This window comes from Bradyrhizobium sp. Kon10, assembly GCF_055807395.1.
Map to the genome: position 1 here is coordinate 112,962 of NZ_JBVVOZ010000005.1, position 111,959 is coordinate 224,920.

The 111,959-nt window shown below is 64.3% G+C and carries 106 protein-coding genes (2 of these 106 cut by a window edge); 66 read left to right on the forward strand and 40 right to left on the reverse strand.

Annotated features, from left to right (window positions below; all coding sequences use genetic code 11):
• Positions 1–1,326, reverse strand: the 5' portion of a protein-coding gene (gene gltX / locus AC0L2O_RS09920) for a glutamate--tRNA ligase (protein WP_473369596.1). The gene continues 102 nt to the left of window position 1, outside the view; the window shows 1,326 of its 1,428 coding nt (coding positions 1–1,326); the start codon lies at positions 1,324–1,326; its stop codon lies beyond the left edge, outside the window.
• 154 nt (positions 1,327–1,480) lie between these two features.
• On the opposite strand from gltX, the gene AC0L2O_RS09925 reads away from it, so the two are divergent.
• The 4 genes from AC0L2O_RS09925 to AC0L2O_RS09940 all read left to right on the forward strand — a co-directional run bounded on the left by AC0L2O_RS09925 (position 1,481) and on the right by AC0L2O_RS09940 (position 6,289).
• Complete coding sequence (locus tag AC0L2O_RS09925; protein WP_473369597.1) at positions 1,481–3,160, forward strand: glutamine--tRNA ligase/YqeY domain fusion protein; 1,680 nt, start codon at positions 1,481–1,483, stop codon at positions 3,158–3,160.
• A 7-nt stretch (positions 3,161–3,167) separates the two neighbouring features.
• Entirely contained in the window at positions 3,168–3,554 is a 387-nt protein-coding gene (locus AC0L2O_RS09930) for a YybH family protein (protein WP_473369598.1), read from the forward strand.
• A 109-nt stretch (positions 3,555–3,663) separates the two neighbouring features.
• Positions 3,664–3,897, forward strand: coding sequence for a DUF2171 domain-containing protein (locus tag AC0L2O_RS09935; protein WP_369723434.1), 234 nt, complete (start codon positions 3,664–3,666; stop codon positions 3,895–3,897).
• Between the two features lie 94 nt (positions 3,898–3,991).
• The gene (locus tag AC0L2O_RS09940) at positions 3,992–6,289 is read left to right on the forward strand and encodes a ComEC/Rec2 family competence protein (RefSeq protein WP_473369599.1); all 2,298 of its coding nucleotides are present in this window, start codon (positions 3,992–3,994) and stop codon (positions 6,287–6,289) included.
• A gap of 182 nt (positions 6,290–6,471) precedes the next feature.
• Here the strand turns inward: AC0L2O_RS09940 and AC0L2O_RS09945 are convergent, their stop codons facing one another.
• The 5 genes from AC0L2O_RS09945 to AC0L2O_RS09965 all read right to left on the reverse strand — a co-directional run bounded on the left by AC0L2O_RS09945 (position 6,472) and on the right by AC0L2O_RS09965 (position 10,806).
• Positions 6,472–6,903: a hypothetical protein gene (locus AC0L2O_RS09945; RefSeq protein WP_369723436.1), complete on the reverse strand. Its 432-nt coding sequence runs from the start codon at positions 6,901–6,903 to the stop codon at positions 6,472–6,474.
• A gap of 191 nt (positions 6,904–7,094) precedes the next feature.
• Positions 7,095–7,298, reverse strand: a complete 204-nt coding sequence (locus AC0L2O_RS09950) for a hypothetical protein (RefSeq protein WP_409188607.1) — start codon at positions 7,296–7,298, stop codon at positions 7,095–7,097.
• A gap of 186 nt (positions 7,299–7,484) precedes the next feature.
• Positions 7,485–8,186, reverse strand: coding sequence for a transcriptional repressor LexA (lexA, locus tag AC0L2O_RS09955; protein ID WP_369723438.1), 702 nt, complete (start codon positions 8,184–8,186; stop codon positions 7,485–7,487).
• A 176-nt stretch (positions 8,187–8,362) separates the two neighbouring features.
• Entirely contained in the window at positions 8,363–9,574 is a 1,212-nt protein-coding gene (locus tag AC0L2O_RS09960; RefSeq protein WP_473369600.1) for a molybdopterin molybdotransferase MoeA, read from the reverse strand.
• 104 nt (positions 9,575–9,678) lie between these two features.
• A complete protein-coding gene (locus AC0L2O_RS09965) occupies positions 9,679–10,806 on the reverse strand; it encodes a helix-turn-helix transcriptional regulator (protein WP_473369601.1) in 1,128 nt (375 codons plus the stop codon).
• A 397-nt stretch (positions 10,807–11,203) separates the two neighbouring features.
• Between AC0L2O_RS09965 and AC0L2O_RS09970 the strand changes: the two genes are divergently transcribed.
• From AC0L2O_RS09970 to AC0L2O_RS09980, 3 genes are read left to right on the forward strand one after another with little or no spacing between them, the layout of a single operon-like run.
• Complete coding sequence (locus AC0L2O_RS09970) at positions 11,204–12,718, forward strand: YadA-like family protein (protein WP_473369602.1); 1,515 nt, start codon at positions 11,204–11,206, stop codon at positions 12,716–12,718.
• A gap of 43 nt (positions 12,719–12,761) precedes the next feature.
• A complete protein-coding gene (locus AC0L2O_RS09975) occupies positions 12,762–13,328 on the forward strand; it encodes a hypothetical protein (protein ID WP_473369603.1) in 567 nt (188 codons plus the stop codon).
• 29 nt (positions 13,329–13,357) lie between these two features.
• Positions 13,358–14,140, forward strand: a complete 783-nt coding sequence (locus tag AC0L2O_RS09980; RefSeq protein ID WP_473369604.1) for a hypothetical protein — start codon at positions 13,358–13,360, stop codon at positions 14,138–14,140.
• Between the two features lie 88 nt (positions 14,141–14,228).
• Here the strand turns inward: AC0L2O_RS09980 and AC0L2O_RS09985 are convergent, their stop codons facing one another.
• The 3 genes from AC0L2O_RS09985 to AC0L2O_RS09995 form a co-directional block, all read right to left on the reverse strand.
• Complete coding sequence (locus tag AC0L2O_RS09985; protein WP_409188612.1) at positions 14,229–14,426, reverse strand: hypothetical protein; 198 nt, start codon at positions 14,424–14,426, stop codon at positions 14,229–14,231.
• Positions 14,427–14,591: 165 nt separating this feature from the next.
• Positions 14,592–15,218 carry an HAD family hydrolase gene (locus AC0L2O_RS09990; protein ID WP_473369605.1) on the reverse strand — a complete coding sequence of 209 codons (627 nt, stop codon included), beginning with the start codon at positions 15,216–15,218 and terminating at the stop codon, positions 14,592–14,594.
• Positions 15,219–15,254: 36 nt separating this feature from the next.
• Entirely contained in the window at positions 15,255–16,385 is a 1,131-nt protein-coding gene (locus AC0L2O_RS09995; protein ID WP_369723445.1) for an alpha-hydroxy acid oxidase, read from the reverse strand.
• Between the two features lie 305 nt (positions 16,386–16,690).
• Here AC0L2O_RS09995 and AC0L2O_RS10000 point away from each other — a divergent pair, with 305 nt between their 5' ends.
• Positions 16,691–18,028, forward strand: a complete 1,338-nt coding sequence (locus AC0L2O_RS10000; RefSeq protein WP_369723446.1) for a S41 family peptidase — start codon at positions 16,691–16,693, stop codon at positions 18,026–18,028.
• An 84-nt stretch (positions 18,029–18,112) separates the two neighbouring features.
• On the opposite strand, the gene AC0L2O_RS10005 is transcribed toward AC0L2O_RS10000, so the two are convergent.
• The 3 genes from AC0L2O_RS10005 to AC0L2O_RS10015 all read right to left on the reverse strand — a co-directional run bounded on the left by AC0L2O_RS10005 (position 18,113) and on the right by AC0L2O_RS10015 (position 23,706).
• On the reverse strand, positions 18,113–20,833 hold the full coding sequence (locus AC0L2O_RS10005) for a bifunctional diguanylate cyclase/phosphodiesterase (protein ID WP_473369606.1): 2,721 nt from the start codon (positions 20,831–20,833) through the stop codon (positions 18,113–18,115).
• 204 nt (positions 20,834–21,037) lie between these two features.
• Positions 21,038–22,294 carry an MFS transporter gene (locus tag AC0L2O_RS10010; RefSeq protein ID WP_473369607.1) on the reverse strand — a complete coding sequence of 419 codons (1,257 nt, stop codon included), beginning with the start codon at positions 22,292–22,294 and terminating at the stop codon, positions 21,038–21,040.
• Entirely contained in the window at positions 22,291–23,706 is a 1,416-nt protein-coding gene (locus AC0L2O_RS10015; protein ID WP_473369608.1) for an amidase, read from the reverse strand. Before AC0L2O_RS10015 ends, AC0L2O_RS10010 begins: the two co-directional genes overlap by 4 nt.
• 120 nt (positions 23,707–23,826) lie before the next feature.
• Between AC0L2O_RS10015 and AC0L2O_RS10020 the strand changes: the two genes are divergently transcribed.
• A complete protein-coding gene (locus AC0L2O_RS10020; RefSeq protein ID WP_473369609.1) occupies positions 23,827–24,420 on the forward strand; it encodes a CGNR zinc finger domain-containing protein in 594 nt (197 codons plus the stop codon).
• 6 nt (positions 24,421–24,426) lie between these two features.
• Here the strand turns inward: AC0L2O_RS10020 and moaC are convergent, their stop codons facing one another.
• The 4 genes from moaC to AC0L2O_RS10040 are packed head-to-tail and all read right to left on the reverse strand — an operon-like array spanning position 24,427 to position 28,717.
• Positions 24,427–24,960, reverse strand: coding sequence for a cyclic pyranopterin monophosphate synthase MoaC (gene moaC / locus AC0L2O_RS10025; protein WP_473369610.1), 534 nt, complete (start codon positions 24,958–24,960; stop codon positions 24,427–24,429).
• A 1-nt stretch (position 24,961) separates the two neighbouring features.
• Positions 24,962–25,783, reverse strand: a complete 822-nt coding sequence (gene trpC / locus AC0L2O_RS10030; RefSeq protein WP_473369611.1) for an indole-3-glycerol phosphate synthase TrpC — start codon at positions 25,781–25,783, stop codon at positions 24,962–24,964.
• 7 nt (positions 25,784–25,790) lie between these two features.
• A complete protein-coding gene (gene trpD / locus AC0L2O_RS10035; protein ID WP_473369612.1) occupies positions 25,791–26,804 on the reverse strand; it encodes an anthranilate phosphoribosyltransferase in 1,014 nt (337 codons plus the stop codon).
• 14 nt (positions 26,805–26,818) lie between these two features.
• A complete protein-coding gene (locus AC0L2O_RS10040; protein WP_473369613.1) occupies positions 26,819–28,717 on the reverse strand; it encodes a SurA N-terminal domain-containing protein in 1,899 nt (632 codons plus the stop codon).
• A 222-nt stretch (positions 28,718–28,939) separates the two neighbouring features.
• Between AC0L2O_RS10040 and tpiA the strand changes: the two genes are divergently transcribed.
• The 3 genes from tpiA (at position 28,940) to AC0L2O_RS10055 (ending at position 32,020) form a co-directional block, all read left to right on the forward strand.
• On the forward strand, positions 28,940–29,695 hold the full coding sequence (tpiA, locus tag AC0L2O_RS10045; RefSeq protein WP_473369614.1) for a triose-phosphate isomerase: 756 nt from the start codon (positions 28,940–28,942) through the stop codon (positions 29,693–29,695).
• Positions 29,696–29,835: 140 nt separating this feature from the next.
• Positions 29,836–30,222: a preprotein translocase subunit SecG gene (gene secG, locus AC0L2O_RS10050; RefSeq protein WP_369723457.1), complete on the forward strand. Its 387-nt coding sequence runs from the start codon at positions 29,836–29,838 to the stop codon at positions 30,220–30,222.
• A gap of 166 nt (positions 30,223–30,388) precedes the next feature.
• A complete protein-coding gene (locus tag AC0L2O_RS10055; protein ID WP_409188622.1) occupies positions 30,389–32,020 on the forward strand; it encodes a CTP synthase in 1,632 nt (543 codons plus the stop codon).
• A 3-nt stretch (positions 32,021–32,023) separates the two neighbouring features.
• On the opposite strand, the gene AC0L2O_RS10060 is transcribed toward AC0L2O_RS10055, so the two are convergent.
• From AC0L2O_RS10060 to AC0L2O_RS10070, 3 genes are all read right to left on the reverse strand, one after another.
• Entirely contained in the window at positions 32,024–32,686 is a 663-nt protein-coding gene (locus AC0L2O_RS10060) for a class I SAM-dependent methyltransferase (RefSeq protein WP_473369615.1), read from the reverse strand.
• A 110-nt stretch (positions 32,687–32,796) separates the two neighbouring features.
• Positions 32,797–34,173 carry a sensor histidine kinase gene (locus AC0L2O_RS10065; RefSeq protein ID WP_473369616.1) on the reverse strand — a complete coding sequence of 459 codons (1,377 nt, stop codon included), beginning with the start codon at positions 34,171–34,173 and terminating at the stop codon, positions 32,797–32,799.
• A 10-nt stretch (positions 34,174–34,183) separates the two neighbouring features.
• Positions 34,184–34,861 (reverse strand): response regulator, encoded by a 678-nt coding sequence (locus tag AC0L2O_RS10070; protein ID WP_409188625.1) that lies wholly within the window; start codon positions 34,859–34,861, stop codon positions 34,184–34,186.
• Positions 34,862–35,055: 194 nt separating this feature from the next.
• On the opposite strand from AC0L2O_RS10070, the gene AC0L2O_RS10075 reads away from it, so the two are divergent.
• The 3 genes from AC0L2O_RS10075 to AC0L2O_RS10085 all read left to right on the forward strand — a co-directional run bounded on the left by AC0L2O_RS10075 (position 35,056) and on the right by AC0L2O_RS10085 (position 37,576).
• Entirely contained in the window at positions 35,056–35,382 is a 327-nt protein-coding gene (locus AC0L2O_RS10075) for an NIPSNAP family protein (RefSeq protein WP_369723459.1), read from the forward strand.
• 131 nt (positions 35,383–35,513) lie between these two features.
• Positions 35,514–36,365: a 3-deoxy-8-phosphooctulonate synthase gene (gene kdsA, locus AC0L2O_RS10080; protein WP_473369617.1), complete on the forward strand. Its 852-nt coding sequence runs from the start codon at positions 35,514–35,516 to the stop codon at positions 36,363–36,365.
• Positions 36,365–37,576, forward strand: coding sequence for an MFS transporter (locus AC0L2O_RS10085; RefSeq protein WP_473369618.1), 1,212 nt, complete (start codon positions 36,365–36,367; stop codon positions 37,574–37,576). Before kdsA ends, AC0L2O_RS10085 begins: the two co-directional genes overlap by 1 nt.
• Positions 37,577–37,697: 121 nt before the next feature.
• Here the strand turns inward: AC0L2O_RS10085 and queF are convergent, their stop codons facing one another.
• Both queF and AC0L2O_RS10095 read right to left on the reverse strand, forming a co-directional pair.
• On the reverse strand, positions 37,698–38,150 hold the full coding sequence (gene queF, locus AC0L2O_RS10090; RefSeq protein ID WP_369723462.1) for a preQ(1) synthase: 453 nt from the start codon (positions 38,148–38,150) through the stop codon (positions 37,698–37,700).
• A 29-nt stretch (positions 38,151–38,179) separates the two neighbouring features.
• On the reverse strand, positions 38,180–39,151 hold the full coding sequence (locus AC0L2O_RS10095) for a Vgb family protein (RefSeq protein ID WP_473369619.1): 972 nt from the start codon (positions 39,149–39,151) through the stop codon (positions 38,180–38,182).
• A gap of 177 nt (positions 39,152–39,328) precedes the next feature.
• Here AC0L2O_RS10095 and eno point away from each other — a divergent pair, with 177 nt between their 5' ends.
• The 14 genes from eno to AC0L2O_RS10165 all read left to right on the forward strand — a co-directional run bounded on the left by eno (position 39,329) and on the right by AC0L2O_RS10165 (position 54,718).
• The gene (gene eno, locus AC0L2O_RS10100; RefSeq protein WP_473369620.1) at positions 39,329–40,612 is read left to right on the forward strand and encodes a phosphopyruvate hydratase; all 1,284 of its coding nucleotides are present in this window, start codon (positions 39,329–39,331) and stop codon (positions 40,610–40,612) included.
• Positions 40,613–40,646: 34 nt separating this feature from the next.
• Entirely contained in the window at positions 40,647–41,780 is a 1,134-nt protein-coding gene (locus AC0L2O_RS10105) for a zinc-binding dehydrogenase (RefSeq protein WP_473369621.1), read from the forward strand.
• 223 nt (positions 41,781–42,003) lie between these two features.
• Positions 42,004–42,555: an NADPH-dependent FMN reductase gene (locus tag AC0L2O_RS10110; RefSeq protein ID WP_369723465.1), complete on the forward strand. Its 552-nt coding sequence runs from the start codon at positions 42,004–42,006 to the stop codon at positions 42,553–42,555.
• A gap of 174 nt (positions 42,556–42,729) precedes the next feature.
• Positions 42,730–43,047 (forward strand): FtsB family cell division protein, encoded by a 318-nt coding sequence (locus AC0L2O_RS10115; RefSeq protein WP_369723466.1) that lies wholly within the window; start codon positions 42,730–42,732, stop codon positions 43,045–43,047.
• Between the two features lie 130 nt (positions 43,048–43,177).
• Positions 43,178–44,137: a GAF domain-containing protein gene (locus AC0L2O_RS10120; RefSeq protein ID WP_473369622.1), complete on the forward strand. Its 960-nt coding sequence runs from the start codon at positions 43,178–43,180 to the stop codon at positions 44,135–44,137.
• A 157-nt stretch (positions 44,138–44,294) separates the two neighbouring features.
• Positions 44,295–45,812 (forward strand): aldehyde dehydrogenase, encoded by a 1,518-nt coding sequence (adh, locus tag AC0L2O_RS10125; protein ID WP_473369623.1) that lies wholly within the window; start codon positions 44,295–44,297, stop codon positions 45,810–45,812.
• Between the two features lie 236 nt (positions 45,813–46,048).
• Positions 46,049–47,071 carry a pyruvate dehydrogenase (acetyl-transferring) E1 component subunit alpha gene (gene pdhA, locus AC0L2O_RS10130; protein WP_369723468.1) on the forward strand — a complete coding sequence of 341 codons (1,023 nt, stop codon included), beginning with the start codon at positions 46,049–46,051 and terminating at the stop codon, positions 47,069–47,071.
• Between the two features lie 29 nt (positions 47,072–47,100).
• On the forward strand, positions 47,101–48,492 hold the full coding sequence (locus AC0L2O_RS10135; protein WP_473369624.1) for a pyruvate dehydrogenase complex E1 component subunit beta: 1,392 nt from the start codon (positions 47,101–47,103) through the stop codon (positions 48,490–48,492).
• Positions 48,493–48,495: 3 nt separating this feature from the next.
• Positions 48,496–48,798 carry a DUF5076 domain-containing protein gene (locus AC0L2O_RS10140; RefSeq protein WP_369723469.1) on the forward strand — a complete coding sequence of 101 codons (303 nt, stop codon included), beginning with the start codon at positions 48,496–48,498 and terminating at the stop codon, positions 48,796–48,798.
• A gap of 2 nt (positions 48,799–48,800) precedes the next feature.
• The gene (locus AC0L2O_RS10145) at positions 48,801–49,253 is read left to right on the forward strand and encodes a nucleoside deaminase (protein WP_409188632.1); all 453 of its coding nucleotides are present in this window, start codon (positions 48,801–48,803) and stop codon (positions 49,251–49,253) included.
• 61 nt (positions 49,254–49,314) lie between these two features.
• Positions 49,315–50,661 (forward strand): pyruvate dehydrogenase complex dihydrolipoamide acetyltransferase, encoded by a 1,347-nt coding sequence (locus AC0L2O_RS10150; RefSeq protein ID WP_369723471.1) that lies wholly within the window; start codon positions 49,315–49,317, stop codon positions 50,659–50,661.
• Positions 50,662–50,792: 131 nt separating this feature from the next.
• The gene (gene lpdA / locus AC0L2O_RS10155) at positions 50,793–52,211 is read left to right on the forward strand and encodes a dihydrolipoyl dehydrogenase (RefSeq protein WP_473369625.1); all 1,419 of its coding nucleotides are present in this window, start codon (positions 50,793–50,795) and stop codon (positions 52,209–52,211) included.
• Positions 52,212–52,427: 216 nt separating this feature from the next.
• A complete protein-coding gene (locus tag AC0L2O_RS10160) occupies positions 52,428–53,669 on the forward strand; it encodes a threonine synthase (protein WP_369723472.1) in 1,242 nt (413 codons plus the stop codon).
• Positions 53,670–53,746: 77 nt separating this feature from the next.
• Positions 53,747–54,718: a tripartite tricarboxylate transporter substrate binding protein BugD gene (locus tag AC0L2O_RS10165; protein ID WP_473369626.1), complete on the forward strand. Its 972-nt coding sequence runs from the start codon at positions 53,747–53,749 to the stop codon at positions 54,716–54,718.
• A 200-nt stretch (positions 54,719–54,918) separates the two neighbouring features.
• Here the strand turns inward: AC0L2O_RS10165 and AC0L2O_RS10170 are convergent, their stop codons facing one another.
• Positions 54,919–57,078 (reverse strand): lytic transglycosylase domain-containing protein, encoded by a 2,160-nt coding sequence (locus AC0L2O_RS10170; RefSeq protein WP_473369627.1) that lies wholly within the window; start codon positions 57,076–57,078, stop codon positions 54,919–54,921.
• A gap of 318 nt (positions 57,079–57,396) precedes the next feature.
• Between AC0L2O_RS10170 and AC0L2O_RS10175 the strand changes: the two genes are divergently transcribed.
• The 8 genes from AC0L2O_RS10175 (at position 57,397) to AC0L2O_RS10210 (ending at position 64,192) form a co-directional block, all read left to right on the forward strand.
• Positions 57,397–59,133, forward strand: coding sequence for an adenylate/guanylate cyclase domain-containing protein (locus AC0L2O_RS10175; RefSeq protein ID WP_473369628.1), 1,737 nt, complete (start codon positions 57,397–57,399; stop codon positions 59,131–59,133).
• 106 nt (positions 59,134–59,239) lie between these two features.
• Positions 59,240–59,416 carry a hypothetical protein gene (locus tag AC0L2O_RS10180; RefSeq protein ID WP_369723475.1) on the forward strand — a complete coding sequence of 59 codons (177 nt, stop codon included), beginning with the start codon at positions 59,240–59,242 and terminating at the stop codon, positions 59,414–59,416.
• A 220-nt stretch (positions 59,417–59,636) separates the two neighbouring features.
• Positions 59,637–59,849, forward strand: a complete 213-nt coding sequence (locus AC0L2O_RS10185; RefSeq protein WP_473369629.1) for a hypothetical protein — start codon at positions 59,637–59,639, stop codon at positions 59,847–59,849.
• A 152-nt stretch (positions 59,850–60,001) separates the two neighbouring features.
• Positions 60,002–60,298, forward strand: a complete 297-nt coding sequence (locus AC0L2O_RS10190; RefSeq protein WP_369723477.1) for a DUF1488 family protein — start codon at positions 60,002–60,004, stop codon at positions 60,296–60,298.
• Positions 60,295–60,522, forward strand: a complete 228-nt coding sequence (locus tag AC0L2O_RS10195; protein ID WP_473369630.1) for a CbtB domain-containing protein — start codon at positions 60,295–60,297, stop codon at positions 60,520–60,522. The genes AC0L2O_RS10190 and AC0L2O_RS10195 overlap by 4 nt, the downstream gene beginning before the upstream one ends.
• Before the next feature lie 10 nt (positions 60,523–60,532).
• Positions 60,533–61,297, forward strand: a complete 765-nt coding sequence (locus tag AC0L2O_RS10200) for a CbtA family protein (protein ID WP_473369631.1) — start codon at positions 60,533–60,535, stop codon at positions 61,295–61,297.
• A 359-nt stretch (positions 61,298–61,656) separates the two neighbouring features.
• Positions 61,657–63,381: a dihydroxy-acid dehydratase gene (gene ilvD / locus AC0L2O_RS10205; RefSeq protein ID WP_369723480.1), complete on the forward strand. Its 1,725-nt coding sequence runs from the start codon at positions 61,657–61,659 to the stop codon at positions 63,379–63,381.
• Positions 63,368–64,192 (forward strand): tetratricopeptide repeat protein, encoded by an 825-nt coding sequence (locus tag AC0L2O_RS10210; protein WP_473369632.1) that lies wholly within the window; start codon positions 63,368–63,370, stop codon positions 64,190–64,192. The genes ilvD and AC0L2O_RS10210 overlap by 14 nt, the downstream gene beginning before the upstream one ends.
• 62 nt (positions 64,193–64,254) lie before the next feature.
• On the opposite strand, the gene xth is transcribed toward AC0L2O_RS10210, so the two are convergent.
• Positions 64,255–65,052 (reverse strand): exodeoxyribonuclease III, encoded by a 798-nt coding sequence (gene xth / locus AC0L2O_RS10215; RefSeq protein WP_473369633.1) that lies wholly within the window; start codon positions 65,050–65,052, stop codon positions 64,255–64,257.
• A 134-nt stretch (positions 65,053–65,186) separates the two neighbouring features.
• Between xth and AC0L2O_RS10220 the strand changes: the two genes are divergently transcribed.
• Together AC0L2O_RS10220 and AC0L2O_RS10225 are read left to right on the forward strand one after the other, a co-directional pair.
• Positions 65,187–67,517, forward strand: a complete 2,331-nt coding sequence (locus AC0L2O_RS10220) for an ATP-binding protein (RefSeq protein WP_473369634.1) — start codon at positions 65,187–65,189, stop codon at positions 67,515–67,517.
• Between the two features lie 67 nt (positions 67,518–67,584).
• Entirely contained in the window at positions 67,585–68,712 is a 1,128-nt protein-coding gene (locus AC0L2O_RS10225) for a dienelactone hydrolase family protein (protein ID WP_473369635.1), read from the forward strand.
• 158 nt (positions 68,713–68,870) lie between these two features.
• Here the strand turns inward: AC0L2O_RS10225 and AC0L2O_RS10230 are convergent, their stop codons facing one another.
• Entirely contained in the window at positions 68,871–69,773 is a 903-nt protein-coding gene (locus AC0L2O_RS10230; RefSeq protein ID WP_473369636.1) for a hypothetical protein, read from the reverse strand.
• Positions 69,774–69,967: 194 nt separating this feature from the next.
• Here AC0L2O_RS10230 and AC0L2O_RS10235 point away from each other — a divergent pair, with 194 nt between their 5' ends.
• A complete protein-coding gene (locus AC0L2O_RS10235) occupies positions 69,968–70,633 on the forward strand; it encodes a DUF4272 domain-containing protein (RefSeq protein ID WP_473369637.1) in 666 nt (221 codons plus the stop codon).
• Between the two features lie 280 nt (positions 70,634–70,913).
• Here the strand turns inward: AC0L2O_RS10235 and erpA are convergent, their stop codons facing one another.
• Positions 70,914–71,243: an iron-sulfur cluster insertion protein ErpA gene (gene erpA / locus AC0L2O_RS10240; RefSeq protein WP_007610737.1), complete on the reverse strand. Its 330-nt coding sequence runs from the start codon at positions 71,241–71,243 to the stop codon at positions 70,914–70,916.
• Positions 71,244–71,366: 123 nt separating this feature from the next.
• Between erpA and AC0L2O_RS10245 the strand changes: the two genes are divergently transcribed.
• The 12 genes from AC0L2O_RS10245 to surE all read left to right on the forward strand — a co-directional run bounded on the left by AC0L2O_RS10245 (position 71,367) and on the right by surE (position 83,418).
• Positions 71,367–72,575, forward strand: a complete 1,209-nt coding sequence (locus tag AC0L2O_RS10245; protein ID WP_473369638.1) for a deoxyguanosinetriphosphate triphosphohydrolase — start codon at positions 71,367–71,369, stop codon at positions 72,573–72,575.
• A 9-nt stretch (positions 72,576–72,584) separates the two neighbouring features.
• Positions 72,585–74,375, forward strand: coding sequence for an arginine--tRNA ligase (gene argS, locus AC0L2O_RS10250; RefSeq protein ID WP_473369639.1), 1,791 nt, complete (start codon positions 72,585–72,587; stop codon positions 74,373–74,375).
• Positions 74,376–74,514: 139 nt separating this feature from the next.
• Positions 74,515–76,056 (forward strand): SPOR domain-containing protein, encoded by a 1,542-nt coding sequence (locus tag AC0L2O_RS10255; protein ID WP_473369718.1) that lies wholly within the window; start codon positions 74,515–74,517, stop codon positions 76,054–76,056.
• Between the two features lie 46 nt (positions 76,057–76,102).
• A complete protein-coding gene (gene nagZ / locus AC0L2O_RS10260) occupies positions 76,103–77,131 on the forward strand; it encodes a beta-N-acetylhexosaminidase (protein WP_473369640.1) in 1,029 nt (342 codons plus the stop codon).
• Positions 77,128–77,967 (forward strand): segregation and condensation protein A, encoded by an 840-nt coding sequence (locus AC0L2O_RS10265; protein WP_369723487.1) that lies wholly within the window; start codon positions 77,128–77,130, stop codon positions 77,965–77,967. Before nagZ ends, AC0L2O_RS10265 begins: the two co-directional genes overlap by 4 nt.
• A 21-nt stretch (positions 77,968–77,988) precedes the next feature.
• A complete protein-coding gene (gene scpB, locus AC0L2O_RS10270) occupies positions 77,989–78,726 on the forward strand; it encodes an SMC-Scp complex subunit ScpB (RefSeq protein ID WP_369723488.1) in 738 nt (245 codons plus the stop codon).
• Between the two features lie 167 nt (positions 78,727–78,893).
• Positions 78,894–79,127, forward strand: a complete 234-nt coding sequence (locus AC0L2O_RS10275; protein ID WP_148739762.1) for a twin-arginine translocase TatA/TatE family subunit — start codon at positions 78,894–78,896, stop codon at positions 79,125–79,127.
• Between the two features lie 88 nt (positions 79,128–79,215).
• Positions 79,216–79,782, forward strand: coding sequence for a Sec-independent protein translocase protein TatB (tatB, locus tag AC0L2O_RS10280; protein WP_369723489.1), 567 nt, complete (start codon positions 79,216–79,218; stop codon positions 79,780–79,782).
• Positions 79,779–80,591 carry a twin-arginine translocase subunit TatC gene (tatC, locus tag AC0L2O_RS10285; RefSeq protein ID WP_369723490.1) on the forward strand — a complete coding sequence of 271 codons (813 nt, stop codon included), beginning with the start codon at positions 79,779–79,781 and terminating at the stop codon, positions 80,589–80,591. The genes tatB and tatC overlap by 4 nt, the downstream gene beginning before the upstream one ends.
• A gap of 191 nt (positions 80,592–80,782) precedes the next feature.
• Positions 80,783–82,114 (forward strand): serine--tRNA ligase, encoded by a 1,332-nt coding sequence (serS, locus tag AC0L2O_RS10290; RefSeq protein ID WP_473369641.1) that lies wholly within the window; start codon positions 80,783–80,785, stop codon positions 82,112–82,114.
• 95 nt (positions 82,115–82,209) lie between these two features.
• Positions 82,210–82,560: a hypothetical protein gene (locus AC0L2O_RS10295; protein WP_473369642.1), complete on the forward strand. Its 351-nt coding sequence runs from the start codon at positions 82,210–82,212 to the stop codon at positions 82,558–82,560.
• A 90-nt stretch (positions 82,561–82,650) separates the two neighbouring features.
• Positions 82,651–83,418, forward strand: a complete 768-nt coding sequence (gene surE, locus AC0L2O_RS10300; protein ID WP_369723492.1) for a 5'/3'-nucleotidase SurE — start codon at positions 82,651–82,653, stop codon at positions 83,416–83,418.
• Positions 83,419–83,440: 22 nt separating this feature from the next.
• Here the strand turns inward: surE and AC0L2O_RS10305 are convergent, their stop codons facing one another.
• Positions 83,441–83,812, reverse strand: coding sequence for a response regulator (locus AC0L2O_RS10305; RefSeq protein ID WP_473369643.1), 372 nt, complete (start codon positions 83,810–83,812; stop codon positions 83,441–83,443).
• 228 nt (positions 83,813–84,040) lie between these two features.
• On the opposite strand from AC0L2O_RS10305, the gene AC0L2O_RS10310 reads away from it, so the two are divergent.
• Together AC0L2O_RS10310 and AC0L2O_RS10315 are read left to right on the forward strand one after the other, a co-directional pair.
• Positions 84,041–84,691 carry a protein-L-isoaspartate(D-aspartate) O-methyltransferase gene (locus tag AC0L2O_RS10310; protein WP_473369644.1) on the forward strand — a complete coding sequence of 217 codons (651 nt, stop codon included), beginning with the start codon at positions 84,041–84,043 and terminating at the stop codon, positions 84,689–84,691.
• 109 nt (positions 84,692–84,800) lie between these two features.
• A complete protein-coding gene (locus AC0L2O_RS10315) occupies positions 84,801–86,198 on the forward strand; it encodes a peptidoglycan DD-metalloendopeptidase family protein (protein ID WP_473369645.1) in 1,398 nt (465 codons plus the stop codon).
• Between the two features lie 81 nt (positions 86,199–86,279).
• Here the strand turns inward: AC0L2O_RS10315 and AC0L2O_RS10320 are convergent, their stop codons facing one another.
• Positions 86,280–87,299 (reverse strand): ATP-binding protein, encoded by a 1,020-nt coding sequence (locus AC0L2O_RS10320; protein WP_473369646.1) that lies wholly within the window; start codon positions 87,297–87,299, stop codon positions 86,280–86,282.
• Between the two features lie 179 nt (positions 87,300–87,478).
• On the opposite strand from AC0L2O_RS10320, the gene yajC reads away from it, so the two are divergent.
• From yajC to AC0L2O_RS10350, 6 genes are all read left to right on the forward strand, one after another.
• Complete coding sequence (gene yajC, locus AC0L2O_RS10325) at positions 87,479–87,847, forward strand: preprotein translocase subunit YajC (protein WP_148753779.1); 369 nt, start codon at positions 87,479–87,481, stop codon at positions 87,845–87,847.
• Positions 87,848–87,895: 48 nt separating this feature from the next.
• Positions 87,896–89,494 carry a protein translocase subunit SecD gene (gene secD, locus AC0L2O_RS10330; protein WP_409188646.1) on the forward strand — a complete coding sequence of 533 codons (1,599 nt, stop codon included), beginning with the start codon at positions 87,896–87,898 and terminating at the stop codon, positions 89,492–89,494.
• A gap of 16 nt (positions 89,495–89,510) precedes the next feature.
• Positions 89,511–90,536, forward strand: coding sequence for a protein translocase subunit SecF (gene secF / locus AC0L2O_RS10335; RefSeq protein ID WP_409188647.1), 1,026 nt, complete (start codon positions 89,511–89,513; stop codon positions 90,534–90,536).
• Positions 90,537–90,597: 61 nt separating this feature from the next.
• Positions 90,598–90,981, forward strand: a complete 384-nt coding sequence (locus tag AC0L2O_RS10340) for an Mth938-like domain-containing protein (protein WP_369723497.1) — start codon at positions 90,598–90,600, stop codon at positions 90,979–90,981.
• Positions 90,978–91,838 carry a phytoene/squalene synthase family protein gene (locus AC0L2O_RS10345; RefSeq protein WP_473369647.1) on the forward strand — a complete coding sequence of 287 codons (861 nt, stop codon included), beginning with the start codon at positions 90,978–90,980 and terminating at the stop codon, positions 91,836–91,838. Before AC0L2O_RS10340 ends, AC0L2O_RS10345 begins: the two co-directional genes overlap by 4 nt.
• 48 nt (positions 91,839–91,886) lie before the next feature.
• Positions 91,887–93,131, forward strand: a complete 1,245-nt coding sequence (locus AC0L2O_RS10350; protein WP_473369648.1) for a threonine ammonia-lyase — start codon at positions 91,887–91,889, stop codon at positions 93,129–93,131.
• 6 nt (positions 93,132–93,137) lie between these two features.
• Here the strand turns inward: AC0L2O_RS10350 and AC0L2O_RS10355 are convergent, their stop codons facing one another.
• The 7 genes from AC0L2O_RS10355 to AC0L2O_RS10385 form a co-directional block, all read right to left on the reverse strand.
• Positions 93,138–94,316 carry an aminotransferase class V-fold PLP-dependent enzyme gene (locus AC0L2O_RS10355; protein ID WP_409188650.1) on the reverse strand — a complete coding sequence of 393 codons (1,179 nt, stop codon included), beginning with the start codon at positions 94,314–94,316 and terminating at the stop codon, positions 93,138–93,140.
• A 97-nt stretch (positions 94,317–94,413) separates the two neighbouring features.
• Positions 94,414–94,974 (reverse strand): CAP domain-containing protein, encoded by a 561-nt coding sequence (locus AC0L2O_RS10360; protein WP_369723501.1) that lies wholly within the window; start codon positions 94,972–94,974, stop codon positions 94,414–94,416.
• A gap of 91 nt (positions 94,975–95,065) precedes the next feature.
• The gene (locus AC0L2O_RS10365) at positions 95,066–96,160 is read right to left on the reverse strand and encodes a serine/threonine protein kinase (protein WP_473369649.1); all 1,095 of its coding nucleotides are present in this window, start codon (positions 96,158–96,160) and stop codon (positions 95,066–95,068) included.
• 7 nt (positions 96,161–96,167) lie between these two features.
• On the reverse strand, positions 96,168–97,595 hold the full coding sequence (trmFO, locus tag AC0L2O_RS10370) for a methylenetetrahydrofolate--tRNA-(uracil(54)-C(5))-methyltransferase (FADH(2)-oxidizing) TrmFO (protein WP_473369650.1): 1,428 nt from the start codon (positions 97,593–97,595) through the stop codon (positions 96,168–96,170).
• Positions 97,596–97,721: 126 nt separating this feature from the next.
• Positions 97,722–97,874, reverse strand: a complete 153-nt coding sequence (locus AC0L2O_RS10375; RefSeq protein WP_018458011.1) for a DUF1127 domain-containing protein — start codon at positions 97,872–97,874, stop codon at positions 97,722–97,724.
• A gap of 509 nt (positions 97,875–98,383) precedes the next feature.
• Entirely contained in the window at positions 98,384–99,208 is an 825-nt protein-coding gene (locus tag AC0L2O_RS10380; RefSeq protein WP_369723503.1) for a lytic murein transglycosylase, read from the reverse strand.
• Between the two features lie 142 nt (positions 99,209–99,350).
• Positions 99,351–100,259: a DUF2189 domain-containing protein gene (locus AC0L2O_RS10385; protein ID WP_409188654.1), complete on the reverse strand. Its 909-nt coding sequence runs from the start codon at positions 100,257–100,259 to the stop codon at positions 99,351–99,353.
• A gap of 334 nt (positions 100,260–100,593) precedes the next feature.
• Here AC0L2O_RS10385 and AC0L2O_RS10390 point away from each other — a divergent pair, with 334 nt between their 5' ends.
• Positions 100,594–101,007, forward strand: a complete 414-nt coding sequence (locus AC0L2O_RS10390) for a DUF3597 domain-containing protein (protein ID WP_473369651.1) — start codon at positions 100,594–100,596, stop codon at positions 101,005–101,007.
• Positions 101,008–101,059: 52 nt separating this feature from the next.
• On the opposite strand, the gene AC0L2O_RS10395 is transcribed toward AC0L2O_RS10390, so the two are convergent.
• The gene (locus tag AC0L2O_RS10395) at positions 101,060–101,335 is read right to left on the reverse strand and encodes a GNAT family N-acetyltransferase (RefSeq protein ID WP_473369652.1); all 276 of its coding nucleotides are present in this window, start codon (positions 101,333–101,335) and stop codon (positions 101,060–101,062) included.
• A 104-nt stretch (positions 101,336–101,439) separates the two neighbouring features.
• Here AC0L2O_RS10395 and AC0L2O_RS10400 point away from each other — a divergent pair, with 104 nt between their 5' ends.
• Positions 101,440–102,375, forward strand: a complete 936-nt coding sequence (locus AC0L2O_RS10400; protein WP_473369653.1) for a tetratricopeptide repeat protein — start codon at positions 101,440–101,442, stop codon at positions 102,373–102,375.
• 12 nt (positions 102,376–102,387) lie between these two features.
• Here AC0L2O_RS10400 and AC0L2O_RS10405 read toward each other — a convergent pair whose 3' ends face one another.
• Together AC0L2O_RS10405 and AC0L2O_RS10410 are read right to left on the reverse strand one after the other, a co-directional pair.
• The gene (locus tag AC0L2O_RS10405) at positions 102,388–102,663 is read right to left on the reverse strand and encodes a GNAT family N-acetyltransferase (protein ID WP_473369719.1); all 276 of its coding nucleotides are present in this window, start codon (positions 102,661–102,663) and stop codon (positions 102,388–102,390) included.
• 107 nt (positions 102,664–102,770) lie between these two features.
• Positions 102,771–103,097 carry a hypothetical protein gene (locus tag AC0L2O_RS10410; RefSeq protein WP_473369654.1) on the reverse strand — a complete coding sequence of 109 codons (327 nt, stop codon included), beginning with the start codon at positions 103,095–103,097 and terminating at the stop codon, positions 102,771–102,773.
• Positions 103,098–103,273: 176 nt separating this feature from the next.
• Here AC0L2O_RS10410 and AC0L2O_RS10415 point away from each other — a divergent pair, with 176 nt between their 5' ends.
• The 3 genes from AC0L2O_RS10415 to AC0L2O_RS10425 all read left to right on the forward strand — a co-directional run bounded on the left by AC0L2O_RS10415 (position 103,274) and on the right by AC0L2O_RS10425 (position 106,645).
• Positions 103,274–104,881, forward strand: a complete 1,608-nt coding sequence (locus AC0L2O_RS10415) for an acyl-CoA synthetase (RefSeq protein ID WP_473369655.1) — start codon at positions 103,274–103,276, stop codon at positions 104,879–104,881.
• A 9-nt stretch (positions 104,882–104,890) separates the two neighbouring features.
• Positions 104,891–105,751 (forward strand): PCC domain-containing protein, encoded by an 861-nt coding sequence (locus AC0L2O_RS10420; RefSeq protein ID WP_473369656.1) that lies wholly within the window; start codon positions 104,891–104,893, stop codon positions 105,749–105,751.
• Positions 105,752–105,847: 96 nt separating this feature from the next.
• Positions 105,848–106,645 (forward strand): AAA family ATPase, encoded by a 798-nt coding sequence (locus tag AC0L2O_RS10425; RefSeq protein WP_473369657.1) that lies wholly within the window; start codon positions 105,848–105,850, stop codon positions 106,643–106,645.
• Positions 106,646–107,482: 837 nt separating this feature from the next.
• On the opposite strand, the gene AC0L2O_RS10430 is transcribed toward AC0L2O_RS10425, so the two are convergent.
• On the reverse strand, positions 107,483–108,142 hold the full coding sequence (locus AC0L2O_RS10430; RefSeq protein ID WP_473369658.1) for an HAD-IA family hydrolase: 660 nt from the start codon (positions 108,140–108,142) through the stop codon (positions 107,483–107,485).
• 71 nt (positions 108,143–108,213) lie between these two features.
• Between AC0L2O_RS10430 and AC0L2O_RS10435 the strand changes: the two genes are divergently transcribed.
• Positions 108,214–108,420, forward strand: coding sequence for a DUF433 domain-containing protein (locus tag AC0L2O_RS10435; protein WP_473369659.1), 207 nt, complete (start codon positions 108,214–108,216; stop codon positions 108,418–108,420).
• Positions 108,421–108,509: 89 nt separating this feature from the next.
• Here AC0L2O_RS10435 and AC0L2O_RS10440 read toward each other — a convergent pair whose 3' ends face one another.
• Together AC0L2O_RS10440 and uvrA are read right to left on the reverse strand one after the other, a co-directional pair.
• Complete coding sequence (locus AC0L2O_RS10440) at positions 108,510–109,694, reverse strand: AlbA family DNA-binding domain-containing protein (RefSeq protein WP_473369660.1); 1,185 nt, start codon at positions 109,692–109,694, stop codon at positions 108,510–108,512.
• A 26-nt stretch (positions 109,695–109,720) separates the two neighbouring features.
• Positions 109,721–111,959 carry the 3' portion of an excinuclease ABC subunit UvrA gene (uvrA, locus tag AC0L2O_RS10445; RefSeq protein WP_473369661.1) on the reverse strand. The gene runs 740 nt beyond the window's last position, so 2,239 of the gene's 2,979 nt are visible here — the last part of the coding sequence; the start codon falls outside the window, past its right edge; it ends in the stop codon at positions 109,721–109,723.

Here is a 111,959-nt window from a genome sequence, read left to right on the forward strand (position 1 = left end):
CGCCCGCAAAGGCTGCGCGACTGCGCCGAGCTTGAGATTATTTTCCTCGGCAAAAGCGCGCAGCGCAGCCTCCGCAGAAGCCGCACTCCAGGCCTCCACATTCTCCAGCGCGGAATGCAGCTGGCCGATCAGCTTGCGGTTCTCGGGCGTCAGCAGCGCCGCCGCCTTGGGATCGAGCTCGAGCGGCCGGTCGGCGAAGATGAAATAGGCGCTGTCGATCAGCTCGATCAGCGTCTTGGCGCGTTCTTTCAAGGCCGGCATGGCCTTCAGGAGCTGCGCGCGCGTGGTGTCGTTTAGCTTGGCCTTGATCTCGTCGCGGCTGGGCACGACGTGGTCGAGCACGTCCTCGAACATCTTCACGAGTGATTGATCGTCGGCATGGCGGATGTAATGGCCGTTGAGGTTTTCCAGCTTGGCGAAATCGAAGCGGGCGGCGGCGCGGCCGACGTTCGCAAGGTCGAAGGCCGCGATCATCTCCTCGGTCGAGAAGATCTCCTGGTCGCCATGGCTCCAGCCGAGGCGGACGAGGTAGTTGCGCAGCGCCGCCGGCAAATAGCCCATGGCGCGATAGGCATCGACGCCGAGCGCGCCGTGGCGCTTGGACAGCTTTGAGCCATCCGGGCCGTGGATCAGGGGGATGTGGGACATGTTCGGCAGGGCCCAGCCCATCGCATCGTAGATCTGCTTCTGGCGCGCGGCGTTGATCAGATGATCGTCGCCGCGGATGACGTGGGTGACACCCATGTCGTGGTCGTCGACCACCACCGCGAGCATGTAGGTCGGGTTGCCATCGCCACGCAGCAGCACAAGATCGTCGAGGTTCTCGTTCTGCCAGACCACGCGGCCCTGGACCTGGTCCTCGATCACAGTCTCGCCGGTCTGCGGCGCGCGCAGCCGGATCGTCGGTTTGACGTCGGCGGGCGCTGTCGCCGGGTTGCGGTCGCGCCAGAGGCCGTCATAGAGGCGGGTGCGGCCCTCCGCCCGCGCCTTCTCGCGCATCGCGGTGAGTTCTTCGGCGGTGGCGTAGCAGCGGTAGGCCTTGCCTTCGGCGAGCAGCTGCTCGGCGACCTCGCGGTGGCGCGCGGCGCGGCTGAACTGGTAGATGACATCGCCATCCCAGCCGAGCTCCAGCCATTTGAGGCCGTCGAGGATGGCGCCAATCGCAGCCTCGGTGGACCGCTCGCGGTCGGTATCCTCGATCCGGAGCAGCATCTTGCCGCCGTGCTTCTTCGCATAGAGCCAGTTGAACAGCGCCGTGCGGGCGCCCCCGATATGGAGGAAGCCGGTCGGGGAGGGAGCGAAGCGTGTGACGACGGAGGAGGTCATTCTTGGCAGGGCCTATGCATTGGAGGCGGTGGTATATAACAGGACCGGAGCATAACTAAAGCCCGGCAGCGGACCTGCCAGGCCTTGCTTAAGCCCTTGGCTCAGCCAAGCGAATTTGGCAGAAGGGCCGAAGATTTCCCGACAGGATTGCAGGATGAGCACAGAACCGGTGGCGAACGAGGTTGGGCGCGATTTCATTCGTGACATCATCCAGGCCGACCTCGACCAGGCCAAATACAGGGAGATCGTGACCCGGTTCCCGCCGGAGCCGAACGGCTACCTGCATATCGGTCACGCCAAGTCGATCGCACTCAATTTCGGCATCGCCCAGGAGTTTCCGGGCCGCTGCCATTTGCGCTTCGACGACACCAATCCGGTCAAGGAAGAGCAGGAATATATCGATTCGATCCAGGCCGACGTGCGCTGGCTCGGCTTCGACTGGGGCAAGAACCTGTTCTTCGCCTCCGACTATTTCGACCGCCTCTACGAATGGGCGGAGAAGCTGATCCGTGACGGGCTCGCCTATGTCGACGACCAGACCCAGGACGAGATCCGCGCCTCGCGCGGTACGTTGACCGAGCCCGGCAAGAACTCGCCGTTCCGCGACCGCTCGGTCGATGAAAATCTGGACCTGTTCCGCCGCATGAAGGCCGGCGAATTCCCGAACGGCGCGCGGGTGCTGCGGGCGAAGATCGACATGGCTGCGGGCAACATCAATTTGCGCGACCCCGTGCTGTACCGGATCCTGCACGCGCATCATCCGCGCACGGGCGACAAGTGGTCGATCTATCCGAGCTATGACTATGCGCACGGCCAGTCGGACGCGATCGAGGGCATCACGCACTCGATCTGCACGCTGGAGTTCGAGGATCACCGGCCGCTCTACGACTGGTTCATCGAGAAGCTGCCGGTGCCGTCGAGGCCGCACCAGTACGAATTCGCACGGCTCAACCTCACCTACACGCTGCTGTCGAAACGCGTGCTGACCCAGCTCGTGCGCGAAGGCCATGTCGCGGGCTGGGACGATCCGCGCATGCCGACCATGGCGGGGATGCGCCGCCGCGGCGTACCGCCGGCGGCGCTGCGCGAATTCGTCAAGCGCATCGGCGTTGCCAAAGCCAACAGTGTCGTCGATGTCGGCATGCTGGAGTTCTGTATTCGCGAGGAGCTGAACCGCACTTCGCAGCGGCGCATGGCGGTGCTGCGGCCGCTGAAGGTCGTGATCGAGAATTATCCGGAAGGGCAGGTCGAGGAACTCGACGCCATCAATCATCCCGACGATCCCTCGGCCGGCACGCGCAAGATCACGTTCGGTCGCGAACTCTATATCGAGCACGACGACTTCATGGAGAACCCGCCGAAAAAGTTCTTCCGCCTGTCGCCGGGCAACGAGGTGCGGCTGCGCTACGCCTATTTCGTCAAGTGCACCGGCGTGATCAAGAACGCTGACGGCGAGGTGGTCGAGCTGCGCTGCAGCTACGATCCCGCGACCAAGGGCGGCAATGCGCCCGACGGCCGCAAGGTCAAGGCCACCATGCACTGGCTCTCGGCGGCGACCTCCAAGCCTGCGGAAATCCGCATCTACAACCAGCTCTTCGCCAACCCGAGCCCGGACGCCTCGAACTTCGCCGCCGATCTCAACCCGCAGTCGCTGGAGATATTGTCCGACGCCCGGGTCGAGGCCTCGGTCGCCGAAAGCAATGCGACCGAGCCGATGCAGTTCGAGCGGCAGGGCTATTTCGTGCGCGACAAGGACTCCACGCCCGGCAAGCCCGTGTTCTCGCAAACCATCGGTCTGCGCGACACGTTTGCCAAGGAAGTCGCCAAGGGCTGAGGCGCATATGAGCAACGAAGCCGACGAAATCGTTTCCGCGATCATCGCGAAATGGTGCGCCGGCTTCGCCAGGCTCGACGCCGCCGCGCTGTCGTCGCTCTATTCGACCAACGCGTTCTTCTTCGGATCAAACCCAAGACTCTACCGGGGCAGGGACGGCGTTGCCGAGTACTTCAACGGCCTGCCGCGATGGCGCAAGCCGCGCGCGGCGTTTTCCAAGGTGCAGGTGGTGCGGGCGGGGCCGGACTTGATCAACATGGCTGCGACCATCTCGTTCGACCTCGCCGGCGAGCGACCCGATCTCATCGTCAAGATGAGCTGGGTCATCATCCGCGAGGCCGGCGACTGGAAGATCGTCAATCACCACGCCTCGTCGCAGGCACCGCTGATCTAGCCTCGTAATTGGGTGTCGTCATTCCGGGCTCGCGCCGATAGGAGCCCCGGAATCCCGGCAGAACCGAACCGCCTCTCACGCGTTGATCGGGTCCAGAAGAGGATCCCCCATGCAGAACATCGCTGAACATATGGAAGTCATCGGCGCCGATGGCGTCCACATCGGCACGGTCGACAAGATCGAGGGCAATCGCATCAAGCTGACCAAGAAGGACAGCGGCGAGGGTAGCCACAAGGGCCATCATCACTTCATCGACAAGGGCCTCGTCGCCGACGTCGAGGGCAACAAGGTCCGGCTCTCCGCCAAGGCGGATGTGGCCGTGACGATGGAAGAGGAAAAGTAGGCTTTTAAGCCGTTCGTTCCTGATCTGTACCGCTATTCGCCTGCCTACACGTTCCGGTAGCTTCGAGCTCCGTTGCGTATTGTCAGGTGTAACGATGGCGGAGCCCGGGCGGCCAGTACGCTCCCAAGGGATCGCACAAGGGATCGCGGGAACTTGGCCCGTGGGCCGCCCCGCGTCCGCCGGCGGCTTTGCGCCAGCGGGCTTCGGCGTCTGGCCCTCACTGGTCGAGACGCTGCGCGAATGGGGGCGGGCTGAGGCCGGCGCCGGGCGGCTGTTTCCCTGGGTCCCCATCGCCTTCGGCTGCGGGATCGCGCTCTATTTTGCCGCCGATCGTGAGCCGGTGCTTTGGGTCGTAGCCGCGACCGCGGCCGTGCTCTCGCTCGGCGCTATGCTGTTGCGGCGAGGCCGATTCTTCGCGCCAGCCATCATGATCGCGGCGGTCGCGGCCGGCTTTGCGATGGCGACCTGGAAGACCGCGCGCATCGCTCATGCCGTGCTGGCAAAGCCGCTCTATTCCGTGTCGCTGTCGGGCTTCGTCGAGACGCGTGACATCCGTGAGCGCACCGACCGGTTCGTGCTCCGCGTCACCGCGATGGAGACCCAACGCGGCGACATCCAGCTGGAGCGTGTACGGCTGTCGGTGCGCAAGGGGACGGCCCCCGAAGTCGGCAGCTTCGTGCAGTTGAAGGCGCGGCTGATGCCGCCGCTCTCGCCATTGCGGCCCGGCAGCTACGACTTCTCGCGCGACATGTTCTTCCAGGGCATCGGTGCCTCCGGTTTCGCGATGGGGGCAATCACGGTGGCGCCCCCGCCCGAAGCCGGGGGCATCAGGCTGCGCTACGCCGCAATGATGCAGGGGCTGCGCGACGCCATCGACGCACGCATCCGTGCCACCCTCGACGGCGACAACCGCGCCATCGCGACCGCGCTGCTGACCGGACGCCGCGACGCGATCACCACGCCCGTCAATGATGCGATGTTCATCTCGGGGCTCGGCCATGTGCTGTCGATCTCGGGTTACCATATGGCCGTGGTCGCCGGCGTCGTGTTCTTCGCGGTGCGGGCGCTGCTCGCGCTCATTCCTGGGTTGGCCGCCGGCTTCGCAATCAAGAAATGGTCGGCGGCGGCCGCACTGTTCGCCGCCGCGTTCTATCTCCTGCTGTCGGGCGCGGAAGTGGCCACGCAGCGATCGTTCTTCATGACGGCGGTGGTGTTGATCGCCGTGATCGTCGATCGCCGCGCCATTACTTTCCGCACCCTCGCGGTGGCAGCCCTGATCGTGCTTGCGGTCGCGCCGGAGGCGCTGGTGCATCCGAGCTTCCAGATGTCGTTCGCGGCGACGCTGGGGCTCGTGGCGCTGGTGCAGGTCGGCATGCCGAACCTGTTTGCCTCGCCGGATCATTCGACCACTGCGCGGATCGCGATGTGGGGTGGGCGCGAGATCGCGATGCTGTTCATGGCCTCCATGATCGCGGGGCTTGCGACCACGCCCTACGCAGCCTTCCACTTTCACCGCGTCACGCCGTACGGCGTGCTCGCCAATCTCGGCGCCATGCCGGTGGTTTCGGCGCTGGTGATGCCTGCCGGGCTGTTGGGCTTGCTTGCGGCGCCGTTCGGACTGGACGGCGTGTTCTGGTGGCTGATGGGGATCGGCATCGATTGGATGATCGCGGTCACGCGATGGGTCGCGGCATTGCCGGGCGCGGTCGGCCATATCGGCGCCTTCGGCACCGCGCCCCTGGTCGCGGCGAGCCTCGGGCTCGTCCTGATGGGATTGTTGCGCACGCCGCTGCGTTGGTCGGGCGCGCTGGTGCTGCTGGTTGCGATCCTTTGGGGCTTGTCCGTCCGGCAACCCGACATCCTGATCGCCGGTGACGGGCAGAGCGTCGCGGTGCGGGGCAGGGACGGGCAGCTGCATCTGATCAGGATGAACAAGGACAGCTTTCTGCTCAAGGAATGGCTGGCGGCCGACGCCGATCCGCGTGATGCCGGCAGTGCGTCGCTGGCCGATGGCGTCTCGTGCGACGATTTGGGCTGCGTCACGCCGCTCGCCGACGGGCGCCTGGTCGCAGTTGCGTTGCGCATCGGCGCGCTGGCCGATGATTGCAATCGTGCCGCGCTGGTGGTGACCGCCCGGCCGGCGCCGCCGGATTGCACGGCGATGGTGGTCGATCGTCAGCGTCTCGCAAGCCAGGGCGCGCTCGCGCTGATGCGGCGTGGTGATGGTTTTGCCGTTCAGGCGGTGAAGGCAAGGGGCGCAGACCGTCCCTGGTCGCCGGCTGCCGCAGGCGCGGCGGATTATGATGGCAGCCTCGCGCCGAAGACGAAGACAGCGTCTCCCCGGAGCAATGACGCAACGCCGTCCGAGGCCGATCTCCAAGCCGAGGACTGAAAGCCGAGGGCTGGATTTGACCTCTCAGCCGATCGTCGGGCCGGAATGGCTGGCCGTCCGACGTGCGGCGGGCGGATCCCATTCGATCGGCTTTGCGAGATGCAAACCGCTCCAGTTCGCCGGCCTCGGCCGGCGATGGGCATTTCAATCCGGGCCTCGACCCCTCGTTGGGGTCGGCGGCGTCAGCCGATCGGCAGGCGGGTGATCGTTGGCTGCCTGTCGGCTATCTCTGGCTTTTGCTCCCGCTCGCCGAGCGGCTGGGTCACCGGCAATTGCAGCACGGTGGCGCGCTGGCCTTCGACGAGCTGCGTCACCAGCACGTATTTGCCGTCCGGAAATTCGATGGCGTCGTGATGGCGATCGGGAATGTGCGGATCGACCTTGCCGAACTTGCCGACGCGGGAGTTGATGGTGCGCGTCCAGATCCAGCGATTGTCGTAGCGGACGCTGTCGGCGAAGGCGAGCTCCGTTCCCGGCAGCAGACAGACCGCGACCGACATATCGGCTTCGGAGGCGAAGCCGCGCGTCGAGGTGCCGCGGAAAGTTGTCGTGACGATTGTCTCGCCGACTTCTGCGGGACGCGTCGCGACGGCGTGCAGGCTGTAGTCACACATCGGGGTGCTCCTCAATCAGGATAGCGACCCGCGCCTCTTCTGAGGCGCAGGCCTCTATCAGAGTAGAAGCCTGCAAGCGTCTGCTTGGTTGTGGGCAAATCTGCGGCTTGGTTCGCGCGCTGCAATCACAATATCTTTTTCAATTGCGCGAGGAACAAAGCCTGCTCCCGTGCATTCGGGCAGTTTCGCCATTAGCGGCCAGCGGGCGCCGACCAGCCGGAATATTGCCAGGCCCGTTGCGACGGCTGCTCGACCGCGTTGCGGGCATTGCGGAATTGCTCGCTCGTCGCCCGCGCTGCTTTGCCGAGATGGTGCTGTGACTGCGCCGCGAGGGCTTGCGACGCTGATGCTGCGATCAGCGCCATCGCGACAGTGCTCAGAATAATGCTGCGCATGGTTCTCTCCTCGGTCTCTCAAAGCCCTGCGAAGCGGTGTGTGCTTCGTCGCGGCGTGCCGAGGATGTAGCGCTGGAGGGGTGGCCGGATAATCTGTGCAAAACCAGAAAGACTATCCAGCCGGAGCGGACAATCGTCCGCTCCAATCGCTCGTGCGCGGCGGCCTGCCGACCGTCCGCAGCCGGCTCAATACTTCCGGTAAAGCCCGATCAGCTTGCCCTGAATCTTCACCCGGTTGGGCGGCAGGATGCGAACCTCATACGAGGCGTTCGCCGGCTCGAGCGCGATCGAGGCGCCGCGGCGCCGGAAACGTTTCAGCGTTGCCTCCTCGTCGTCGATCAGCGCCACAACGATGTCGCCGGTATCGGCGCTCTCGTTACGCTGGATCAGCGCCATGTCGCCGTCGAGGATACCGGCATCGACCATGGAATCGCCGCGCACTTCGAGCGCGTAGTGCTCACCGGAGCCGAGCATGTCAGGCGGCACGCTGATGGTGTGGCTGCGGGTCTGCAACGCTTCGATCGGCGTACCGGCCGCGATCCGGCCCATCACGGGCACCGCGACGGGGCGCTCGCCGTCATCCGCCGACCCGCTGGAGCTCGCGCGGACCTTGCCGAGATTGCCCTCGATGACGCTGGGCGTGAACCCGCGGCGGCTGCCGGCCGCGGCCTGAAGCTCCGGCAGCTTGATCACCTCGATGGCGCGGGCGCGGTTGGGCAGGCGCCGGATGAAGCCGCGCTCCTCGAGCGCGGTGATCAGGCGATGGATGCCCGATTTCGAGCGCAGATCGAGCGCGTCCTTCATCTCGTCGAAGGAGGGCGGCACGCCGCTTTCCTTCAGCCGCTCGCTGATGAACCGCAGAAGCTCGTATTGTTTGCGCGTTAACATCTCGACCAAATTCCCCCGGTTGATGTCGTTCGATTCCGAGACGCTGAGTTCAGCGATGAGCCGCTACATGCTCGAAACAAATCATGAACGGACACTATATGTTCGATATGTGTTCCGCAACTGCTTAATTTAGCGTGAACGCGACAAACTTCGCGGAACGCGAGCGAGCGACGCGTTCAGACCGGCAATCGCAGCACCTCGCAGGGCGTGCCTGCCTCGGCCTTCGGCGCAAACGGCGCACGTACGAGAAGTGCCTGTGCGGCAGCCAGATTCGCGAGCAGCGAGGAATCCTGATGACTCACGGGATGAGCGATGAGGGTGCCGTCGTCGCGCAATTCAAGGCGCGCGCGAAGATAGTCCTCGCGCTGGTCGTTGGCACCGACATCGCGGCCGAGCACGGCGCGTTCGCGACGGTGGTGAATCACTTCGCGGCCCGAGAGCGCGCGAATCAGCGGCACCATGAACAGGAACGCACAGACGTAGGACGACACGGGATTGCCGGGCAGGCCGATCACGCGCATCGCGCCGAGCTGACCGTGCATCATCGGCTTGCCCGGGCGAATCGCGATCTTCCAGAACGCCATCGAGATGCCTTCGGCCTCGAGCGCCGGCTTGACCAGGTCGTGGTCGCCAACCGAGGCGCCGCCGGTGGTGATCAGGACATCCGCCCCGCTGTCGCGGGCGCGGCGGATGCCGGCCGTGGTCGCCTCAACCGTGTCGGCGGCGATGCCGAGGTCGATGGTCTCGGCGCCTTCGCTGCGCGCGAGCGCGTGCAGGGCATAGCCGTTGGAATAAACGATCTGACCCGCGCCGGGGGTGACGCCGGGCATCACCAGCTCATCGCCGGTTGCGAGGATCGCAACTCTCGGCCGGCGGCGGACGGGCAGGCGCGGATGGTTCATCGCGGCCGCGAGCGCCAGGTCACGCTCGGTGAGTCGGGTTCCTCGCTTCAGCAGCAAATCGCCTTCGCGAAAATCGACGCCGGCAAGGCGGATGTGCCGTCCGATGAGGGCGGCTTCCTTGATCGTGACGCGCTTGCCCTCGACCGCAGTATCCTCCTGGATCACGACCGCATCCGCGCCATCGGGAACGACGCCGCCTGTGAAAATCCGTACGGCTTCGCCAGCGCCCACCGTTCCCGCGAACGGCCGGCCGGCTGCGACCTCGCCAATCAGATTGAGCTGTGCATCGATCCTGGCCGCGTCGGCGGCGCGCACTGCGTAGCCGTCCATGGCCGACATCGCCTGCGGTGGCTGCGTACGGCGCGCCGCGAGATCGCGCGCCAGCACCCGGTGCCAGGCCTCGTCGAGCGCAACCATCTCTTCCGCCAGCGGCTCTGCGCCGGCAAGCACCGCGGCAAGCGCGTCGGAAACCGGCATGAGGGCCACGGTGAAAACTCCTGCTCGGGCAATACGACAATCGGGTCGCGGCAAGCGTTCTAGCCGACAGTGGCCGTCGAGGCAAAACGGACGTGCATGCGCGTGGACGCAGCTTATCTATGGAGCAATAGCCGCACCAGTTCGGCCTGCCGGTTCACGCCCGTCTTGTCGAAGATTTTCGACAGATGGCTGCGCGCGGTTCCGTCGGTGATCCCTAGCCGTTCCGCCGTCGCTTTGCGGCCGCCGCCCTTGACGATCTCGAGCGCAAAGGCGGCTTCTGCACGAGTGAGGCCGTAACGCGTGCGCAAAGCGTCGAGTCTTGATCTCGCGTCCGGCTCGGGGTCGGTGATGAGCACCATCGCGCTCGATCGCCAGCCGGAGGCAAGCGGCACCGAACTCTCCGCCCAATCTGTGCCGACTGGCGTCACCTGCACGTGCAGCGGCATGCGGCCTGGATGCCGCCGCAAGCTCATCTCGCCGCCGATGCGATCGGGATGATCGATGCTGCACGAGCCGATCAGTGATTGCAGAGAGCGGCCGTCTTCGCTGTTGATGGCGCTCAGCGCGCCCGCCTCAAGCACGATGCTGTCGGCGGCATCGAGCCATTCGCGCGCCCGGCGATTGACGAAGATCGGGCGAGCCTGAGCGTCTGCGAGAACGAAGCCGTGGTCTAGCCCATCCAGTCCCGCCAGCGCGGCGCGGCCGGTGACGTCGAGCTGGTGGGTACGCCGCTGGATGGCAACGGCGCGTACGAGATGCTGCGCCAGCGTCGCAAACAGCCGCCGTGCGTTATCGTCATATGAAGGCAAATTGGACGGCCGATGGCTGGTCAGGATGCCCGTGGCGTTATGATCGACCAGCAAATTCGTCGTCAAGGGCTCGGTATCGAAGCCGGCTGGCTGCCACCATTCGTTGTAGTAGTCGGTCGCGGTGAACTCATCGCGTGTGATGAAGTCGCCGATGGTGAAGACCTCGCCCGGCGTCCTGCCGATGCCAAGCGGCAACAGGGGATTGCGCGGCGCCCAGCCGAGTAGCTCTTGCACGCGGTCGGGGTCGATGCGCGGCGACACCAGGCTGGAGAGGCCGTTTGCGGGGTCATAGACACCGAACAGGATGCGACCGCCCATCGCCTCGTCGATGCGCGTCAGCACACTTTCCCAGCGGCTTCCGTCGAGCGCGGCCTCGTAGATGGCGCCGATGAGGTCCAATACGGAGTCGTTGGAAATATCGTCCGTCCCCAAGACAAATGCCTTAAAATGCAATGAGGCATCTCAGCGCAGCGCCGCGCCAGGGGCAAGGACAGAAAAGCGGCAGTCGAGCCGATGTTGCCGCAAAGCAGCGCGGCATCGGGAATCTGAGGTTCGCGAGTGGCGAAGGCGAGGTGCAATGCTGAATTGCAAGCATATTGCGGGATGTTGCTGCGATGTCTCACTCCTCAAACATTCAGGTCGAAAGGCCCGCTTTCCCTCCGATCTCTGACGAACGTCAGATGCGATCGTCCTGCGGCTTGGAGAAGCTGCCCGGAGCGGTAGGTCAATCGACAGAATCGGGCCGTCCGTTCGAGGGGCTCTCATGTACGCGCATCGGCGTCACCACACTATTTTTGGGGCACTTAGGCGCCTGTCTCGTAAGGCCGGCTTGCTCGCCAGCAGCATGCTGACCGGCGTGGGTGTGCTGGGTGCCGGTGCGGTGCTCTACCCTTCGGCAGCTCTTTCTGCCGACTACGCCGCCGGCGGCGGCGTGATCAACGCGCCCAGCGGCAACGCGACAGCGGTTGGCAGCGAGGCCACCACGACCGGCTCCGACGCGACGGCTTACGGTGCGGGCAGCATCGCGAGCGGAGAGGGCGCGACGGCGACAGGACATGTCAGTCAGGCCAAAGGCATCTCCGCGACCGCAACGGGAGAAAGCAGCATCGCAAACGGCGCCTACGCGACGTCGACGGGACAAAACAGCTTTGCGAACGGCACGTTCGCGACCGCAACTGGACAGGTCAGCACCGCAGACGGGACCAACGCGACGGCAACGGGACAAACCAGTGATGCCAACGGCACCAACGCGACCGCGACAGGCCAAGCTAGCTTTGCTAACGGCACCAACGCGACGGCGACGGGACAGGCCAGCACCGCCAACGGCGCGGACGCGACCGCGACCGGTAGTCTAAGCAAGGCAAATGGCTTTGATGCAACGGCAACAGGTATTCAAAGTTCTGCAAATGGCACCTTCACGACTGCGACGGGCGCCCAGAGCGTCGCCCACGGCGACAGCGCGACCGCGACTGGCCAAGGCAGTTTCGCAAATGGCGATTTCGCGACCGCGACTGGTCAAGGCAGCAACGCAAACGGGACCAACGCGACGGCGACGGGACAAGGCAGCGTCGCGAACGGTGTGAACGCGACCGCGACCGGTAGTCTCAGCAACGCGAATGGTACCAACGCGACCGCGACGGGTGCCCAGAGCGTCGCCCACGGCGACAGTGCGACCGCGATCGGCCAAGGCAGTTTGGCAAATGGGGATTTCGCAACCGCGACTGGTCAAGGCAGCATCGCCAATGGCCTGACAGCGAGCGCGTTCGGCCGAAACAGCAACGCCACCGGCGACGCCACGACCGCGATCGGCCAGGGCAGCACGGCGAGCGCCACCGGCGCGACCGCGGTCGGTGCGGGCGCCACGGCGACCTTCGCCAATTCGACCGCGATCGGCGCGGGTGCGACAACATCAGCGCCCAACCAGGTCTCGATCGGCACCAGCACGAACACCTACCGCATGTCCGGCCTCACCTCGGCCGCGAGCCTTGCCGCACAATCCGGCCCGACACAGGTGGTGACAACGGATGCCGCCGGGCATCTGGCCGCCGCAAGCTTCAGCGGTGCGGATATTTCCACGCTGCAGTCCAACATCTCCACGTTGCAGACGCAGATGCGGCAGGCCTTCGAGGGCACCGCCATCGCCATCGCCATGGGCGGCTCGGCGCTGCCATCGGACAAGCGGTTTGCGGTCTCCACCAACTGGGGCACGTTCCGCGGCCAGAACGCCATGAGCCTGGGCGCCCAGATGCGCCTCAACCAGTATGTCGTGCTCAATGGCGGTGTTGCGGCCGGGTTCGCGCAAGGCGGCGTCGGTGGACGCGCCGGAGTGACGGTTGCGTGGTGATGGCGGCGTGCTGAGCGGAAAGCAACGGGCGTGGCGGGCGTTAATGCTTGCGGCTGCGCTGATCGCGGCGGCCGCCGCCGGTCATGCGGAAACACCTCCGCCGGCGCCAAAACCAGCGCAGATCGACCGCAACGGCGTGCTGATGCTGGTCCGTTCCTCGCTGCTCGCACTCGACCACGCCAACAAGACCGGCAATTACACGGTGCTGCGCGATATCGGCGCGCCCGGCTTTCAGGTCAACTCGGCGGCGCGGCTGGGCGAGATCTTCGCCAAGCTGCGCAACGACAATCTCGACCTCTCGGGTGTCGCCGTGATCGATCCGCAGCTCAATCTACTGCCGCAGATCGAGGCCAACGGACTGATGCATATGGCGGGCTTCTTTCCCTCGGTCCCGAACCAGGTCAATTTCGACCTGGCCTTCGCACCGGTGAACGGACAGTGGCGGCTGTTCGGGATCTCGGTCTCGATCGGACAGAGCGGGCCGGCGGCGCCGACCGCGCCCGAGCCGCGTGTTGAACAAAAACAGACTCCGACAAATCCCAGCAAGCAGCCAGTGGCGGCCGTCAAGCCCGCACCGGCGAGCAAACCGCCGGAGAATGCGCCGAAATAGACGCAGCAACGCGGCCTGACGAGCGAGAAATGCTACCCGACGAAGCGCTGAAATCGATGAAGGTGATGTTCGCGACGCCGTGCTACATCTCGGCGGTCAGCATGCATTACGTCACCAGTATCTTCGAGCTGACCCATCACTGTAACCGGTTCGGGCTGCAGTGTATCCTGCACATGCATTCGGAGAGCCTGATCACCCGCTCGCGCAACAAGATGGTGCTCAAGTTCCTGTCCGACGAAACACTGACTCATCTGTTCTGGATCGATTCCGACATCGCCTTCACGCCGCAAGCGGTGTGCCGCCTGCTCCTGATCGATCGTGACGTGACCGCCGGCGTCTATCCGATGAAGAACTTCAACTGGCCGGAGGGTGGCCTGCCGGCGGCAACGACCCGACAGCAATTCGAAGATCGCTACACCGAATATCCCTTCAACCCGATCGGACATGGCGCCGAGCGCGTCAGCACCTATGCCGATGCCGATGATTTCGTGGAGGTGGCGGAGGCGCCGACCGGTTTCATGTGCATCAAGCGCGACGTGTTCAGGCGGATGATGGAGCACTATCCCAAGCTGAGCTACGTCCCGGACGGCCCGCCGAACAATCCGCTGGCGCATCTGCACTGGCTTTTCTTCGACTGCATGATCGATCCGGAGTCCGGCCGCTATCTGTCGGAGGATTATGCGTTCTGTCGCCGCTGGCGCGATATCGGCGGCAAGATCTGGGTCGACCTGCAGTGCAAGTTGCTCCATCTCGGTCAGCATAATTTTTGCGGCGACCTCGAAGCGAGCCTGAAGCTTCAGGGCCGCTGGTGAGCCGGGGCTGCCTGAATGGCCGAAGCGGCTCAGGTGCTGAGCTCGTGAGAAAAAAACGGCTGAGAGCAGGATGGCCGGGGGACGGCCCTCAGGCTGTCCCGGTTCCATTTTCACGATCAACGTCCGGCGCCTTGAGATCCCGATCCTTGTCGGGCAGCGGGTCAGCCTGAGACTTCAGATCGGCAGCCTTGCTGATCAGCTTGGCCGAGAGCTCCGAATCCGAGGTGGTTCTGGCGAATTGGAGAAGGAGAGAGGCTTGCTTGGTAAGGTAGGTCTTGCCCAACACGATGATGCGTCCGTCCGTAGAAGTACCGACGGATTGAAGAGTCCGGAGGCCTGCATTCCGTTCCCGGAACTCTGTATAAAAATGCACAAAGTGATTTGGTTCCTCATTCCGAGCCAAATTAGTTCCGGGAACCGCCGCACCTAACGCCCTTCACGACGTCCGCGGTCAGACTCCCAGCGCCTTCAGCGCATCGCCGACATCGCGGGGCGAGGTCACATGCACTGCGGTCAGCCCGCGGGCGCGCGCGCCTTCGACATTCTCGGCAAGGTCATCGAAGAACACGATGCGTTGCGCCGGCACGCCGATTGCGGCCACGACGTGGTCGAAGGCTTCCGCATCCGGCTTGCGCAGGCCGATGCTGGAGGACAAATACAGCTCGCGGAAATGGCCGAGCACGTCCGCATATTGCTTCGAAAAATAGTCGATATGCGGCCGGTTTGTATTGGAGAAGACATAGAGCGGCAGATGCCTGGCCGCGCGCGGCAGCAGTTCCGCGATGTTAGGCATCTCGCCGGCGAAGATTGCGTTCCACCCTTCGAGGAACTGCGCATCGGAAATGCGGATCCCGAGCGAGGCGCGCAGCGTCTCGAAATAATCCTCGTCGCTGATCTTGCCGACCTCGTGCAGCCGGTAGGCTTCGCTGTCGCGCACATAGCGCATGACGATGGCCTCCGGCTTGCAACCGGCATGTCCCGCCCAGCAGGCGATCGCCTTGGAGAAATCGATATCGAGCACCACGCGCCCGAGATCGAACAGAAGCGCATCCGCGCTGCCGGGAGAGAGCGATGTCATTGCTTTCCTTTGCACCTCAGTGTCTGTAGTTGGCGGTCAGTACCGGTAAGGCTCGTGGTCAAACAGCGGGAACGCGCTGAATACGCTCGGTGCGTTGGTGGCGGTTGCCGGATGCAGGCAGGACTTGTTCACCTCGGCGAACGAGGTGGCCCCGAGCAGGCCGAGACAGCGCAGCACCTCGTCCTCCAGCAGTTCCAGCATGCGCGTCACGCCGGCTTCACCCGCCGCCGCCAACGCCCAGCATTGCAGCCGGCCGACGCCGACGAGGTCGGCGCCCGCCGCGATCGCCTTGACAATATCGGTGCCGCGGCAGATGCCGCCATCGACCATGACCTTGGCGCGGCCTTTCACGGCGTCGACGATCTCGGGGAGCACGTGCATGGCGCCGCGGCCGTGATCGAGCTGCCGCCCGCCATGGTTGGAGACGTAGATCCATTCGACGCCGTGATCGACCGCGATCTGCGCGTCCTCGGCGGTCGCAATCCCCTTGAGGATCAGCGGCATCTTGAACTTGTCTTTGATCATCTTCACGGTCCGCCACTCCAGACCCTTCTGGTAGTCGCCGCCGGTGGCGCGCAGGCGGCTCTCGCGCACGTAGCGCTTGGCGATGTCACGCTCACGACGGCTGTAATGGGCGGTGTCCACCGTCAGGCAGAAGGCGGCATAATTGTGCTTCCCGGCCCGGCTGACGACATCGGCGACGAAGGCATCGTCCCCGCGGACATAGAGCTGATAGAGCCGCAATGCATCGGGCGCGGCTTCGGCGGTCTGCTCCAGGCCGGGCTCGGACACCGAGCTCAACATATGGGCGGCCCCGAAGGTGCCGCAGGCGCGCGCCACGCTGGCGGCTCCGTGCGGGTCGAAGATTTCCAGCGCGCCGACAGGGGCGAGCACGACCGGCAGCCGCATCTTGCGGCCGAACTGCTCGACAGAGCCGTCGACCTTGCGCACGTCGCGCAGCACGCGCGGGCGGAAGGCGATCTCGTCCAGGGCCATGCGGTTGCGGCGCATCGTGGTCTCGGTCTCGGCGGCGCCGACGATATAGTCCCAGGCGTTCTGGTTGAGGTTGGAGCGCGCCTTCCGGATGAGTTCGTGCAGGTTCTGGAACGGCTCGTCGCTGGAGCCAAGTTCGACATTCCTTTGCGGGATGCGGGGCGCTTCGTTCATTGTTGTCCTCCCGAGAATTTGAAGCCTTATGTCATCGCCTATCCCGTCCGGAGCTGCAAAACCATCCTAATATCGCATAGCTGGAGGGCGCGAACGGGCAGGCCGATCGCTCCCGCGGCGAGACGGTTTCGGAACGTTGCCAAAAGTTTAGGCCGGGGCGAGGGGGATTTTGACAATCTACCCGCCAGCGTGGCATGCCGGCCTTGAAGAAACCAGAATGATATTGTGAGAACCGGGATGGATCGCCATTTGCATGGCGCCTCCCAAGCCCAAGAGAACCGCCAAGCAAAAAGGCCAACCATTCCATGCGGAAAACCCTGCTGTTCCCCCTGGGCGCGCTCACCGGAGCATGCCTGACCCTTCTGGTAGCCAGTCCGCACGGCGGAGTCTGGGCGGCTCGGGCGGCAGCGAGTGCGGATGACGCCTATTCCCAGCTCAATTTGTTCGGCGAGGTCTTCGAGCGGGTGAAGGCGAGCTATGTCGAGAAGCCCGACAATGCCAAGCTGATCGAAGGCGCGATCACCGGCATGGTGACCTCGCTCGATCCGCATTCGCGCTACATGAACGACAAGGCCTGGACCGAGATGCAGGAGACCACCTCCGGCGAGTTCGGCGGCCTCGGTATCGAGGTCACCATGGAAGACGGCCTGGTCAAGGTTGTCTCCCCGATCGACGACACGCCGGCTTCGAAGGCCGGCATTATGTCGGGCGATCTCATCAGCAAGATCGACGGCGATGCCGTGCAGGGGCTGACGCTCGAGCAAGCCGTCAACAAGATGAAGGGCCCGGTCGACACCAAGACCAAGCTCACCATCGTGCGCAAGGGCGCCGACGCTCCGCTCGACGTGGCGATCACGCGCGAGATCATTCATGTGCGCCCGGTGCGATTCCACGTCGAGAACGGCGACATCGGCTACATCCGCGTCACCTCGTTCAACGAGCAGACCACGGACGGCCTGAAGAAGGCGATCGCCTCGATCTCGCGAGACGTCCCGCCGGAGAAGCTCGCGGGCTATGTGATGGATCTGCGCAACAATCCGGGCGGACTGCTCGACCAGGCCGTGTCGGTATCCAGCGCGTTCCTGCAGCGCGGCGAGGTCGTCTCGACCCGAGGGCGCAATCCGGAAGAGACCCAGCGCTTCACCGCGCATGGCGGCGATCTCACCAAGGGCAAGCCGCTGGTGGTCCTGATCAACGGCGGCTCGGCATCGGCCTCCGAGATCGTCGCCGGTGCCCTGCATGATCACAAGCGTGCGACCATCATAGGTACGCGTTCGTTCGGCAAGGGTTCGGTGCAGACCATCATTCCGCTCGGCGCCGGCAATGGCGCGCTGGCGCTGACCACGGCCCGCTACTACACGCCGTCGGGCCGCTCGATCCAGGCCCAGGGCATCGCGCCCGACATCGAGATCCTCCAGGATGTGCCGGCCGAGCTGAAAGGCCGGATGGACACCATGGCGGAATCCCAGATGCGCGGCCATCTCTCGGCCGCCGAAGGCGCCGAGCAGACCGGCTCGCAATCCTACGTTCCGCCTGAAGAGAAGGACGACAAGGCGCTTCATGCGGCCGACGACTTCCTGCACGGCGTCACCGTGAATGCGGCGGCTGCGAAGCCGGCGCCGAAGACGACGGTACCGAACTAGCCTTTGCCGCGATGCGTCGCGCTCCCTCGTCCCGCAAGCGGGGCGAGGGGGGCACGGAGAGCTCCTCGAGAGACCGAACTGATGCTAGCCCGCCTCGCGGCGGCGGCCTTGATGGGCGCCGTGCTGGGCGAGGCGGCTGCGATGCAGCGCGAACAGCTCCAACACCTTGTCCGCCGGTTTCGCGGCACTGAACAGATAGCCCTGCATCTCTGTGCAGCCGAGCGTGCGCAGCAGGCGCTGCTGTTCCTCGGTTTCGACGCCCTCGGCCGTGGTCGCCATGCGGCGGGCGCTGGCGAGATTGACCACGGCCTGCACGATGCTGGCGGAGCCGTCGGGACCCGCGATGTCGCTGACGAAGCAGCGGTCGATCTTGATCTTGTCGAACGGGAAGCGGTGCAGGTAGCTCAGCGACGAGTAGCCGGTGCCGAAATCGTCCAGCGCGATGCGCACGCCGATGGCACGGAGCTCGTGCAGGATCGCGAGCGCCGTGTCGTCGTCGCGGATCAGCACGGCCTCGGTGATCTCGAGCTCGAGCCGGCTCGCGGGCAGGTTTGAGGCGGCCAGCGCCGCCATGATCTTCAGCGCCAGCGTGCCGCTCTTGAACTGCACCGGCGAGACGTTGACGGCGAGGCGGATGTCGTCGGGCCAGGTCGCCGCATCGCGGCAGGCGGTCGCCAGCACCCATTCGCCGATCTCGTTGATCAGGCCGGTATCCTCCGCGATCGGGATGAATTCGGCCGGCGAGACCATGCCTCGTTCGGGATGGCGCCAGCGCACCAGCGCCTCGCAGCCAGTGATGCGATCGTCCTTCAGGCTGAGGCAGGGCTGGTAATAGACCTCCAGACCGTCATGGGAGATGGCGTGACGCAGATCGATTTCGAGCTGACGCCGTTCGCGGACCTTGGCGTCCATCTCCGGCTCGAAGAAGCGATAGGTGTGACGTCCCGCGGATTTGGCGGCATACATCGCCAGGTCCGCGTTCTTCAGGATCTGGTCCAGCGCGGTGCCGTGCCCCGGCGCCAGCGCAATGCCGATGCTGGCGTCGGCGGTGAGGTGATGGCCCATGCAATCGAACGGGGTGCGAATTGCCGCGAAGACACGCGCAACGAGGTCGTTGACCTGGTGCTGCGACGTCAAGCCACTCTGTACGATCGCGAATTCGTCGCCGCCGAGCCGCGCCACGAAATCCATCGGACCCGTGCAACGGCTGAGGCTTGCGGCAACCGACTTCAAGAGCTCGTCGCCGACGAGATGGCCGAGCGCGTCGTTGACGCCCTTGAACTCGTCGATGTCGATATAGTGGACCGCAAGCTCTTCGCCGTCGCTCAGCGCGAACAGCTCCTCGCGCAAATGTTCGTGGAACATGGCCCGGTTGGGCAGGTCGGTCAGCGCGTCGTAATGGGCGAGGTGAGTGATGCGCTCTTCGATGCGTCGGCGCTCGGTGATGTCCTCATGCGTCGCCACCCAGCCGCCGTCACCGAGAGGCTCGTTGAGGATCTGGATCGAACGACCGTCGCTGGTGTCGACCACCATGGAGTTGCGCCCATGGACGTCGCGCAGCACCCGCGCGACATACTGATCGACGTCGCCCGTGAACGAGCCTGTGGCTTTGCGATGCGCGATGATGTCGTGGAAACTGCACCCCGGCTTCACGATCTCGGCCGACAGTCCGTACATTTCGATGTAGCGCTGGTTGCAGATCACGAGATGTTGCGACGCGTCGAACAACAGCAGCCCTTGCGTCATGTTGTTGACGGCGCGGTCGAGCCGCTGCTTCTCCAGCATCAACCGCTCGCGCGAGAGACGATGCTGCTCCAGAAGTTTGCGCACGATCGCAATCAGCACGCCCGCGATCGCGAGCGCGGAGGCGCCGGCGACCGAAATCAGGATACCGATCTGCTCGCGCCAGTCCGCCAAAGCGGCCGCGCGCGTCGTGGTCGCCATCATCAGGATCGGGAAGTGGGGCAGGGCGCGCGCGGAAATCAGCCGGTCCTCGCCGTCAACCGGACTGGTGAGGCGCCCGGCGAAGTGATCGAGCCCGAAAACGCGTTGCTGCTCGAACGGGCCGGTCTTGAAATTATGTCCCATCAGGTCGCTCGAATGGGGATAGCGGGCAAGCAGCGTGCCGTCCCGGTGCAGCATCGAGATGGTGGCGCCTTCGCCGAGCACCACGGTTTCGAAGAACTTCTCGAAACCGGCGGGCTCGATGCCGCGCCCGATAGCCCCTATGAACTCGCCATTGGGGCCGACGATCTTGCGGACGATCAGGATAGTCCATTCCCCGGAGACGCGGCTGTGCAACGGCTCGATCAGCATCTCGGGCGAATGGGGATCATATCGGAAGGTGCGGAAATAGGCGCGGTCGGCAACGTTGACCTTCGGAGCCGGCCAGGCCGTCGACGAATTGATCAAATTGCCGTCGGCATCGATGATGTTGACACCGCCGATGTAAGGCAGCGCCTCGATCTTCGAGCGCAGCATGCGATGGATGTCCTGGCCGGACAGCCGATTGCGATAGTCCTCGGCGTTTGTGATCCCGCTCGCGCGAACATGGTCGATGAAATCCTTCTGGATGACAGCGAAGTCCTGCAATTGCTGATCGAAATGTTGGGCGAGCAGCAGCACGGTGTTTTCCAGCTCGCGGCCCGAGTTGCGCAGCGCGCGCTCGCGGAAATTCTGTGCCATCAGCACCGCGCCGACGGCGATCGCCGCAATCAGGAGTGTGCCGCCCACCACCAGCCAGCGGATCGGTCCGCTGCGCGCGAAGGCCTGTTCAAAAAGGCGACTGCCGTACTTCGTCTTCATGTCGATCGATGCCGCGCACACGTCAGGGTCAACTTCCGGCCCTGGAAACATCCGTTGGTTTACGGGAACGATGTGGAGGCGAAGTTAGCAAGCTGGGTTAATGCGACATGAACTGAAATGAGAAAAATCGATCGACGGGGATCGAACCGAATACGGTCCGATCGCCGCCAGTGTCCCGCCTGCCATCATCACTGCGGGGATCGATCAGCGCGTCGCCGCGCTGACCGCGTGTGTCCTGCTGCGCGCCAGTATCGCCACCACGATCAACGCCGCGACCATGTTCGCGGCGGCGCTGACCAGGATTGGCAGCGTGTAGCTGTGATTGACGTCGTAGGCGAAGCCAGCGGCGCTCGGGCCAATGAGCGTGCCGAAGGCGACGCTGGTGTAGAGAATGCCGATGATTCCGCCGACATTGCGTCCTCCGAAATAGTCCATCACGACGGCGGGCAGGACCGCGACCCACCCCCCGTAGAAGGTGCCATAGACGAAGGCGAAGGCGGCGAGAGCCCAGGTGTTTGCCGCCACTGCCCAGATCGCCATGGCGAGCGCCATTCCGATCAGCACGATGATCAGCGAGCGGTCGCGGCCCACGCGGTCGGCGAGTGCGCCGAGAAAGAAGCGGCCCGCAGTGCTGCCGACCCCGATCATTCCGAGCAGCGCCACGGCAGACGATGCCGTGACGCCATGGTCCCGTGCATAGGGCACGAGATGGACGAACGGGACGAAGGCGCCGAACGAGCAGACCAGACAGGACACGTAGAGGCCGATAAAGCGCGTCGACCGGACGGCCTCAGGAACCGAAGCACCGCTGGGTTTGGTCGCACCCGATGTCTCGCGGAGTGGGTCGCCGTCGGGACCAAGGCCGCGGTCCTTCGGGTCATTCTCGATCAGCAGTGAGAGCCCGCCGCCGAGCACCAGCGCGATGGCGCCCAGCGCGAGATAGGCGCCGCGCCAGCCCGCCCATGCGATCAGCAGGGAGGCGAGCGGCGGCATTGCCAGGGTGCCGAGCCCGATACCGCTGACGGCCAGACCGGAAGCAAAGCCGCGGCGTTTCACGAACCAGCGCTGCACCGCGCCGATCGCCGGAACATAGGCGCAGCCGACGCCGAGTCCGACACCAAGTCCGTAGGCGAGGTAGACCTCGACAAGGGAACGCGCAGTGCTCGCGGCCGCAAGTCCGGCTGCGACCAGGATCATGCCGGCAACGGCGAACGGGCGTGAGCCGAACCGGTCGGCAAGGGGACCGCTGACGATGCCAAGGGCGAAGTACAGGAAGCCGGCGATCGAGAATACCAGCGAGATCGAACCACGAGAGGCGCCGAAATCGCGCTGGAGCGGTTCCAGAAATGCGCTGAACGTGTAGGCGGATCCGAAGCCGACGAACATGATCGCGAACGCGCCGGCGACGACGAACCAGCCGTAGAAAAAGCTTCGATGAGCCTGGGCGGACTGAATGGTCAATGTTGCCTCCGTAAGGTGAGGGCGGGATGGCGGCGATGCCATGAGGTGGCGCGCTGGAATGCCGCACCAGCGCGTAACAGCACGGCTTCCTTGAGATGACCGGCGACGAGCTGGAACGCGATCGGCATTCCGTCGGTCGATGCTCCGCCCGGCAGTGTGATGGTGGGATGACCAGTCATGTCGAACGCGCAGGTGTAGCGCTGCATTTTCGCGATCAGGTCCAGCTGCTCGCCGAGCGTCCGGATCGCGGCGAGCGTCACGGGCGGAAACGGGTGCACCGGGATCAGCAGCAGGTCGATCGTCTCGAACAGTGCGGTCACACGGCCGCGCAGTGCCAGCCGCCGCAGCAAGATCTTTTGATAATCGAGAGCCGAGAGCGCACGACCGGCCTCGATGACCGACGCGAGGATCGGACCATACTGGTCCTTGCGGGCGGGATAAGTCGCCTCGTGCGCGACGGCAGCCTCCACCGCACAATTCGGCGTCCAATCGACGACCGCCTGCTTCACGTCCGGAAATTGGACATCGACAATGTCAGCCCCAAGTGTGCGGAAAGCATCGATGGCGTCGGACAATACACGCTGCGTCGCAACGTCCACGTCGTTGCCGTTCCAGGCTGCGTCGACGCCGATACGCAAGCCTCGTACGTCCTGTATGGCCGCGGCCAAATAGTCCGGCACCGGATCGAGCAGCGAGGTCGGATCGCTCGGGTCGTGTCCGCCGATCACGCCGAGCAGCGCGGCGGTATCGACAGCGCTGCGGCCGATCGGTCCGACATGGTCGAGGCTCGCTGCCAGCTCGAACGTGCCGTGGCGGCTAACACGGCCCCAGCTTGGCTTCAGCCCGGTCAGTCCGTTGGCGGCGCACGGCCAGCGGATCGAGCCGCCGGTGTCGGAGCCAAGCGAGCCGAAGCAAAGTCCGGCGGCCGTCGCGACCGCCGAACCGCTCGACGAAATGCCCGGCCAGTAATCCGCGTTCCAGGGATTCTTCGGCGGCGTCACCAGCGGATGGTGGTCGGAATAGGCGCCTTCGGTGAGTTGCAGCTTGCCCAGCACAATGGCACCCGCGTCCTTGAGCCGGCGCACGACGGTCGCATCTTCATCGGGTCGAAAGTCGCGATGCAGGGTGGTGCCGGCGGCGGTCGGAATGCCCTTCGTCCAGAACAGATCCTTCAGCGCAATCGGTACGCCATGCAGCGGACCGCGGTAGTGGCCACAGGCGATTTCGGCGTCCGCAGCTTTCGCCTCGGCGATGGCCGATTCCGCCATCACGTGAACATAGCTGCCGAGGTCACAATCCAGGGCAGAGATGCGGTCGAGCTGCGAACGCGTCACGTCCAGCGCGGAGATTGCGCGCGCCTTGAGGCGTGCGGCGAGCTCGGTAAGTTCGAGATAGTGCAGGGCATCAGCCACGGCTCGCAATCTCCAGTCTCGTTGTCGCAACAGATCGACACCTGTATATAAATTATACAGGTGTCGGTTGCTGTCAACCGGTAAAGCTGCTTTAATGGTGTTCCAACCCTTGGTGTTCCGATGTCCAAAGAGTCGCGCAAATTCAAGGTTCCCGACCAGCTGGCGAACGTCTACGATTTCGCCAACACGCTCGATGCTCGCCACTTCACGCATTTCGGCGTGGAGCACCCGCAGGGCGATGAGCTCGGCGGGCCGAAGCAGCTTGCGGAGTGGATGCAGGAACGCGGGCTCGATACGGGCGGCGGTCGTGTCACGCTCCCGATGTTCGAGACCGCCCTGCGGCTGCGCGGAGCGTTGCGTGCCTATCTGCAATGCGAGCCGGCAGAGCGGCGTCGGAACAAGGATGTGCTCGGCGCGCTCGATGACGCGCTGGCGCCGTTTCCGCTGCGGGTGGAGGTGCGTGCGGGGCAGGGTGCGATCTTGTCGGCGGTGCGCGAGGATGCGCTCGCGGGACTCTCCGCCATCGCGATCGAGCTGCACGATGCAACGCTTACGGGAACGTTGGATCGATTGAAGATGTGTGCCTCGGAGGAATGCCGTCGGGTGTTCTTCGACCGGTCGAAGCCATCGACGCGACGATGGTGCATGTCGACGCTATGCGGCAACCGGATGAAGACGCGCGCCTATCGCGAACGACAGCGCGAGGCGAGATAGATCGCGTCAGGCGCGATAGTGGCCCGACTTGCCGCCCAGCTTCTCGACGAGGTGAATGCTTTCGATGCGCACGCCGCGCTCCACCGCCTTGATCATGTCGTAGATGGTGAGACAGGCGACCGTAACAGCCGTCAACGCCTCCATCTCGACACCGGTCGGGCCCGTGACTTTCACACTAGCCCGAACAAGGCAGCCGGGCAGTTTTGTATCCGGCTCGATGTCCACCGTCACCTTTGACAATGCGAGCGGATGGCAGAGCGGGATCAGCTCCGAGGTGCGCTTGGCGGCCATGATGCCGGCGATGCGCGCGGTGCCGAGCACGTCGCCCTTCTTGGCGTTGCCGGAGACGATCAGGTCAAGCGTCGCCCTGCTCATCACGACGCGGCCCTCCGCGACTGCGAGCCGCTCGGTTGCGGGTTTGTCCGAGACGTCGACCATGCGCGCCTCGCCGGAGGAGCCGATATGGGTAAGGCCAGGGCCGGCCTTCGCGGTCGCGAGGAGAGGATTGGCTGACTTGGTCTTCGACGGCTTGCGCGCCATATCAGCGCGTGCCCGTGGCGCGCGGTGCGGTCTCGCGGGCGAGCAGGGTGCGTGTAGCAGCGGTCACGTCGGTTTGCCGCATCAGGCTCTCGCCGACCAGGAAGGTCGACATGCCGACGCGCTCGAGCCGGGCGAGATCCGCCGGTGTGAAGATGCCGCTCTCGCCGACCATCAGCCGGTCCCGCGGAATCAGCGGCGCCAGCATCTCGCTGGTCGCAAGCGTGGTCTCGAAGGTGCGCAAATTGCGATTATTGACCCCGATCATCGGCGAGCGCAGCTTGAGCGCCCGATCGAGCTCGGCGCGGTCGTGGATCTCGATCAGCACGTCCATGCCGTAGGCGAGCGCCGCGTCCTCGAGATCCCTGGCGATGGCATCGTCGAGCGCGGCCATGATGATGAGGATGCAATCGGCGCCGTGCGCGCGCGCCTCGACCACCTGATAAGTGTCGAACATGAAATCCTTGCGCAGCACCGGCAGTGAGGTTGCGGCGCGCGCCGCCACCATGAAATCGAGATGGCCCTGGAACGAGGGCGTGTCGGTCAGCACTGACAGACAGGCGGCGCCGCCTGCTTCATAAGCCTTGGCGAGCTCAGGCGGATCAAAATCCGCGCGGATCAGTCCCTTCGACGGCGAAGCTTTCTTCACCTCCGCGATCAGCGCGTAGTCGCCGCTGGCGTGCTTGGCCTTGATCGCACGCAAGAAGCCGCGCGGCGCGGCTTGCGTCTTGGCCTTCGCTTCCAGCGCCGACAGCGGCTGCGCGCGCCTGGCGGCAGCAATCTCCTCGCGCTTGTAGGTTTCGATCTTGGTCAGGATGTCCGACATGTCAGGCTCAGCCGTTCGAGATCGCGATCAGATGTTTCAGCCGTGCGCTAGCCGCGCCGCTGTCGAGCGACTTCGCGCCGATTGCGACCCCGTCCTTGAGATCCTTGGCACGTCCGGCCACCATCAACGCGGCGGCGGCGTTGATCAGCGCGACGTCGCGATAGGGGCTCGGCTTGCCGTCAAGCACGCTCTGGAGTGCGAGGGCATTGGCGTCGGCGTCACCGCCCTTCAGGGCGCCGGGCTCGCAGCGCGGCAGGCCAGCCTCCTCCGGCGTCACCTCGAAATTCCGGATCTCGCCATTGTGGAGCGCGGAGACGAAGGTCGGGCCGGTGAGGGTGATCTCGTCCAGGCCATCGGAGCCGTGCACGACCCAGACGGATTCGGAGCCCAAGTTTTTGAGCACCTGCGCCAGCGGCTGCACCCATTGTCGCGAGAACACGCCGACCATCTGTCGCTTCACGCCGGCCGGGTTGGACAGCGGTCCGAGCAGATTGAAGATCGTGCGCGTGGCGAGCTCGACCCGGGTCGGGCCGACATTCTTCATAGCGGGATGGTGGGCCGGCGCGAACATGAAGCCGATGCCGCATTCGCGCACGCAGCGGCCGACCTGCTCGGGCTTGAGGTCGATCTTGACGCCGAGCGAGGCCAGCACGTCGGCTGCACCCGAGCGCGACGACAGCGCGCGATTGCCGTGCTTGGCCACAGGCACGCCTGCGCCCGAGATGATGAAGGAGGCGCAGGTCGAGACGTTGACCGAGCCGGAGCCGTCGCCGCCGGTGCCGACGATATCGACGGCATCAGATGGGGCCGTCACGGTCAGCATCTTGGATCGCATGGCCGAGACCGCGCCGGTGATCTCGTCCACGGTCTCGCCGCGCACCCGCAGCGCCATCAACAGGCCGCCCATCTGCGAGGGGGTGGCTTCGCCGGACATCACTGCGTCGAAGGCGGAGGCTGCTTCGTCACGCGACAGGCTGGCGCCGGTCGCCACTTTTCCGATAATCGATTTCAGGTCGTCCATCGCGTGCTTTCAACTCACTGGTTCGCGCCCGTCACCTGCGCGAAGGCGGCCTGATTAATGCTGGTCCCGATGTCGGTTTCAAGCTTGTTGACGTAGGAGGCAACCTGCTCGTCGGTCAGCGCCCGATCGATGCTGTCCTTCAGCTTCTTGACGGCATCGGAGGCGGCGTCCAGCGCGGGATCGACGATGTCGGTGACGCGGAAGACAATGACTTCGCTGCCGCCGGTCACGGGCGTCTGTCCGACGCCGTCTTTGGCGGTGCGGAAGGCGGCCGCGACCAGGTTGGTGGGCACGCCAGCCGGCTGATCGTCGCGCTTGAAGCCGCTCGCGGTCTCGACCTTGGCGCCGATCGCCGCAGCCTCGTCGGCGAGCTTGCCGCCTTGTTCGAGTTTCTGCACCATCTCCGTCGCCTTGGTCTTGAGCTTGGCGGCGATCTGGTCCTGGCGCCAGCGCGCCTCGACCTGGTCGCGGACCTCGTCGAGATTGCGGTCGCGCGAGGGGGTGATGGCCAGCACGTCATACCAGACATAGCCGCCGCGGAACGAGATCGGGTCGTTGTCGACGCCGACGTCGCTGTTGAAAGCCTGCGACACCACGTCGAGGCCCTGCGGAATGCTGGCGACGGGTTGGCCATCCGGCGCGCGGCCGGAGCGGTCGACAGCATCGATGGTCACGGCCGTGAGCCCGAGCTTCTGCGCCGCGTCGACCACGCTGGTGCCGGCGCCGCGCTCGTCCTCCATCTTGTCGCGGAGCTCCCCGACCTTGACGCGGGCACGCTCGGTCGCGATCTCGCGCTTGATCTCGCCGGCCATGCTGGCGTAGTTCGGCTCGACACCCGGCTCGATCTTGTCGACCTTGACGATCGCGGTGCCGAGACGGCCCAGGATCGGCTGGCTGATCTCGCCGACGGGCAGTGCAAAGACGGCGTCGGCGATGGCCGGATCGAGTGAGGACTTGGTCACCAGCCCAAGATCGACGTCGGAGGCGCTCAGTCCGCGCTCCTTGCCGAGATCCTCGAACGACAACCCGCCGACAAGACGCTCGCGCGCGGCCTGCGCCTCGGCGAGGTTGGGGAACACGATCTGGTGGACCTCGCGCTTCTCCGGCGTGCCGAGCCGGTCCTTGCGCTGGTCGAACAGCTTCTTTGCGTCCTCGTCGGAGACCTGGGACCATTTGGCGATCTCTTCCGGCGAGATCACGACGAAGGCAATCTTGCGGAATTCGGGCGCGCGGAATTGAACCTTGTGGTCCTCGAAATAGGCGGCGAGCGCCTCGGGCGAGGGCGCATCGGTGGTGCCTGCCTGCGCCGCGTCGAGCTTCACGAACTCGATCGCGCGCTGCTCGTTCTGGAAGCGCGTCAGCACCTCGAGCATCGCCTTCGGCGGCTCGAGGCCGGCGCCGATCGTGCCGGTGATCTGCCGGCGCAACGACACCTTGCGCTGGTCGGCAACGTAGCGCTGCTCGGTGTAGCCGAAATTGCGGATCACGGCCTGGAAGCGGTTCGGATCGAAATTGCCGTCGACGCCCTTGAAGTTCGGATCGTTCATGATGAGCTGGCGGATCTGGTCGTCGGACTGGCCGAGTCCGAGCCGGCGCGCCTCTTCGTCGAGGGCCGCTTCCGCGATGGTCTGCTGAAGCACCTGGCGGTCGAGTCCGAATGCGCGCGCCTGGTCAGGCGTGAGCGGGCGCCCAACTTGGCGGCCGATCTGCTGGAGGCGATCGGTGTAGATCTGGCGGAACTCGTTCAGCGAAATCTCGGTGTGGCCTACTTTGGCCACTGTGGACTGCCCGAAGCCACGGAAAATGTCGGCGATGCCCCAAACGCCGAAGCTGATGATCAATACGCCCATCACTAAGGCCATAATGGTCTTGCCGACCCAGTTTGATGAGGCCTTGCGCATTCCTCGAAGCATTTGGTCCAACTTGTTTGTCAGGAGGGGAACGGGAGCGCGGCTTAATGCAGATTCCGCAAGAGCGCGTCACCAAATTGATATGCCATCATAAAGTGGCGGCTTTCCCCCCGCAACCTCAGGTCCGGCCCGTCGCTGCTTCTGCGGTTAAAAGCCCCTGGTCTCTGGAACTGCAGCAGGACCTCTGCTAGCGCATGCACAAACCTCATTTCGCTGGAAATTGACATGACCGATGCCCTCCGACCGCTGATCGCCGGCAATTGGAAGATGAACGGCCTGCGAGCCGCGACTGCCGAATTCGACGCCATGCTCAATGGCGCGGCAGAGGTAACCGGCAAGGCCGATCTGCTGGTCTGCCCGCCGGCGACGCTGATTGCGGCCTTCGCCGATAAGGCCCGCGGCAAGGCGATCGCTGTCGGGGCGCAGGATTGCCATCCCAAGGCTTCAGGGGCCCATACCGGTGATATCGCCGCCGAAATGCTGGCGGATGCCGGCGCCAGCGCCATCATTGTCGGCCACTCCGAGCGCCGCGCCAACCATGGCGAGAGCGACGCCCTGATCAGGCAGAAGGCCGAGGCGGCCTGGCGGGCGGGGGTGCTTGCGATCGTCTGCATTGGCGAGACGCAGAGCCAGCGCGATGCCGGGCAGACCCTGGACATCTTGCGCGGCCAGCTCAACGGCTCGCTTCCGGACGGCTCCACGGCTGCCAATCTGGTCGTCGCCTATGAGCCGGTCTGGGCGATCGGCACGGGACTCACCCCCACCGCAGGGGATGTCGAGCAGATTCATGGCTTTATCCGGGAACTCCTGACCTCCAGGTTCAAGGCCGACGGTGCCACGATGCGCATCCTGTATGGCGGCTCGGTCAAGCCGTCGAACGCGTCCGAGCTGATGGCGGTCAAAAACGTCAACGGCGCGCTGGTCGGCGGCGCCAGCCTGAAAGCGGCCGATTTCCTTGCGATCGCCAAGGGCTGTCCCTAGCTAAGCCAGGAATGCGAACGGGACCGATCGGGGGTGGCAATGCCGTTTCCGATCGTGTAACACCGCGCAACTTCAGGAAAACCCGCGAAGCGCGATCGGCTGCCGGTACCGGCGCTGTCGGCTTGTGACGGAAGGATACCATGCAGACTGTTGTCATCGTCATCCACCTCATGATCGTTGCCATCATGATCGGTGCCGTGCTGCTCCAGAAGTCGGAGGGCGGTGGCCTCGGCATGGGCGGAGGCGCGGGCTTCATGTCGAGCCGCGGCACCGCGAACCTGCTGTCGCGCACGACTGCGGTGCTGGCGGCGGGCTTCTTCCTGACCAGCCTGTTCCTGTCCTGGTACGCCGGCTACAACCGTGCGCCCTCATCGATCATTGGCGCGCCGGCGTCGCAGACGCAGCCGGCCGGAGGCGCGCCGGTCGCGCCGCCGACCTCGGGCGGCATCCTGGATTCGCTGAAGAAGGCGGACGAGCAGCAGCAGGCCCCGGCGCCTAGCGGCCCGCAGGTGCCGCGCTCGCAATAAAGCAGGGGGGCTATGCAGGGCGGCTGCTACCGCTCTGCATCAACAGTCCCCATCAAGACCCTGTCACCACTCTTAGTTTTGGCTCACCCACAGGCCCGCAGAATCTTTGGGGCGGAATACGAATCGCTTTGGCGAATCGAATTCGAGGGATTAGAGGTTAAGCCCCATGGCGCGGTACATATTCATCACCGGCGGCGTGGTTTCTTCGCTCGGCAAGGGTTTAGCTTCAGCGGCGCTCGGTGCCCTGTTGCAGGCCCGGGGCTACAAGGTCCGCCTCCGCAAGCTCGATCCCTATCTCAACCTCGATCCCGGAACGATGTCGCCGTATCAGCACGGCGAAGTGTTTGTGACCGATGACGGCGCGGAGACCGATCTCGATCTCGGTCATTACGAGCGCTTCACCGGGCGGCCAGCGACCAAGCAGGACAACATTACCACGGGCCGCATCTACCAGGACATCATCACCAAAGAGCGCCGCGGCGACTATCTCGGCGCAACCATCCAGGTGGTTCCGCACGTCACCAACGCCATCAAGGAATTCGTCCTCTCCGGCAACGACGATTACGACTTCGTGCTGGTCGAGATCGGCGGCACCGTCGGCGATATCGAGGGTCTGCCGTTCTTCGAGGCGATCCGTCAGCTCAAGAACGAGCTGCCGCGCGATCACGCCGTCTACATCCATTTGACGCTGCTGCCGTACATTCCGAGCGCCGGCGAGCTCAAGACGAAGCCGACACAGCATTCGGTCAAGGAGCTGCGCTCGATCGGGATCCAGCCCGACATCCTGCTCTGCCGCACCGACCGCGAGATTCCGAAGGAAGAGCGGCGCAAGCTCGGCCTGTTCTGCAACGTGCGCGAAAGCGCCGTGATCGAGGCGCGCGACGTCGACAACATCTACGCTGTTCCCGAGGCCTATCACAACGCGGGCCTCGACGACGAAGTGCTGGCCGCCTTCGGCATCGGCTCGCGGATTCCGCCGGCGCTGCAAAGCTGGCAGCGCATCAACGAGCGCGTCCGCAATCCCGAGGGCAACGTCACCATTGCGATTGTCGGCAAATATACCGGCATGAAGGATGCGTATAAGTCGCTGATTGAGGCGCTCTCGCATGGCGGCATCGCCAACAAGGTGAAGGTCAATCTCGACTGGATCGAGAGCGAGATCTTCGAGAAGGAAGATCCCGCGCCGTTCCTCGAACACGTCAACGGCATCCTGGTGCCCGGCGGCTTCGGCCAGCGCGGCGCGGAAGGCAAGATCCGCGCGGCGCAGTTCGCGCGCGAGCGTGACGTTCCGTATTTCGGCATCTGCTTCGGCATGCAGATGGCAGTGATCGAGGCGGCGCGAAACCTTGTCGGCATCGAAGAGGCCAACTCCACCGAGTTCGGCCCGACCAAGGAGCCCCTGGTCGGCCTGATGACGGAATGGCTGCGCGGCAACGAGCTTGAGAAGCGTTCCAACGCCGGCGATCTCGGCGGCACGATGCGGCTTGGCGCTTATCCGGCGGCGCTCAATCGCGGCAGCCGCGTCTCCGAGGTCTATGGCGGTGCGACCGAGATTTCGGAGCGCCACCGTCACCGCTACGAGGTCAACACTGCCTACAAGGACCGTCTCGAGCAGCACGGTCTGAAGTTCTCCGGCCTCTCGCCCGACGGCGTGCTGCCGGAGATCGTCGAGTACGAGGATCACCCCTGGTTCATCGGCGTCCAGTTCCACCCCGAGCTGAAGTCGCGCCCGTTCGAGCCGCATCCGCTGTTTGCGTCGTTCATCCAGGCGGCGATGGTGCAGAGCCGGTTGGTCTGAGGCTCAAGCTGGGGTGGTGTTGTGACGCTCCAGTCGCATCAGCTCCGGCGGGACTGGCGTTGAAACGTCCGGCGCGAGCGATCCCACAACGAGCTTCATCTGCGGCCGCCGCGTCAGCTTGTAGACGGCGGCAGGCGGCACGTTCAGCAAGGTGCGATCCACGAGCTTTGCGCGCAAGCCGAGGCGGTCGAGCACCGGCCGCGGGATTGGACAGCCCAGGCCATAGGTGAACTGGTAGAACGCGCCGCCGGGACGGACATAGCTGAACGCGCCACCGATGATCGAGACGACCTTGCGGGTCGACATGTTGAGCAGCGGCAATCCGCTCACGACCGCGCCGACGGGCGCGCCGTCATAGAGGCGCTCCGTCGTCAGCCGCCCCGCATCCATCCACAACACGCGCGCGCTGGGAAAGCGCAATTGCAGAAGCTTCATGAAGTCGGATCCGTATTCGACCAGCGTGAGATCCTGCTGGCGCACGCCGCGTTTGAGGAGCTTGTAGGTGAAGGCGCCGGTGCCAGGGCCGAGCTCGAGAATTGGGCCGCTCGATGCCGTGATCTCGCGGGTGATGAGATCGGCCAGCGCCGCGCCCGACGGAGCGACCGCGCCGACCTGACGTGGGGCCGACATCCAGGACAGAAAGAACGAGAGGAAATCGTTGGGCATGAGCACTCCGGCATCTTGGTTGCACCTCGCGCGATCAGAGGTGAGGCGGATCCAATGTCGCGGGAGTGCATTGCGACAGCATTGCGCTTCAGAGGCGGAGGCGAATTGAATCAGCTCTGCCGGATCGGCGGCAGCGAAATCCTGAAGCAGGCGCCGCCGTCGGGACCGTCTTCGACCGAGACGTGGCCGCCATGCAGGAGCACGATCTCGCGAACCATATTGAGGCCAAGGCCGGCGCCGCGGTCGCGCGGCGTGAGCCGATAGAACGGCTCGAAAATCTGTTCACGCTGGTCGGCCGGAATGCCGGCGCCTTCGTCGGTGACTTCGATGGTCGCGGGGCTGCTGACACGAATGCCGATGGTGCCGCGGCGCGGGCCGTGCTGGATCGCATTCTGCACGAGGTTGGTCAGCGCGCGTTCCAGCGCGGCTGCGTCGCCGATCGTCTCGATCGGCGTGGCGGGCGCATCGAGCCCCAGCTCGTAGCCGGCGGCAATCGCCAGCGGCGCGAGGTCGGCCGCCGCACTTTGCGCGATCGCGACGAGGTCGATGCGCGCAAATGGATGGGCGCAGCGGTCCAGCCGCTGGATGTCCAGCAATTGCTCGGCAAGCGTTGCCAGCCGCGCGGAATCCTCCAGCAGCCGGGCCTTGTCCGGTCCCGATGGAAGCGACTCCAGTCGCGTGTTCAGGATCGCGATCGGCGTACGCAATTCGTGCGCGGCGTCGGCCACGAAGCGCTTGTGGCGGGCATAGCCCTGGTCGAGCCGCGCCAGCGCGTCGTTGACCGCATTCACGAGCGGCACGACCTCCAGCGGAATTCTTTCCAGCGACAGCCGCGCGCCGCGCTGATGGATGTCGATGCGCCGTGCCTGGTCCGCGGTGGTATCGAGTCCTCTGAAGGCGCGCCGCACGATCATTGGTGTCGCGATGAGGGTCGCCGTTGCCATCACCAGCAGGCCGGGCAGGGCGATGCCGAGGAATGCAAGCGAAGTCATGAATAACGCCTTGGTACCGGTGAGTCTGCCTTGTGTCGCCGTGATGACCTGTACGTTGCCGGCGTCGGTGTCGACCCGCTTCAGCCGCGCCGCTGGCCTGTGCGGATCGTCGTCGAAAAGCTGCCAGCCAAGCCGCGCCTGGCTGATCTGATCGAGGCCGCCGCCGATCGCGGCGAATTCGGCCGGCACGGCACCTTCGGAGAGCGAATGTCCCTGGCGGTCTCGGACCAGGAACCAGAGATCCGGCGTCTCGCCGCGTAACTGCTTCAGCTCGGGCGTCGGCCGCAGGATCAGTCCACCTTGCGGGTCGCGCGCGAGTGCGCGCTGTACGACGTCGATCACGCGATCCTCATCGCGCTCGGCGAGCACGAAGCCGGATGCGCATAATGCGCCGACGGCCATGGCAACCAGCGCGACCAGAAGTGCGGCCTGGAGCGAAAGCAGGCGCCAGCTCAGCCGCGAGCGCAGGCAATAGGGATCGTCGTGCTTGCTCATGTTAGCTTCTTCAGGCTGGCAGTTTCTTCAGGAGATAGCCGACGCCGCGAATGCCGTGGATCTCGATGCCGGCATCCGCCTCGGCAAGCTTGCGGCGTAGCCGCGAGATATGCGTGTCCAGCGCGTTCGACGCGATCTCATCATCGAAATTATAGACGGCCTCTTCCAGCGCGGAACGCAGCACGGTGCGGCCGATGCGGCGGATCAGGGCTTCGAGCACCAGCAGCTCACGGCGCGGCAGCTCGAACGGTTGGCCGTCGATGCTGGCCTCGCGATGGCCGAGGTCGAAGGCAAGGCGGCCCGCGCGGATGAGGTCCGGGGAAAGGCCTGCGGGCCGACGCAGCACGGCGCGGAGGCGCGCCAGCAGCTCCTCGACCGCGAATGGCTTGGCCAGATAATCGTCGGCGCCGCTGTCGAGGCCGGCGACGCGGTCGGCGAGCTCGCCACGTGCGGTCAGGACGATGATCGGAACGCCGCCAGCGCGCGCCCGAAGCTTCGGGATCAGGGCGAGGCCGTCGCCGTCGGGAAGCTGGCGGTCGAGCAGAACGGCGGCATGGACATCGGCGGAAATGGCCTCTTCGGCTTCCGCAAGGGTCGGGACATGGTCCACCACCATGTCGTAGCGCCTCAGCGCCGACGCCAGCGCGCCGGCCATCTCCGCCTCATCCTCGACGAGTAAAATCCGCATGATCCGCACCTGAAACGCAACTGGGCCATTCTAGCGGCCTGATCATTGCGGCAGCATTGCGGGAACCGGGCACGCGGTGCGTTGCGCGAGCCCGCGCAGGCATGCGCGAAACGCCTCAGGGGCGCCCGGGTGGCGCTCAAGACAGCGTCGTGACCAGTCGCTATAACCGCCACACTGTTCAGGGAGGAACACGAATGATCTACGAAATGCGGATCTATCGCTGCGTGCCCGGCCGATTGCCGGCGCTGCTGAAGCGGTTCGAGACGGTGACGCTGAAGCTGTGGGAGAAGCACGGCATCAAGCAGGCCGGGTTCTTCACGACGCTGATCGGCGAATCCAACCAGGAGCTGACCTATTTCCTCGCCTGGGAGTCGCTCGCCGACCGTGAAGCGAAGTGGGGCAAGTTCATGACCGATCCGGACTGGGTGAAGGGGCGCACCGAGAGCGAAGCGGACGGCCAGATCGTCGCCAACATCGTCAGCCAGCTCCTGACGCCGACCGCCTTCTCGTCGGTGAAATAACGCCTCCTGGCGCCGCCGGGGCCTTGCGAACAGCCCCGGCGCAACCCTGATATTCGAACGGCCCGGGCCGAACAGGGTTGATCGGCCTCTCATCGCCGCTATGGTCGCGGCGAAAGCGGGGAAAATTCATCGTGAGCTCTTCGACATCAGCGGCGCCAGTCGTCACCATTGGTGCGGTAAAATTCGGGAACGATCTGCCGATCTCGATCATTGCAGGACCCTGCCAGCTCGAAAGCCGCCAGCATGCGCTCGAGGTGGCCGCCGCGCTGAAGGAGATCGCCGCGCGGCTCAATGTCGGCCTCGTCTACAAGACCTCCTTCGACAAGGCCAACCGCACCAGCGCCTCGGCTGCGCGCGGCCTCGGGCTTGCGCAGTCGCTGCCGATCTTCGCCGAAATTCGTTCCTCAATCGGCCTGCCCGTCCTGACGGACGTGCATGATGCCGCGCAATGCGCCGATGTGGCCCAAGCGGTGGATGTGTTGCAGATCCCGGCCTTCCTGTGCCGCCAGACCGATCTGCTGCTGGCCGCGGCCGCAACGGGCAAGGTCGTGAACGTCAAGAAAGGCCAGTTCCTGGCGCCGTGGGACATGGCGAACGTCGTGGCCAAGATCACCAGCGCGAACAATTTCAATGTGCTCGTCACCGAACGCGGCGCGTCCTTTGGCTACAACACGCTGGTCTCGGACATGCGTGCGCTGCCGATCCTGGCGCGCACCACCGGTGCGCCCGTGATCTTCGACGCCACCCATTCGGTGCAGCAGCCGGGCGGGAAGGGGGCTTCCTCAGGCGGCGAGCGCGAATTCGTGCCGGTGCTGGCGCGCGCGGCTGTTGCGGTCGGAGTCGCCGGCGTCTTCATCGAGACCCATCCCGATCCCGATCGAGCCCCCTCGGACGGGCCCAACATGGTGCCGCTGCGCGAGTTCGAAGGGCTGATCCGCACCCTGATGGCGTTCGACGCGCTGGCCAAAAGCACCACGCGCTGATGCACCAGCCTGTGACCGGGCCGTCCTCCGACCAGAAGTTTCCACCTGCGATCAACATCATTGCGCTTGCCGGGTTCTCGGCGGCATTGTCGACGCGTGCGCTTGATCCTGTGCTGCCGCACGTCGCGGAGGATTTTGCGATCAGCATCACGACGGCCGCAAGCATCGCGGCCGGCTATGCCCTGATTTACGCGCTGGTCCAGCCGGTGGTCGGCGCCGCCGCCGATCTGTTCGGCAAGGCGCGATTGATGACGCTGTGTCTGGCGCTGCTCGGCGTGTCCTGCATTCTCGGCGCGCTCGCCACCTCGTTCTCGGGCCTGTTCGCGAGCCGCATCCTCGCCGGCATCGCATCCGGCGGCGTGTTTCCGGTGGCGCTCGGCCTGACCGCCGACCTGGTTGCGCCGGCCAAGCGGCAGGTCGCGATCGGACGCACGTTGGCGGGTTCGATGACCGGCAACCTGCTCGGCGCGTCGGCCTCCGGCATCATCGGCGATTTGATCGGTTGGCGAGGTGTGCTCATGGTGCTGGGCGCGCTCGGTCTGATCGCCGCCGTTGCTGTCGCCGCGGGCTTTCGCGGTGCCGCACTTGCGGCCCCGCCGAAGACCGATCTCAAGACTTTGCGGCAGGGCTACCGCACCATCTTCAAGAACCCCAACACGCGTTACTGCTACTCGGCGGTGTTCGTCGAGGGCTGCTGCGTGTTTGGCCTGTTTCCGTTCATCGCCGCTCTTCTGTTTGACCTCGGTGAAAAGTCGCTCTCGATCGCGGGCATCGTGATCGCGGGTTTTGCGATCGGTGGGCTGTTCTACACGTTCACGGTCTCGCGCTTCCTGCCGTGGCTCGGCGTCAGGGGCATGATGATTGCCGGCGCGAGCCTCGTGGCGCTGCAACTCAGTGCGCTGGCTTTCGGTCCGGGCTGGAAGCTCCAGTTCCTCAGCATGCTGGCGATGGGCTGGGGCTTCTACATGATCCATGGCTGCTTGCAGGTGTTTGCCAGCGAGCTCTCGATCGGGGCGCGGGCGACGGCAATGTCGCTGCACTCGTTCTTCTTCTTCATGGGACAGACCGTCGGACCACTGGCCTATGGCCTCGGCCTTCAGCACGGCGGCAAGGTGCCGACCCTGATCACGAGCGCCGCGATCATGGTGGTGCTGGGCCTCCTCTGCGGCCGGATGCTCAAGCCTCGCGCTCCGGCTGATGCACGCGCCTGACGGAAGTAGCCAATCGACCTCGCTCGTCAGCGAGCCGCGAACGATAGCGTAGGGCGCCGGGCGGCGCGATCAGGCAAGGTCCGTCGCCGCGTGATGCGATTTCATCGTCATTCGTCCCCAGCTAGCCCCGCCCGCGATAGGGCGCGACGCCTTGCTCCGGCACCCACAGGCCTTTCGGCACACGGCCGGTCTGCCAGAACACGTCGATCGGGATGCCGCCGCGTGGATACCAATAGCCGCCGATGCGCAACCATTTTGGCTTGATCTCGGAGGCGATGCGCTTGCCGATCATCACGGTGCAGTCCTCGTGGAAGGCGCCGTGGTTGCGGAAGCTCGCGATGTAGAGTTTTAGCGACTTCGACTCCAGCAGCCACGGACCGGGTGCGTAGTCGATCATCAGATGCGCGAAATCCGGCTGGCCCGTCACCGGGCACAGCGAGGTGAACTCCGGTACGGTGAAGCGGACCAGATAATCGGTGCCTTTCTGCGGATTGGGCACGTGGTCGAGCTGGGCTTCTTCCGGAGTGTGCGGCCATTCGACCGCGCGGCCGAGCTGGAGGGTCTTTTTCGCCATCGTGTTTGCGTCCTTTTCGGGACGCTTCTTTAGGCGATCGTCTGGACCATGACCACCCTGTCGTTGCCGGACTCGCAGCCCCAGAGTTCGCCGGGCCGACCATCGAGCTGGCGGACATTGGCGTTGGCGCGGTCGCTCGGGAAGCTGGTGAACTTTTCTGTCGCGGGATCGAAGCGGACGATCGCGTTGGCCGAAAAATCGGTCAGCCAGACCTTGTCCTTGTCATCGACATAGACCGCATAGGCACGCGGACGCTCGCCCGGCAGCTTCCATGTCTTCCAGGAGCCTTCGGCGGGGTCGTGCACCGAGACGTGACCGCTATTCCACTCGCTGACCCAGATCCGGCTCTTCGAATCCGACCAGACCCGCCGCGCGCCTTGGTTCGGCGTCGGCGGCTCGACCACTTTGGCGTTGCCGGTTGCAAGGTCAATCTTCGCGATGTAGCTGCCGGCGAGCGAGGCGTACCAGACATCGCCCCTGGGCGTGACCGCAATGCCGTAAGGACCGACGCCCTTCGGCGCCTTGAACACGGTCATCTCGCCGGACTTCGGTGCCAGGCGGCCGTAATAGCCGGACTGTCCGGTGAACCAGTAGGTGCCGGCCTTGTCGAATATCCCGGTGTTGAGATTGGCGTAGGCGAATTTTTCGGGCAGGTGGAACAACGTGACCTTGAGATCGGAAGGATCGACCCGCGCAATCGCGTTCTGGCCGCCTTCGGTAATCCATGGCGCCCCGTCGGGTCCGATCGTCACGCCGTGCGGGGCGGCGCCTTGGCCGAGGCTGATAGTCTTGAATGTGCCTTCGCTCGGATCGAGTCTGCCGAGCAGGCCCTTGCCCTGTGCGGTGAACCAGACCGTGCCGTCGGACGCGGGGGCAAGGTCATGCAACCCGGCGCCGGGGCTAATGGGAAAATATTTTGTTCGGAACGGGCCTTCCTGCGCAATACTTGGGCGGGTTGCGAGGAGGGCGGCGCTTGAGGCAAGAAACTGGCGGCGATTCATGGCGTTACCCCGACTGTTTCAGAATGAGGTTGGACGCGCAGACCAAGCGGCCTCAAGCTTAGCCCTGAGCGCTTCAAGCGTCAGTCGAAGCGGGGCGTCCAAGCGTTCACATTTGCTTGCGCTCCGTGTAAGACCCGCGGCGAACCGATCAGCTCCAACGAACGGAAGTGCAACATCATGACAGCCATCGTCGATATCATCGGACGCGAAATCCTGGATAGCCGCGGCAATCCCACCGTCGAGGTCGATGTCGTGCTGGAAGACGGCGCGCTCGGGCGCGCCGCCGTGCCATCCGGCGCCTCCACCGGTGCCCATGAGGCGGTGGAGCTGCGCGACGGCGACAAGGCCCGCTATCTCGGCAAGGGTGTCACCAAGGCGGTCGGCTCCGTCAATGGCGAGATCTTCGAGGCCCTGAGCGGCATGGATGCCGAGCAGCAGGTCCAGATCGACCAGATCATGATCGACCTCGACGGCACCGCGAACAAGAGCCGGCTCGGCGCCAATGCCATCCTCGGCGTCTCGCTCGCCGTCGCCAAGGCGGCCGCGAACTCGCTCGACATGCCGCTCTATCGTTACGTCGGCGGCACCTCGGCGCGACTCTTGCCGGTGCCGATGATGAACATCATCAATGGCGGCGTGCATGCCGACAACCCGATCGACTTCCAGGAGTTCATGATCCTGCCGGTCGGCGCGTCCTCCTTCGCCGAAGGCCTGCGCTATGGTGCCGAGGTCTTCCACACCCTGAAATCGGAGCTGAAGAAGGCCGGCCACAACACCAATGTCGGCGACGAGGGCGGCTTTGCCCCGAACCTGCCGTCGGCGGACGCCGCCCTCGAGTTCGTCATGAACGCGATCGGCAAGGCCGGCTACAAGGCGGGCACCGACATCGTGATCGGCCTCGACTGCGCCTCGACCGAGTTCTTCAAGGACGGCAAATACGTCTATGAAGGCGAGGGCAAGACCCGCTCGGTGTCCGAGCAGGCCAAATATCTTGCCGACCTCGTCGGCCGTTATCCGATCGTGACCATCGAAGACGGCATGTCGGAAGACGACATGGACGGCTGGAAGGAGCTCACCGACCTCGTCGGCAAGAAGTGCCAGCTCGTCGGCGACGACCTGTTCGTCACCAACGTCAAGCGCCTCGCCGAAGGCATCAAGGCGGGCCGCGCCAACTCGATCCTGATCAAGGTCAACCAGATCGGCACGCTGACCGAGACGCTCGCCGCCGTCGAGATGGCGCACAAGGCCGGCTACACGTCGGTGATGTCACACCGCTCCGGCGAGACCGAGGATTCCACCATCGCTGATCTCGCGGTGGCCACCAATTGCGGGCAAATCAAGACCGGCTCCCTTGCGCGTTCCGATCGCACCGCCAAATACAACCAGCTGCTGCGCATCGAGCAGCAACTCGGCAAGCAGGCGCTCTACGGCGGCAAGGCGGCACTGAAGGCGCTGGCATAAGCCAGCGTTTGGACGAAACAAGGGGAGGATCGACATGAGCGACGGTAAGACCGGACTGCAACTGCGTTCGCTGATCAAGGCGAGCGGTGAACTGGAAATCTCCCTGCTCGACGTGCCGACCCCCGAGCCCGCCGCGGACGAGGTCGTCGTCCGCGTCGAGGCGGCGCCGATCAACCCGTCCGACCTCGGGCTTCTGATCGGCGCGGCCGATATGAGCACGGCGAAGGCATCGGGCGCGAAAGAGTCTCCGGTCGTCACCGCGAAGGTGCCGGAAGGCGCGATGCGGGCGATGGCGGGCCGGCTCGACGAATCCATGCCGGTCGGCAACGAAGGCGCCGGCGTCGTCATCAGGACAGGCTCGTCGGATGCCGCGAAGGCGCTGATGGGCAAGACCGTCGCCATGATCGGCGGCGCGATGTATTCGCAGTACCGCACCCTGAAAGTGCGCGAGTGCCTGCCGCTGCCATCAGGCACGACGCCGGCCGAGGGCGCATCCTGCTTCGTCAATCCGCTGACAGCGCTCGGCATGACCGAGACGATGCGGCGGGAGGGTCACAAGGCGCTGGTGCATACCGCGGCCGCCTCCAATCTCGGGCAGATGCTGAACAAGATCTGCATCAAGGACGGCATCCCGCTGGTCAACATCGTGCGCAGCAAGGAGCAGGCCGACATCCTGCACAAGATCGGCGCCAAATACGTCGTCGACTCCTCCGCGCCGAGCTTCCTCGGCGATCTCACCAACGCGCTGGTCGAGACCGGCGCCACCATCGCCTTCGACGCCATCGGCGGCGGCAAGCTTGCCGGCGATATCCTCAACTGCATGGAAGTCGCGATCAACAAGACCGCGAAGGAATACAGCCGCTACGGCTCCAACGTGCACAAGCAGGTCTACGTCTACGGCGGCCTCGACGTGCGCCCGATCGAGTTCCCGCGCGGCTTCGGCATGGCCTGGGGCGTCGGCGGCTGGCTGCTGTTTCCGTTCCTGATGAAGATCGGGCAGGCCGACGGCGCCAAGCTGCGCCAGCGCGTGGTCGACGAATTGAAGACGACCTTCGCGAGCCACTACACCAAGGTGGTGTCGCTTTCCGAGACGCTCGATCCGGCCAATATCGCGGTGTACGCCAAACGCGCCACTGGCGAGAAATTCCTGATCGCTCCGAATAAGTAACTCCGTTGGCCTGTGGGCCAACGATCTGACGAAACCACATTTGCGCCGAAGATCAGGCCGCCGCTTGGCGGCCTGATCGTTTTGGGCAACGATCTCCTTTGGCGAAACGCTGCGTTTCCAAATCGGATCGGTTCATGCACTTGCATACATCGGTCGGGATCGATTAACTGCCGGCCCGGCACTCCCGCTCAAGATCTCCGGGGCAACACATCAAGGACAACCCATGGCCTACAATATCGTCGTGATCGCCGGCAGCCTGCGCAAGGACAGCTTTTCGCTGAAGGTCGCCAACGCGCTCGCAAAACTCGCGCCGGCCTCCCTCAGGCTCGAGGTCATCACCCCGGCGGGGATCTCGTTCTTCAACCAGGACCTCGAGGGCGCCCCGCCAGCTGACTGGCTCGCGTTCCGCGACAAGCTCCAGAAGTCGGACGGCATCATCTTCGTCACGCCGGAATACAATCGCTCCATCCCCGGCGTGCTCAAGAACGCCATCGACGTCGCCTCGCGGCCCTATGGCAAGAGCTCGTTCAACGGCAAGCCGGTCGGCATCATTTCCAACTCGCCGGGTCCACTCGGCGGCGTCAGCGCGGCCAAGCATCTGCAGACCATCCTGCCGGGCATTTCCGGGCCGATCCTGCAACAGCCGGAGGCGTATCTGAACGCTGTCGGCGACGCCTTCGATGCCGGCGGCAATCTGGTCAAGGACTCCCTAAAGCCGGTGCTCCAGGCCTATGTCGACGCGTTTGCCGCGCACGTGGCGAAGCATCACGGCTGAGGCCGACTTCGCCGCGCCCGGGTGGCGAGTTCTTCATCCTGAGGCGATCGCACAGCGGTCGTCTCGAAGGGTTCGCGACGGCACTTCGCGCGCGCCGCCTCACCATGAGGATCCGGAAGCGCGCGTGCAGGGGACATTAGCAGTCCCTTAACCAAGCTGCCCCATCTTGCCAAAATGGTCTCGCGCGCGCGCCTGAAATCGATCCTGACCGGTCTTGCCCTCTATGCGATGGCGGCTGCGATCGTCGGCTATTTCGGCGTCAACGCCTATACCGGCAAATACGGTCTCAACGCCCGCCAGGAACTCGATCAGGAGATCATCGCGCTCACGAGCGAACTGGCGCAGCTCAAGCGCGAGCGCGCCAGGAACGAGCAGCGGGTCTCGCTCCTGCGCTCGGAGAAGATCGATCCCGACACGCTGGACGAGCAGGCGCGGTTTCAGCTCGACTATGTCAATCCGCATGATCTCGTGCGGATGATCCCGCCGAACTGATCAGAGCGTCGCGAGCCTGGCTGCACCGTTGGCGGCGACCTTTTGATGAATCCCACGCTGCACGCCAGGTTTGACGCAGATCAATCAGGCAGCGTCGGCACACTCTAGATTGCCGCCCGGAGGAACAGTGATGAATGGGCAAACCCCCCGGCATCACGCGGCCCGCGTCGAGGCCGCCATCGCGTCAGGCCAGGCGGCTCGCTCCGCGCTCGTGGCCTCGTGGCGCCGTTCGTCCCGATTGCATCATCTCGATCCCGGCGGCCGTCACGCGCCGATGCGGCTGAGCGAAGCCGAGTTGCGAGCGGCGCGCGAGCGCATCGCGCCGTTACTGTGCGCCGCGCGCGGGGCCATGGACCGGCTCTATCAGGCGGTCGGCGCCGCCGGCTGCTGCGTGCTGCTGGCCGATGGGGACGGCGTGCCGGTCGATCGTCGCGGCACTCCGGCCGACGATGCCACCTTCGACTCCTGGGGGCTGTGGACCGGTGCGCTGTGGAGCGAGGAGCACGAGGGGACCAACGGCATCGGCACCTGCGTCGTCGAGCAGCGTCCGCTGACGATCGACCGCGATCAGCACTTCTTCACCCGCAACACGTTGCTGAGCTGCACCGCCGTTCCGATCTACGATCATGACGGGAGGTTCGCCGGCGTGCTCGACGTCTCCTCCTGCCGCGCCGACCGCACCGATGCCTTCGCCAGTCTGATCGCGCTCGCGGCCGGCGAGGCGGCCAGGCGGATCGAGGCCGACCTGTTTCGCAACGCGTTCGCTCACGCTCGCATTGTGCTGACGCCGGCCATTGATGGCCAGTGTGGCGGGCTGGTCGCAGTCGACGCGGATGATCTCGTGATCGGCGCGACAAGATCCGCCCGGATCGGACTTGGAATTGCGCCCGGCCGCCCGTTGCAGCCGGTGCCCGCGGCCGATCTTCTCGGCGGCGATACCGCCCACGATCACCTGGCCGGCGGTCAGCGCGCGGTGCTGCAGCGGGCGCTGCTCCGCGCGGGCGGCAATGTATCGGCCGCCGCCAAGGCCCTTGGCGTCAGCCGCGCCACACTGCACCGGAAGCTCAACCGGTTCGGGCTGAACCATTAGCGTTCGCGGTCGTCCTTCGTCACTGTCGCAGAACTGCGACAGGTCGGCTCGATCGTCGCGTCCGACCGGGCTGACAGAACACCACTCCCGCGACATGGTCGGCGCAAGTCGTGAGCACACGACGGATTGCGCAAACAGCAAACATCGGGAGTGATCAATGAACAAGGTGGAATTCCTCAGCGTCACCAAACATCCCTTCGCCGCACGCTACGACAATTTCATCGGCGGCAAGTTCGTCGCGCCGATCTCGGGCCGGTATTTCGACAATGCCTCGCCGGTGAACGGCCAGATCGTGTGCAAGATCGCGCGCTCCGACAGTCAGGACGTCGAGGCCGCGCTCGACGCCGCGCATGCCGCCAAGGCTGCTTGGGGACGCACCAGTGTCGCCGAGCGCGCCGCGATCCTGAACAAGATCGCCGATCGCATGGAAGACAATCTCGAGCGGCTCGCGATTGCCGAGACCTGGGACAATGGCAAGCCGATCCGCGAGACCCGCGCCGCCGACCTGCCGCTGGCGATCGATCACTTCCGCTATTTCGCCGGCGTCGTGCGCGCCCAGGAAGGCTCGATCGGCGAGATCGACCACGACACCATTGCCTATCATTTTCACGAGCCGCTCGGCGTCGTCGGCCAGATCATCCCCTGGAACTTCCCGCTGCTGATGGCCTGCTGGAAACTCGCGCCCGCGCTCGCCGCCGGCAATTGCGTGGTGCTCAAGCCCGCCGAGCAGACGCCGGCCTCGATCATGGTCTGGGCCGAAATCGTCGGCGACCTCCTGCCGCCCGGCGTGCTCAACATCGTCAACGGCTTCGGCCTCGAAGCCGGCAAGCCGCTGGCCTCGAGCCCGCGGATCGCCAAGATCGCCTTCACCGGCGAGACCACGACGGGCCGGCTGATCATGCAATATGCCAGCCAGAACCTCATCCCGGTCACGCTGGAGCTTGGCGGCAAATCGCCGAACATCTTCTTCAAGGACGTTACCGCCGAAGACGACGACTTCTTCGACAAGGCGATTGAAGGCTTCGTGATGTTCGCACTGAACCAGGGCGAGGTCTGCACCTGTCCGAGCCGCGCGCTGGTCCATGCGGATATCTATGACCGCTTCATGGAGCGGGCGCTCAAGCGGGTTGCCGCGATCAAGCAGGGCGATCCGCGCGAGGCCGACACCATGATCGGCGCGCAGGCCTCTAGCGAGCAGTTGGCGAAGATCCTCTCTTACATCGAAATCGGCAAGCAGGAGGGTGCGAAGGTCCTTGCCGGGGGCGGACGTGCCGAGCTGCCAGGCGATCTCGCCGACGGATTTTATGTCCAGCCGACGGTATTCGAGGGGCACAACAAGATGCGGATCTTCCAGGAGGAGATCTTCGGCCCCGTCGTTTCCGTCACGACCTTCAAGGACGACGACGAGGCGCTCGCGATCGCCAACGACACGCTTTATGGCTTGGGGGCCGGCGTCTGGAGCCGCGATACCAACCGCTGCTACCGCTTTGGCCGCGCCATCCAGGCCGGGCGGGTCTGGACCAATTGCTACCACGCCTATCCGGCGCATGCGGCCTTCGGCGGCTACAAGCAGTCGGGCGTCGGGCGCGAGAACCACAAGATGATGCTCGATCACTACCAGCAGACCAAGAACCTCCTGGTCAGCTACAGCCCGAAGAAGCTCGGCTTCTTCTGACGGGCACGAGAGGGCGGCGCCTTTCTGGCGCCGCCCTCTGCCGCAAACGGCCGCGACGGGAGAAGCCACGCAGCGCCGGTGATTAAATTTGTTGCCGCATCAGCGCCAAAGATTTTCCAATATTTCGATCACGTTGCAGTGCGGCATAATGAAAGTGGTGCCATGCCGCCGCGGCGCTTTCGCGCGCGATTGAGTTAGGTTAGAGAGGGCTTAGTTTTCTCTGACCCGGAATTCCTATGGCCGCACCTAAGAAAGCCGCCGCAAGCACCTCACACGACAAGACCAACGGCGGCTCGCCCCCGGAATTCACCAGGGAGCAGGAGCTGAAGGCGCTCCGCGACATGCTTTTGATTCGGCGGTTCGAGGAGAAGGCCGGCCAGCTTTACGGCATGGGCGCGATCGGCGGCTTCTGCCATCTCTATATCGGCCAGGAGGCCGTGGTGGTCGGCATGCAGATGGCCCTGAAGCAGGGCGATGAGGTCATCACCGGCTATCGTGACCACGGTCATATGCTTGCCACCGGCATGGAGGCCAAGGGCGTGATGGCCGAGCTCACCGGCCGGCGCGGCGGCTATTCCAAGGGCAAGGGCGGCTCCATGCACATGTTCAGCAAGGAGAAGCATTTTTACGGCGGCCATGGCATCGTCGGCGCCCAGGTCTCGCTCGGCACCGGGCTTGCGTTCGCCAATCATTATCGCGGCAACGACAATGTCAGCGTCACCTATTTCGGCGACGGCGCGGCCAACCAGGGCCAGGTCTATGAGAGCTTCAACATGGCGGAGCTCTGGAAGCTGCCGGTGATCTACGTCATCGAGAACAACCGTTATGCCATGGGTACGTCGGTCTCACGCGCCTCTGCGCAGCAGGATTTTTCCAAACGCGGCGCGTCCTTCAATATTCCCGGCATGCAGGTCGACGGCATGGACGTCCGCGCGGTCAAGGCCGCCGCCGACGAGGCCACCGCCTGGTGCCGGGCCGGCAAGGGACCGATGATTCTGGAAATGCAGACTTACCGCTATCGCGGCCACTCGATGTCCGACCCCGCAAAGTACAGAACGCGCGAGGAGGTCGAAAAGGTCCGCCATGACCAGGACCCGATCGAGCAGGTGCGCAACCGCCTGCTCGCGGCCAAGGTCAGCGAGCAGGATCTCAAGGCGATCGACGCGGAGGTGCGTGAGATCGTCAACGCGTCCGCCGATTTTGCCCAACACGACCCCGAGCCGGATCCCGCCGAGCTCTGGACCGACGTTTACCGCTGAACGCGCGCAAGCTTTCCCTTGGAGTCGATATGCCAATTCAAGTGCTGATGCCCGCGTTGTCGCCCACGATGGAGAAGGGCAACCTCTCCAAATGGCTGAAAAAAGAGGGTGAGACGATCAAGTCCGGCGATGTCATCGCCGAGATCGAGACCGACAAGGCCACCATGGAGGTCGAGGCGACCGACGAGGGCACGCTCGGCAAGATCCTGATCCCCGAGGGCACCGCCGACGTGGCCGTCAACACGCCGATCGCGACCATTCTGGCCGATGGCGAGAGCGCGGCCGATCTTGCGAAAACGCCCGCGCCTGCGCAGCAGCACAAGGCCGCGGAGTCCGCGGCTCCTGCCGCCGCAAAGGCCGAAGCGCCGCAGCCCAAGGCCGCACCGTCCGCGCCGCAAGCGGTGGCCGAACCTGATCCGGAGGTGCCCGCCGGCACCGAGATGGTGACGCAGACCATCCGTGAAGCCTTGCGCGACGCCATGGCCGAAGAGATGCGCCGCGACGCGGACGTCTTCGTGATGGGCGAAGAGGTCGCCGAATATCAGGGCGCCTACAAGGTCACGCAGGGGCTGCTCCAGGAATTCGGCGCCAAGCGCGTGATCGACACGCCGATCACCGAGCACGGTTTTGCCGGCATCGGCGTCGGCGCCGCGATGACCGGATTGAAGCCGATCGTCGAGTTCATGACCTTCAACTTCGCCATGCAGGCGATCGACCAGATCATCAACTCCGCGGCCAAGACGCTCTACATGTCCGGCGGCCAGATGGGCTGCTCGATCGTGTTCCGCGGCCCGAACGGCGCCGCCGCGCGCGTTGCCGCCCAGCATAGCCAGGATTACGCATCCTGGTACTCCAACATTCCGGGCCTGAAGGTTGTCGCGCCGTTCTCGGCGGCCGACTACAAGGGTCTGCTCAAGGCTGCGATCCGCGATCCCAATCCGGTGATCTTCCTCGAGAACGAGATGCTCTACGGCCATACCGGCGAAGTGCCGAAGCTCGACGACTTCGTGATCCCGATCGGCAAGGCGCGCATCGTACGCTCCGGCAGCCATGTCACGATCATCTCCTGGTCGAACGGCATGAGCTATGCCCTGAAGGCGGCCGACGAGCTCGCCACGGACGGCATCGAGGCCGAGGTCATCGACTTGCGCACGCTGCGGCCGATGGACACCGAGACCATCATCAACTCGGTCAAGAAGACCGGCCGTGCGGTGACGGTGGAAGAGGGCTGGGCCCAGAGCGGCGTCGGTGCCGAGATCGCCACGCGCATCATGGAAAACGCCTTCGACTATCTGGACGCGCCGGTCGCGCGGGTCACCGGCAAGGACGTGCCGATGCCCTATGCCGCGAACCTGGAGAAGCTCGCGCTGCCCTCGGCGGCCGAAGTGGTCGAGGCCGCCAAAGCCGTCTGCTACAGGTAGGCCATGGCGGGCCCGAAGGAGCAGCCATTGCCGCCCGACGTCCTCGCCCGCGACGATGCGGTCGAGATTCTGCGCGTGTTCGTGCTGGACGGCGGGTTGTCGATGGCGTTCCAGCGTGCTTTCGAAGAGCCGGATATGTGGGGCCTGCTGCTGGTCGATCTCGCCCGCCATGCCGCGCGCGCCTATGCGCGCGAGAGCGAATATACCGAGGAGGACGCCATGAACCGTATCCTCGAGATGTTCCAGGCCGAGATCGAGCGACCGACCGACACCGGAACGACCACACCACGGGCGAAGGGACACTGACCGTGGCAGTTGAATCCCGCCACTTCGATTTCATGCTGGAGGCGATCCGCGAGGCGGAAGCCTCGATCGCGCAGGGCGGCCTGCCGATCGGCGCCGTGTTGACGCGCGACAACAAGATCATCGCCCGCGGCCATAACAACCGTGTGCAGGAGAACAACGTCATTCTGCACGGCGAGATGAGCTGCTTGCGCGAGGCCGGCACCATCTCATTCCACGACACCGTCATGTACACCACGCTGTCGCCATGCTCGATGTGTGCCGGCGCGCTCGCTTTGTTCAAGGTCTCGCTGGTGGTGATCGGAGAATCCGTCACTTTCCCGGGCTCCAAGGACATTCTCGACAAGTTCAGGATTCCCTGGATCGACCTTGCCGACGACCGCTCCATCACCATGATGAAGTCGTGGCGTTCCATCCCTGCCAATGAGCGCCTCTGGCAAGGCGACATCGGCAACTAACCTGGTCTGTTCGTCCTCGCTCCCGGGGACGACATTTTGAAAAGTTCTTCGTGAGGTCAGCATGCCCATCAACATCCTGATGCCCGCTCTTTCGCCAACGATGGAGAAGGGCAACCTCGCCAAGTGGCTGAAGAAGGAAGGCGACAAGGTCAAATCCGGCGACATCATCGCCGAGATCGAGACCGACAAGGCGACCATGGAGGTCGAGGCCATCGACGAAGGCACGATCGCCAAGATCCTCGTCGCCGAGGGCACGCAGGACGTCCCGGTCAATGACGTGATCGCGGTGCTGGCCGGCGAAGGCGAGGATTTGAAGGCGGCAAGTGCGGGGGCTGCGAAGCCCAGCGCCTCCGCTGCGCCACCCAAAGCCGCTGCAGCTCCCGCTGCTGCGCCGGCGCCCGCACCCGCTGCTCCGAAAGCTCCGCCGCCCGCCGCCGCACCGCAGGCTGCGGCTCCGGCTGCACAGAGCAACGGCCATGGCGGTCGCGTGTTCTCCTCACCGCTGGCGCGCCGTCTCGCCAAGGATGCCGGTATCGATGTTGCGATGGTGACGGGGAGTGGTCCGCACGGCCGCGTCGTTGCGCGCGACGTCGAGCAGGCCAAGTCCGGCAAAGGCCTTAAGGCACCCGCCGCGGCTCCATCCGCGGCGCCATCGGTCGCGCCGACCATGTCGGACAAGCAGATACTGTCGCTGTTCGAGCCCGGCTCCTACGACGTCGTCCCGCATGATGGCATGCGCCGCACCATCGCGCAGCGCCTGACCGCTTCGATCCAGAACGTGCCGCACTTCTACCTCACGATCGATTGCGACATCGGCAAGCTGCTCGCCGCACGCGAGGAGATCAACGCGGCTGCTCCCAAGGACAAGGAGAAGAAGCCGCTCTACAAGATCTCGGTCAATGATTTCGTCATCAAGGCGATGGCCGTGGCGCTGCAGAGGATCCCGAACTGCAATGTGAGCTGGACCGAGTCCGGCATGGTCAAGCACCACCATTCCGACGTCGGCGTTGCGGTCGCGATGCCGGGTGGCCTGATCACGCCGATCATCCGCAAGGCCGAGACCAAGACGCTCTCGACCATCTCCAACGAGATGAAGGATTTTGCCGCCCGCGCCCGCTCGCGCAAGCTCAAGCCCGAGGAATACCAGGGAGGCACCACCGCGGTCTCTAATCTCGGCATGTTCGGCATCAGCCACTTCACGGCCGTGATCAATCCGCCGCATGCGACCATCCTCGCGGTCGGCACCAGCGAGGAACGCCCCGTCGTGCGCGGCGGCAAGATCGAGATCGCAAATATGATGAGCGTGACCTTGTCCTGCGATCATCGCGCCATCGACGGCGCGCTCGGCGCCGAGCTGATCGGCGCGTTCAAGCAGCTGATCGAAAACCCCGTCATGATGATGGTCTGAGCCGAGAGCTGTGAATACGTAGGGTGGGCAAAGGCGCAAGGCGTCGTGCCCACCTTGTTTCGTACGCGTTAAACGGCGGTGGGCGCGCTTCGCTTTGCCCACCCTGCGAAGTCAGTTGAACGGGAGCCCGCATGGCCGACACATCCTTCGACGTCATTATCATCGGCTCCGGTCCTGGCGGCTATGTCACGGCGATCCGGGCTGCGCAGCTCGGCTTCAAGGTCGCGATCGTCGAAAAATCCTATCTCGGCGGCATCTGCCTGAACTGGGGCTGCATCCCGACCAAGGCGCTGCTGCGCTCGGCGGAGATCTATCATTACATGCAGCACGCCAAGGATTACGGTCTGTCGGCCGACAACGTCTCGTTCGATCCGAAAGCCGTGGTGCAGCGCTCGCGCGGTGTCTCCAAGCGGCTGAATGATGGCGTCGGCTTCCTGATGAAGAAGAACAAGGTGAGCGTGATCTGGGGCGCGGCCTCGATCGACGCGCCCGGCAAGGTCACGGTGAAGAAGTCCGACGTCGAGGGGCCGAAGGGCGCGCTGGGCGAGGGCAGCTATCAGGCCAAGCACATCATCCTTGCGACCGGCGCGCGGCCGCGCGTGCTGCCGGGGCTTGAGCCCGACAAGAAGCTGATCTGGACCTATTTCGAGGCGATGGTTCCGGAGCGGATGCCGAAGTCGCTGCTGGTGATGGGCTCGGGCGCGATCGGGATCGAGTTCGCATCTTTCTTCAAGACGATGGGCTCGGACGTCACGGTGGTCGAGGTACTTCCGCAGATACTGCCGGTCGAGGACGCCGAGATTGCCGGTCTGGCCCGCAAGCGCCTTGAGAAGCAGGGCATCAAGATCCTCACCAACACGGGTGTAACGAAGCTCGAGAAAAAGAGCGACAGCGTCGTCGCAACGCTGGACGACGGCAAGGCCAAGCAGACCGCGGAATTCGAGCGTGTGATCTCGGCGGTCGGCGTCGTCGGCAATATCGAGAATCTCGGCCTCGAAAAGCTCGGCGTCAAAACCGATCGTGGTTGCATCGTGATCGACGGTTACGGCAAGACCAACATTCCCGGCATCTACGCCATCGGCGACGTCGCAGGCCCCCCCATGCTCGCGCACAAGGCCGAGCATGAAGGCGTGGTCTGCGTCGAGGCGATCAAGGGCCTGCATCCGCATCCCATGGACAAGTTGATGATCCCGGGCTGCACCTACTGCCAGCCGCAGGTCGCCTCGGTCGGCCTGACGGAAGCCAAGGCCAAGGAGAACGGCCGCGAGATTCGCGTCGGCCGCTTCCCCTTCGTCGGCAACGGCAAGGCGATCGCGCTCGGCGAGGACCAGGGCTTGGTCAAGGTGATCTTCGACAAGAAGACCGGCCAGCTGCTCGGCGCCCACATGGTCGGCGCCGAGGTCACCGAGCTGATCCAGGGCTATGTCGTTGCCATGAACCTGGAGACCACGGAGGAAGAGCTGATGCACACGGTCTTCCCGCATCCGACCCTGTCGGAGATGATGAAGGAGGCTGTGCTGGATGCTTATGGGCGGGTGTTGAATATTTGATGGGCGCGCGTCGCATCTGCCAGTCCGTCATCCTGAAGCGCGAGCTGCGCGGTGCGCAGCGCCGTGCAGAGAGCCTCGAAGGATGAACGGCCGAGATGCAGCAGCGGGGCTGTCGCCCTTAGAGGCTCCCCATACGGCGCGATGCGCCGCGTGGCTCGCACCTCAGGGTGACGGTCTAATAATGAATGGATCAGAATAAGAAGAGGAAATCACCCCATGCACGACAACGACAACCTCACCATCGAGCGTCCGACCTTCGTCACCCATCTCGAATGCGCGATGGAGGGCGACCACTACGCCGCTGACCAGGTCCACAACCTCTCCAAGGCCGGCAAGCCGCTGCTGGTGCGCTACGATCTTGCTGGCGTCAAGAAGTCGCTGACCAAGGACGCACTGAGCCAGCGCCCCGCCGACATGTGGCGCTACCGCGAGCTGATGCCCGTGCGCAAATGCAAGGACATCGTCTCGCTCGGCGAGGTCACGACGCCGCTGATCCGGCTGCCGAAGCTTGGCGCAAAGCTCGGTGGCGGCGAGATCATCGTGAAGGACGAGGGACGGCTCCCGACCGGCTCGTTCAAGGCGCGGGGCCTCGTGATGGCGGTGTCGATGGGCAAGGCGCTGGGCATCAAGCATATGGCGATGCCGACTAACGGCAATGCCGGCGCGGCGCTCGCGGCCTATGCGACGTCCTGCGGCATCAAGACCACGATCTTCTGTCCGGCTGACACGCCGGAGGTGAACGTCAGCGAGATCGAGCTTCAGGGCGCGACGGTCTACCGCGTCAACGGCTATATCGACGATTGCGGCAAGATCGTCGGCGAGGGGAAAACGAAAGTCGGCTGGTTCGACACCTCGACGCTGAAGGAGCCGTATCGCATCGAAGGCAAGAAGACGATGGGCCTCGAACTCGCCGAGCAGCTCGGCTGGGACGTGCCCGACGTGATCTTCTATCCGACCGGTGGCGGCACCGGCCTGATCGGCATGTGGAAGGCGTTTGACGAGCTGGAGAAGATCGGGTTCATCGGCTCAAAGCGCCCGCGCATGGTCGCGGTACAGGCCTCCGGCTGCGCGCCGATGGTGCGCGCGTACGAGGCCGGTACGGAGCATGCGACGCGCTGGGAGGACGCTCACACCATCGCGTCGGGCATCCGCGTGCCGCAGGCGATCGGCGACTTCCTGATCCTGCGCGCGGTGCGCGAGAGCAAGGGCTTTGCCATTGCGGTCGACGACGACAAAATTTCGTCGGCGCTCAACGAGGTCGCGCGCGAGGAGGGGCTGTTGCTGTGCCCGGAGGGCGCCGCCACCTACGCCGCTTACAAGGACAGCCTCGCCGATGGCCGCGTCAGCAAAAACGACCGCGTGATGCTGTTCAATTGCGCCACCGGTTTGAAATACCCGCTGCCGCCGGTGACCCGTACGCTCGATCGCCACAAGCCAATCGATTATTCGCAGTTCTAGAACTTCTCCCTCGCCCCGTTCCCCGTAAGCGCGGCGAGGTGAAGAAAAACAAAAGCGACAATGCTGGGGAGAGAACAATGACCAAGGTCGTCTCGGCCGCACTGATCGGCATTCTCGCTCTCACTGCCGCCGCGCGCGCCGACAATTATCCCTCGCATCCCATCACCATCATCGTCCCGTTTGCGGCCGGCGGTCCGTCGGACGCAATGGCGCGGGTGCTGGCCGACCGGATGCGCGTCACTCTCGGTCAACCGCTGGTGATCGAGAACGTCACCGGCGCCGGCGGATCGATCGGCGTCGGCCGCGCCGTGCATTCGGCGCCCGACGGCTACACCATCTCCTTCGGCCATCTCGGCACCCATGTGGCCAATGGCGCCGTCTACAAGCTCAACTACGATCTCGTCACCGATCTCGAACCTGTCGTGCTCTTGCCGAGCAACCCGATGATCGTCGTCAGCAAGAACGCGGTGCCGGCGACCTCACTGAAGGAATTGCTGGCCTGGCTGAAGTCGCGACCGTCGCCGCCGACGGCCGGCACGGCTGGCGCAGGCTCCGGCAGCCACATCGCCGGCGTCTATTTCGAGAGCGTCTCCGGCATCAAGCTGCAATACGTGCCGTATCGCGGCACCGCGCCTGCGCTGAACGATCTCATTGCCGGCCAGATCGACATCATCGTCGACCAGACCTCCAACTCCATCAACCAGGTCCGCGCCGGCACCATCCGCGCCTACGCCATCACCGATGACAAGCGGCTTGCGTCCGCGCCGGAGATCCCGACCGCGGAGGAGGCGGGGCTGAAAGGCTTCAAGATGACGCTGTGGTCGGGCCTCTGGGTGCCGAAGGGTACGCCGAAGGAGATCGTGACCAAGCTCAACGCCGCCGCGGTGGAAGCGCTGAACGATCCCGCCGTGAAGAAGCAGCTCGAAAGCCAGGGCCTCGAGATGACACCTTCGGATCAGCTCACCCCCGAAGCCCTCGGCGCCCGCCAGAAGGCCGAGATTGCGAAATGGTGGCCGATCATCAAGGCGGCGAATATCACGGTGGAATGAAGGCGAACTCGCGTGTCTCGGCTCACTCTCCGACCTCATCCTGGGGAGGCCGTCACCGGGTCCGCGCAAAGCGCGGCCCGATGACAGGCTCCGCGGCCGTCTCGAAGGATCGCCGCGGGCGAGAGCGGGGGCCTTCATCCTTTGAGACGCCTGCCTCGCAGGCCCTCAGGATGAGGCGGTAGAGCGGATGCCCGCCAAACTTATTCCGGTCCCGTATATCCCACCGGCGTCGCCTTGGCGCTCGCATCATGCGTCACCACGCGCTGGTCGCTCTTCCCCGCCACCACGCCACTGCCCTCGAACCGCGCGCGATAGACCAGCACGTTCTCCATCACGCGCTGGACGTAGTTGCGCGTCTCCGACAGCGGAATGCGCTCGACCCAGTCGACCGGGTCGACCTTGGGATCGCGGGGGTCGCCATGCGCCTGCACCCATTCGCGCACCCGGCCTCGGCCGGCATTGTAGCCGGCGAAGGTCATGATCTGGCTGCCGCGATATTCCGACATCAGCGCGCTCAGCTCGGCTGCGCCCATCTGGGTGTTGTAGACGGGATCGGAAACCATCCTGTCCCAATCATACGTGACGCCGAAGCGCTTGGCGGTGTCGCGGCCGGCTTCCGGCGTCACCTGCATCAGGCCGACGGCGTTGGCGGACGATTTATCGCGCTGGTTGAACGAGCTTTCGGTGCGCGCCACGGAATAGATCACGCTGGTCTCGATCGCGGGCGCAACCTGCTTGTGCTCGGGAATGCCGATGGTCGGGAACGCGTATTGGTCGAGCGCCAGCCCGCGTGCCAGCGCCGACTTGCCGACCTCAAGCATGACGCGCGCATCGTTGCGCCGGCCGGCGAGTTCGGCGAGTCCATTGAGGGCGGCGACGTCGGTGCTCTCCTTGGCAAAATCCTCGGCGTAATAAAACACCAGGTCGCGCTCGCCGATCCCGTAGAGCATGTCGGCGGCGCGGACGCGCTCGTCCGCGGGCGGCGTGTCGGCTGAGGCCAGCACCGGCGAGGGCCCGCGCAGCTCGATTCCCTCGAGGCCAAGCCGTGCACGGGCGAGCTGGCCGTAATAAGCGGTCGGATAGCGCGCGGCCGCTTGATAACTCAGACGCGCGTCGGCCGTGGCGTTCATCGCCTCCGCCGCTCGGCCGCGCCAATAATGCGCCCGCGACAATGCGATCGGATTGGCCGAGCCCTCGTCGATCGCGGCGAAGTGCATCATGGCCGCCCTGGGATCGTCGAGATAGCGCAGCGCGATCCAGCCGCACATGAAGTGATAGTCGACCCGGTAGACCTCCATCTCCGGCACCGCGGCCGCGCGCACCACGTCATAGGCGGTCTTGAACTTGCCCTGGTCGAGCAGTTTTCGCGCGAGCAGGCGGCGCTCGCGCCACCACGCATCGGTGTCCTGGGCCGCCATCGTGTCGGGCGCGGCGGCCAAGATCACCTCGGCCGCGTCCTCGATGTGGTCCTTCTGGAGCTGCCATTGCGCGCGGCACAGCACATAGCCGAGATCGCGGCGCGCCTCGGTGGAGACCTCGTCGAGATAGTCCTTGGCCTTGTTTTCCTTGCCGTTGACCGCGGCGCAGGCCTTGACGATCGCCAGCGCGTCCTCGCCGAGCCGCTTGGCGGCGCGCCGTGCACCGGCATAGTCCTTGGCGCCCAGGCGCTTGTCCATGCGGGCGCGATGATCCTCGGCGCTCAGGAGATCGTGGAACGCTTCGTAGGAATCCTCCTCGCTGCGTTCGGACAATTCATCCGTGCGCCAGGCCTCGCGCACGAGACGTGCGGCCCTGTCGCTGTCGCCTTCCATGAGCAGCACGCGGGCGAGCGCAAATTTGCCTTTGGCGCTGGTCGGTCGGTCCATCGTGAATTTGTGCACGGTGGCTGCGTCGCTCTTTTCCTGCCACAGCCGCGCCTCGGCGCGCCGGCGCAGAAGCGCGCTGCTCGGCCAATCCGGATTGGCGGCGAGGAAGGCGGCGTAGCGCTTGAAATTCGCCGTGCTCTCGGAATGGCGCAGCATGAACCAGTCGGCGAGCTTTTGCCCGGCGGGATCGGCGATGCGGTCGCGCGCCGCGCTCGCCTCGTCGGTCTTGCCCTTGCGCGCGAGGTCGATGGCGTCCTTCAGCGCGGCGAGATCGCCCGTGAGCGGCGGCGGTGCCGGCTTGTCCGCGGGCTCATCGTCGTGCTTCTTCGATTTGCGCTTGGCCTCGGCATGCTTGCCGTGCTTGCCGGCCTTGGCCTCATGCGTCTTTTTCGACGCGGATGATTTGTGACTGCTCTTGGCTGCCAGCTCCGTCGGAACGAGCGCCAAGGCAGCCATGGCAACGACACACGCGAGCGAGCGTAGGCACTGGTTCATTGCGTGGTCCCCCTGCGAAACCAGTACAAACCAAATCCGCGACGACATGCGGCTCGAGAATCAAAACGCCATCAAAAACGGCGACGCAGCATCGTTTCGCATTCCTCACGCTTCCGCAACAATGCGGCAAAATACGGATGGACGGCGGGAACTTGTACAACGGTAGAACAGGCCTTTAATCTTCCATTAACGAATAAGGCTGGTGCGACAGGAGAGGGCGGCGCTCGGGGCCGGAATTGGCCAGATTGCGCGTATTCCCGGGCCCAAAACCGGTGTATTGAGTTCCATATCCGTCCTTTCAGCGTTTGCCCCGCACATATGCCGATTTTCAACCAGTCGATCCGTCGCAAGATCGTCGGGATCGCCCTCGGGCTGATCGTCCTGATGCTGGTCACCTCTGTCCTGTCGATGGTGATGTCCAGCCAGGTCGGCATCCTCCTGGACGAGCTGACCAACCGCTATATCCCGGCCTATGGAGATCTGGCACGTGCCAATATCCATTCGCTGGAGCGGGCGGTGGCGCTGCGGCGGATGGTGATGACGAAGATGGAGTCTCCGACCGACGAGGAGACCTATGCGGCGCGCCTTCACGAGTTCGAGGAGGCCGACCGCAACATTGAGCAGGAGGCCGAGAGCGCGCGCAAGAACATCAACGCGATCATCGACGATCCCCGGACGCCGTCCGACAATGCCGCGCTGGCGCGGATCGAGACCCGGATCGAGACCGCGGTCAGCGAGCTGCGCCGCGATCAGAGCCAGAACCACGCAAAGCTGCTCAAGCAGATCGACGCCAAGCAGATGGTGGAGGCCCGCAGCACGCTCGAGCACATCGATGCGTTGCGCGATCAGTTCAACCAGAAGATCGACGCGATCCGCGGCGATATGCTGAACCAGGTTTTTTTCAGCACGTCGCAGGTGACCCGCCACCAGCGCCAGGCGATCATCATTTCGGGCATCGTGACCCTGCTTGCGGCGATTGTCGGCTTCGCGTTTGCGCTGCTGGTCAGTGGCGGCATCACGCGCCCGGTGCGGCTGTTGCTCGCCGGCACCCGCGAAGTCGAGGCGGGCCGTTTCGACAAGACCATCGCCGTCTCGACCCAGGACGAGATCGGCGAGCTCGCCGCCGCCTTCAACCGCATGGTCGAGCAGTTGCGCCAGAACGAGCGCATCCGCGAGACGTTTGGCCGCTACATCGATCCCAAGGTAGTGCAGGGGCTGATCGACCGGCCGGAGGTCGCCGTCGACGGCCAGCGCCGGGTGATGACCATCATGTTCTGCGACATGAGCGGCTTCACCTCGATGAGCGAGGGCATGACCCCGCGCGGCCTGGTCAAGGTGATGAACCACTATTTCACGCTCATGTCCGGTCCGATCAGGAGCAATCGCGGCATCATCGACAAGTATATCGGGGACGCCATCATGGCCTATTGGGGGCCGCCCTTCGTGGAGGAGGACGAACAGGCTCTCCTTGCCGGCGCCGCAGCAATCGAGATGACCGATCAGGTGCCCGCACTCCAGAAGCAGCTGCCCGATCTGCTCGGCATCCGCGCCATGCCGGCGCCTTGCGACCTGCGGATCGGTATCGCTACCGGCGAGGTCCTGACCGGCAGCATCGGCTCCGAGCTGATGATGAGCTTTACGGTCATGGGCGACGCGGTGAACCTCGCCTCGCGGCTGGAGGCCGTCAATAAGCTCTACGGCACTCGCATCTTGATCTCGCAGGCAACCGCGGATGCGATCGGATCGCGCCTGGAGCTGCGCGAGATCGACCGTCTTGCGGTCGCCGGCCAGAGCGCACCGCAGCCGGTTTTCGAGGTGATGGGCAGGACAGGCGCGCTCGCCGCCTCGCAGGGGAACCTGCGGCAGTGTTACGCCGAGGGGCTCGCCGCCTACCGCGCGTGCCGCTTCGATGCCGCACGCACCGCGTTCAACGCCGCGCTGGAGAGCGTCCCGGGCGACGGCCCGTCGCTGACGATGCTCGCCCGCATCGCGCAGTTCGAGGCCAGTCCGCCGCCGGCCGATTGGGACGGCGCCTGGCGGATGGAGAGCAAATAGAAGTCTGCGCCGGGAAAAATTGATTCTACCCGATAACGATGTTGGCCATGACGTATTTCGCGGGCTTAGGCTTGTCGTCCTTGAGGCGTTTGATGGGGATACGCCGATGACTGATCTTGAGGACAGGTTGGAACGGTTCGAGACGCTCACCGCCGAATGCGAGTTGATCACGAAACTCGCCACCGACAGCCGGAAGCGCGAATTTTACCTGAAGCTTTCGGAGCAATACCGCATGCTGGCAATGGATATGCGGCAGGCAATCGCGACCAAGGCCGCAGCCTGACCACGCTGAGAGGCGTCAGTCGGATCGAAGCTGGATGCCGGGCATCCCTGTCTTTACGGGATCTCGCGCGATCGCAAGCCGTTCTTAACGTTTGGCACGCATCCTCAAAGCGGATGTGAGGGATCTTCGTGGCGATTCCTCACGCTGGGAATGCCGGGGCTCATTGCGATGCAGTGATCTCCGCGAACGTCGCTTTGCCGTTGGCTCACGGTGCGGTCCCATGCGTCTTCTTGCGGTCATCATTTTCGCGCTCATAACGGCGGCCTGCAACCAGGAGCAGGACGTCACCGGCTCGACCGCGGTTTGCCAGCTGCGGAACTTCAGCTCCTATAATCCCCGCGACATGAACCAGTGCGTCAACGCCTGCAAGTCGTGCGACCACGGCAACACGGTGACCTGCACCACCTCCTGCACGCTCAAGGGCGCACGCTGAGGACCGCCCGAGGTGCTTTGCCGCATCGCGGCAGTTCATCTCCCGGCCAATGTGCTAGGATGGCCATCCATGGCCGCCGACATACAATCGCCTCAAGCAAACCGTTTCCGGCTTCACCCGGTCGCCCTTGCTTGCGGGCGTGCGATATCGACTTGAGCGACGAAGCTCAATGGCGTGACGACATCGCCTCCCTGGCCTTTCCGGTCGGGGGACACGGCGCATTTTGCGCCGTGCATCGCGGCGCATTCCGGACCTTGATCGGCGCGGAGCCCTCGCCGCAGGATTGCCTCGGCTATTTCCGCCGCTACGAGACCGCATTCCGCGAGGCGGCTCGCGCCAAGATCGCCCGCAAGGGCATTTCGCAGGGGACAAGCCTGCATCTTACCAGTCGCGACGTTGCCCGGAAGCTGATAGAAGACCACCAAATCGCCCACGGAGAACAGTCATGAGCCAATCCCAGTTGTCGAATGCCCAGTTCTCGAACGCCCAGTTCTCGAATGCTCAGGTCGCGCATTTGCCGATCGCCGTCGGGCAGGTGGGACGGCTTTCGCAGGCTCTGATGGCCATGGTGCTGGGCCTGTTCGTCGTCGGCGTGGTTGGATTCTCGCATATCGACGTCGTCCACAACGCCGCGCACGACGTGCGCCATTCGAACGCCTTCCCCTGCCACTAACCGGGGCGGCATGAGCACGTTTCGTTCGATCGTTTTCTCCTCGATCATTGCCGGTTTCATCGTTGGTCTCATTGTCACGGTCGTCCAGCAGTTCGGCACCGTCCCCCTGATCCTGAAAGCCGAGGTCTACGAGAAGGCCGCGGCGACACATCTGCATGAGGCCGTGGCGGCGCCGCAGGCGGCCGCAGCCGGCCATGACCATGCAGCTCATGACCACGCTTCCCATGATCACGGCGCCGAAGCGTGGGAGCCGCGCAACGGATTTGAGCGCAACGCCTACACGGCTGGCGCGAACGTGCTGACTGCGATCGGCTTCGCGCTGCTCCTGGCTGGGTTCTTCGCCATCCGCAGCGGTGCGACTGGCGAAACAGTCTCGTGGCATCAGGGCCTGATGTGGGGATTGGCGGGCTTTTCCGTATTCACCATCGCCCCCGGTCTCGGCTTGCCGCCGGAGCTGCCGGGCGTGCCGGCCGCAGCGCTCGTGTCGCGCCAGATCTGGTGGACGGCCGCTGTGCTGTCGACCGCTGCGGGCCTGGCCTTGATCGTCTTCCGCCGTTCGGTGCCGGCGGCCATTGCAGGCGTGATCCTGCTGCTCTTGCCCCACCTGATCGGCGCGCCCGAGCTGGAGCATGTCGAGACCAACGTGCCGTCCTCGCTGTCGCATCAGTTCGTCACCGCGGTCACGGCGACGAGCCTGGTGTTCTGGACCCTGCTCGGTGCTGCGACCAGCGCGATCTTCGCGCGTTTCGACCATGGCGCGGATGTGCGCGCCTAGACCTGGCTGGACGCCGATCGCGACTCACCTCAACTCGCCCCGGGACGGGTAAAGGGGCGCCGGCCTGCTCTAAAATCTGAGGTTGTGGACGCTCTCTCCACGAGGGTATCGCAGTAAGCTTATCCGTGTCCTCTGAGCCACGATTGTGCTGTCTGTGCAACATTCACGGGCGATTTAACCCTCATCGCAGTCGGTTCGCATGGACGCCGCTTTTTGGCCACACCCAAACATGAATAAAATCACTCGAATTATTGAGGGGCAGCGGCAACCGACGAAGGCGGCGGGAAATCCCAAGGTCGATTCAAATCTTGGCTCTGATTTTCCGGGTCTGAAAGGGTTAGCCGAGGAAACTGGTCGCGATGGACGCGAAGGCCAACATCAAGCAGAGGCTGCCGAGCCGTCACGTGACGGAAGGTCCCACGCGCGCGCCGCATCGCTCCTATTTTTACGCGATGGGTCTGACCACCGAACAGATCCACCAGCCCTTCGTCGGCGTCGCCTCATGCTGGAACGAGGCTGCCCCCTGCAACATCTCGCTGATGCGCCAGGCGCAGGCGGTGAAGAAAGGCGTGGCGTCGGCCGGCGGCACGCCGCGTGAATTCTGCACCATCACCGTCACCGACGGCATCGCCATGGGCCATGACGGCATGCGCTCCTCGCTGCCGTCGCGCGAATGCATTGCCGACTCGGTCGAACTGACCGTGCGCGGCCACGCCTACGACGCTCTGGTCGGGCTCGCCGGCTGCGACAAGTCGCTTCCGGGCATGATGATGGCGATGGTCCGCCTCAACGTGCCGTCGATCTTCATCTATGGCGGCTCGATCCTGCCCGGCAATTTTCGCGGTCAGCAGGTCACCGTGCAGGACATGTTTGAAGCCGTCGGCAAGCACTCCGTCGGCGCGATGTCGGATGAGGACCTCGACGAGATCGAGCGCGTGGCGTGCCCCTCCGCCGGCGCCTGCGGTGCGCAGTTCACCGCCAACACCATGGCGACCGTCTCCGAGGCGATTGGGCTCGCGCTGCCTTACTCTGCCGGTGCTCCCGCACCCTACGAAATCCGCGACGCCTTCTGCATGACCGCGGGCGAGAAGGTGATGGACCTGATCGCGTCCAACATCCGCCCGCGCGACATCGTCACGCGCAAGGCGCTGGAGAATGCCGCGGCCGTTGTCGCGGCCTCCGGCGGCTCGACCAATGCTGCGTTGCACCTACCAGCGATCGCGCACGAGGCCGGCATCAAGTTCGATCTGTTCGACGTCGCCGAAATCTTCAAAAAGACACCATATGTCGCGGATTTGAAGCCGGGTGGCCGTTATGTCGCCAAAGACATGTTTGAAGTTGGTGGCATACCGCTTCTGATGAAGACGCTGCTCGACAACGGATTTCTCCACGGCGACTGCATTACGGTCACCGGTCGAACGATCGCCGACAACCTCAAGAGCGTGAAGTGGAATCCGCACCAGGACGTGGTGCACCCGGCAGACAAGCCGATCACCGTCACCGGTGGTGTGGTTGGTCTGAAGGGAAATCTGGCGCCAGAAGGTGCGATCGTGAAAGTCGCGGGAATGTCCAACCTGAGGTTCACCGGTCCGGCTCGCTGCTTCGACCGGGAGGAGGACGCGTTCGAGGCCGTCCAGAACCGCACGTACCGCGAAGGCGAAGTCATCGTGATCCGCTACGAGGGCCCCAAGGGCGGCCCCGGCATGCGGGAAATGCTCCAGACCACTGCGGCGCTGACCGGCCAGGGCATGGGCGGCAAGATCGCGCTCATCACCGACGGCCGTTTCTCCGGCGCCACCCGCGGCTTCTGTATCGGCCATGTCGGGCCCGAAGCTGCCATCGGCGGCCCGATCGCCCTGTTGCAGGACGGCGACATCATCGAGATCGATGCCGTTGCCGGAATCCTTAACGTAAAATTGAGCGACGCCGAGCTCGCTCAACGCAAGACCAAATGGAGCCCTCGCGCGACTAACCATACGTCGGGCGCGCTCTGGAAATATGCTCAGCAGGTTGGGCCAGCGGTCGATGGGGCAGTGACCCATCCGGGTGGCGCGCACGAGAAACAGTGTTATGCGGACATCTAGGCGTACCATCGTTGCGTTTGTGTTGGGGGCTAGCGTGCTGGCTATGCCGGCGCTCGCCTTTGACGGCGCGCCGGTCAACCAGAAGGATGCGACCATCCCCGTGGTGACCACGTTGCCGGGCGCAGCCGGCGCGGTGCGCAAGTCGGCGCCCCCGGTCGCGACCCAGGAAACAACCCTCAGCGCGCTGCAATATGCCGCCGAGGGCGGCCATCCGATCGCGCAGTGGAAGCTCGGCCGCATGTACGCCAATGGCGACGGTGTGGCCCAGGACGACGTGCGCGCCTTCGAATATTTCAGCCGGATCGCCAACGCGCATGCCGAGGACAGCCCGTCGGCGCCGCAGTCGCAGGTCGTGGCCAACGCTTTCGTGGCCCTCGGCCGTTATTATCTGAGCGGGATCCCGAACTCGAAGGTCAAAGCCGACCCGGACCGGGCGCGGGAGATGTTCTCCTATGCCGCGTCCTATTTCGGCAACGCGGATGCGCAGTACGATCTCGCCCGGCTCTACCTGAAGACGCCGGACGCCTCGCGCGAGGATTTCCGCTACGGCGCGCGCTGGCTCGGCCTCGCCGCGCAGAAGGGCCAGCATGAGGCGCAGGCGCTGCTCGGACAGATGCTGTTCAACGGCGACCGCCTGCCGCGGCAGGCCGCGCGTGGCCTGATGTGGCTAACCTTGGCGCGAGACAGCGCCGGCGCCGACGAGACCTGGATCAAGGAAAACTACAACCGCGCCTTGGCCAAGGCCTCGGACGACGACCGCGCCATGTGCCTGCAAATGCTGGAGCAGTGGGTGCAGGGCCGCCACGAGTGAGCCTTTAGAACGTTTTCGAGTGAAGTGGGCACCGGTTCGCGTAAAGAAAACGCGAGGCGGCGTCACGCCGCCTCCAGATCCAGATCCGCCCATACCGGCACGTGGTCCGAGGGCTTCTCCCAGCCACGCACATAGCTGTCGATGCCGACATTGGCGAGCCGGTCACTGGCCTGCGGCGACAACAGCAGATGGTCGATCCGCAGGCCCTGGTTCTTCTGCCAGGCCCCGGCCTGGTAGTCCCAGAAGGTGTAGAGCCCGGGCTCGTCGGTCACCGCCCGCAGCGCATCGGTCAGGCCGAGGCCGAGCAGCGACTGAAAGCTCTCCCGTGTCTCGGGCTTGAACAAGGCGTCCTCGATCCAGGCGGCGGGATTGTGCACGTCGCGGGCGGCTGGAATGACGTTGAAGTCACCGGCGAGGATCAACGGCTCCTCGGCTTTGAGCCGTTCCTTCGAATACTCAAGAAGCCGCGACATCCACTTGAGCTTGTAGGGGTATTTCTCGGTCCCGACGGGGTTGCCATTGGGCAGATAAAGACAGGCTATGCGTAACACTCCGCGCTTGAGCGTCACCACGCCCTCGAGGAAGCGGGCATGCGCATCCTCGTCGTCGCCGGCGAGCCCCGACTTGGTCTCGTCGAACGGCAGTTTTGAGAGGAGAGCGACGCCGTTGAACGTCTTCTGCCCGTGCGTGACCACGTTGTAGCCGAGCGCCTCGATCTCCAGCCGCGGGAACGCCTCGTCGACGCATTTGATCTCCTGGAGGCAGACGATGTCGGGCTGGCACTCCCTGAGCCAGGTCAGGAGAAGATCGATCCGCTGCCGGACCGAGTTCACGTTCCAGGTGGCTACTCTGATGGACATTGCGGGAAGCTCCAGACGAGGGGCCTCGTTAGAACAAACTGCAAACGCGCCCGTCAAGGACGCCGCAAAAACTCCCACAAAATTAACCCGCCTTAAGCAGGCCGCAGGCCATTGGTGCGGAAGAGGTTCCGCGGATGGGATGGCCCGACAAATCCACCAAGCAGACTGAGCCGCAAGACGGCCTGATCGGCACGTTCCTGTATTGGCTGGGCGGCTTCGGGATCGAGGACGGTCTGACCGCCAATCTCAGCGAGCGCGAGCAGCGTCGCATCCGTGCCAAGCAGATCGAGGCGGTGACGCGGCTGATCCCGGTGGCGATGGCCGTGACCATGCTCAATGTCGCCATCGTCCTGATCCTGTTCTGGGGCAGGGGTTGGAACGACTTCCTCGCGATCTGGGGCCTGACGCTCGCGACCACAGTCTCGCTCGCGGTTCGCGACTGGCGACGCTCTCATCAGCGCCCGCCCCACGAGGCCTCATCCCGCGCAGCGCGGCAGATGATGCGCCAGGCATTCTTCCTTGCCGCGATCTGGGGCGCGCTGCCGCTGGCGCTGTTTAGCCGCCTGGAGCCGACCAGCCAGCTGGTCCTGGCCTGCCTGATGGTCGGGATGATGTCGGGCGGTGCCTTCACGCTCTCGACCTTCCCGCGCGCCGGCTTGGTTTATCTCGCGACCATGACCGTTGCCTGCGCCGGCGCGATGCTGTTGTGCGGTGGTGGTCCGTACGCCCTGACCTCAGTGCTCCTGTTGCTGTTCGCGTTCTTCATGGCGCGCAACATCGTCTCGCAAGGCAATCTCTTCCTCGGCAACCTCAAGGCACAGCTCGAGCTGGAACGGCAGACCGAGATCATCTCGCTGCTGCTCAAGGATTTTCAGGAGAACGCCAGCGACTGGCTGTGGCAGACCGATGCCGAGGGGCGTCTCACCGACGTGCCCGAACGCTTTGCTGACGTCGCGCAGCTGCCGCTCCAGCTCCTAAAGGGATCGCATTTTGCCGACGTGCTCGACATGCTCTGCCCCGACGACAAGGCGGCTGCCTACAACGTCGTCGGCCTGATGGATCACGTCGAACCGCTGCACGAGATGAACATCAAGGTCGTTGCCGGCGGCGAGGCGCGGCTTTGGTCGCTGACGGCGAAGCCAGCCTACGACCGCGATGGTCAGTTCCTCGGCTACCGTGGTTTCGGCCGCGACGTCACCGAGCGGTGGCGCGCGGAAAAGGCCGAGGCCGAGAGCCGTGCGAAATCGGATTTCCTGGCGGTGATGAGCCATGAAATCCGCACGCCCATGAACGGTGTGCTCGGGCTTGCCAGCATGCTGCTCGAGACCAAGCTTGATCCGGAGCAGCACGATGCCGTCGCCAGCATTCACCAGTCCGGCGACAATCTCCAGCGCATCCTCAACGACATCCTCGATCTTTCCAAGCTCGAAGCTGGACGTTTCACGTTCGAGGCGATCGACTTCGCCCCGCAAATGCTGGTCGAGACGGTTGCTGCCATCGTGCGCGCCGGCGCCAAGAGAAGGGGGCTTGCGGTCGAGGTCGAGCTCGACCCGAACCTGCCGCCGACCCTGCGCGGTGACGTCGCGCGCATCCGCCAGGTGCTGCTCAACCTCGCCTCCAACGCGGTGAAGTTCACGGATCAAGGCGAGGTGACGATATCAGCCACTTGCCAGGCTCGCCGCGACCTGCTCGCCACCGTCGAATGGACTGTGACCGACAGCGGGATCGGCATCGCGCCCGAGAAGCTCGGCCAGCTCTTCAGTGACTTCGCGCAGGCCGACGCCTCGATCAGCCGTCGCTTCGGCGGCACCGGGCTTGGGCTGGCGATCTCGCGGCGCATCATCGAGCAGATGGGCGGCACCATCGGCGTCACCTCGACGCCGGGCGAGGGCTCGAGCTTCAGCTTCACACTGGTGCTGCCCTGGAGCCAGGCGCAGGCATCCGACCAGAACGCGGACCGCGACGAAGCCGACGAGCTCAAGGTTCGGATTGCCGGGCTCGATCGGCCGTTGAAGGTGCTGGTCGCGGAGGACGATGCGGTCAACCGCATGGTCGTGAGCAAGATGCTGGGTGCCTTCGACGTCGAGCTGCGCGTCGTGACCGACGGCGTTGAAGCCGTCGAGGCGGTCTCAGACGGCGACTACGATGTCGTGCTGATGGACGTGCGCATGCCCGAGATGGACGGCCTCGCCGCGACCCGCGCGATCCGCGCCGAGGGCGGACGCTTCGCGGCCTTGCCGATCATCGCGCTGACCGCCAATGCCTTCCCCGAGGACGTCAAGATCTGCCGCGAGGCCGGCATGTCGGATTTCCTCGCCAAGCCGCTGCGCAAACCCGCGCTGGTCGCGGCTCTGCTGCGCGCGCTTGATGGACATGGGATGGCGGAAGACGCGCCACTCCAGCCGGAGCTCTTGCCGGTCGAGGTGGAGTGGACCGATGAGGAAAGGCAGATGACGGGGGCGTAGGCGTTAACCCCGTGCATGAATATGCGTGTCGCATCGGTTGGCCGGACGCAGGCAATTCAGATGCACCGTGTTCCCTTTCAGCGCCATGCGCCTGGTTGCCCTGCTTCTGATCTTGTTCACCGCCTCCGCCCGCGCCGGCGACGGGCCGCTGATGAGCGCGCATATGATGTTGCCTGTCGTGATCTCCGGCAACAAAGTGTCGCTGGAAAGCTTCGTCATTCGTCCTGATCGCCCCGGCAAATTTCCTCTCGTCGTGATCACTCACGGAATGCCTCACGGTGTCGGCGAGGAATTCTTCACTGAAATCCTCAACCGCTCTCCGGTCGACTACAACAAGGCCGCCGTTGCCTTCGCCCAGCGAGGATATGCAGTGGTCTCGATCATGCGTCGTGGCTATGGCCGATCCGGGGGCGGGTTCTCCGAGTCTTTGCGGCAGGCCTGCGACTATCTTCCGGCCGTGCGCTCTGCCAGCGACGATGTCATTGCGGCGGTCGCTTCACTGCGTCGTGAGCCCTGGGTCGACGCTGAGCATGTTGTCTTGCTTGGTCATTCCGTTGGGGGGCTCACGGTGATGGCCGTCGCCGCACAGAACATGCCGGGGGTCGTCGGCGCCGTGAATTTTGATGGCGGTCGGAATAGCTTCTCCGCACCCAACCAACCTTGCTCGCCTCATAATTTGGTCGATACAGTCGCCGCATTGGGGCGCACGGCCCGTATCCCCGTGCTTTGGCTCTATGCCGAGAACGATCAATTCTACGGTCCAGACTTGGCACGGCGCATGTTCGCGGCCTACAGCGCTGGCGGTGCGCCCGCGCAGTTGCATGTGCTGCCTCCGTTCGGATCGAACGGTCACAATACCGTCATGCTCGCGCCGGCAGACACCTGGTTTCTGTCCGTCGACCCCTTTCTTGAAAAGTTAGGTCTTCCAGCCAGGACTGTCATAGAGGCGCCGTTGTTCGCACAGCTGCCAATCCCGCCGGGGGCTGTCGCCGCGTGCCAGGAATCGTTCGCGGCCTACCTCGCCAATCCCGATGATGCCAAGGCCTTCGCGGTGAGCACGCGCGGCCACTGCGGGACTGGATTTGGCCGCACAGCTCTCGAGGCGCGCGAGCCTGCTGTAATGAAATGCAAGATCAATTCGCGCGGCGACGATTGCAGTCTTTACGCCGTCGGACAGAAGCTTGCGGGGGATTGAACCACAGTCCACGCGATCCTTTGCAAGATGCGGAATCTGACTCTGGCCCATTGTGACGAAGTGCACCGCAGCACGGCTTGGTTGCTGTTGGAGCAGAGCGGACGCGGACCAGTACTCTATCCAGGTGGACGACAGCCGTCAGTGTAAACGCGCCGCCGCTACAGTTTTCCATGGACTCGCGCGGCGACCACCTTCAGGCGCTCGACCGAGCCGGACTCCGGATGCGGCTTGACCGGCGCGAACAGGATCGAAGCCTGCCTGCCGTTCTTCCAGACGAAGATGTTGACGGCGTTGCCGTTGCCCTTGGTGCAGGAATGCTCGCCGAACGCTTCACTGCCGAGCTCGGGGATCGCGACGTGCTGGCAAGGGCCGGTGCGTTTCATCATGCTTACGGCCGTGTCGCGCGAGATCGCGATCACCGCGACTGCCATGGTGTTGGCTTCGCGATCGAACATCATGCAGCTTCCTGCGCCGGTCCGCTGGACCTGCAGCGTGCTCTTGTCGAGAAAGCCGTCGGCATCGGCGGCCGTGAGCCATTCGCAAGTGCCGAACCGCTCGCTGGTCTTGCTCACATTGCCAATGGCGAGGCGCGCAGCCTGGGTGATCGGTCCGAGCAGTGCGTCGTCGGCACGCCGGCCGATCGGATAGACGCTGATCTGCAGAATGTAGTCGCCGGACAGAGCAACGACGGAGGCCTCCTGGCGCTCCGCGCCGGCCGCGCTCGTTCCGCCCTGGCCTTCGTCGCCGATGCCGGGCACTGCACTCAGCGGCAAGCGCTCGCCAAGCGTTTTGACGAAGGTCGCATACAATTCCTTGGCGCGGTCCTTGTCGGGATTGCGGAACACGGTCAACATCATCGTGTCGCCGCGTCCGGCCTGGTAGATGCAGCCGCGGCCGTCCTGATTTGAAATCAGCGACCATTTGAGCGCCGGCATCGCGCCAGCGAGCTCCTGGGTGCTGATGAACGGGCAGGGCTCAGTAGCGTGCACGGGAAGCACCGGGATGGCTGCGATTGCAAGGAATAGAACGAAGCAACAGAACAGACGATCGATCATGCGCATTTGATAATTGACTTCCGCTATTGGTACGCCACGGCCGATCAAGATGGGCACTATTGCTTCGCCGTGGCGCTATGATGCCGCAGTCAGGCATGCGCTCCAAGCGGCAGCATGCTCGATCTTGTCGCGGGGCGAGGATGTCTCGTGATATTGTATGTTTGACAAGCGTTGGGGGCATTGGCGCGATGAACGGGAGGGTGTCAACGGAGAATGGGGCGATCTCAGCGGAAGCTATTGATAGAAGGCGCAGATCAGAGAGGATCCTTCAAGCCGAGGGCGTACCTTTCTTTGCTGCATTACCGGTTATTGAGACCACGGCTGAGGCGCTGAAGCGATCTAAAGAAGAAGTCGCGCTGCGCACTCTTTGTCTCCTTTTCGTTGCTGCAAAAGGCGAAGGACTTGACGAGGAATTAGTTGAACGAATTCTAGAAACATATGAACTCCGGCCACATCTAACCCCCAAGGAGCTCTCCTTCGTGCTCGACAATTCTCCCTCGCAGCACGACCGAATTCAATTCACTTGGAGGCACGAAGCCGCCTGGACTCTGCTTTGGGCATTGGGCTTCGTTGCGCAACTAGGCAAGCCGGCGCAGATTTGCGATGTGGAATTCGCCGCAGGGACAATGGCCGAAAGGACAACCTCTCAATTCATCGAAGACTCCGAACTTCGTCCGATCGCCGAGATTCTTGATCAGGCCGATCTGATCTACAGGTATCACTGGGCTGTTACGAACGCCCGTATCAAAGGACAGCAGGTACCGGCAGCTCTAGATCCTGGCGTCACCCAAGAAAGACACTATGCTTTGAACTGGCTTGTCGGATACAGCGAACAACCGTGGGATCAGGTCACGACTGACACTTAACCACCATTCAGAATCTGCGGACGGCTCGCTAAGCCAAACTTGCGCGATCGCTCAATCTCGTCGATTTGCGATGTGGACTGCGCCAGGGGCCGCATCGGCGTTGGGCTGTATCGAACCCACCACGTGTGTGCGCCGTCGAGCCCCCGTTGGGGACCTCGCGATGATCACACATTAGCCCTGTTTTGCCCGACGCGTCAAATGATTTTCGCAAAAGCCGAAATGTGCGGTGGCAGCATCCCGGCTACTTTGCATGGGGTTGTTCTTCAGATTTTGAGTTGGGCTAGATCGAGAAACTGGTTCCGCAGCCGCAGGAGGCGGTCGCGTTCGGATTGTTGACGCGGAACGAGGCACCGATCAGGTCGTCGACGAAATCGACCTGCGATCCCGCCAAAAACGGCTGGGACGCGGAATCGACCAGCACCACCGCATTGTCCTGCTCGATCACGAGATCGTCGTCGGTGCGGGCACGGTCAATGTCGAACTTGTACTGGAAGCCGGAGCAGCCACCGCCCTCGACCGAGATCCGCAGCATCGCGCCAGACCCTTCGCCCTTGAGGATCTCCCCGATCCGGCGTGCGGCCTTGTCACTGATGGTCACGTCAGTCGTCATGGTTCGTCTCCGATCGTCCGGCGGTCATATCAACGTCAATTGCCCAATTCGATTGGTATCCCGCACGCGACATAGTTATGTGTCACCATACGCAGAATCAAATGGATAGGGACTAAATTCGCCGTGTCCGTCGGAATGGCTGCCCCCCGCGCACCCTATGCCTGTGACCCCGATCGCAGCCGCGGCCGGCTGGTCGCGGAGCCGCCGAGCCAGACCCGCAGCCCGTTCCGGCGGGATTGCGACCGGGTGATCCACTCCACCGCGTTCCGCCGCCTGAAGTACAAGACCCAGGTGTTCGTGTTCCACGAGGGCGACCATTACCGCACCCGGCTGACCCATTCCCTGGAGGTGGCGCAGATCGCCCGTGCACTGGCGCGTCAGCTCGGGCTGGACGAGGACCTCACGGAAACATTGGCGCTCGCCCACGATCTCGGCCATCCGCCGTTCGGACATGCCGGCGAGCGGGCGCTGGATGCCTGCCTGAAGGATTTCGGCGGCTTCGACCACAACGCCCAGACCTTGCGCGTCGTCGCTTCGCTGGAGCACCGCTACCCCGAGTTCGACGGTCTCAACCTGACCTGGGAGTCGCTGGAAGGCATCGTCAAGCACAACGGGCCGCTGACGGATGGCAGCGGTGCGCCGGTCGGGCGCTACCGTGAGCACGGCGTTCCCGTCGGGATCGCCGACTACGTCAAGACATACGACCTCGAGCTCTGGAGCTTCGCCTCGCTTGAAGCGCAGGTCGCGGCGATTGCCGACGACATCGCCTATGACGCCCATGACATCGACGACGGCCTGCGTGCCGGCCTGTTCCACCTCGACGATCTCAAGGTGATGCCGCTCACCGCCGAGATCATCGCCGAGACCTCTGCGCACTATCCTGGTCTCGAAGACGTCAGACGCGGCGCCGAACTGGTGCGCGAGCTGATCTCGCATCTGATCGGCGCGGTATTCGCGGAAGCGCAGAAGAACCTTGCCGCGGTCAGGCCGCTATCGGCCGAAGATGTGCGCGGGCAGAGCCGGGCGGTCATCTCCTTCCCGGCGGCGGTCGCCGAGGAGGAGGCCGCGATCAAGCGCTTTCTCTACCAGCATATGTACCGCCACAAGCGGGTGGTGCGGGTGATGCGGGAGGCGGAACAGATCCTGTTCGACCTGTTCGCAAAATACCTGACATCCCCGGGCGAACTGCCGCCGGAATGGCTGGTGGAGGCGGAGGGGGACGACGAGGCCGACCGGGCCCGCCGGATCGGCAATTTCATTGCCGGAATGACCGACCGTTTCGCCCTGACCGAGCACCAACGGCTCTTTGACTCGACCCCGGATTTGCGTTAGGCGGCGGCCATGCCCGACACATCCTCTTCGCTGCATCTGTTCGCCGACGTGCTCGCGCGCGTGCGCGCCGCCTGCCGCGCGCTCGCGGCGGAAGCCAGCTGGCCCGAGGGCATCGACTTTTCGCGCGTGGTGGTCGAGCCGCCGCGCGATTCCTCCCATGGCGACATGGCGACCAACGCCGCCATGGTGCTCTCGAAAGAGGCAAAGGCGAAGCCGCGCGATCTCGCCGAAAAGCTCGCCGAGCGGCTCCGCGCCGACGCCCTGATCGCCAGGGTCGATGTCGCCGGTCCCGGCTTCATCAACCTGACACTGAAGCCCGCCGCTTGGGCGGAGGCGCTACGGACGGTGCTGCGCGAGGGGGCCGATTACGGCCGTGCCCGTGGCGGCTCCAAGGCCAACGTCGAATACGTCTCGGCCAATCCGACCGGACCGATGCATGTCGGCCATTGCCGCGGCGCCGTGTTCGGCGACGCGCTGGCGAGTCTGCTTGATTTCGCAGGTCACGACGTCACCCGCGAATACTACATCAACGATGCCGGCGCTCAGGTCGATGTGCTCGCGCGCTCCGCCTTCCTCCGGTATCGCGAGGCGCTTGGCGAAAATATCGGCGCCATTCCGGAAGGGCTCTATCCGGGCGACTATCTCAAGCCGGTGGGTGCAGCGCTCGCGAAAGAGCATGGCGATAAGCTGCTCGCGAAGAGCGAGACCGCGTGGCTGCCGGTGGTTCGCACCAAGGCGATCGCGATGATGATGGACGAGATCAAGGACGATCTCGCCGCCCTCAACATCCGCCACGACGTGTTCTTCTCGGAGCGTTCCCTGATCGAGAACGGGAACAACAAGGTCGCTCAGACCATCGATTTCCTGCGCGCCAAGGGCGACGTCTACGAAGGCCGCCTGCCGCCGCCGAAGGGGGCCCCGGTCGAGGATTGGGAAGACCGCGAGCAACTGCTGTTCAGGTCGACGGCTTACGGCGACGACGTCGATCGCCCGCTGATCAAGTCGGACAATTCCTACACCTACTTTGCGTCCGACATCGCCTACCACAAGAACAAGTTCGACCGCGGCTTCGCCGAGATGATCGACGTGTGGGGCGCCGACCATGGCGGCTACATCAAGCGCATGCAGGCGGCGGTAAAAGCTACGACCTCCGGCAAGGGTGCGCTCGACGTCAAGATCGTCCAGCTCGTCCGGCTCCTGCGCAATGGCGAGCCGGTGAAAATGTCCAAGCGGAGCGGGGACTTCGTCACCTTGCGTGAGGTGGTAGATGAAGTCGGCCAGGACGCCGTCCGCTTCATGATGCTCTACCGCAAGAACGACGCGGTCCTCGACTTTGACCTTGCCAAGGTCATGGAGCAGTCGCGCGATAACCCGGTGTTCTACGTCCAGTATGGCCACGCCCGCGGTCACTCGATCTTCCGGAATGCGCGAGCCGACGTGTTCCCGGAACTCCCGGAGGACTCCGACAAGCGCATTGCGTGGCTCCGTGAGTCGGCGGTGGAACGGCTGTCAGACCCGGTGGAACTCGAACTTCTTAAGCGCCTCGCAATATATCCGCGCATGCTGGAAGCGGCCGCCAGCGCCCATGAGCCGCACCGAATTGCCTTCTATCTCTATGATTTAGCCAGCGAATTTCATGCACTTTGGACGAAGGGGCGCGATTTGCCCTATTTACGCTTCATTATCAATAATGATGCAGATCTAACGAAGGCGCGGCTGGCCATGGTCCAGGGCGTCGTCTCCGTCCTGGCATCGGGCCTCGCCATCCTCGGCGTCCATGCCCCGGACGAGATGCGGTAGTTTGGGGCGAACTACTTAAGGGGAATTTGGGGATACCGGCAGAAGCTGGATCGCTTAGACTTGGTTGAAAGCCTTGTGGGTCGAAAGCCGCGCCTTGGTCGAGGGGCGCGCGGCTTTCCCGAAGGGACGCATCATCACGATGGCCGATCGATATCACGACAGACCGTTTCCTTCCGACGACTTTGGTCGCGGTGCCGATCAGCATGCCAAGGCGGAGAACGATCCGCTGGCCGAGCTCGCCCGCCTGATCGGGCAGACCGATCCCTTCGCTGCACAAGGCCGACCGGCTGCGCGGCCGGGGCCGGCGCCTGCGCAGAGCTATCAGGAAGACAATTATCCGCAGGACGACGATCAGCAGGACTATGCCGAGCCGGTGCCGCCGCAACAGCCTGGACCGCCCTCATGGATGCGGCGCGCCAATGTGCAGCCACAGTCTGCTCCCGCTTCCGAGCCCGACTATCCCGTCTCCGTAAACCCGGTTCATCCGTTGCATCGTTATTCGGCCCAGCCGACAGCGCCCGAGCCTGATTTTCGTCAAGCGCACGCGCGTCAGGATCACGCCTATCAGGATCAGGCTTATCAGGATCAGGCCTACGGTCAGGAACAAGCCTACCAGGAGCAACACGAGCAACCGGATCCGGCGCGCTACGATGATGCGCTCTACGGCCGGCTGGAGGCGGGCGAACAGGATCTTCAACGCGAGCCGGCCTATCCGGACGATCCCTACGCCTTCCAAAGCGAGTATCCCGAGGCCGATCTCGATGAGCCCAGGAAATCGCGCGGCGGCATGATGACGGTCGCGGCGATCCTGGCGCTGGCCGTGGTCGGAACCGGCGGCGCCTTCGCCTATAAGACCTATATGGGCTCGCCCCGCAGCGGCGAGCCGCCGATCATCAAGGCCGACAACACGCCGACCAAGATCGTGCCGGCGCCGACGGATTCCTCCGCCAAGGTGCCGGACCGCATGGTGACTGGCGACGGCAGCGAGAAGATCGTGCCGCGCGAGGAGGCGCCTGTGGATGTGAACACCAAGGCGGCCGGTCCGCGCGTGGTGTTCCCGGCGCTGAACCAGAACGCCAACCCGCCGCCGGTCGCAAGCGTATCGCCGTCCACCGTTCCACCGCTGAGCGCCGGTCCTGTTCCGAGCAACGGAACGATGCCGGGTAACGCGCCGCGTTCCGTCAGGACCGTGGCTGTGCGGGGCGATCAGACCGACAGCACCGCCCCGCAAGCGGCTGCGCCGTCCGCCGCAAAGCCTGTCGCCGCCCCGAAGCAAGTCGCCGCGCCGCGCACACCGCCGACCTCGGCCAACGCCAGTGCCAATCAGCCGCTCTCGCTCGCGCCCCAGGGCGCGCCGACCGAACCGCCGCAGCGGATTGCCGCGACCAATCCAACGCAGATCGCGCCGGCGACCAGCGGAGGCGGTGGCTATGTCGTGCAGGTGTCCTCGCAGCAGAGCGAGGATAGCGCCGCCGCGTCCTACCGGGTTCTGCAGAGCAAATATGGCAGCGTGCTTGGCTCTCGCGGACCGGTGGTCAAGAGGGTCGACCTGACCGACAAGGGCAAGGGAATCGTCTACCGCGCCTTCGCCGGGCCGTATGGTTCGCTCGAAGAAGCGACGCAAGCCTGCAACAATCTCAAGTCCGCTGGCTTGCCGACCTGCTTCGTCCAGAGGAATTAGCGGCGGTTTCCTTGACCCCCTCACGGGGCAGGGTTAATCGGCGGTCATGAGCACGCGGGCCTTCATCACCGGCGTTTCCGGAACCGGACTGACCGCCGCCGAGCGGGAGTTCATCCGTGCCGAGCGCCCGTGGGGCTTCATCCTCTTCAAACGCAATGTCGAGAGTCCGGCCCAAGTTGCTGCATTGGTTGCGGAATTGCGCGCGGCCTCCGGCGCCGCTGGCGCTCCCGTCCTGATCGATCAAGAGGGCGGACGGGTGCAGCGGCTGGGCCCGCCGCATTGGCCGCTCTACCCAGCGGGCGCGGTTTTCGGGACCTTGTACGACACTGATTCGGCGCTCGGACTGACCGCTGCACGTCTCAGCGCCCGCCTGATCGCGGCCGATCTGGCCGACCTCGGCATCACCGTGGATTGCTTGCCGTTGGCCGACGTCCCGGTAGCGGGCGCCGATGCCGTGATCGGGAACCGAGCCTACGGCGCCGATCCGGGCAAGGTCGCGGCCATCGCCCGCGCTGTGACGCAAGGGCTGGTGCAGGGCGGTGTGCTGCCCGTGCTGAAGCACATTCCCGGCCACGGCCGGGCCACCGCCGACACCCATTTCAAGCTGCCGACCGTCGATACGCCGCGGGACGAGCTGGAGCGGACCGACTTCGCGGCGTTCAAGCCGCTCGCGGATCTGCCGATGGCGATGACTGCACATGTTGTGTTTAGCGCCGTGGACCCCGCCCATCCGGCGACGACTTCTGCGACAATGATCGCTCAGGTGATTCGTCACGCGATCGGGTTCCAGGGTTTGTTGATGAGTGATGACGTGTCGATGAACGCGCTGGCTGGAAATCTTGCCGAGCGCACTCGCGCCATCTTCGCCGCAGGCTGCGACATGGCCCTGCATTGCAACGGCAAGATCGAGGAGATGCGCGACGTCGCTGCCCAGACGCCTGAATTGTCAGGCATCGCGCTGGCGCGGGCGAACGCCGCACTCGCGGCGCGCAAGGCGCCGCAGCCGTTCGACCGGACGGCCGCACGCGCCGAACTGGACGCATTGATCGTACGGGCAAACACGGCCTCCGCATGACCGCAGAAATCCTATCGTTTGAAACCGGGCGGCCCGCCGAGCTTGCCGACGGTGAGCCGGCCTTGGTGGTTGACGTCGAGGGCTACGAAGGCCCGCTCGATCTGTTGCTCGCGTTGGCGCGACAGCAGAAGGTCGACCTGTCCAAGATCTCGATCCTGGCGCTGGCCGACCAATATCTCCACTTCATCGAAGCCGCGCGAAAGATACGGCTTGAACTTGCCGCCGACTATCTCGTAATGGCGGCCTGGCTCGCCTTCCTGAAGTCGCGTCTGTTGCTGCCGGAGCCGCCGTCCGCGGAAGGGCCGAGCGCGGAGGAGATGGCCACCGCGCTTGCCAACCGGTTGCGCCGGCTCGAAGCCATTCGCGAAGCGGCCAACCGGCTGATGAACAGGCAGCAATTGCTGCGCGATATCTTTCCGCGCGGCGAGCCCGAGCATATCGCCGAGATCAGGCATCCGAAATATACGGCGACGCTTTACGACCTGCTCACCGCCTACGCCGCGCAGCGCCAGTCGCGCGTGCTGGCGAACGTGCATCTTGCCAAACGTACGGTGTGGTCGCTCGCTGAGGCGCGCGCCACGCTGGAGCGGCTGGTCGGCAGCATCACCGAACAGGATGACTGGGGCGTCCTCGACGACTTTCTGCTCCAGCACGTCGCTGACCCGACGCAGCGCGCGACGGTGCTCGCCTCGAGCTTCGCCGCGGCTCTGGAATTGGTGCGTGAAGGTCAGCTGGAGCTGAATCAGAAAGAGGCGTTTGCGCCCATTTATTTCCGCAAGGGACGCCATCAACCGGTTCCGGACGCAGCTCCCGCGCCCGACGCGCCGGTCGGCTAAGTGCAAGAAGGAGAAGCTGCCATGGCTTTGGCGGAAGTTCGCGTAGAAGAGGTCGAGCCGATGGAGAACGAACCCCAGGCGCGCCCGGAAGAGTTGCGGCTGCTCGAAGCGCTGCTGTTTGCTTCGAGCGAACCGCTGGATACCGCGACGCTGGCCAAGCGCATGCCGGAAGGCGTCGATGTCAAGGTCGCGCTGGCACAGCTGCAGGCCGACTATGCCACGCGCGGCGTCAACCTCGTGCGCGTCGCCAACAAGTGGACGTTCCGTACTGCCGGCGATCTCGCCTGGCTGATGACGCGCGAGAGCACCGAGACTCGTCGGCTGTCGCGCGCCGCGATCGAGGTGCTGGCGATCATCGCCTATCACCAGCCGGTGACGCGCGCCGAGATCGAGGAGATCCGGGGTGTCCTCACCTCGAAGGGCACCCTCGACGTGCTGCTGGAGACCGGCTGGATCAAGCCGCGCGGCCGCCGCAAGACCCCTGGCCGTCCGCTGACTTTCGGAACCACCGAGGACTTCCTGTCGCAGTTCAGCCTGGAACAGCTCGGCGATTTGCCAGGGCTAGAGGAGCTGAAGGGCACGGGCCTGCTGGATTCGCGTTTGCCGACCGGATTCAGCGTTCCGAACCCGTCCGACGATCCGACGCTGCGCGAGGATGAGGATCCGCTGGAACCTGGCGAGGACCTGGATCTCGCGCTGGCGCCGGCGGTTGAGCCGGAGACCCCGGAAGGCGGCAATGAGGGGGGCGACGAGAGCTGACGTCCGGTCCTCGTTTCGACGCCTGCGACCAGTTAACACTAGCAAGATTACGTAGTGCCAACAGCGAATTGGCGCTGCCTTGGTCCTTGTTTTTGACACCTGCGAAGCCTACGTTTCCGGTGAAGATCGGCCGGGGTCCCGGCCATGCGCGTTTGGAGGGTTGCAGGATGGGTTCGCTTAGCATTTGGCACTGGATCTTGGTGATCGCAGTTGTCCTGCTGCTGTTCGGTCGCGGCAAGATTTCGGATCTGATGGGCGACGTGGCGCAGGGCATCAAGGCCTTCAAGAAGGGCATGCAGGACGACGACAAGGTCGCCGACAAGCCCGAGCCGTCCAAGTCCATCGAGCACACCGCCGCGCCAACCGCGGCGCGATCCGACGTCGGCAGCAAGGCCGTCTGAACCAGAGAGCACGCGAGACGCGGGTAGCGGACCCGATCCTGCGCGCGAGGATTGGGCCGGTCGTGGCTTTGCGTGAACGGAAGACGTGATGTTCGACATCGGGTGGAGTGAACTGGTTCTGATCGGGGTCGTGGCCCTGGTCGCCATCGGCCCGAAAGAGTTGCCGGGCGTGTTGCGCATGGTCGGTCAATGGATGGGCAAGGCCCGCAAGATGGCCGCCGAATTCCAGGGCCAGTTCCAGGAAGCGATGCGCGAGGCCGAGATGGCCGACCTCAAGAAGAGTTTCGACGAGGTCAAGGAAGCGGCTTCGGGTTTCGCCGGCAACAATCTGATGACCTCGCTCCAGAAGGACGTCAGCGACGCCCTGCGCGTCGATCCGCTCGACAAGCCGGCCGAAACCACCACATCCGCTGGCCTCGACGCTCCTGCGACGTCAGCTGAAGCGCTGCCGACTTCAGGCGAAGCGTCGCCCGTTTCAAGCGAAGCTGCGGCAACTCCGACGACACCGGAAGCCCCGACACCTGAGACCTTTGTCGAAGCCGAGGCGCATGCGGCGGTGAACGAGCCGCTTGCGATCACCCGCGAGGTCGAGCCGGCCGAGGTCATCCAGGACACCGCGCCGTCCGAGGCGATCAAGGACGCCAAAGCGTCATGAGCGACGCCGAGATCGAGGCCAGCAAAGCCCCTTTGATGGACCATCTGATCGAGCTGCGCTCGCGGCTGATCAAGGCGCTGCTCGGCTTCGGCCTGGCTTTCATCTTCTGCTTCTTCTTCGCCAAGCAGATCTACAACGTGCTGGTCTGGCCGTTCGTGTGGATCGCGGGGCCGGAGAACTCGAAATTCATCTACACGGCGCTGCTGGAATATTTCATCACCCAGCTCAAGCTCGCGCTGTTCGGCGCCGGCTTCATCTCATTCCCGATCGTAGCAACCCAAATCTACAAATTCGTCGCGCCCGGCCTCTACAAGCACGAGAAGCAGGCTTTCCTGCCATATCTGGTCGCAACCCCGTTCTTCTTCGTGCTGGGCGCGGCGCTGGTCTATTTCGTCGTGCTGCCCATGCTGGTCCGCTTCTCGCTCGGCATGCAGCAGGCGGGCAGCGACGAGACTGCGCAGATCCAGCTGCTGCCCAAAGTCGGCGAATATCTGTCGCTGATGATGTCGCTGATCTTCGCCTTTGGGATCGCCTTCCAGCTTCCGGTGATCCTGACGCTGCTCGGCCGCATCGGCATCATCACCTCGAAAATGCTGCGCGAGAAACGCCGCTATTTCATTGTCGTCGCCTTCATCATCGCGGCCGTGCTGACGCCGCCCGACGTGCTGAGCCAGTGCTCGCTCGCGGTCCCGCTGCTCGCGCTCTATGAGGGCTCGATCATCGCGGTCTCCATGGTGGAGAAGAAGGCAGCCGCCTCGCAGGCCTCGTCCGGTACCGACGCGTCGTCGCCAGCCAATCCGGCGGAATAGGGCGCCACATTCCCGGTGTCATTCTCCGCGCAGGCGGGAATCCAGTATGCCGCGGCCGCTCGGATGATCGCCGACACCTCTGGAATACTGGATCGCCCGCTTTCGCGGGCGATGACAGGCGTGCTAGGGGCTATGTGCGAGCTTACAACGTCGAACGTTGCAAGTTGGCGACAGCCCTCAGGACCACGGCCATGCACGATATCAAATCGATCCGCGACAATCCGCAAGCCTTCGACGCCGGCCTCGCACGGCGCGGCCTGAAGCCGTTGTCAGCCTCGCTGCTCGCGATCGACGAGAAACGGCGGGCGGCGATCCTGGCTTCGGAGCAGGCGCAGGCGCGTCGCAACGCGGCTTCGAAGGAGATCGGCGACGCAAAGAAGGCCAGGGACGACGCACGCGCGGCCAAGCTGATGGCCGAGGTGGCGGCGTTGAAGACCACGATGCCGCAGCTCGAGGCCGCCGCCAAGGCAGCCGACGAGGAGCTGACGAAAGAGCTCTCCGCGATTCCAAATCTGCCGCTGGATGAAGTCCCCGATGGTCTCGACGAGCACGGCAATGTCCAGCACCACGTCTTCGGCAACAAGCGCAACTACAGCTTCGCGCCGAAGCTGCACGACGATCTCGGCAACGCGCTCGGTTACATGGATTTCGAGGCGGCGGCAAAACTCTCCGGCGCGCGCTTCGTCGTGCTGAAGAAGGGACTGGCACGACTCGAACGCGCGATCGGCCAGTTCATGCTCGACCTGCACACGACCGAGCACGGCTACGCCGAGATCAACCCGCCGCTCCTGGTGCGCAACGAGGTGATGTTCGGCACCGGGCAGTTGCCGAAATTCGAGGACGATCAGTTTTGGGCGATCAAGGGCGAATTGCTCGATTCACCAGATCACGAGCGTCTGCGCACCGAGCGCCTTGGCTTGATTCCGACCGCGGAAGTCTCGCTCACCAACCTCGCGCGCGAATCTATTCTCGACGAGAAGCAATTGCCGATGCGGCTCACCGCGCTGACGCCGTGCTTCCGCGCCGAGGCCGGTGCCGCCGGGCGCGACACCCGCGGCATGATCCGGCAGCATCAATTCACAAAAGTGGAGCTGGTCTCGATTACAACGGCCGAAAGCAGCAAGGACGAGCATGAGCGAATGCTGGCGTGTGCAGAAGAGGTGCTGCGTCGACTTGACCTGCATTATCGCGTGATGACGCTGTGCGCAGGAGATATGGGCTTTTCGGCGCAAAAAACCTACGACATCGAGGTCTGGATGCCCGGGCAAGGTGAGGGTGGCGCCTTCCGCGAGATCTCGAGCTGCTCGGTCTGTGGCGACTTCCAGGCGCGGCGCATGGATGCGCGCTCGCGCGGGCCCGACGGCAAGCCGCGTTTCGTGCACACCCTGAACGGCTCCGGCACCGCGGTCGGCCGCGCGCTGATCGCTGTGATGGAGACCTATCAGCAGGAGGACGGCTCGATCGCGGTCCCCAGCGTGCTCCAGCCCTACATGGGCGGGCTCAAGGTGGTCGCGCGCGAGTAATTGCGTTGTCCGTCTGAAAACGTCGAAACGTTTGGTTGCGAAGATCGGGCGGCCGGTTATCCTACCGGCCACCCGTCATTGCGAACCGACCGTCCATGGCCTTGCATCGCGATATCTTCTGGGTCGGCAGACAATGGGCGGTGACGGGTGCTGGCATCCAGGCCGTCGACCAGCGCCTGCGTGGCGTGCTGGACATCAACATCGAAAGGCTCTGGGACGAGGCGCATGTGCAAAGCCGGCGGGCCAAGCCCGGCGTCAATCTCGAGGATTTTGACGCGGCCGTGACCATGGCACGCGCGCGCTTTCCCGGCACGACGGCACCCGCGCTGACCGAGCTGCTGGCCTCGCCTCCGGCCCCGGCGCGCCCCCCGGTTCCAGCGGCCTTCGTGCTGCGGGCGGAGGGCAGGCTCGCACGGTTCTTGCCGCAATGGCGCATCCGCAGCTGACGGACCGATTGGCGAGTGCCTGGCGGTTTGCCTGATCGGCGATAGCCGGATAAGACGGCTTGAGCTCCGCTTCAGGAATCGACCTTTCGCATGCGCATTCTCTGCACCAATGACGACGGTATCCACGCTCCCGGCCTCAAGGTCGTGGAGGAGATCGCCCGCGCATTGTCTGACGACGTCTGGGTGGTCGCGCCCGAACTCGACCAGTCCGGCGTGTCGCATTCGCTCTCCCTGAACGATCCCCTGCGCCTGCGCGAGATTGGCCCGCGCCACTTCGCCGTACGCGGCACGCCGACCGACTGCGTCATCATGGGGGCGCGCCATATCCTTGGCGCCCAGCTGCCGGATCTCGTGCTCTCCGGCGTCAACAAGGGCCGCAACGTCGCCGAGGACGTGGTCTATTCCGGCACCATCGCCGGTGCTCTGGAAGGCACCATCCTGGGCATTCCGTCGTTCGCTCTGTCGCAGGAATTCAGCCTTGAGACCCGCGAACGGCCACTTTGGGACACCGCGCGCAAATTCGGGCCCGACATCCTGCGCAAGGTGATCACCGCGGGCATCCCGAAGGACACCGTCATCAACGTCAACTTCCCGGCCTGTGCTCCGGAAGATGTGTTGGGCATCCGCGTCACGCGGCAGGGCAAGCGCAATCTCGGCTTTCTCAGGATCGACGAGCGCCGGGACGGCCGCGGCAATCCCTATTTCTGGATCGGCTTCGAACGCGCGGCCATGATGGACACACCCGCAGACGGCACCGATCTCGCAGCCCTGCGCGAGCGCTACGTCTCGGTGACGCCGCTCAGGCTCGATCGCACCAACGAAGCATTTTCCGAAGCGCTGGGCGCGACGCTGAAATAAGGCGCGGATTTGGCGATAGCGGCTAGCGGCCGCGCAGCGCGGCTTCAATGGTCTTGCTGAGCGCTTCGAGCTGGAATGGCTTCTGCAGCGCCGGCCGGTCGCGATATTGCTCAGGCAGGCCCGATGAGCCGTAGCCGGTTGCGAAGATGAAGGGGCAGCCCTTCGCCCTGATCACGTCCGCGACCGGCGAGATGACCTTGCCGTTGACATTAACGTCGAGGATGGCGATGTCGAACTCGGTCGCCTGGGCAAGCCGCATCGCTTCGGCGATATCGCCCGCTTCGGCCGCGACCTTGTAGCCGAGCTCTTCCAGCATGTCCGCGACCATCATTCGGATCATGACCTCGTCCTCGACGAGGAATACAGAGCGGCCCGAAAGCCCTGTCGCAGTCATAACCGAGTCCTTGCCCATTACAGAAAACGATCGCAGATAACGCCAAGCGACGCAATGCGCGTTTACGCCAACGCAAACCTGCAAATAGCTTAATCTGTCGCAAGCCAATCGTGGTCAAGTGCTGCGCCGGAAGGTTATCATAGGTTCCTGATACGGAACAAGATTTTCAGCCGGACCGCTACAACGCAGAAGATCGATCCAGCCCCTCCGAGACGAATGCAGACAGCAATGGCTTCCCATCAGCACCCGCCGGAAAAGATGATGTTTCAGCTCACGCTGAGACGTCGGGGCATCAGCGATCAGGCGGTGCTGCGGACCATGGAGGAGGTGCCTCGCGAGCTGTTTGTCGACGCAGCCGACCGCGACGGCGCCTATCGGGACAGTGCGCTGCCGATCGCCTGCGGCCAAACTATCAGCCAGCCCTTCGTGGTCGCCTACATGACCGAGCAGCTGCAGCTCCAGAAGCAGCATCGTGTGCTCGAGATCGGTGCCGGATCCGGCTATCAGGCAGCCGTGCTGTCGCGGCTGGCGGGCCAGGTTCTGACCGTCGAGCGCTACCGCAGGCTCGCGGATGCCGCGCGCGCCAGGCTTGAGACGCTCGGCTACCACAATGTCGAGGTGTTGCTCGGCGACGGCCTCAACTTGCCTCCCAATATCGGCCCGTTCGATCGCATCATCGTCACCGCCGCGACGGAGCAGATTCCGGAGAACCTGATCGAGCGGCTCGAGCTCGGGGGCATCCTGATCGCGCCGGTCGGTCCTCATCAGGGCGTGCAGACGCTGACCCGCCTGCGCCGCGGCGAGGCCGGAATCGAGCGCAAGGAACTCGTCGAGGTTCGCTTCGTGCCCGCGCTGCCCGGCGTGGCGCGGGAGCTGTAGATGTCCGGATTGGCTGTGCTGCCAACATCTTATTGGGAGGGTTAAGCCGTTATTTACTCGGCGCGTGTTTACTTAAAACATCAGTTCTGTTGCGTACCAGTGAGTAACCATGTCTGTTGTCGCCGAGTTGCTTTACTCGCGCCGCGTGCCGCAGGTTGCGGTGCTGGCGCTGATCTCGTTCAGCTTTGCAGGGTGCAGCGCCGACATGCAGTCGCGGCTGTCCCAGTCAAACTTCTCCAATCCTTTCGCGTCCGAGCAGACCGGCTCGGTGCAGCAGGCACCTCCGCAGCGTGAGCTGCCGCAATATTCGCGGCCGCAGACGCAGCCCGGTTCTTACCAGTCTCAGCCCTTGCCGCCGCCGGCGGTTGCCGCGCCGCAGTCCTATCCCGTTGCCGCAGGCGGTGGCGTCTCCGGAGGCGGACGTGGCGTCGGCTCCTATGCGCCGCCGGCCCACCCGCGTCTTGAAACCACCGGTACCGTGCCGCCGCGCTCGGTCGCTGCAGCCCAGCCGGCCGGCGGGACCAAGATCATCGTCGGCACCAGCGACACGCTCGATGTGCTTGCCAAGCGCTATCACGTCACGCCGCAGGCGATCATGGCGGCCAACGGCTACAAGGGCCCGCGCGCGCTCTCGCCGGGCCAGCAATTGGTGATTCCGCATCCCGGCGCGACGGCTGCCGCAATCACACCGGCGATGGCTCCGGTCGCTGCGGCTCCCGTGATGGCTCCGGCGACGAAGCCGGTCGCTGCCGTAGCCGCGGCACCGAGCATTCACTTCGTCAATCACGGCGACACGCTCGCCAGCATCGCCCGCAAGAATCATATCTCGGCGGCCGAACTCGCCCGCGCCAATGGTCTCGAAGCGTCGGCAAAACTCAAGCTCGGCACCAAGTTGACCGTACCGGGTGCCAGGACCGCTGCGGTCGCGGCGCCGATGGCTCCGGCGCCTGTCACGGCCGCCCCTGTTGCGGCGGCGCTGCAACCCGTTGCGACAGCTCCCGCGCCCTCCACCAAGATGGCTGCCGTTGCCACGCCGGCGCAGAGCGCCCGTCTGGCCCAGGCCACCACCAACATCGAAGACAAGGCCGCCGAAATGCCGGCGAAGGCTGCCGAAGCCACTGGCGCGCTGCCGACCTTCCGCTGGCCGGTGCGCGGTAAGGTGATCACGAGCTACGGCGCCAAGACCAACGGCAAGTCCAATGACGGCATCAATGTCGCGGTGCCCGAAGGGACGCCGGTCAAGGCGGCGGAAGACGGCGTCGTTGCCTATTCCGGCAACGAGCTGAAGGGTTACGGCAATCTGGTCCTGGTTCGGCACGCCAACGGCTACGTCACGGCATATGCCCATGCGAGTGAGCTCTTGGTGAAGCGCGGCGATCCCATCAAGCGCGGCCAGATCATTGCCAAGTCGGGTCAATCCGGGGAGGTGGCTTCGCCGCAACTCCACTTCGAGATCCGCAAGGGATCGAGCCCGGTTGACCCGCTTCAATTCCTCAACGGCGCGTGAGGCGTACGTAGCCTTCGCATGGACGGTGTTATCGCCCGGCTTCGCGGGCGATAGCAGGATTGAGTGGAGCGATAGCTAGCCTTACCCGGCCGTCAGCCTCACGCCCAGCCGTCCCGCGAGCTCCTGCACGAACTGCCAGGCGACGCGGCCCGAGCGCGAGCCGCGCGTGGTCGACCATTCCAGCGCCTCGCGCTCCAGCGCCTCGTCGTCGATCTTGACGCCGAAATGGCTGCAATAGCCGCGCACCATGGCGAGATATTCGTCCTGGCTACAGCGATGGAAGCCGAGCCAGAGGCCGAAGCGATCCGACAGCGACACCTTCTCTTCGACGGCTTCGCCGGGATTGATCGCGGTCGAGCGCTCGTTCTCGATCATCTCGCGCGCGAGCAGATGCCGACGATTGGAGGTCGCGTAGAGGATGACGTTCTCGGGCCGCCCCTCGATGCCGCCTTCGAGCACAGCCTTGAGCGACTTGTACGAGGCGTCGTTGCCGTCAAAGGAAAGATCGTCGCAGAACACGATGAAATGGAACGGCGAGGCGCGCAATTGCTCCATCAGCGCCGGCAGGGTCTCGATGTCCTCGCGATGGATCTCGATCAGCTTCAGCTTCTCGGCGGGCTTGCGCTCCGCATTGATGCTGGCGTGCGCGGCCTTTACCAGCGACGATTTGCCCATGCCACGCGCGCCCCAGAGCAGGGCGTTGTTGGCGGGCAGGCCGTTGGCGAAGCGCTCGGTGTTCTCCATCAGGATGTCGCGCATCCGGTCGACGCCCTTGAGCAGGAACAGCTCGACACGGCTGACCCGTGGCACCGCGGCGAGGCGTCCGTCCGGGTGCCAGACATAGGCATCCGCCCGCGTGAACGATTCGGGCGTTGCGACGGGCTTGCTCTGGGCGGAGAGGTGCGCCGCTATGGTCTCCAGCGCGCGGACGATGCGCTCCTGGGAGAGGTCCGTGGAAGCTGGGTTGGAGACTGCCTTGGACGCTGCCTTGGAGGTCGCCCTGGACGCTGCCTTGGGGCCTTTTGCCGCAACGCGGGCGGAGTTTCCGGCAGGGGTACGGGGACCTTTGCCGGCCGGGCTTTTGCTTGGTTTTCTGGGCATGTCCGAAGTTCCTGAGAATGCAGCCTTATCGGGCCTGAGGCCGCGCCGCAAGATAGCCAAATCGGCGGTCTGGCAGCGTTGCAATTGGGACGGTGGCCGCTATAGTCCGCGCGAATTTGACCGAACCGGTCGCCCTCAGGGCCTGACCGGCTTCCCCCGTTTCCACGAGGATCGTCCGAATGTTCATTACCCCTGCGTATGCCCAGGCCGCGGGCGCCGGCGACACCAACAGCATGTTGATGTCGCTGCTGCCGTTCGCCCTGATCTTCGTGATCATGTACTTCCTGATTCTGCGTCCGCAGCAGAAGAAGGTGAAGGACCATGCCGAGCTCGTGAAGAACATTCGCCGTGGCGACACGGTCGTGACCTCGGGCGGCCTGGTCGGCAAGGTCACCAAGGTCGTCGATGACGACCAGATCGAGTTCGAGATTTCCGACGGCGTGCGGGTGCGCCAGATGCGTTCGATGATTTCCGGCGTGCGCGCCAAGGGCGAGCCGGCCAAGGATAGCGCAAAGGAAAGCGCCAAGGACGACGCCGCGGCGAAGTAAAGCGCCGGCGCGAGTCTCCCAAATCTCCTGATCTGACAGGTCCAGTCGATGTTGTATTTCACGCGGTGGAGAGCGCTCGGGATTATCCTGACGGCGCTGATCGTGTGCCTCTGCGCGGTCCCGAACTTCTTCCCCGAGGCGCAGGTGAAGACCTGGCCGGCGTGGGCGCAGCGGCGCCTGGTGCTGGGTCTCGACTTGCAGGGCGGCTCCTCTCTGCAGCTCGAGGTCGATTCCAACTATGTTAAGAAGGAAAGGCTCGACCAGATCCGCGACGACGTTCGTCGCGTGCTGCGTGAGGCCAAGATCGCTTACACGGGTCTCGTCACGAAGGGCGATGCCGTCGAGGTGCGCGTCAAGGACCCGGACACCCAGACGGTGCTCGCCAAGTTGCGTGAGCTTGCGCAGCCGATTGGTGGCCTTGTGGGGTCCAGCGGTCAGCGTGACCTTGAAGTCTCCGATGCCGGTGGGGGATTGATCCGCCTGACTATTCCGGAGTCCGCGATGATCGAGCGTTTGCGCAAGACCATCGAGCAGTCGATCCAGATCGTCGAGAAGCGCGTCAACGAGCTCGGCACCGTCGAGCCTATCATCCAGCGTCAGGGTAACGACCGCATTCTGGTTCAGGTGCCGGGTTTGCAGGATCCCACCCGTCTGAAGGAACTGCTGGGCAAGACTGCGAAGATGGAATTCCGCATGGTCGATCCCTCGGTGCCGCCGGACCAGGCGCAGCGGGGCAGCTTGCCGCCCGATACCGAGTTCCTGCCGAGCGCCAACCCGCCGCCGCCCGGCTACGTCGTCAAGAAGCAGGTGCTGGTTGCCGGCAGCGACCTGTCCGACGCCCAGGCGGGCTTCGACCAGCGGACCAACGAGCCGATCGTCAGCTTCAAGTTCAATAGCTCGGGCGCGCGCAAGTTCGCGCAGGCCACGCAGGAGAATGTCGGGGTGCCCTTCGCGATCATTCTCGACAACAAGGTGATCTCGGCGCCGGTCATTCGCGAGCCGATCACCGGTGGTCAGGGCCAGATCTCCGGCAGTTTCACCGTGCAGTCGGCCAATGACCTCGCCATTCTCTTGCGCGCCGGCGCGCTACCGGCGCCACTGACTGTCGTGGAAGAGCGCACGGTCGGCCCGGGCCTCGGCCAGGACTCGATCGAGAAGGGCGAACTCGCTGCCTATGTCGGCTCGATCCTGGTCGTCGTGTTCATGCTGTTGACGTACCGGCTGTTCGGCGTGTTCGCCAACATCGCCGTCTGTATCAACGTTGCCATGATTTTCGGCCTGTTGTCGCTGCTCAGCGCCACGCTGACCCTACCCGGCATCGCCGGCATCGTGCTAACGGTCGGTATCGCAGTCGACTCCAACGTGCTGATCTATGAGCGCATCCGCGAGGAGTTGCGCGGCGGGAGAACCCCGATTTCGGCGATCGACGCGGGCTTCAAGCGGGCGCTCGCCACCATTCTCGACTCCAATATCACCACCTTCATCGCCGCTGCGGTGCTGTTCATGATCGGCACCGGTCCGGTGCGCGGCTTCGCAGTCACGCTCGGCATCGGCATCATCACCACGGTCTTCACCGCGTTCACTATGACCCGCCTGATCGTGGCATGGTGGGTGCAGTGGAAGCGGCCGAAGACCGTGCCGATTTGATCATTCGAGGCCGGCTGTGACCACTACTCAAATCGTTCTCATCTCCCTCGGCGTCCTGATTGCCGTGCTGACCGTGGTCAGCGTGCTCGGACTGCTGCCGTCGCTGCGCATCGTGCCGGACGCCACGCATTTCGACTTCACCCAGTTCCGCCGTATTTCGTTCCCGATCTCGGCGACGCTCTCGATCTTCGCCATCGTGCTGTTCTTCACTCACGGTCTGAATTTCGGCATCGATTTCAAGGGCGGCACCCTGATGGAGGTGCGCGCCAAGTCAGGCACGGCGGACCTCGCGCAGATGCGGTCAACCCTCGGCAGCCTGGGTCTCGGGGAGGTCCAGCTGCAGCAATTCGGCGGCCCTGCCGACGTGCTGCTCCGGGTTGCCGAGCAGCCGGGCGGCGACAAGGCGCAGCAGACAGCGGTGGACAAGGTTCGCGGCGCACTCGGCGAGTCCGTGGAGTATCGCCGCGTCGAGGTGGTGGGCCCGCGTGTCTCCGGCGAACTGCTGGGTTGGGGCATGGCCGGTCTGATGCTCGCGATCGTCTCGATCCTGATCTACCTTTGGTTCCGATTCGAATGGCAGTTCGCGCTTGGTGCCATGATCGCCAACGTGCACGACATCGTGCTGACCATCGGCTTCATGTCGATCAGCCAGGTCGACTTCGACCTGACCAGCATCGCGGCGCTTCTGACCATTCTCGGCTATTCGCTCAACGACACTGTCGTCATCTACGACCGTATCCGTGAGATGCTGCGGCGCTATAAGAAGATGCCGATGCCGCAGCTGCTCAACGAGTCCATCAACTCGACGCTGTCACGCTCGATCATCACCCACTTCACGGTGACGCTGGCGCTGCTTGCGCTGCTGCTGTTCGGCGGGCACGCCATCCACAGCTTCACGGCCGTCATGATGTTCGGCGTGGTGCTGGTCGGCACCTACACCTCGATCTTCATCGCGGCGCCGATCCTGATCTATCTCGGCGTCGGCGAGCATCGTGAAGATGCGAAAGAAGAGGCTGCGTCGGCGAAGAAAAACAAGGCATGATCCGAACCGCCAGCCCTCGCAGGCGTTTGCGAGGGCAATAAGCCCCATTCGGACGAAGCTCATGGCCGGCGATCCCAACGCTCCCCATTTCCCGCGTTCGGCACCCATCGAAGCCTATGGAAAAGGCGGCTTTGCCTTTGCTGGCATGTCCCATCGCGGCTCACTGCTCTGCCTGCCCGATGCGATCTGGGCCTGGGACGTGACCGATCCCGCCAGGATCGACCGCTATTCGCTGGAACGGGTCTTCACGGCAGCCAACTCCATCGACACGCTGCTGATCGGCACCGGAACCGGCGTGTGGCTGCCGCCGCCGGAGCTGCGGCAAGCCCTGAAAGCGGTGAGGGTAGTGCTGGACACGATGCAGACCGGCCCCGCCGTGCGCACTTACAACATCATGATGGGCGAACGGCGTCGCGTCGCGGCCGCGTTGATCGCCGTGCCATGAACAGCGCCGCACCTGCCGCCGATAGCGCCGCCTTCTGCGCGGATCTCGTTCGCACCAACGACTTTCCGCACTATGCCGCGACGCTGTTCACACCCGCTGCCGAGCGTCGCGCGCTGCTGGCGCTCTACGCCTTCAATGTCGAGATCGTCCGCGTCCGCGACCAGGTGAGCCAGCCCTTGCCGGGCGAAATCCGCCTGCAATGGTGGACCGACATGCTGTCGGGTCATGCCCATGGCAGCGCCGAGGGCAATCCGGTCGCGGCAGAGCTATTGCGGGCCATCCGCGATCTCGAGCTGCCGGTCGAGCCGTTGTCGCTGCTCGTCGACGAACACCAGTTCGACCTCTACAACGATCCAATGCCGACGATGACGGCCTTGGAGGGGTATCTGGCCGCGACTTGTTCGGCGTTGTTCACGCTCGCGGCCCGGATCATGGCGCCGCCTTCGGACGCCGTCGAGCATCTCGCGCGACATGCGGGGCTGGCGCAGGGCATCGCGCAAATCGTCGCCAATCTGCCGCGCGACGCCGCGCACCGGCAGCTGTTCCTGCCGCAGCAACTCCTGGCAAGCCACGGCTGCAGCATGGAAGATATCTTTGCGGGCAAGGAGAGCTCCGCTCTCGGCGCCGTTCTGGATCAGCTCGTGAGCGAGGCGCAGCAGCACTTGGCAACCGCCGTGTCGCTGCTGCCCGAGGTGCCATCGTCAGTGCGGCCTGCCTTTCTGCCGCTAAGCCAGGCACGGGTCGATCTCAAGTGTCTGTCACGTCCGGGTCGCAACCCCTTCGCGCCGCAGCCGGTATCGCGGTTGCGCACGCTGTGGACGCTGTGGCGGGCTTCACGATCTCGAGAATTTACCTAATAGCGCTGGGCTTATCGCCTGAGCCGGCCAAATGTTCTATGCTGTCCTATGGCTGAAGTGTCCCAAACCGTGTCCTCCGATCTGAGCAACTTTCCAGTCGCGCCGGCCGACATTCACGCCGCCGCCGCTACGATCCGCGGCGCCGTGGTCGAAACGCCCTGCAGTTACAGCCGGACGCTGAGCAACATCTGCGGCTGCGAGATATGGCTCAAATTCGAGAACCTCCAGTTCACCTCCTCGTTCAAGGAGCGCGGCGCGCTGAACCGGCTCACCGCGCTGACGCCGGAGGAACGTGCGCGGGGCGTCGTCGCGATGTCGGCGGGGAACCATGCGCAGGGCGTTGCCTATCACGCCAAGCGGCTCGGTATTCCCGCCACCATTGTCATGCCCGTTGGCACGCCGATGGTGAAGGTGGAGAACACTCGGCATCACGGCGCAGAGGTGGTGGTCACGGGTGCGACACTGGAGGAGGCGGCCGCGTTTGCGCGAAGCCACGGCGAGGCCCGCGGTATGATCTTCGTTCATCCTTATGACGATCCGCTCGTGATCGCGGGGCAAGGTACCGTTGGCCTGGAGATGCTCAAGGCGGTGCCGGAGCTGGACACGCTGCTCGTCCCGATCGGCGGCGGCGGCCTGATCAGCGGCATTGCCGTTGCCGCGAAATCGCTGAAGCCGTCGCTGCGGATCGTGGGCGTCGAGGCCTGGCTCTATCCCTCGATGTACAACGCGATTCATGGCGGCACTCTGCCCGCGCGCGGCGATACGCTGGCCGAAGGCATCGCAGTCAAATTGCCCGGCAAGATCACCACCGAGATCGTTCGCCGGCTGGTCGACGACATTGCACTCGTCAACGAAGCCGAGCTCGAGCGCGCGGTCGCAACCCTGATCTCGATCGAGAAGACGGTCGTCGAAGGCGCGGGTGCTGCCGGCCTCGCGGCTGTCATGTCCGATCCGTCGCGCTTCGCCGGCGAGAAAGTCGGGCTGGTCCTGAGCGGCGGCAACATCGACACCAGGCTGATCGCCTCGGTGCTCACGCGCGAGCTCGCGCGTGAGGGACGGCTGACCCAATTGTCGCTCGATATCCCGGATCGGCCCGGGCAATTGGCTGCCGTCGCAGCGCTGCTGGCCGAAGCCGGTGCCAACATCATCGAGGTCTCGCACCAGCGGACGTTCTCCGACCTGCCCGCCAAGGCGACACTGCTGCAGCTGGTCATCGAAACCCGCGACAGCGCGCATCTCGACGAGGTCATGGCGAGGCTTAGTGCATCCGGATTGAGTGCGCGCTGCGCGTGAGCGGCGCTACCGCGGAACCAAATCTGTGAGGAGGCCGATCAACCGATCGATCTCGGCTTCCGTGTTGTAGTAATGCGGAGAGGCGCGCACGACTACCGGCAGCGAGCGCATTTCGGCGTCGATGCGGGTGCTCGATGGATCCGATGCGCCGATCGTGATGCCGGCCGCGGCGGCGCTGCTGACGATGGCTTCCGCCTCATACCCCTTGATCGTGAAGCTGACGATGGCACCAGGCGCGTGCCCGAGGTCGCGAATTGTGACGCCACGAATGGAGCCGAGACCGCTGCGAAGGCGGTCCGCAAGCATGCGGCAGCGCTGTTCGACCGGGCGTATTCCGACATTGAGGGCGTAATCGACGGCAGCCCCGAGTCCAAGCCGGGCTGTGTAGTTGTTCTCCCAGGTCTCGAATCGGCGCGCATCGTCGCGCAGCCGGTATTGATCGCGTGCGACCCAGGGCGCTGCGAAATGATCGATCATCGGCGGTTCGAGCCGATGCAACAGCGCGCGGCGGACGCAAAGGAAGCCGGTGCCGCGCGGGCCGCGCAGGAATTTGCGGCCGGTAGCCGACAACATGTCGCATCCGATCGCTTCGACGTCGACCTCCATCTGCCCGACTGCCTGGCAGGCGTCTAGCAAATAGGGAATGCGATGTGCCCGCGCGACCTTGCCGATCGCTGCGGCAGGATTGACGAGCCCGCCATTGGTCGGGACCCAGGTGATCGCGATCAGTTTGACACGCTCATCAATCATGCGCTCGAGCGCATGGATGTCGAGTTCGCCGCTGGCATTGCTCGGCACGATTTCGATGATCGCGCCCGTTCGCTTCGCGACCTGAAGAAAGGCGACATAATTGGCGGCGTATTCCGCCTCGGCGGTCAGGATCCGGTCGCCCGCGCGCAACGGAAGCGCGTAGAACGCCATCTGCCAGGCAACCGTTGCGTTCTCCATCAGAGCGATTTCATCCGGCGCGGCATTCAACAGCCGAGCGACTGAGCCATAGACTGCCTCAAGTCGAGCGGACTCACGGTCGGCCGCGGCGTAACCCCCGATCTCACTCTCCAGATCGATATGCCGTTTCATGGTTTCGACAACGGGAGCGGGCATGAGAGCCGCTCCGGCGTTGTGGAGGTACGCAAGCCGCGAGGCGGCCGGTGTATCGGCACGTATTCGGTCGATGTCGATCAAGCGCGCCTCCGCTTCTCGCAGTCCTCCTGCATGAATTAGACACGTCCAGGTACCCGAGCAAGATGGCGGGTAGCAGGGAATAGTGCCTGAGATCGCCTCAGATACAGAGGCCGAGCAGCTTGATGTGGCAGTTGCTGGAGTTGTGCTTGCTTGCTGGAGCGGTCTCGCGCTTCACGGCCACCAGCGGTTCCTTGTCCTTCGTGCCTTTGCCTGGCTTCGGCGCGTAGTCGCCGGCGATCTCCATCGCCCAGTAGGTCCGCTTCCCGCTGGCATTTTTGGCGCTCGCAATGCCGATGCGGGAGGCGTTGTGCAGCAGCAGGTTCTTGCGATGACCGGAGGAATCGATCCACTGGCCGAGCGTTTTCTCGAAATTGTCGTAACCGTACGCGATGTTTTCGGCGGCACGGCCTGCGCCGGCCGGTGCGATCCGCCTGTTGAACGGGCCGAGCGTCTCGTGGCTCAGATCATCCTTCGCCGCCATGGCGCGGGCCTGATCCATCGCAATGCGGTCGAGGGTGGCATCACGTACGACGCGGACCTCACCATGCTTGAGGCGGAAGCTGGAGATCAGTTCGGCCGGCGACTCCGCAGCCATTGCAGGCAACGCCGCCAGCAGCAGACTGCCTGCGACGGCTCCGCCAAATGCCCGAAATGTCATCGTCCCCCAGGTGCTCATTGCTTACCAAGCCGGCGCGCTACCGGCCGCTTCTCCATTGGCAATGTGGACGCTTCAAGGCGCGGGCCCCGCGCTAGCTTGCCGGCAGGTCCGCCTCGAAATTGAAGCGGTCACGCAGGTTTTTGCGCTGCTCCAGAATGTCTTTCAGAAAGGCGCGGTCCTGATCGTTCTTCATCATCGGCTCGATCAGGTCGAGCTGGTTCATGGCGACCAGTTGCAGGATCTCGGTGCGTGGATTGCCGCTGCCATCGCGCGGCAATGCGTGCACGACCTGGATGTGTTCCGGCGGCTTCGGGCCTTTCGCGGCGCTGAGCTCGTTGCGAAGCGCGCCCTCGAGCGCAGATTGATCCGCTTCGACGAAGGCATAGAGCCCGACGCCCGAGCGGCGGTCGGCAAAGGCGACGATCGCGGTGTCGCGCACGGCTGGATTCTTGCGGATCAGTTCGGCCAGCACCGGCGCATCGTTGACAAGCCGGCGGCCGCCACCCTCGCGGTCGGTGAAGTTGAACAGCCCGCGTGTGATCGCGCGATAAACCTTCTTGCCGGTGGCAAGCCACAGGCTCGCGGCGAATGATTTCTTCGCCAGGATCTTGCGCTCTCGGGCCGTCAGCGCCTCAGGCGCGTAGGAACGCTTGTGCTTGAGGAGATGCCTGAGGTCCTCATAGGCCAGGACGCGATAGAGCCGGCCACGGCGTCTAAAGCAGGCGGCGAGCTGGAAATCGGTCACATAGGCGTGGCCATCGCGGCCGACCAGCCAGTTCTGCTCCTTGGCCAGATCGTTGTGGCAGATGCCGGCGCGGCGCAGCCGACGCAGCGCGGCCTTGGCCGAGCGGAAATAGGCGAGGTCGCCATGCGGCTTCGCCAGATGCAGCGCGACGCCGTCAACGAAGCCCCGCATCAGGGCGCGGCGGCCGGCCCACAAGAGCTCGGGACCGACGTCGAGGCCCTTGGCCAGAGCCAGCGCATGCTTCTCGCGCGCGAACAGATGGCGTGCCAGCAGGAACGACCACCACGGCACCTCATCGAGCCGGCGCAGCACGGCGTCGACCTCGCCATTGTTGCCACGGAAGCGGCCGCGCTCGACCGTTGAGAACACGTCGCGCTTGAGCAGCACGCCCTCGATCCAGCGCGCCGAAAGCACCGCGGTGTCGTCTTTGGGGAGAGTCATCGAAAACTCACGCGGCGGCGGCAATGCGCAGGTGATTGGCGATCCAGCGATCGAGATCGGCAAGCGCCAGTGCGCTCATTGCCTGCTTCTTGGCAATTGTTTTCTCGTTGCCGCGCAGGCGCGTGCCGTCCGGCTTCTTCGTCGGCGCGCTCACAAGCGGCGGGAACAGGCCGAAATTGATGTTCATCGGCTGGAACGAGCGCGTGCCAGGCTCGATGGTTTCGATATGGCCGCCGGTGATGTGGCTGAGCAGCGATCCGAGCGCCGTCGTGCTTGGTGGGCTCGCAAGTCGCTCGCCACGTGCGTCGGCTGCCGCGTAGAGGCCGGCGATCAGGCCGACGCTGGCGGACTCCACGTAGCCCTCGCAGCCAGTCATCTGGCCGGCAAAACGAAGGCGGGGCTGCGCGCGCAGCCGCAATTGGCCGTCGAGCAGCTTGGGTGAGTTCAGAAAAGTGTTGCGATGCAGGCCGCCGAGCCGTGCGAACTCGGCCTTCTCCAGCCCCGGAATGGTGCGAAAGATACGCTGCTGCTCGCCATACTTCAGTTTCGTCTGGAAGCCGACGATGTTGTAGAGCGTGCCGAGCCTGTTGTCCTGCCGCAGCTGCACGATTGCGTAGGCCTTCGTCGTGGGATCGTGCGGATTGGTGAGGCCGACCGGCTTCATCGGACCGTGGCGCAAGGTCTCGGGGCCGCGCTCCGCCATAACTTCGATCGGCAGACAGCCGTCGAAATAGGGCGTGTTGGTCTCCCACTCCTTGAACTCGGTCTTCTCCCCGGCAGTCAACGCAGCGACGAAGCCGTCATACTGGTCCTTGGTCATCGGGCAATTGATGTAATCGGCGCCCGTGCCGCCGGGGCCGACTTTGTCGTAGCGCGACTGGAACCAGGCCACCGACATGTCGATGGATTCGCGATGCACGATCGGCGCGATCGCATCGAAGAAGGCCAATGCGTTCTCGTCAGTCAGTTCGCGGATGGCGTCGGCCAGGGGGGCGGAGGTGAGGGGGCCGGTCGCAATGATGACGTTGTTCCACTCGGCTGGTGGCAGGCCTGTGATCTCGCCACGGGCAATCTCGATCAGGGGATGATCGTTGAGCGCCTTGGTGACGGCGGCCGAAAAGCCGTCGCGATCAACCGCCAGCGCGCCGCCGGCCGGCACCTGGTTGGCATCAGCCGCGCGCATGATCAGCGAGCCCAGGCGGCGCATCTCGGCATGGAGCAGACCAACGGCGTTGTTGGCGGCATCGTCCGAGCGGAACGAATTGGAGCAGACGAGCTCGGCGAGTCCGTCGGTGCGGTGTGCCTCGGTCATGCGGTCCGGCCGCATCTCGTGCAGCACCACGGGCACGCCCGATTTCGCCAGCTGCCAGGCGGCTTCGGAGCCGGCAAGGCCAGCGCCGATGACGTGCACGGTGTTAAATTGGGATCCTGTCATGGGGCGGACAGGTAGCGCTTTTCGACGGCCAGTGGAATCGCCGAGATTGAGTTTTCTGCCGCTGAAAACGACAGCGCCCGCACGAGGCGGGCGTTATCGGTTCGTCCGGTCAGGAGCTGAACGATATCAGCCCTGGTACTGGCCGGCGGCAACGCGCGGGATGTCCGAGCGATCGAGGCCGATGTCGGACAGCTCGCGATCGCTGAGCTGGGACAACTCGGCAACATTGCGCTGATAGTCCCGGAAAGCCTGGATCATGCGGATGAGCGAGAGCAGCATTGGTAGTCTCCTGTAGTTCGATTCAGCCCTTGCCCGGGCGTCATCGTTGAAATGAATATAGGTGAGAGTGGTGCGGTGCAGAAGTTCCGATGTTGCGATGCAGCTAAGCGAAGGGCGCATAGCACAGGTAAGAGACGATTAACCTATCGGCAGCCAAGCCTAATAGACAGGCGAAGTCTGTCGGAAAGCGAGCTAAGCCACCGTAAAATCACGGATTTATCAAGCGGCCCGAGTTCCCTCCGTTCGGAAATGGGTTACGTTCTCGCGACCTTCAAGATGTCGTGCCAGCTTGTAAGCCCAACTTCCGCATGCGTGATTCGCATGCAGCAAAGCTCCATAACAATGAATATAAATTCATTGCAGACGAGAACTTGCCGGAATTGAGAGGAAGCGGAGATTCGCCGACCGCGGCGCCAAGCACGCTTCAAGCGAGGGCCGGTCGCCGGGCGATCGGCCCTACGCGTTCGTTTCAGGGCTTGCGTTTCAGGGCTTGCGTTTCGGGGCCCGCGTTAAGGCGCGTGCGCGAGCTGAGTGGCGAAATATGCGACGGTCTTGGAATAGACCTCGCTCTTGTTCCACTGCAGTAAGACCGCGAAGTTCGGGCTGCCCGGCTGCCAATCCTTGCCGCGTTGCCAGCCATAGCCGGCCAGATAATTGGCAGTGGAAGCGAGCACGTCGGGCGCGCTGTGCAGGAGGTCGCGCTTGCCGTTGCCGTCGAAATCGACGGCATATTTCATCCAGGACGAGGGCATGAACTGGGTCTGGCCGAGTTCGCCGGCCCATGCACCGCGCATGTCGCCCGGTGCGAGATCGCCACGCTGGACGATCCGCAGCGCATCCATCAGCTCACCGCGAAACTGCTCGGCGCGGCGACAATCGTACGCGAGCGTCGCCAGCGAGCGGATGGTCGCAAACTTGCCGGTGTTGACGCCGAAATCGGTCTCGAGACCCCAGATCGCGACCAGCACCTCGCCCGGCACGCCATAGGTCTGCTCGATGCGCGAAAGCACCGAGCCGTATTGCTTCATCATATTGGAACCGCGCTGCAGGCGCGGCGGGACCATGCGGCCGGAAAACTCCTCGAAGGTCTGGCTGAAGACCTTTTGCGAGTGGTCGCGGTTGAGCACGCCCTGATCCAGCGTCACGCCAGCGAGCCCGGCGGTGATTGCCTGTTGCGAGATGCCTTTGGCTGCGGCGTCGGTTTTGAAATCCGTAAGCCAGGCGTCGAAATTGCCCGAACCGCAGGCGACCGCGGCGAGTGCCGGCTCAGCGGAGAGGATTGAGAAGGTGAGGGCGAAGGCTGCGAGGGCGAGACGAGAAATCGTCGAGGTCATTCGAGTAAAATGATTCCATGAAGTGGCATGACCGGCGTCGGCAATCTCGGTGGTAACCGCGGCCAAAGCAAGGCGTATGACCAAGGCCTCTGACTTCGTCCGATCCTGCCCGGATTCGGCAGGATCGGACGTCACGAGATGGTCAGGCGTCCGTCCGGTTTCGCCACGGGAAGAGATTGGCCGGGAAGTCGGCGGCCGGCTTGCGCGGACGCGGCGGCGGAGGCGGCACCGGCCGGGCATTCGGGTCGGAGACGATCGCCTTGCGATAGAGATGCCAGGTGGCGTGGCCGAGCAGGGGGATGACGATCGCAAGGCCGAGGAAGGCCGGAATCGTGCCGAGCGCCAGCAGTATCGCGACGATCAGGCCCCACGCCGCCATCGGCACCGGGTTCTTGGCGACGACCCGGAGCGAGGTGACCATGGCCTCGAACGCGCCGGCATGACGGTCGAGCATCAAGGGGAACGACACGGCGCTAATGCACAGCGCGGCGAGCGCGAACAGGAATCCGGTGCCGCAGCCGACCGCGATCAGCCACCAGCCCTGCGACGTTGTCAGCACGCGCGTCACGAAATCCGAAATCCCGGTCACGCCCTCATAACCGAACGCCGCGACGTAGATGGCCTGCGCAGTCGCAACCCAGGTCACGAACAAAGCCAGCAGAAGCGCGCCGAGGCCAAGCATGGCGCCGAAGGAAGGCGAGCGCAGCACCTCCATCGCGTCCCAGGCGCTGGCCTCCTCATGGCGTTCGCGCCGGCTCGAGAGCTCGTAGAGACCGAGCGCTGCGAACGGGCCGATCAGGGCAAAGCCCGCGGCCAGCGGAAACAGCAATGGCAGCACCGAATAGCCCATCACCACGCGGGCGAGCACCAGGCCCAGCACTGGATAGATCACGCAGAGGACGATGGCGTGGCTCGGAACCGCCTTGAAATCTTCCCAGCCGCGTTTGAGCGCGTCGTGCAGATCGGAGAGTTGGATGGTTCGGATCACCGGTCCAGCCGCATCTGCGGTCTGGGCCATCGTGGGGACATTGCCCTGGTAGAGTGTGGCCATAGTCGCTTGCTCCCTTACCATGCAGCCGAATCCGGCGCCGGCAAACGGCGCGAGCGGCCGCTTTTGGATGATCGCGATTCCGACCAGACGCGAATTCCGGACGGCATCGCGAACTGAACGGAAAGCGTACTCCCAATCCCGAGTCCTGTCCCTCACGCTTGGGTGAGATTCGATGCCGCGGTGCAACCGCGATGATGTCATTCGGTCGTCATTTCGCCGCAGATAAGCTCATGGTGCTGCGGGTGGGTCGCGAGAACACCGCGCGCGCAACGCAAGAACTTCGTCTATAAGTGCACTCGAGGCCCTTCCAACGCATCCTTTTCGGGGAACAGACATGAGCATTTTCGGTAAAATCATGGGCGCGATCTTCGGCAGCCATCCGGCTTCCGCCGCGCCCGCCGGTGGCGCAGCTTCGGGCAGCGCGCCGGCAGGGGCCGCTCCGAGCGCGTCGGCGCCGAGCGCGGCACCGTCTGCCGCACCTGCGCAGACCGTGGACGTTGCGGCCGTCGTCGATGCGGCTGTCGCCGCGCACAAGGGCGAGAAGCTGGAGTGGCGCACCTCGATCGTCGACCTGATGAAGGCGCTTGACGTCGATTCCAGCCTTGCCGCGCGCAAGGATCTCGCCAAGGAGCTGGGCTACACCGGCGACATGAACGACTCCGCGAGCATGAATGTGTGGCTGCACAAGCAGGTGATGTCGAAGCTCGCCGCCAATGGCGGCAAGCTGCCGCCCGAGATCAAGCACTGACCGACAGCTCGGTCGTTGCTGGGGGCCCGCCATCGCGCGGGCCCTTTTGCGTTTAGGCGACCAGGTCCGCATCGTCCGGGTGCTTGTCGAGATAGTCGGCGACGAAGCCGCAGCCCGCGATCACCTTCTTGCCGTCGCGCCGGATCAAGTCCAGGGCGCCCCTGACCAGCTCCGAGGCGATGCCACGACCGCGCAGCGCCCGCGGCGTTTCGGTGTGGGTGATGATCACGGCTGCTGGTGTCAGCCGATAATTGGCGAAGGCAAGCTCATTGCCCAGATCGAGCTCGAAGCGGCTCCTGTCCTTGTTGTCGCGTACCGATGCCGTCATGCGAGATCCTTCCGAAGCGAGGCTTGCTCGCTGATCTAAGTGCCTGAACCCGGCCTTGCCAAGGCGCGACGAAGGGAGGTTGCCGCAGGGGAGATATCCGGAAAATGCGCGTCCCGCTCAGCCTCATGGCATTGCTCGCCGCGCTGGTCTCGACCGCGCCGGTGCCGGCCGCGGCCCGGGGCGGTCCGGCCTGGGAGGCCTGCGTCGGGCCGGCCAGCACGCCGGAGCAGCGGGTCAAGGCCTGCTCGACTGTCATCGATACCCAGAGCGAGACCGGCCGCAGGCTCGCCGGCGCCTATTGCAATCGAAGCCATGGTCTGACCGAGAAGCGCGAGCTCGATGCCGCGCTGTCCGACCTGGACCAAGCGATCCGGCTCGATCCGACCTATGCCTGCGCCTTCAACAATCGCGGCCTCGTCTACAGCTTCAAGCGCGACTATGATCGCGCCATTGCCGATTACGACGAGGCCATCAAGCTCGATCCGTCGCTGGCGCTGGCCTACAACAATCGCGGCGAGTCCCGTTTCAACAAGGGCGACCTCGACGGCGCCTTCGCGGATTTCGACGCTGCGATCAAGCACGATCCCAACTATGCCATGGCCTACGCCAATCGCGGCCTGGTGTATTATCGCAAGCACGACATGCCGCATGCGCTCACCGACTACACCACGCGGATCAAGCTTGCGCCCGATCTGCTCGCCTATATCGATCGCGGCAACGTCTACCGCGACAGCGAGCAGCTCGATCGCGCCGCCGCGGACTATGGCGAGGCGATCCGCATTGCGCCGACCGATGCGCGCGGCTGGCGCAATCGCGGCATGATCCGCCTGTACCAGGGCGACAACAAAGGCGGTCTCGCCGACTACGACAAGGCGCTGCAATACGATCCCGCGGACGTGTTCTCATGGAACAATCGCGGCCAGGCCAGGCTACGGCTTGGCGACAAGCCGGGTGCGATTGCCGATTTCCGCAAGGCCCTGGAATTGAAACCCGGCTTGCCGACGGCGCAGGAACAGCTGAAGAGGCTTGGGGCGCTGTGAGGAGCCCGTTGGTTACGCCCCCACCAAGTCCTGATAGTCCGGGTGCTTCTCGATCCACGCCTTCACGAACGGGCATTCCGGGATCAGCTTCAATCCGTCCGCGCGGACCTGGTCGAGCGCGCCTTGCACCAGCTTCGAGCCGACGCCCTTGCCGCCGAGTTCCTTCGGCACATCCGTGTGCTCGAATGTAATGACGTTGCCGTCGAGCTTGTAATGTTCGGTTGCGAGATGGCCCTCCAGCTCGAGCTCGTAGCGGCGATCGGCTTTGTTGTTGACCACGTTGCTCATGAGGTCTCCCGTCTGCTGACCTTTGCGCACCAGGTCATAACGCACGATCTGGTTGGCGGGTTTGCGGTCGACGCGTATGTCGGTAAACAGCGGAACTGCGGTTGGGTTCAATCGGTCGCTTTGGCGAGCCGTGAATCTTCCTGCTGAGGCGTCGACCGCAGGCATCCCTGGCAGATGACGAGGGAGCGATTGACCTTGGCGTCCTGGTCGGCGTCGATGCCGTCCCGCTCGGGGCTGGCAGCCATGCGCGTTGAATGCGTCGAGGCCGAACGCGGCTGATTTGGATCCTCGCCGGCGCCATCCCAGGCGTAGCGTGCGGGTTTGAAGGCGGGATCCGAGGCCAAATTCGCTTGCGGGGCCAAATGCGCTTGCGGGGTCATGGCACAGCCGGCAAGCGCCAGCGACAACAGGAGGAGGGCGGACGCTTTGACCATGATGCGGCACTCTGTACGCGGATACTGATCGAGGTTGCCCCCATCATGTTTAAAATTCCTTGAACGAGCGCTTCGACGGTGCGCCGCCGGCGGCCTTGCGAGGGTGCAGGCGATGGCGATAAATGACCGGCAATGAGCGGGCGGCTAGCGCCGTTCGCCATCGAAGAGGAAGCCCCATGCCGTCGCTCCGCATGTCCCGCCGTGTCATGAACCTCGCTTACATGCTGACCCAGAATGCGCGGCGGCATGGATCGCGTCCCGGTTTCGTCTGGGGTGACAAGTCCTGGACGTGGCGCGAGATCGACGCGCAGGTCTCGGCGCTCGCAGCGGCACTCGCCGCGCGCGGTGTCGGCAAGGGCGACCGCATTCTCGTCCATTCGAAGAATGGCGACGAGATGTTCTTCTCGATGTTTGCCGCGTTCCGGCTCGGCGCGGTCTGGGTGCCCACCAATTTCCGCCTGATGCCCGACGAAGTCGCCTACCTCGCGCAGGCCTCCGGGGCGAAGGCGTTTCTGTGCCACGTCGATTTTCCAGAGCACGCCGCGGCCGTGCAGGGCGGCGCGCTGGCATTCACATGGAGCATCGACGGCAAGGCATCTTTCGGCGAAACGTCGGTTGCAGAGGCTATTGGCTCGCGGACAGGCAGCACGGTCGAGAACGTTGCTGTCGAGCATGACGATCCCTGCTGGTTCTTTTTCACCTCCGGCACCACCGGCCGCTCCAAGGCTGCAGTCCTGACCCACGGTCAGATGGGTTTTGTCGTGACCAACCATCTTGCCGATCTGACGCCGGGCGTCACGGAAGCAGATGCCTCGTTGGTGGTCGCGCCGCTGTCGCATGGTGCCGGCGTGCATCAGCTGGTGCAGACCGCGCGCGGCGTGCGGACCGTGCTGCTGCCGACCGAGAAGTTCGACATCGACGAGGTGTTCCGTCTGATCGAGGCGCACCGCGTCGGCAATCTCTTCACCGTGCCGACGATCCTGAAGATGATGGTCGAGCACCCCGCTGCCGACAAATACGACCATTCGTCGTTGCGTCACGTGATCTATGCCGGCGCGCCGATGTATCGCGAGGACCAGAAGGCCGCGCTGAAGAAGCTCGGCAAGGTCATCGTGCAATATTTTGGCCTTGGCGAGGTCACCGGCAACATCACGGTGCTGCCGGCAGCACTGCACGATCCCGAAGACGGGCCGCATGCCAGGATCGGTACCTGCGGCTTCGAGCGGACCGGCATGCAGGTCTCGATCCAGAGCGACGACGGCCGTGAGCTCAAAGCCAACCAGAGCGGCGAGATCTGCGTGATCGGCCCCGCCGTGCTCGCCGGTTACTACGACAACCCTGAAGCCAATGCGAAGGCGTTTCGCAACGGCTGGTTCCGCACCGGCGATCTCGGCCACATGGATGAAGAGGGATTTCTCTACATCACGGGACGTGCATCCGACATGTACATCTCCGGCGGCTCCAACATCTATCCGCGCGAGATCGAGGAGAAGATCTTGACGCATCCTTGCGTCGGCGAGGTCGCCGTCCTCGGCGTGCCCGATGCGACCTGGGGCGAGGTCGGCGTCGCCGTCTGCGTCGCGCGGGAGGGCAAGACGCCGGTGAGCGAGGCGGAGATGGCGGCGTTCCTTTTGCCAAAAGTGCCGCGCTACAAGATGCCAAAACGCTTCTTTTTCTGGGAGGCGCTGCCGAAGTCCGGCTATGGCAAAATTCCAAAGCGCATGGTGCGTGCCGAGCTCGAGGCGCGTGGGCTGCTCGACCTCGACAAGACGCAGGCGGGTTGAGTGCCGGTCATGCGCAGCATCAAGCAACCGGGCGCGCCGGTCGCCGAACGCATCCAATGGGTGGAGGCGAGGGGGCGTGCCTTCTCGTTCACGCTTCAAGCAGGTCTTCCGCTGTTGGAAGCCGCGCGCCGCGGTTTTGCGGCTGAGGGATTTGCCGGCGGCGTGCTGAGGTTTGGCAGTGGAGCGCTGGGGCCGTTCGCCTATGTGATGCCGGCGCTGTCCAAGACCGGCGAAAATGCGGCGTTCTACAGCGAGACCTATCGGCCAACGGGCATCACCCGCACGAAGCTCGGCTGCATGACGCTGGGCACGCGCGACGGCGCGCCGTTCTTTCATTGCCACGGGCTGTGGACCGAGGCCGAGGGCCGCGCCAGCGGCGGGCATATGCTGCCGGACGAGACGATCGTCGCCGAGCCGTTTTTGGTCGAGGCCTTTGGTCTCGATGGCGCGATGTTCATCGCCGAGCCGGATCCCGAGACCAACTTCAAGCTGTTCGGGCCGGTCCCTGCTGCGAGCACCGGTGCACGCACGACCAGCCGCGCTTTCGCGCTGCGGCTGCGGCCCAATCAGGATTTTGCCGGCTGCCTCGAACAGTTTTGCCGGGAGCATGGTATCGCGCGCGCCAAAATCCGCGGCGGCGTCGGCTCGACCATCGGCGCATGCTTTGTCAATGGCGGCGTGACTGAGCCATTCGCCACTGAGCTCGCCGTTACGGCCGGCACGATCACACCTGGAAACTCCGGCAGTCTGGTGGCCGCGCTCGATGTGGCTCTGATTGACTACACGGGCGGTATCGCCGAGGGACGCCTGGTCCGCGGCGACAATCCCGTGCTGATGACCATGGAGCTGGTGCTGGAAGCGCTGGGATAGGCCACGACCGCTGCTTGCAGCACCGCCTGGATGCCACTTCCATGGCAAGATTGTTCCTGGTACGTTCCTGGCGTGGATTTAAGCGGGGACAAGTGCATGGGCCGGAAGGGACACCGTCAGACCGCGTTGCGAGCGCCGTATCTCAAGCGGGTCTGGCTCGACCGCTCGCGGGTGGAGGATTGGGAGGCCTATCCGTTCTGCCTTCCCGTGTTCAGGGACGAGTTCGACCAGAGTTTCGACAGCGCCGTGACGATCATCGTGGGCGAGAACGGGACTGGCAAGTCGACCATTCTTGAGGGGATCGCGGGGATGGCCGGCTTCGCCAGCACCGGCGGCCGCAAGGGCTTTCAGGAGATCGATGGCGGCGGCATGGAAGTGACCGGCGTAGAACTGTCTGCGGCCTTGAAGGCTGCCTGGATGCCGAAGGTGACCGACGGCTGGTTTTTCCGAGCGGAGACGTTCTTTTCTGTGGCGCGCTATCTGGACCGCTCGGCCGGCAGTGCTGCGCAACTGATGGAGGGCGTGTTTGGCGCGAGCGTGCAGGAGGCGCCAGACTATCTCTCCTTTTCCCATGGCGAAGGATTTCTGGTCTTCTTCGAGGAGCGCTGTCAGAAGCAGGGCATCTACATCTTCGACGAGCCGGAATCGGCGCTGTCGCCGGCACGGCAGATGGACTTCCTCAAGCTCCTGCATCGGATGGATCTCTCCGGCAATTGCCAGGTCATCATGGCGACGCATGCGCCTCTGCTGATGGCTTATCCAAATGCGCAATTGCTTCGGCTCGGGAAATACGGCCTGGAGCCAACCACGGTGGAGCAAACCGATCATTACCGGGTGATGCGCGAATTCTGTGACGATCCGCACGGCTTCGTGGAGGCGACGCTGACCGAGTGATCGAGGCGGGTGACCGACACTCGCTCTCTCCATCGTCATTGCGAGCGAAGCGAAGCAATCCAGAATCTTTCTGGGGCGGCAGCCTGGATTGCTTCGCTGCGCTCGCAATGACGGAGCGAGAGGCATTGGCTGTTCTCTAGCAACGCGATCTCAATCGCGGACACACCTTCGCGCCCTCGCAGCATATTCTGCCCGAGCTTTGCACCATTCATCGCCCCCAAAGTGCCGAGGGCGCAGGGAAGGCCGGGTGCCGGCTGGCACCCACGGTCCACTGTGCGAAGGTTGCGCTACAAGAGGCTGCACAGCGGCATATAGGTGAAGCCAAACATCCGGCCTTCCCTGCGCAGTGGTTTTACGGCTTATGTCGTGCTCTCCCCGGGGAGCGATGCACTATTGCCCCCGTCGCCTTGCGGATGGCTGATACTGCGGACCCGGTCGGGCCGCCACATCACCGCAAGACTTGGCGCACAGACCCCGGGCGCCAGGACCACACGATTTTGCCGTACGCAGGCTGCACCGGTCGTGTGCGCGCGGTCGTTGCTCACGGAGTGACCCGCCCTGCAAACCACCTTCGCGCCGATGCCGCCTGTGTCCACCACGTCCCATCCCGCGTGTCGTGACGATCGCGATAACGCCCCTCGGCCGGGTTGGGATGGTCTTCTATATGATAATCCGAATGCGGATAAAGAGAAATATTTTTGCGCCGTGCGATTGACCTCTTGTTGGGTGTTTTGTCCGCCGGCGGCGCAAGGCGTTGTGTGCACGCGAGCGCTCGTCGCACGGTTATCTGGAGCGGATCGCAATGTCGCTGGAGAAGCACGTGCCGTCTCGCGGCAGCTAGGCCGACGTCGAACCACCCAACTCCATGGCGCCTGCAACCAATGCCGGCGCGATGTCGTCGATGCGCTCGAAGACGAGGTCGGGTCGACGCGCCCGCAGCGCCGCCGGCGCCGCATACCCCCAGCACACCGCGCCGCAGGCGATGCCGACAGTTCGCGCCGCTTCGATGTCGCGCAGCTCGTCGCCGATCGCGATCACGCGGCCGGCCTCCACGCCCGCGCGCCGGATGACCCGGCGAAATTTTGCCGGCTTACCGTACAGTGAGGCAGCGCAGTCGAAATGCGTGAAGAGAGCGGCCGCCTCGCCAAGCTTCTGTCGTGCATTGGCTTCACTGTCCGAGCTCACGAGCGCCAGCTGCACGCCTTGCCCGGCCAGCATCCGCAGCATCGGCTCGACGCCGCCGAACAGCGAAATCTCCGCCGCAGCCTCGCCCTTCAGCCGCCGCGCATGCCGCGCGATCGCCGGCAGCTTCCACAGCGGCACCTCGAGACGGCTGAGGATCTCCCGCGTCGAGGCATGCCGCAGCGCCTCGACATCCTCGTCCGCTACGCGGCGAAAGCCGAAGTGGTCGGCGACGTCATTGATGGTGCGCAGGAACCACGGAAAGCTGTCGGCCAGCGTGCCGTCCAAGTCGAAGATGGCGAGGGCGTAGGGCATGGAGGAGGGGTTGCGGTGCGCTGACAATCGGTGTCCACGTGCTATTATTCGATCAGAATTCGAGGATAGCCATGCGGCACGAGCGGATTGAAATCAACCCGGCGATCATGGAGGGCAAGCCCGTGATCCGCGGAACGCGTGTGCCGGTCGAGTTGGTCTTGCGCGAGCTGAGCGCGGGTATGACCATTGAGACGATCATCGCGGAGCATCCGCGGCTAACGGTGGATGACATTCGGGCAGCCCAGGCTTTTGCGGTGGACGATTGGGCTGACAAGTGATTGGTAGCCGCTGGACCCTCTCTAAAAATTCTCGATGGGCTGATAGGCGTTACGGTGCAAATCAGCGACAGTGATCGAGTCTTGGCATCTCATCGCCGCGGAGGATTCCACCTGTCGTTCGAGTCAAAGTATTGAGAACGAGCGTACCCTGCCGTGCTCCACAACGCATCAAAAGCTGGACGGGCGGCACGTTGATATGATTCATCAGCTCCATATTGTTCAATCATAACCTCCGGGAGCTCCAATAGATCTCTGTCTATGGGCGGCGGATCGTCGAATGGTCGCTGATCGATTCCAAGTCGCGCACCTCGGACGCCTTGCAGCGTTATCATCAAGAATATCGGTGGGGGTACCTCAAGTTCGCGCAGCGCCGCCAGATAGTGGGGAAGCTGTTCGAGAATTGAACGATCAAACGTTAAGGCAGGTACCCAAACATTTCCATCGATTGGATCGCCGGTAACCCGGACTTTCACAGCCTCAATTGCACCTGTTCGAAATACCTGCGTATATGAAATGCATTTTCCGCCTGTTCCGTGCGAGAGGTTCGAAAATCCATCGAAATTAATTCGAGGTGAGTAACCCATCGAAGACATCGGCTTAAGCAGCTCCTGAAGGCGCTGTGCCGCCGCTACATCGATCCGATTTTCGAGGCCGAAGGAGGACGCTGGCAAAAGATGCAACACTAAGCGCCCATTATTCCTCATCAGGGGAGCTATAGCTTCGCCAGCATCGATCTTTGCGAGACGCTCTGCTCGGAATGAACGCACCCTGTCTAATGCTGTGGCCGAGGACGTAAATACGACTCGCAGCTCCTCTACGCTGAATTCATAAGCCCCTCCAGAGTTTCGTCCATAAATCCGGTTTGTATTTCGGGCGCTCACGCGGTGGGGCGGATTCCAGCTCTTCGGAATCCTCAAAAGCAAAACGTATCCGCCGCTGACTGTGACAGACTTCATTCGTATCCCGGAGATACGAGGCTCAAGACCATCGCGGACGAGATTTTCCAATCTTTGGAGATCTTTATCTGCGTCCCCCGAAAGCGGAGTGATCGCGGTTGGAATACCGCCTGCCTCATCCATTCCGATTATTAGATGCCCTCCGGATGTGTTTGCGAAAGAAGAAACATCTTTAAGAAATTCCTTCACGTCTGCATCAGCTGAGCCATACATCGCCTGTTTGTAGTCGACCAAAACGCCTTCAGGCACGCCGCCCAAGATTTGCTGGGCTACATCTGTCTCCGAGATCGCATCGAAATTTGCGGCTGAAAGGCTCATTCAAGACTCCATTGAAGTGAGTTGCCTCACTCCGCCGCCTCGCTCGCCGCGCGCCTCCGCTTCGGCTTCCGCGCCTTCGCCAGCACCGGTGCCAGAAACTGTCCCGTATAGCTCCTTGGCGCTTTGGCGATGTCTTCCGGTGGGCCCCAGGCGACGATCTCGCCGCCGCCGTCGCCGCCCTCGGGGCCGAGATCGATCACCCAGTCGGCGGTCTTGATCACTTCGAGATTGTGCTCGATGACGACGACCGTGTTTCCCTGCGCGACCAACTCGTGCAGCACCTCCAGCAGCTTCTTGACGTCGTGGAAGTGCAAGCCGGTGGTCGGCTCGTCCAGGATGTAGAGCGTGCGGCCGGTGGCGCGTTTTGACAGCTCCTTCGCCAGCTTGACACGCTGGGCTTCGCCGCCCGAAAGCGTCGTGGCCTGCTGGCCGACATGGATGTAGTCGAGGCCGACGCGGTGCAGGGTCTGAAAGGTCTCGCGCACGCGCGGCACCGCCTTGAAGAATTCGGCGGCTTCCTCGACGGTCATGTCGAGCACGTCGGCGATGCTCTTGCCCTTGAACAGCACTTCGAGCGTCTCGCGGTTGTAGCGCTTGCCCTTGCAGACGTCGCAGGTGACGTAGACGTCGGGCAGGAAGTGCATCTCGATCTTGATGACGCCATCGCCCTGGCACGCCTCGCAGCGGCCGCCCTTGACGTTGAACGAGAAGCGTCCGGGCTCGTAGCCGCGCGCTTTCGACTCGGGCAGGCCGGCGAACCATTCGCGGATCGGCGTGAAGGCGCCGGTGTAAGTCGCGGGGTTGGAGCGCGGGGTGCGGCCGATCGGCGACTGGTCGATGTCGATGATCTTGTCGATGTGCTCGAGGCCCTCGATGCGGTCGTGCGGGGCGGCGCCTTCGCTCGCATTGTTCAGCTTGCGGGCGATCGCCTTGTAGAGCGTGTCGATCAAGAGCGTTGACTTGCCGCCGCCGGAGACGCCGGTGACGCAGGTGAACAGGCCGAGCGGAATCTCCGCGGTGACGTTCTTGAGGTTATTGCCTCGCGCGTTCACCACCTTGATGGTGCGGCGATGGTTCGGCGGACGCCGCTCCGGCACCTCGACCTCGAGCTCGCCGGTGAGATATTTTCCGGTCAGCGAGTTCGGGTTGCGCATGATCTCGGCCGGCGTGCCTTCGGCGATGATGTTGCCGCCATGCATGCCGGCACCGGGGCCGATGTCGAGGACGTAGTCGGCGAGCAGGATCGCATCCTCGTCATGCTCGACCACGATCACGGTATTGCCGAGGTCGCGCAGTCGCTTCAGCGTGTCGAGCAGGCGGGCGTTGTCGCGCTGGTGCAGGCCGATCGAGGGCTCGTCCAGCACGTAGAGCACGCCGGTCAGGCCCGAGCCGATTTGCGACGCCAGGCGGATGCGCTGGCTCTCGCCGCCCGACAGCGTCCCGGAAGAGCGGGAGAGGGTGAGGTAATTGAGACCGACGTCGAGCAGGAAGGTGAGCCGCTCGCGGATCTCCTTGAGGATGCGGCCGGCGATCTCGTTCTGCTGGGCGTTGAGCGCCTCCGGCACGGTCTCGAACCACGCGCCGGCGCCCTTCACCGACAGTTCGGAGATGTCGCCGATGTGCTTGCCGCCAATCTTGACGCAGAGCGCCTCGGGCTTCAGCCGAAAGCCGTGGCAGGCTTCGCAGGGCACGTCGTGGAAATACTTCGCCAGCTCCTCGCGCGCCCACTCGCTCTCGGTCTCGCGATAGCGGCGGTTGATATTGGTGATGACGCCCTCGAACGGCTTCTTGGTGTCGTAGGAGCGGACGCCGTCCTCATAGGAGAACTTGATCTCGTCCTCGCCGGAACCGTAGAGGATCGCGTCTTTGGTCTTCTTGGCGAGATCCTTCCACTTGGTGTCGAGCGTGAACTTGTAGTGCTTGCCGAGCGCGGTCAGCGTCTGCACGTAATAAGGCGATGACGATTTGGCCCAGGGCGCGATCGCGCCCTTGCGCAGGGTGGTTTCCTTGTCGGGGATGACAAGATCCTCGTCGACATGCTGCTCGACGCCGAGCCCGCCGCAGGCAGGACACGCGCCATAGGGATTGTTGAAGGAAAACAGCCTGGGCTCGATCTCGGGGATGGTGAAGCCGGAGACCGGACAGGCGAACTTTTCCGAGAACAGCATGCGCTCGGGCCCGCTCTTGTCGTGGATCTTCGCGGTCTTCTTCTTTTCTTCGACCGGCGCTGCTGCGGGAGCGTCGGCGAATTCGACGACGGCGAGG

Bases quoted from the DNA above. Each gene is read 5' to 3' on its own strand.
- AC0L2O_RS09925 (WP_473369597.1), top strand. From the start codon at position 1,481: ATGAGCACAGAACCGGTGGCGAACGAGGTTGGGCGCGATTTCATTCGT.
- AC0L2O_RS09930 (WP_473369598.1), top strand. From the start codon at position 3,168: ATGAGCAACGAAGCCGACGAAATCGTTTCCGCGATCATCGCGAAATGG.
- AC0L2O_RS09935 (WP_369723434.1), top strand. From the start codon at position 3,664: ATGCAGAACATCGCTGAACATATGGAAGTCATCGGCGCCGATGGCGTC.
- AC0L2O_RS09940 (WP_473369599.1), top strand. From the start codon at position 3,992: ATGGCGGAGCCCGGGCGGCCAGTACGCTCCCAAGGGATCGCACAAGGG.
- AC0L2O_RS09945 (WP_369723436.1), bottom strand. From the start codon at position 6,903: ATGTGTGACTACAGCCTGCACGCCGTCGCGACGCGTCCCGCAGAAGTC.
- AC0L2O_RS09950 (WP_409188607.1), bottom strand. From the start codon at position 7,298: ATGCGCAGCATTATTCTGAGCACTGTCGCGATGGCGCTGATCGCAGCA.
- lexA (WP_369723438.1), bottom strand. From the start codon at position 8,186: ATGTTAACGCGCAAACAATACGAGCTTCTGCGGTTCATCAGCGAGCGG.
- AC0L2O_RS09975 (WP_473369603.1), top strand. From the start codon at position 12,762: ATGCTTGCGGCTGCGCTGATCGCGGCGGCCGCCGCCGGTCATGCGGAA.
- AC0L2O_RS09980 (WP_473369604.1), top strand. From the start codon at position 13,358: ATGCTACCCGACGAAGCGCTGAAATCGATGAAGGTGATGTTCGCGACG.
- AC0L2O_RS09990 (WP_473369605.1), bottom strand. From the start codon at position 15,218: ATGACATCGCTCTCTCCCGGCAGCGCGGATGCGCTTCTGTTCGATCTC.
- AC0L2O_RS09995 (WP_369723445.1), bottom strand. From the start codon at position 16,385: ATGAACGAAGCGCCCCGCATCCCGCAAAGGAATGTCGAACTTGGCTCC.
- AC0L2O_RS10000 (WP_369723446.1), top strand. From the start codon at position 16,691: ATGCGGAAAACCCTGCTGTTCCCCCTGGGCGCGCTCACCGGAGCATGC.
- AC0L2O_RS10005 (WP_473369606.1), bottom strand. From the start codon at position 20,833: ATGAAGACGAAGTACGGCAGTCGCCTTTTTGAACAGGCCTTCGCGCGC.
- AC0L2O_RS10020 (WP_473369609.1), top strand. From the start codon at position 23,827: ATGTCCAAAGAGTCGCGCAAATTCAAGGTTCCCGACCAGCTGGCGAAC.
- moaC (WP_473369610.1), bottom strand. From the start codon at position 24,960: ATGGCGCGCAAGCCGTCGAAGACCAAGTCAGCCAATCCTCTCCTCGCG.
- trpC (WP_473369611.1), bottom strand. From the start codon at position 25,783: ATGTCGGACATCCTGACCAAGATCGAAACCTACAAGCGCGAGGAGATT.
- trpD (WP_473369612.1), bottom strand. From the start codon at position 26,804: ATGGACGACCTGAAATCGATTATCGGAAAAGTGGCGACCGGCGCCAGC.
- AC0L2O_RS10040 (WP_473369613.1), bottom strand. From the start codon at position 28,717: ATGCTTCGAGGAATGCGCAAGGCCTCATCAAACTGGGTCGGCAAGACC.
- tpiA (WP_473369614.1), top strand. From the start codon at position 28,940: ATGACCGATGCCCTCCGACCGCTGATCGCCGGCAATTGGAAGATGAAC.
- secG (WP_369723457.1), top strand. From the start codon at position 29,836: ATGCAGACTGTTGTCATCGTCATCCACCTCATGATCGTTGCCATCATG.
- AC0L2O_RS10055 (WP_409188622.1), top strand. From the start codon at position 30,389: ATGGCGCGGTACATATTCATCACCGGCGGCGTGGTTTCTTCGCTCGGC.
- AC0L2O_RS10060 (WP_473369615.1), bottom strand. From the start codon at position 32,686: ATGCCCAACGATTTCCTCTCGTTCTTTCTGTCCTGGATGTCGGCCCCA.
- AC0L2O_RS10065 (WP_473369616.1), bottom strand. From the start codon at position 34,173: ATGAGCAAGCACGACGATCCCTATTGCCTGCGCTCGCGGCTGAGCTGG.
- AC0L2O_RS10070 (WP_409188625.1), bottom strand. From the start codon at position 34,861: ATGCGGATTTTACTCGTCGAGGATGAGGCGGAGATGGCCGGCGCGCTG.
- AC0L2O_RS10075 (WP_369723459.1), top strand. From the start codon at position 35,056: ATGATCTACGAAATGCGGATCTATCGCTGCGTGCCCGGCCGATTGCCG.
- AC0L2O_RS10085 (WP_473369618.1), top strand. From the start codon at position 36,365: ATGCACCAGCCTGTGACCGGGCCGTCCTCCGACCAGAAGTTTCCACCT.
- queF (WP_369723462.1), bottom strand. From the start codon at position 38,150: ATGGCGAAAAAGACCCTCCAGCTCGGCCGCGCGGTCGAATGGCCGCAC.
- AC0L2O_RS10095 (WP_473369619.1), bottom strand. From the start codon at position 39,151: ATGAATCGCCGCCAGTTTCTTGCCTCAAGCGCCGCCCTCCTCGCAACC.
- eno (WP_473369620.1), top strand. From the start codon at position 39,329: ATGACAGCCATCGTCGATATCATCGGACGCGAAATCCTGGATAGCCGC.
- AC0L2O_RS10105 (WP_473369621.1), top strand. From the start codon at position 40,647: ATGAGCGACGGTAAGACCGGACTGCAACTGCGTTCGCTGATCAAGGCG.
- AC0L2O_RS10110 (WP_369723465.1), top strand. From the start codon at position 42,004: ATGGCCTACAATATCGTCGTGATCGCCGGCAGCCTGCGCAAGGACAGC.
- AC0L2O_RS10115 (WP_369723466.1), top strand. From the start codon at position 42,730: ATGGTCTCGCGCGCGCGCCTGAAATCGATCCTGACCGGTCTTGCCCTC.
- AC0L2O_RS10120 (WP_473369622.1), top strand. From the start codon at position 43,178: ATGAATGGGCAAACCCCCCGGCATCACGCGGCCCGCGTCGAGGCCGCC.
- adh (WP_473369623.1), top strand. From the start codon at position 44,295: ATGAACAAGGTGGAATTCCTCAGCGTCACCAAACATCCCTTCGCCGCA.
- pdhA (WP_369723468.1), top strand. From the start codon at position 46,049: ATGGCCGCACCTAAGAAAGCCGCCGCAAGCACCTCACACGACAAGACC.
- AC0L2O_RS10135 (WP_473369624.1), top strand. From the start codon at position 47,101: ATGCCAATTCAAGTGCTGATGCCCGCGTTGTCGCCCACGATGGAGAAG.
- AC0L2O_RS10140 (WP_369723469.1), top strand. From the start codon at position 48,496: ATGGCGGGCCCGAAGGAGCAGCCATTGCCGCCCGACGTCCTCGCCCGC.
- AC0L2O_RS10150 (WP_369723471.1), top strand. From the start codon at position 49,315: ATGCCCATCAACATCCTGATGCCCGCTCTTTCGCCAACGATGGAGAAG.
- lpdA (WP_473369625.1), top strand. From the start codon at position 50,793: ATGGCCGACACATCCTTCGACGTCATTATCATCGGCTCCGGTCCTGGC.
- AC0L2O_RS10160 (WP_369723472.1), top strand. From the start codon at position 52,428: ATGCACGACAACGACAACCTCACCATCGAGCGTCCGACCTTCGTCACC.
- AC0L2O_RS10165 (WP_473369626.1), top strand. From the start codon at position 53,747: ATGACCAAGGTCGTCTCGGCCGCACTGATCGGCATTCTCGCTCTCACT.
- AC0L2O_RS10170 (WP_473369627.1), bottom strand. From the start codon at position 57,078: ATGAACCAGTGCCTACGCTCGCTCGCGTGTGTCGTTGCCATGGCTGCC.
- AC0L2O_RS10175 (WP_473369628.1), top strand. From the start codon at position 57,397: ATGCCGATTTTCAACCAGTCGATCCGTCGCAAGATCGTCGGGATCGCC.
- AC0L2O_RS10180 (WP_369723475.1), top strand. From the start codon at position 59,240: ATGACTGATCTTGAGGACAGGTTGGAACGGTTCGAGACGCTCACCGCC.
- AC0L2O_RS10185 (WP_473369629.1), top strand. From the start codon at position 59,637: ATGCGTCTTCTTGCGGTCATCATTTTCGCGCTCATAACGGCGGCCTGC.
- AC0L2O_RS10195 (WP_473369630.1), top strand. From the start codon at position 60,295: ATGAGCCAATCCCAGTTGTCGAATGCCCAGTTCTCGAACGCCCAGTTC.
- AC0L2O_RS10200 (WP_473369631.1), top strand. From the start codon at position 60,533: ATGAGCACGTTTCGTTCGATCGTTTTCTCCTCGATCATTGCCGGTTTC.
- ilvD (WP_369723480.1), top strand. From the start codon at position 61,657: ATGGACGCGAAGGCCAACATCAAGCAGAGGCTGCCGAGCCGTCACGTG.
- AC0L2O_RS10210 (WP_473369632.1), top strand. From the start codon at position 63,368: ATGCGGACATCTAGGCGTACCATCGTTGCGTTTGTGTTGGGGGCTAGC.
- xth (WP_473369633.1), bottom strand. From the start codon at position 65,052: ATGTCCATCAGAGTAGCCACCTGGAACGTGAACTCGGTCCGGCAGCGG.
- AC0L2O_RS10220 (WP_473369634.1), top strand. From the start codon at position 65,187: ATGGGATGGCCCGACAAATCCACCAAGCAGACTGAGCCGCAAGACGGC.
- AC0L2O_RS10230 (WP_473369636.1), bottom strand. From the start codon at position 69,773: ATGCGCATGATCGATCGTCTGTTCTGTTGCTTCGTTCTATTCCTTGCA.
- erpA (WP_007610737.1), bottom strand. From the start codon at position 71,243: ATGACGACTGACGTGACCATCAGTGACAAGGCCGCACGCCGGATCGGG.
- argS (WP_473369639.1), top strand. From the start codon at position 72,585: ATGCCCGACACATCCTCTTCGCTGCATCTGTTCGCCGACGTGCTCGCG.
- AC0L2O_RS10255 (WP_473369718.1), top strand. From the start codon at position 74,515: ATGGCCGATCGATATCACGACAGACCGTTTCCTTCCGACGACTTTGGT.
- nagZ (WP_473369640.1), top strand. From the start codon at position 76,103: ATGAGCACGCGGGCCTTCATCACCGGCGTTTCCGGAACCGGACTGACC.
- AC0L2O_RS10265 (WP_369723487.1), top strand. From the start codon at position 77,128: ATGACCGCAGAAATCCTATCGTTTGAAACCGGGCGGCCCGCCGAGCTT.
- scpB (WP_369723488.1), top strand. From the start codon at position 77,989: ATGGCTTTGGCGGAAGTTCGCGTAGAAGAGGTCGAGCCGATGGAGAAC.
- AC0L2O_RS10275 (WP_148739762.1), top strand. From the start codon at position 78,894: ATGGGTTCGCTTAGCATTTGGCACTGGATCTTGGTGATCGCAGTTGTC.
- tatB (WP_369723489.1), top strand. From the start codon at position 79,216: ATGTTCGACATCGGGTGGAGTGAACTGGTTCTGATCGGGGTCGTGGCC.
- tatC (WP_369723490.1), top strand. From the start codon at position 79,779: ATGAGCGACGCCGAGATCGAGGCCAGCAAAGCCCCTTTGATGGACCAT.
- serS (WP_473369641.1), top strand. From the start codon at position 80,783: ATGCACGATATCAAATCGATCCGCGACAATCCGCAAGCCTTCGACGCC.
- AC0L2O_RS10295 (WP_473369642.1), top strand. From the start codon at position 82,210: ATGGCCTTGCATCGCGATATCTTCTGGGTCGGCAGACAATGGGCGGTG.
- surE (WP_369723492.1), top strand. From the start codon at position 82,651: ATGCGCATTCTCTGCACCAATGACGACGGTATCCACGCTCCCGGCCTC.
- AC0L2O_RS10305 (WP_473369643.1), bottom strand. From the start codon at position 83,812: ATGACTGCGACAGGGCTTTCGGGCCGCTCTGTATTCCTCGTCGAGGAC.
- AC0L2O_RS10310 (WP_473369644.1), top strand. From the start codon at position 84,041: ATGGCTTCCCATCAGCACCCGCCGGAAAAGATGATGTTTCAGCTCACG.
- AC0L2O_RS10315 (WP_473369645.1), top strand. From the start codon at position 84,801: ATGTCTGTTGTCGCCGAGTTGCTTTACTCGCGCCGCGTGCCGCAGGTT.
- AC0L2O_RS10320 (WP_473369646.1), bottom strand. From the start codon at position 87,299: ATGCCCAGAAAACCAAGCAAAAGCCCGGCCGGCAAAGGTCCCCGTACC.
- yajC (WP_148753779.1), top strand. From the start codon at position 87,479: ATGTTCATTACCCCTGCGTATGCCCAGGCCGCGGGCGCCGGCGACACC.
- secD (WP_409188646.1), top strand. From the start codon at position 87,896: ATGTTGTATTTCACGCGGTGGAGAGCGCTCGGGATTATCCTGACGGCG.
- AC0L2O_RS10340 (WP_369723497.1), top strand. From the start codon at position 90,598: ATGGCCGGCGATCCCAACGCTCCCCATTTCCCGCGTTCGGCACCCATC.
- AC0L2O_RS10345 (WP_473369647.1), top strand. From the start codon at position 90,978: ATGAACAGCGCCGCACCTGCCGCCGATAGCGCCGCCTTCTGCGCGGAT.
- AC0L2O_RS10350 (WP_473369648.1), top strand. From the start codon at position 91,887: ATGGCTGAAGTGTCCCAAACCGTGTCCTCCGATCTGAGCAACTTTCCA.
- AC0L2O_RS10360 (WP_369723501.1), bottom strand. From the start codon at position 94,974: ATGACATTTCGGGCATTTGGCGGAGCCGTCGCAGGCAGTCTGCTGCTG.
- AC0L2O_RS10365 (WP_473369649.1), bottom strand. From the start codon at position 96,160: ATGACTCTCCCCAAAGACGACACCGCGGTGCTTTCGGCGCGCTGGATC.
- trmFO (WP_473369650.1), bottom strand. From the start codon at position 97,595: ATGACAGGATCCCAATTTAACACCGTGCACGTCATCGGCGCTGGCCTT.
- AC0L2O_RS10375 (WP_018458011.1), bottom strand. From the start codon at position 97,874: ATGCTGCTCTCGCTCATCCGCATGATCCAGGCTTTCCGGGACTATCAG.
- AC0L2O_RS10380 (WP_369723503.1), bottom strand. From the start codon at position 99,208: ATGACCTCGACGATTTCTCGTCTCGCCCTCGCAGCCTTCGCCCTCACC.
- AC0L2O_RS10385 (WP_409188654.1), bottom strand. From the start codon at position 100,259: ATGGCCACACTCTACCAGGGCAATGTCCCCACGATGGCCCAGACCGCA.
- AC0L2O_RS10390 (WP_473369651.1), top strand. From the start codon at position 100,594: ATGAGCATTTTCGGTAAAATCATGGGCGCGATCTTCGGCAGCCATCCG.
- AC0L2O_RS10395 (WP_473369652.1), bottom strand. From the start codon at position 101,335: ATGACGGCATCGGTACGCGACAACAAGGACAGGAGCCGCTTCGAGCTC.
- AC0L2O_RS10400 (WP_473369653.1), top strand. From the start codon at position 101,440: ATGCGCGTCCCGCTCAGCCTCATGGCATTGCTCGCCGCGCTGGTCTCG.
- AC0L2O_RS10405 (WP_473369719.1), bottom strand. From the start codon at position 102,663: ATGAGCAACGTGGTCAACAACAAAGCCGATCGCCGCTACGAGCTCGAG.
- AC0L2O_RS10410 (WP_473369654.1), bottom strand. From the start codon at position 103,097: ATGGTCAAAGCGTCCGCCCTCCTCCTGTTGTCGCTGGCGCTTGCCGGC.
- AC0L2O_RS10415 (WP_473369655.1), top strand. From the start codon at position 103,274: ATGCCGTCGCTCCGCATGTCCCGCCGTGTCATGAACCTCGCTTACATG.
- AC0L2O_RS10420 (WP_473369656.1), top strand. From the start codon at position 104,891: ATGCGCAGCATCAAGCAACCGGGCGCGCCGGTCGCCGAACGCATCCAA.
- AC0L2O_RS10425 (WP_473369657.1), top strand. From the start codon at position 105,848: ATGGGCCGGAAGGGACACCGTCAGACCGCGTTGCGAGCGCCGTATCTC.
- AC0L2O_RS10430 (WP_473369658.1), bottom strand. From the start codon at position 108,142: ATGCCCTACGCCCTCGCCATCTTCGACTTGGACGGCACGCTGGCCGAC.
- AC0L2O_RS10435 (WP_473369659.1), top strand. From the start codon at position 108,214: ATGCGGCACGAGCGGATTGAAATCAACCCGGCGATCATGGAGGGCAAG.
- AC0L2O_RS10440 (WP_473369660.1), bottom strand. From the start codon at position 109,694: ATGAGCCTTTCAGCCGCAAATTTCGATGCGATCTCGGAGACAGATGTA.